Genomic DNA, 111136 nt, shown 5'->3' on the forward strand with positions numbered 1-111136 from the left:
AACAGCCTTATGATCATTAAATTCCTACCAAACACCTTCAATCAAGTCTAAGGAACCCTGCGCGATGATGACCCTAAAACGAAAAGAAAGTATCAATGAGGTGGATTGGCAGGCGTTGGTCGAGCTGATTGATACCGCCGGTCTAGGTCTACGTGAGTTGGGCGATTTAGAAAATGCCTTTCGCCACAGCGCTTTCTGCTGGTTTGGCTATGAACAGGGCAAGCTTATTGCTGTGGCGAGAGCAATCAGTGATATGACTTGGTGCAGCTATCTTTCCGACGTAGCGGTGGCACCTCATCAGCAGGGCAAAGGTTATGGTCGGCAGCTCATGGAGGCGGTGCGAGAAGAGTTGCTGCCCTTCGGCAAGATCTTCATCTATGCCGCGCCGGATAAAATAGGTTTTTACCAGAGTCTCGACTTTGAATTACTGTCGACCGGCATGGTCTGCGCCAAGGGTGAAACCCTAGAAAAAATGCAAAAGCAGGGCTATATCAGGTCTGCCTAAAGGCCAAATTATCCTGATTGAAGGGGATAACATAGGTGCAGGAATAATCGATATCGACAATATCGCTGAACGCATACACCCGGCCGTCGCGCAGAATTCCACGGTTAAGGATATGCATCGCTGGCGCGCCTTTCTTACAGCCGAGCAGCTCGGCCTGCACTTTATTAACTATCACGGCGTCGTAATGGGTGAGGGAGTGGGAAATCTGATAGCCCTTGCCCAGCACATATTGTTGAATAGAACTCTCAATCACCCTCTGGTTTAAATCGGTAAACAGGCTGAAGGGCATTCTGGCCTGTTCAATCTGCACGTTGTGCTGATTCACCGCGCGCAGCCGGGTAAAAGCCCAAATAAAGTCATCCGCCGTCAGGCCAAAAATCTGCTGCTCTTCCTTGTCCGGGCGGCGTTTGTGCAGATTAAGCATGCGAAAGCTAATTTCAGCGAATTTCTTCTCGGTGATGGAGTTGTAAACCAACGGATTACTACTGATGCCGGGATTAATAAAAATCCCAGAACCCTGAACCACCCGCACCGCGCCGATATCCACCAGCTTCTCCAACGCCTTGCGGATGGTGAAGCGAGAAGCGCCGTACTCCTCTGCCAGCTGGCGTTCGGGGGGAAGCTTGGTCGGGCGTTGATCTTCCGGCAGGGCGCTGCGTTGGTAAATTTTACTCAGCAAGTCCTGAGCAATAAAATCCTTCTTTTTCATCAACAACGCCCCGATTTAATCATTCTATTTCGCCAACTTTATCATTAAACAGAGCTTATTTAGCATCATGATGCTGGGTGAAGAGTGCCAGCAGGCTGTGCGGCGCGTCCTCCCCAAAGCACAATTCTAGATTTCGCGCGGCTTCTTCTGCCGCTGCCGCGCTGCGCGGGAAGAGTTCCTTTTCATAGGCGGCCAGCGCCGCTTCTATATCGCCGAGGTGCGCGACGATGGCTTTTGCCAGTTCAGCACCGTCGAACATGGCCAGATTTGCGCCTTCACCGGCGAAGGGCGACATCAGGTGCGCCGCGTCGCCGAGCAGCGTCACGCCTGGAACCCGTTGCCACTGATGCTCCACAGGCAGTACGGAAATGGCACGTACCACGGCGTCTTCTTCGCTGTCGGTGATAAGTGCAGTAAGCTCCGGTGCCCAGTCGGCGAACTCGGCGGCCACCTGCGCCTTAGCGCTCTGCGGAACGGAAAAATCAACAGTAGCGAGCCAAGCCTCAGGCTGTCTCAGGGCCGCGTAGGCATGTAGCGTGCCATTACCTTCACAGTGCGCCAGAATGCCCCGGTTTGGTTCGAGAGCAAACAGAGTTCCGCCGCCCACGGCTGCCGCACTTTCCGGGTGATCCTCATTAGCATTGTGCAGGTAGGTTTCAATGAAGGTCACTCCGGCATAGCTTGGCTTGGCGGGGGAGAGGAGAGGGCGGACCTTCGACCATGCGCCGTCAGCACCCACCAGAATATCCGTCACCAACGTCGAGCCATTGGCGAAGGTCAGCTGATGCTGCCCAGAGCCTAGCGGCGCGACTGACGTGACTTTATGCCCCCAGCGGATCATGCCCTCAGGCAGTGAATCCAGCAGCAACTTACGCAAATCGCCGCGATGCACTTCTGGCCTGCCACCATCGCCATCGTCCGGCTCATCAAGCAGCACCTTGCCGTGTTTATCCAGCACGCGCGTTGCCTGAGCACCACGCTGGATAATGGCCTGAAACTGCTCGAAAAGCCCCGCAGCCTGAAGCGCAAGCTGGCCATTATAGTCGTGAATATCCAGCAAACCGCCCTGCGAACGCGCATCGGCAGAGGCTTCGGCTTCAAAAACGGTGGCGTTAATGCCGTGCAGATGAAGAACCCGGGCCAGCATTAAGCCTCCCAGACCTGCGCCCACGATGGCGATTGATTGGTTCATTCTGGGTCCTTTGCAGCTAATGGCAATTGTATTAACTGGTTGTTAGCATCGCTGTTTTTCAAGCAAAAATCAGCAGAATCTTATTATGTGGGGAGATGACGTGGGATTGTACTACTCTATAGAAAAGGCCACATTTTTATGTGGCCTTTATTTAAAGGTAACTATGGATATTAGTAATGTGGGCAACCAGAGGTAATAGCTGGTGGGTTGCAAAGTTTAGGGGCGGGACTTCCCCAGCTTGGTCTCATTGGAACTTGTGGCATTTGCACATTAACGCTTCCATGTTTATAAGCTCCTTGAATTACTGTTTGTAAGGCTCCACCAGCACCGCCAGCTAAAGCACCCATCGGGCCACCTATGAGACCCATTCCGGCGCCCCAAGCAATATTACTAGAAATGTCATTTAATAATTGTGAGTTCGCATTGTTAATATCGGATTGTGCTCCAGATATAACATTAAGTTGGGACCATTCTAACTCTTTCATTTTCTCACCTTTTTATATAAATAAAGTAGTGTAATGTTAAATGCTAACGACACTAGAAGTGTTCCTAAAAAATCGAACAAAAAAACCTTCCATAATAATGGGTTGTTATTAAAAAAAAGAACTGTAAGGGGATGGAAGAAACAAATAACAAAGGTCGCAAACAAAAGGAAAAAAAAGCAATTGATGTTGCTAAGATTCTTCCCTCTGGTTTTGAGAAATATAACATAAGACATAATACAGATAAAAAAAGACGAAAAATTAAATCCTAATGAGTCCATGAAATAGATCCTTAAGAAAATTATCCCTTGTTCTTTTAATACCTCAAATTCTTATTATACTCAATATTTATTTTTTATTATTTTGATGAATGAATTTATTTATTCCATTAGTTAAATAAATATATAAATAAAAATACGATTAATTAATCGTCAGGCGGATTACCCGCATTGAGCATTCTCTCGAACACCTTATAGGCCTCGGTTTTGGATTCATAGGCGCGTTTTGTTTTTTCATCATTCACCCACGCAAAAACAATCGCTTTGTGTTTATCACTACAACGAAAAAATAAGCGATATTGCTGAAGGAATTTAGCGCGAAACCAATGCTTGTTTTCTGGCCCTAAGGTACTTCCCTGCCTGAATTGTGCGCCCAGTGGGTCTGAAGCCACGCGCTCGATGACTTGCATAATTGCCGCCAGCAATTTCGTCGGGCGCTTGTTAAAATAATCATGCGGATTAGACGCTTTGAGCGCGTTGACTTCCTGCCGAAGTTTTAAAATTTGCTCGGTAAAACACGCATTAAAATAAATTTTCCAGCCATTAATTTCTAAAGATTCCACTGCAATCTCCCACTAATCGTCCGTAAGTGGCGCGTCCAAATCAATCTCAACGCCAGCAGTGAGTTCCTTAATGTCAGACCACAACGCCTCCGGCACAGCATGGATATGCTGCGGATTTTTCGCCATGTCGTTTTCAAGGAATGCCAGGAATTGAGCCACGACAGGATCGTCCTGATTGTCGTCCTTTCTTGATAAGATAACTTGCCCGCCGGGCAACAGGGAATACTCGATGTGTTCACCGGCTTTCAGATTCAGTGCATCACGAATCGACGCAGGGATCGTGGTCTGGCTACGTTCGGTAAGTCGAGACTCAGCACGCAGAGACACGTCAGCCATTTTCAAAGTCACCATGTTTCGTTCTCCCGCTCTCAAAGATCCGCAAGGTTGTTGGTTAAAGCATGGTCAAAGTGTAATGCACTTGCATTGTACAATGCAAACGCATTACCTTGAAATTGCTTAGTTACAACATACTAATACGTGGAAGAATTTCCTGTAAGTGCAACCTGTAAGTTTAGCGGCTGAAATAGCGCCAGAGCCCCTTTGGAGCAAGCTTTAGCAGGGCGGATGTGTTGGCGAGGCGTGGGCAGTGACTTAGCGAATAATCAGCTAAATAATTACGTAATGATCATTACGTAATTTATTGACGCTTGGCCCTGAATGCCGTTTCATAGCCCCGATATCTAGCTTCCCTCACTTTAAAACCTTCAGGATCCTTTTATGACTGAGTGCACTTCCCTGGACGCCCAGCCTAACGCTTCTGCATTTAAACGATGGTTGAGTGTTATCTCGCTCGGCTTCGGCACCTTTGTTTTGATTAACACTGAATTCTTGCCTATAGGCTTACTGACCCCCATTGCGCATTCGCTGAATGTCAGCGAGGGGCGGGCAGGGCTGGCGGTGATGCTGCCGGGGCTGGCGGCCGCAGCCTCGGCGCTCCTGTTGATACTGTTTTCCCGCCAGCTGAATCGCCGCACTCTGCTGTTGTTCTTGTCTGCGCTGGTGATTTTCTCTAACGCGGCGGCGATGCTCGCACCCTCTTTTGGAGTTTTGCTGATCGGTCGTATCATTTTGGGAGTCGCCGTTGGGGGATTTTGGTCTTTTGCCATTCCTGCGGGCCGCCGCCTAGTGCCTGAAGAGCAGGGAGCAAGAGCCACTTCGCTGATTTCGGCGGGCGTGGCGGTGGGGACTGTCGCCGGGGTGCCCGCTGGGGCATTTATCGGCGATATTCTTGGCTGGCGGATGGCATTTACCCTCAATACGGTGTTGGCCATCGGAGTCTTTCTGCTGCAATGGGCGACGCTGCCCTCGCTCCCGGCCAGACAGTCGATAAAAGCCAGCACCCTATTTAGCGTGGCGAAGATCTCCGGCGTGCGTTATGGGCTGATCATCGCGCTGTTCATGGCCGCCGCGCAGTTCTCGGCTTATACCTACCTCGAGCCGTGGCTGCGTTTTCAGCTCGGGTTATCGGCGTCAGATCTCTCTCTATTACTCATGGCTTATGGTCTTGCGGGACTGGTCGGGACTTTCCTGACGGAAGTGATGGTGAAGAGCGTCGGCGTGAAGCACACGCTTTTGGCCTGTTTGCTACTCATGGGTGTGGCGGTGGTCGGCGCTTCCCAGCTTAGCGACAGCGCGCTGACGGCATCCTTCCTGATTGTTATGTGGGGGCTGGCGTTTGGCGCTATGCCAGTATGTTTGAATATCTGGGTTTATCAGGCCGCGCCTGAGCAGTTTGAAACCGGATCCTCATTGATCGTATTTATTTTCCAGATTTCACTGGCGAGCGGCGCGTTCTTCGGCGGCGTGCTGGCTGACAGTATCGGCACCAGCAGTGCCTTTATGCTCGGCGGAGTTCTTGCCCTGCTGGCCTCGGTCATTGTGCTTTTCACCCGGCCGCGGCCCGCCGTGCGGGTCTGATAGGTCGCTGCTTGCTGCGTCAGGGGGCATCTTTTAGAATCGGAGTTATGAACACAGATAAATCTTCCACATTAAAGAAACGCGGCAGACCTAAGTCTTTCGATCGCGAAGCCGTGCTGGAGCAGGCCATGCGCCTGTTCTGGCTGCATGGCTATGAAACGACGTCGATGGCCGAACTGCTTGAGGCGATGAAAATCACCACGCCGAGCGTCTACAGCACCTTTGGAGATAAAGAGCGGCTGTTTCTTGAGTCGGTGGATCGCTATATCAAAGGGCCGGGCAATTATCAGGTGGAAGCCTGTAAAGAAGTCACCGCCAAGGCCGCCATTGAGCGCATTTTACGGCAAGCCGCCGAGCGATATGTCAGCCCAGGAAACCCGCCGGGCTGCATGCTGGTGGTCTCGACGGTGAATTCCTGCCCGTCCACCTCGCCAGTGCAAAGGGCTGTTAAGGCCGCGCGCTTTGAAACCGAATGCGCTCTCAGAGGCCGCATAGAGCTGGGAGTGGTCGACGGCGATGTGCCGAAAACTGCCGATCCCGCCGCCTTAGCCAGCTTCTTCAGTACCCTGCTGAATGGCATGTCGATCAAAGCCAAAGAGGGCGCGTCGAAAGAGGCCATGATGGCGCTGGTCGACAATGCTATGCGCGTTTGGCCCGAGTAAACTGCTGCTCAGTGATAGTGCTTCCCCACTGATCGCCTTGCCACTCTTTCGCCAGTTCAAAGCCAAAGGACTCATATAAACGCCTAGCGGCGGTGAGTTTGTTGAATGTCCACAGCTGTACCGCCGGGAAACCTTGTTCATCGCAGAATTGCATCGCGGCGGCAATCAACTTTCTACCCGCGCCGCTGCCGCGACAGCCGTCATCAAGAATGAACCAGCGCAGGTGGGCATCGTCATTCGCCAGATCTTCACCATCAATCGCCACCGAGCCGACAATGCGTCCATTTTGCATCGCCAGCCAAATCTGATTGCCCGGCTTATCCAGACGTCCGGTAAAATCCGCCAGACCCGCCGCCACTTTGGCTTCAAAAAAGCTGCCGAAATTATGTTCTCTGGCGTAATAACTGCCGTGCATTTCAGTGATGCGGCCAATCATTCCGGGCTGGTAGCCACAAATGACTTTTACCTGATCTTTGCTTTCCGGCTCGCTCTCTTGGCGACAGGCTTTTAGCGCCTCGACATAAAATCTCAACCCTTGTGAGACGGTCTGCTGCTGGTGGGGATTCATCTTTTGCAGGGCGGCGATCACCTGTTGGCTGCCGTAACTATTGATTTTTTCGACGGTTTTCCTGCCCTGCGCCGTCAGGGTAAGCTGCTTGATCCTCGCGTCGTCGGTAGATGGCGTTTCTTCCAGCTCACCGGCGCTCACCAGCTTAGTCAGCATGCGGCTGACGCTCGACTTCTCAAGCCCTAAAATCTGCACCAGCTGCGCCGCCGTCATGGAGCCATGGTTTTCCACTTCGAGCAGGGTGTGGACCACCGACGGGGAGTATTGGGTGGCGGCCAGCGTGTTATGCATAAAACCCAACTCTCGCACCATTTTGCGGGAAGCAACGCGGATTTCTTCAACTATTTTGGGGGCTGAACTCATGGAAATCGATCTCTGAAATATGGTTGTATTATACAACCATATAGCAAAGGAGTCGTCAATATCGTTTGGGAATGTCTCACCTAAAGGCTATTGCAAATCGCACTCGGCGAATTTGAAAATCTTTTACCGTGCAATTTTTTACAATCCAGCTCCTTTTAGCCGCGCCATACTCAGGTTTGCAGTTAAAAAATCACCTATAAAAACCAGAGGAACATCGCATGACGCGCATTTTAAGCCGGACTCAACCTGAACTTATCACCTGTGAAAGCCCAATCTTGCACACCGGCGAAGATGAAAAAGGGCGCTATTTTGTGGTCGAGCAGACGGTTTTTTATCCTCAGGGAGGCGGGCAGATGTCGGATCACGGCAGTGTGACCCAGCATGGCCAAAGCCATTTGGTGCGCCAGGCGCTGAATCATGGCGAGGAAGTGCACCATTACTTGGTAGATCCCCAAGTCAGTCTCGACATCGGTCAGCTCGCGACCTTAACTATTGACGCTGAGTTCCGCCGCAGGGCGTCGCTGGCCCATACGGCAGGGCATTTAATTGCCCACGTGGTGGAAACTCTGATGCCCTCTTTGGTGCCAGCCAAGGGCCACCACTTTTTGCCGGGTGCCTATGTGGAATTCACTGGAAACAGTACCTTAGCCGCCGATCAGCTGCTGGAGCAGGTGCGCAGCAAGGTGGCGGAGGCAATTGAGCAGGATTTGCCGGTTACCATTGAAAGTATGTCTTTTGATGAAATCGCCCGCCTGCGGCCAGAGCTGGCGGGGTCTATTCCGCAAAACGAAGAGATGCGCATTGTGCGTCTGGGCGACTATGTGCCGGTAGCCTGTGGTGGCACACATGCCGCCACCACCCAGGCATTACGGGGGTTGGAACTGCGAAAAATCAAAGCTAAAGAGCGGATTAAAATCAGTTACGAATTTGCCTGAACACCCGTGCGGCTTGGCTTTTAGGCGTCTTTTAGTGGCTGGTGGTGAGTGTTTCTAATGCGGCTCAGGCTGACAACAATGGCCAGAGCCGTGGCTATCACCGCCACCCACAAACTGAAATGAATCGCCTGAGCTTCATGCGCCGCGTCGCTCAGTGAAATCGACAAAATAACGCCTACCAGTGCCGTTCCCAGACACTGCCCGAAGGTGCGCATAATCGCCAACACGCCAGAGGCGTAGCCACTGTTTTCGCGCGAGGCGTTGGCCAGCATTTCGCGGTTATTGGGGCTTTGGAAGCAGCCAAACCCGATGCCACATATCAGACTGCGCAAACAGATATCCCACATCGCCGCCTGTTCTGGCAGCAAAGAGAGCAGAATCAGTCCCAGCGCAAATATCCCCAGCCCAATGGTTGAAATTACCGCCGGGGAATGGCGGTCGGCCAGCCTCCCGGCGTGCGGCGCGGCGAGGATAATGCCAATCGGCCACGGGGTGAAAAGCAGGGCCGAGGTAAAGGCGCTATAGCCATAAACGTTTTGGAACAGAAACGGCAGGGCGACGAAGGTGATGCCCTGACTGACAAAGGACGCCAACGAGGTAAGCGCCGCCAGAGAAAAGCGCGATGAGGCGAACATGCCTAGAGGCAGCAGAGGCTTGGGCGCGCGGCGCTGACGCCAGACAAAGGCTATCCCGGCCACAATGGCGGCCACGGCGTAGGCCAAAGCGTCCAGCAGAGTTTGCGATGAAAAATGGCCGTTGTCCGCATGGGAAAAGCTATTCGCGGCCATGATCAGCGCGCCGAGCGTGATGGCAGACAGCGCCCCTCCGGCGACATCAAAGGGATGGCGAACCGTGCTGGTTTTGCCCGGCACCACGCGCAAAGCCAGAAGCAGCGCCACGACGCCCAGTGGGATATTAATCGCAAATAGCCATTGCCAGCTTAGCGCGGCGAGGATGGTGCCGCCGAGCATCGGGGCAACGGCCGTACTGGCGGCGATCAGCAGGGCATTCGCGCCCAGCACTCTTCCCAGCAGGCGATTAGGGAACACGGTGCGCAAAATGGCCGGGCCGATACTCAAGGTGGCGGCGCCGCCAATCCCCTGTAGCAGCCGCATAGCGATCAGCATGTCCAGCGAGGAAGAGAACACGCAGCCCACCGACGCCAGCGTGAACAGGATCAGGCCGCCGCTGAACAGGGCGCGAAAGCCAATATGGCTGCCGAGGGCGGCGAAGATAGCCAGCGACATCGCCGCAGACAGCAGGTAGCCATTCGATACCCAAACGGCGGCGGCGGCGGAAACCTCGAGCGAGCGCGCGATTTGCGGCAGGGCGATATTGACCATCGAGCCGTCGAACACCACCATCGCCGCCATGGTCATCACGGTTAGCATAGCGAAGAAACGGTCGCGGCCGGGCAGGCCGTCGTCACCGGGTCGGTTGGAGAATAATTCCATAAATAGCCTTTACCACTCGTATTAAGTTGTCGATGAAGCAAATATACTCGTCGCTGAGATAAGGCGGAAGGCGCAGCATTTGCACTTATAACCTGCACCAGACGCCTTCTCACTTTGACTGACTCTGGAGTAAAACGCGCGTCATGACTGAACCCGATCTCAATTTACTTATCGCCCTCGACGTGCTGCTTAATGAAGTCAGCGTCGCCGCCGCCGCTCGCCGCCTGAGTCTCAGCGCCTCGGCGATGAGCCGCACCCTCAGCCGCCTGCGTGCCGTCACCGGCGACCCGCTGCTAGTAAGGGCCGGACGGCAGATGGTGCTCACGCCCTACGCCGAAGAGATCCGCGAACGCGCGCAAAACGCCGCGTTGGAAGCCCGCGCCGTGCTGCGCCCTGCGGCCACCGCGCTCAATGTTGCCACGCTAAAGCGTACCTTTACTCTACGCTCCAATGACGGTTTTATTACCGCGTTCGGCGCGGCGCTGATTGCCGCTGCCGCCGCAGAAGCGCCGGGTGTCTGTCTGCGCTTTCTGCCTAAGCCGGAGAAAAGCGCCAAACCGCTGCGGGAAGGGCGGGTAGATTTAGAAATTGGCGTGCTGGGCGAAATGGGGCCGGAGATCCGTTTGCAGACGCTATTTCGCGATAAGTTTGTCGGCGTGGTGCGCAAAGGCCACCCGCTGGCCCAAGAGGAGAAGATGAGCGTGGCGCGCTATGCCTCTTTCGGTCATGTTTTGGTGTCGCGCCGCGAAGGCATCACCGGGCCGGTGGATCAGGCCTTAACCGAACTAGGCTTTACCCGCAAAATTGCCGCCGTGGTGCCGGGCTTCTCCGCCGCGCTGGCGATTGCTCAGTCCTCAGACCTGGTGGCTCACGTCCCGGCATCATTCCTGATTAATCAGTCCGTTAATCAAACTGACGGCCAGCTCGCCAAACTCTGCTCTTTCCCACTGCCGGTGCAAACGCGAGAAATCACTATCTCGCAGATGTGGCACCCGAGATCTGAAGTGGATCCCGCCCATCGCTGGCTGCGGCAGCTGGTGCTCAACGTTTGTCGGCGACTGGCTCCCGGCTGATTCTCACCGCCGAAGTATTTAATTTATACCCTTGAATTTACAGGCTGAAAGTCTGAAAAAAGTCTCGCATTTTTAATGCATAGGTTATGTCTTTTTCTTATTTGCCAGCGAGGGCGGGGTTTGAAAAACTCACGCCACAAAACTAGCCCGACGGGCACCTTCATTTTGGTTGTTTTTTATAGTTTAAGGAAAGACATTGTCTATGCGCACCTCTCTCAAACACGCGGTAAAAGCTTCTTTATTAACAGTTTCTTTGGCAAGCGCGCTGATCCTTAGCGGCTGTGGCCCGAAGAAAGATGACAACCACATCAAAGTCGGCATCAGCGCCGGTATTGACCAGCCGCTGTGGGACACGGTCAAAAAAGTCGCCAAAGAGAAATACAATCTCGACGTGGAAGTCGTCACCTTCACCGATTATGTGCTGCCAAACTCAGCATTGAGCAGCGGCGATATCGACGCCAACTCCTTCCAGCACGGCCCTTATCTGGAAAAACAGATTAAAGAGCGTGGCTATAAACTGGCGGCTGTAGGCAACACCTTCGTTTACCCAATCGCAGGCTATTCGCGCAAAATCAAATCCGTCTCCGAGCTGAAAGACGGCGCGCAGGTTGCCGTGCCAAATGACCCCACCAATCTGGGACGCTCTCTATTGCTGTTGCAAAAACAGGGTTTGATTAAGCTGAAGGATAACGTGGGCTTACTGCCGACTTCTCTGGATATCGTCGAGAACCCAAAACACCTGAAAATTGTTGAAATTGAAGCGCCGCAGCTGACCCGCGCCATCGACGACGACAAAATCGACCTGGCCATCATCAACACCAACTACTCAAGCCAAGTCGGCCTGACGCCAGCTAAGAATGGCCTGTTTGTTGAAGATAAAAACTCACCTTACGTGAACATTATTGTGGCGCGTGAGGACAATAAAGACAGCCAGAAGGTGAAGGATTTGGTTAAGGCTTATCAAACTGATGAAGTTGCCGCTGCCGCCGACAAGATTTATCACGGTGATGCAGTAAAAGGTTGGTGATGATTGTGGAATCCTGAGATTTCAGGATTCCATGATACTTATTGATTTATCTGACTATATAACTAGTAGTGAGAAGGCGCGACGCCGAAAGCCCAGCGGAACGCGCGGTTGAAATGGCTTTGATCATAAAAACCCACTGCGGACGCGATGTCCGCAATGCTTCTTCCTGATTGCCCCAACAGGCTACAGGCCACTTCCAGCCGCAGGCGTTTCAGCCAGGCATAAGGCGTCATGCCGGTGTGTTTGCTGAAACAGCGCAGAAACTGAAATCGATTCAACCCGCACAACGCCGCCAGCTCGCTCAGTGAAATTTTCTCCGCCAGATGCGCGTGGCAGTAAGCTTCAATCTCTCCCCACTGGCGTCTCGACAGGCCCTGCTGCGTCTCCACCGGCCTCGTGACTTTTAGCTGAATAAACAGCGGCTCGAGCGCGGCCAAATATTGCTCGTCAAACGAATGCCCTGCCGTATCACTCTTTTGCGCCATCAGTTGATGAAGTACAGATAGGTGCTTACTGAGATCCGGCGCTTCAATAATTCCCGCGCCGACGGCCAATGGCCGGTGGCGGCCAGAAAACTCTTCCGCCAGATTATTGAGCAAAGCAGGAGCAACGCGGAAGGTGCGCAGGGTATAGGCATTATTGTTTTCCGGCGTGCCGGTGTGGATCTCGCCGGGCGGCATAATTGAGATACGCCCGGCGCCCAGCAGCCCGGTTTGCCCTGAGAACTTTTGCCGCTGCGCGCCTTCGCTGATCAAGCCAATGTGGTAATCCAGATGGAAGTGCGGCTCAAAGCTGAAATCGGTGAAGTGCGCCTCACCCAGCACCATGCCCGGAATATCCTCCGGGCGGTAGTAACGCACTTGCTCAGGCTTACTCACCGATTGAGCCATGACGGTTAGGCCGGTTTTTGAGCCAGCAGAGTGGCGAAACGCATTTTGTAGCGATTGCCGTTGGCGTCGCGTTTGTGCAGTTCGCCGACGTCTTCGTTGTACTTCACAATGTTCCAACCTTGATAGTAATCACACAGCTCGTTGGGCTGGAAGCTGAAGGGGAAAGGCAGCGGGCAAGGGTAGTCCGGGCTATCCATGGCGGCCACAATTAGGTTGTAGCCCCCCGGTTGGGTGCTGGCGTGCATATCGGCAATGATATTCGGAATGCTGCTGCGCTCTAAGAACATCATCACTACGGTGGAGAGAATAAAATCATACTCGCCGCTAAAACGATGGGCATTGAGATTAATTTCCGCCGTCTCAATCCCTTGCAGAGATTCTGCCTTAATGATCTCATTGAGTTTGGCAATGCTCAGCGAGTTGAAGTCCCACGCGGTGACGCTTGAGCCTTTAAGATTGAGATACAGCGAGTTGCGACCACTGCCGCAGCCTAAATCTAACACCTTGCCCGGCGGAACATGTTGGGCAGCAAAAATAACTTCGGAGTGCGTGCGGGTCAGGCCATATTTTTCGGCGTAGTAATCTTCTGCTGCTAGCTGGTTGGACATCATGCTTTCCTTTGTCTCTTAATCCTCAGAATGCCGCCATTATCCTCCGAAAGCCGCGCATTTCCCCGAAGTTTTTGTTTATCGCTATTCAGACTTAATCAACCTGCCACCCGGCGTTGTAAAAAGTCGATAAAAGCCCGCACTTTTTCCGGTACGTGGCGGGTGTTGGGGTAGAGGGCATAAATTCCCTGAGCCGGAAAACGGTGATCGGGTAGCAGATGAGTCAGCTTTTTAGTGACAATGTCACTTTCAACCAGCCATACGGGCAGCAGCGCGATACCCGCGCCGTTAAGGGCGAAGGCTAATAAAGAGGAGGCGCTGTCGGCCATCAGCATCGGGCTTTGTCCGGCGTTGAACAGCACGCTTTCACCCGTTGGGGTCAGCACTTGCCAGGTTAGCGGGGTGTTCAGGCGACTATGGGCAATCCATCGTGCCTGCTCTAGCTGGGTTAAATCCGCGATGTTGCCGCCCCATTGCTGTAAATAGTCCGGAGAAGCGACGGGGAGAATATCAAAACGGTCGATCAGCGCTGCGTGGTGGCTGGAGTCCGCCAACTGCCCGAGGCGAATAGCCACGTCAAAACGGCCAGAAATCAGGTCGTCGTGATTCGACGAAGAGACGTGCTGAATGCGCAGTTGCGGGTGAAGCAGGGAGAAAGCCGCCAGAGCCGGAACCACCACGCGCGCGCCATATTCCGGCGTGGTGGTGATGCGCAGCAAACCTTGCAGGCCAGAGTGATCGCGGCGTACGTCGTCGAGCACGCTTTCGGCGTCTTGCAGCAGTTGTAGGCAGCGCAGGTAAAATCGCTCTCCGGCGTCGGTCATGGCAATGCGCCGGGTGCTGCGGGTTAGCAGGGCGACACCCAGTTCGTTTTCCAGCTGCTTAATGTTGAAACTGACCACGGCTTTAGTCAGGCCGAGGTTATTGGCCGCGGCGGTAAAACTGCCCGCCGCCACGACGGCAACGTACATTTCAAGGCGCTGTAAATTCAGCATGATTTCTCACCTAACCGGCATTATTGTCAAAGTTATTTTGACAGTGTAACGCCGGTAAGCCAATTTATCTCGGCCAGTTAAAGCTCTAGACTGCACGCTTTCCTGCTTTATATTCTGAGAACTTCATGACTTACCGGATGCGCGTCGCCAGCGTCTACCTGCTGGGCTTTTTTGTCGATCTGATCAATATGTTTATCGCTAACGTGGCCTATCCGGACATTGGCCGCCACTTCGACGCCCCCGTCAGCCTGCTGGCTTGGGTCAGCAATGGCTACATTCTTGGCCTGACGTTGATTATTCCTCTCAGCCGCTGGCTGGCTCAGTGCATCGGCGCTAAGCGACTGTTTATCATCTCATTATTGATCTTTATTCTTGGCTCATGCGGCGCGGGATTGTCAAATTCCATGGCGCAGCTGATTGGCTGGCGTGTGGTGCAAGGTCTTGGTGGGGGCCTGCTGATCCCCCTCGGCCAGACGCTGACTTATGCCCTTTACCCGAGTCACCAGCGAGCCAAGCTTTCGTCCGTGATCATGCTGGTGGGGTTGATGGCTCCGGCATTATCCCCGGCAGTTGGGGGGATGATTGTCGACAGTCTGAGCTGGCGCTGGGTGTTTTTTGCCTCACTGCCACTGGCGGTTGTGGCGCTAATTCTGGCAGCCTGCTGGTTAAAACCTGAAACCGAGAAAGTCGCCGCCGGGCATTTCGACGGGCGAGGTTTGCTGATGCTGTGCGGCGCTTTGACCCTGATTTTACTCGGCCTAACCTATCTGGGGGATGGCCAGCAGATGCTGTTCGGCGGCGGGTTGCTGCTAGCGGGAGCCTTGCTAATGGCGGCTTATGTGCTTTACTCGCTGCGTTTACCTCAGCCGCTGCTCAATTTGCGACTGGTGCAGGATCCGCTGCTGCGCATTTCGATGATTATCTATCAGTTCATTCCCGGGCTGTTTACCGGCGTCAGTCTGGTCGCCATGCTCTATCTGCAAGACCAGCTCAAAATGCATGCGGCGCAGGTGGGGATTTTGATGCTGCCCTGGTCGCTGGCTTCTTTTATTGCCATTAGCCTCACGGGGAAAACCTTCAACAAGCTGGGGCCGCGCCCGCTGTTTATTGTTGGCTGTCTGGTACAGGGGATGGGCATTGCGACGCTGACGCAGATCAGCGGCGCGACGGATATCGGCCTGCAACTTACCGCCTTCGCGCTGATGGGCTTTGGCAGCAGTTTGTGCAGCAGCACGGCGCAAAGCACGGCGTTTATCCAGATTGAAGACCGCCAGTTGGCCGACGCCAGCGCGCTGTGGAACATCAACCGCCAGCTGAGTTTTTGCCTCGGCGTAACCCTGCTTAGCCTGTTACTCAACCTTTTGCTCAGCTACTCGGGCCTGAGTGCTGAACGCGCCTACCAATTCTGCTTTGTGCTGGCCGCCCTCAGCGTCTTTATTCCCATTGCGCTGTGTTGTCGAATCGCCAATCGCAGCCTTGTTAACACCTTAAATCAGGAGTCAACGTGAACCGTTATTTTCAGGAAGTGCTTGATGCACATGACTTAATCGCCAGCTGGTTGGGTAATGCTAACTCCCCGCAAACCACCTACGACCAGCTTCTGGGCCGCTTCAGCCCGCAATATTCGATGGTGACATTGAGTGGCCATGTATTGGATTTTGAGAAGTTATGCGGATTTTTCCAATCGCAGCATGGCGCAAAAATCGGCCTTCAAATTGAAATCGAACAGATGAAGTTGTTGGCAGAAAGCGCCGACGGCGGAGTGGTTAGCTATCAGGAGCGCCAGCAGCTTCCCGGCCAGAACGCCACGCTGCGCTACTCGACCGTGGTGTTTTCAGCCGATGCGGATGGCAAAGTGATCTGGCGACATTTACACGAAACCGCCGCCGCAAAGGGATAAGCCGGACTATCATTTAAACAGCGAAAGGTCCGCATTTCGGGCCTTTATTGTTTGTCCACCAGGCGCAGATTGCGCTGATTGATGATGCGGTGCAGGTTAGTTTCCACCCAGTCCGTTAGCCCAGTGAGCTGTGTTTGTACCTCAACGCCTAACGGGGTCAGGCTGTATTCCACGTGGGGCGGCACCACGGGGTAGGAGATGCGATCCACAAAACCGTCGGTTTCCAGCGTCTGTAAAGTCTGCGCCAGCATCTTCTCACTAACTCCGTTGATTTTACGGCGTAATTCGCTGAAACGCTGGGTTCCGTCGCTTAAGGCGATCAGCACTAAAACGCCCCAGCGGCTGGTGATGTGGCTGAGAATTTCGCGGGACGGGCAGTCGGCGCTCATCACTTCGCCCCGGCGAAGACGCTCTCCGAGGATGTTCTCCATGACCTGTTCTTCAGCCGTTTCGACCGGCAATGATGTTAATTTCATACTAACCTTTTTGTACGTACTTACGAAAAGTTAGTATATCGCATAGGATGTCTTTCACGGACGCGATATTCAGACTGTTTCGTCATAAGACGACCGTCCAATCGAACCTAATTCACTTTCGGAGAAACATCATGATCGCTATTACCGGTGCTACCGGCCAACTCGGCCGCCTTGTTATCGCAGCATTGTTGAAGAAAGTCCCCGCGAACCAGATCGTCGCGGCAGTGCGCAGCCCTGCAAAAGCCAAAGACCTGTCTGACCTTGGCGTCGATGTGCGTCAGGCGGATTACACCCAGCCCGAAACGCTGGAAAGTGCCTTCAAAGGTGTGGAAAAAGTGCTGCTAATTTCTTCTAACGAAGTGGGCCAGCGCGAGGCTCAGCATCAGGCGGTGATTGACGCGGCCAAACGCGCCGGGGTGAAATTGATTGCCTATACCAGCTTGCTGCACGCCGACACGACCAAACTGGGATTGGGCACCGAGCACCGCGCGACCGAGGCGGCACTCAAAGCCTCTGGCGTGCCTGCGGTGATTTTGCGCAACGGCTGGTATACCGAAAACTACGCCGCGAGTATTGCTCCGGCTCTGGCTCACAATGCGTTTATCGGCGCAGTTGACGAAGGCCGCATCTCTTCAGCAGCTCGTGAAGACTATGCCGAAGCCGCGGCGGCGGTATTGCAGTTGGAAAATCAGGGCGGGAAAATCTACGAGCTGGCTGGCGATGAAAGCTACACATTGGCCGAGTTCTCCGCCGAGATTGCGCGCCAGTCGGGCAAAAAAGTCGACTACGTTAATCTGTCGCAAGATGAGTTCGCCAAAGCGCTGCTTGGCGCAGGCCTGCCGGAAGGTTTCGCCAATATGCTGGCTGATTCAGACGCCGGTGCGGCGAAGGGTGGCCTGTTTGACGACAGCAAAACCCTGAGCAAACTGATTGGGCATAAAACCACGCCTTATCAAGATGTTATTGCGGTGACCTTAAAGTCTCTTTAAGTTCTGGACAGGTTGAAACCGGCGCTCTGGGTCAATAGCGCCGGTTTTTTATTGGCGTTTTAACAGTAAACCCAAGACAAAAATTCCTCCTAGTCCGGCAGTGATAATGCCAATCGGCAGCTCCTGTGGTGCAATCAGTAACCTGCTCAGCAGGTCGCCGCCCGACATTAAAATGGCACCAAACAGTGCCACTACCGGCAGCAATAAACGATGGCGAACCCCACACAGCGGCCGCGCCAGGTGGGGCACCATCAAGCCAACAAAGCCAATCACCCCCGTCAAAGAGACCAACAAAGAGGTCGCCAGCGCGCAGCCGAGGAAGATTTCAATCCGCAGGCGGGTGAGGTTTATCCCCAGAGAAATCGCGGTTTGTTCTCCTGCCAGCAGGGCATCTAGCCAGCGCCAGCGTAGCGCGACTACCGCAAACAGCAGTGCGACGGCGGCCAGAGCAAAGCCAATGTTGTCCCATCGCGCCAGCCCTAATCCGCCCAGCGACCAAAATAGCACCGAACCTGCCGCGCGCTGATCGCCCGAGAAAACCAGATAGTTGGTCAGTGCGCCAAACAGGAAAGAGATCGCCAGGCCGCTGATCACCAGCTTTTCCGCCCCTTTGGCGCGTTGCAGCATAAACAGCAACATCACCGAAACCGCAGAAAGAATGCCGCCCGCGAAGGCCGAAATCGGCAAACCCCACGCACCCAGTTTATCGCCATAACGGGTGATCACCGCCACGGCTCCGGCGGACGCTCCCGAAGATAGCCCGAACAAAAAAGGGTCGGCCAGTGCATTGCGGGTAGTGGTTTGCAGCAAGGCTCCCACCATCGCCAGGCCGGCTCCGGTCAGCGCCGCCAGTAAACTTCGCGGCAGGCGCAGCTCAAACACGATGCGATGGATCATGTCAGGAACCGGGGCGTGATAAAGCCCCAGCGAGGACAAAACCTGCGAAATCGGCAGGGAAACGCTCCCCGCCGCGACGCCCAGCAGCATCAGTAATATCAGCGTGAACAGGCTCAGCGCAATAATCAAAAAGTAGCGAAAACGACCCATTTTCAACGCTTTGTGTCCGTGTAAAGCACCTTGGCGAGTTTTTCCACTGCGTCAATATTCGCCGGACCCGGCGTCAATTCGCTGTACTGCAACTTCACATAGCGATGATTTTTAACCGCGGGCGTCTCCTTCATTAATGGGTGAGATTCGAGGAAATGCGGTAAGGCCGCCGCGCCGCCGCCGGTCTGGTAATCCAGCAACACAATCACATCCGGCTCTTGGGTTGCCACGCTCTCCCATGAGGTGGTGGTCCAACTGGCGTCCAGATTGTCCATAATGTTTTTACCCCCGGCGGCTTCAATAATTGCCGTCGGCATGGCGTATTTCCCGCTGGTGAAGGGCTTGTCCTCGCCGGAGTCATACACAAAAACTTTTAGCGTTTTCTGTTTACCTATCTTCTGTTGCACGGCTGCGACGCGAGCTTTCCAGCCATCGACCAATTTTTGCGCCTCTTCGCGTTTGCCGAAAATTTCGCCCAGCTTCAACTCGTCGCCATACAGCAAATCCATGCTGGCGCGCGGGCGATGCTTGTCGACAAAAATACAGCTTTCGGTCAGCACCAGCGTTTTCACCCCGTAGTGGGCGAGCGACTGTGGTGTGACGTCGCCGCCCAATTTCATGCCATAGTTCCAACCGGCGAAAAACAGGTCAGGGGCGACGGCAACCAGAGTTTCTAAAGAGGGGTATTTGGCAGCCAGTTCGGGGATATTTCCCTGCTGAATCTTGAATTCAGGCGTCACATTGTACCAGCCGCTAATCCCGGTCACGCCAACGATATGGCTTTGCAAACCCAAAGCAAAAGCCATTTCCGACATATTTAAATCGTTGATCACGGCGCGCTGCGGGGCCTGAGTAAAAGTCAGCGGCTGGCCGCAGCTGTCCACCGTAACCGGGAAGCCGCTGGCAAAGGTCAAACTGGAGAACAGTAAACCGGGCAACAGAAAGGCGAGTTTTTTCATGAGGTTGTCCTAGAGAAAAGTAAAACATTAAGCGCACAAAGGCGCTTCAAAAATGCGTAAAGGATGGCCGGTAATAGGGTGGGTGACAGTGTAACTTTCCATGCCGAACACGCGGTTTATTATTTGAGCAGACAGCGCGATTTTGGGATAACCCCAGATCACCAGCCTGCCTTTTTGCAACACCACGACGCGATCGGCGAAAGGTTCGATAAGAGGCAAATCATGCAGCACGGCGATGGTCGAAATTCCCTTGCTGCGCACCAGCGACAAAAGCGTCGCGCGGCTTAATGGGTCGAGATGATTGGTCGGTTCATCGAGCAGCAACAATTGCGGAGTTTGGGCAAAAGCGCGAGCCAAGGCGGCGCGCTGTTTTTCTCCGCCGGAGAGTGACCCGATCAGTCGATGTCGCAAATGTTCCAGTTTGGTATCCACCAGTGCGCGCTCAATACAACGCCGATGATGAAGGGGCGTGCAGCAGTGGTGATGGGGAATGCGGCCGAGGGCGACATAGTCTTCAACCAGCAGTCGCGGATCGGGCGGATCGTCCTGCGCCACAATCGCAATATGCTTGGCGCGCTCTTGCCGCGAGAAGCCGGCCAACGCCTGACCGTTGAGCAAAATGCTTCCTTCGCTTGGCACGAGTTCGCTGGTCAGGGCGCGAAGTAAAGTCGATTTACCACTGCCATTCGGCCCGATCACCGCTAAACATTCCCCTGCGTCGAGCTGGAAATTTACTCCGCTAATTAACAGGTTATTGCGCTGCGTGCAGATACTTAGGCCTTCAATGCTAAGAACGTTGGGAGTGGACATGGCAATAGGTTCGTCAAAAAATGATATTGATATGTTATGTTATGTTATAACATATCAATACGAAGTGAAATCAAAATAAATTGGCATTTTTGGGGCTATGATCGCCAAAAGCCTTGGGTAAATTGATGCAGCTGAGCTGCCTAATATTGGCGATTCGCATTCTCAGTGACTCCAGACTTAATAGGTCTGGAGTCACAAAGGTTTTGCCTCGGTTTACTGAAGTTGTTATAACTGCGCACCGGACTTTTGCCTGTAGAAATTACCTGAATGAACCAAGCCGTGACAGAACCCGACATCGCCGCCGATCAGGTTGGCCGCCATGTGATCCTTTTTCTTAACCAGATCAAGAATGCGCCGCTGACCGAGCTGGATAATATGGAAGAAGAGGGGAACGCCACCGTCGAGCAGGTGATGAAAGTGTGGATCAGACTGTCGCTGATGATCACCCGCCGTCGCCCGGAAATTGCGATTTCTTCTCTGCTCAAACACGTGCTGCCGATGATTGGTTCGCTGCCGCTGAATAAAGTGACGCGCCTGCGGCTCAACCGGCTATTTAACGCGCTGCTGGCCGATGGAAAAATTGCCGAAGCCAAGCGCGTTTTTGCTCTGTGCAAACAGTTTATGAGCTGGGCGGAAACCCAAGGTTATATCGAACATTCTCCGATTGGCTCGATGAAACGGCGAGACGTCGGCGGGCGAAATACGCCGCCAAGAGAGCGATCGTTGACCGACGCAGAAATCTGGATTTTCTGGCATGGTCTTGATTTATGGGATATTTCAGAGCAATGCCGCTGGGCTTTGCGCCTCTGCTTACTCACCGCCAGGCGCCCTGACGAAGTGGTTCGCGCACGCAAAGACGAGTTTCATTTAACCATTGGTTTGTGGCGTCAGGGGCAGAGAAATAAGTCCCACCGTGACCACAGTTTACCCCTTACCGCAATGATGACTCGCTGCGTCAATGCCCTGTTGGAAGCCAGTCCGGCCGACAGTCCGTGGCTGGTGCCTTCGCCTTCGGACCCGCAAAAACCTTTATCGCGCGGGGCGATCACCCAGGCTTTGCGCAGAATGGTCCGCGCAGAAAGAGGGCTGGGCATCGAGGCTTTCACCACTCGTGATTTGCGCCGAACGGCCCGATCCAAGCTTGCCTCCCTCAATATCGCCAACGACGTGGCGCGTAAAATCATGAATCACTCGCTGGAAGGCATCGACCGCGTCTACGACACCCACGACTATTTGCCACAAATGAAACAGGCGCTAGAAGCCCTGTCAGCAGACATCGAACGGATAATTTCCAGCGATTCCTACCAAAGCCTCCACCACCGTTATCAAGGCGAATCGCTGCAAATTAGCGAAAGATCGCTGCTGTTTATGGTGAGTTAATTTTTGTCGGCTGAATTTAAAGTGTGACAGAATTTCTCATGAAACCGGTATGAAATGAATTAATGCTAGACTTTGCTCTGTACTTTGCATGGTCAGAGAACGGAGAGAATAATAATGAATTTAACAAAAACGACGACCACCGGGTTGCCTGCGCCGACACAGACTCTGTATTTAAGTGGTCGCAGTTCAGAGGAAAAACGACAGGAGATCCTCAACTATTTTCAGCAGACTTGGGCGCTGTATGAGCGTCTTTTCGACTGTCTGGACGACGAGCGCGCCTACTTCAACAAGGCCATTTCCCTGCGCCACCCGCTGATTTTCTACTTCGGCCATACCGCCACTTTCTACATTAATAAGCTGATGGCCGCGGGGCTGATTAAGCAGCGCGTTGATGATGAAATTGAAGCCATGCTGGCAATCGGCGTGGATGAAATGAGTTGGGACGACCTTGATAACAGTCACTACAGCTGGCCGAGCGTGGCGCAGTTGCGAGATTATCGTGGCAAGGTTCGCTCATTAATTACTCAGTTTATCAAAGAGATGCCCCTTGAATTGCCTTTGGACTGGGAAAGCCCGGCGTGGGTGATTTTGATGGGTATCGAGCATGAACGCATTCACCTCGAAACCTCCAGCGTGTTGATTCGCCAGTTGCCGATCGAGTGGGTGAAGCCGCAAGCGCACTGGCCTGTCTGTCCTCAATCGAGAACCGAACGCGGCGAAGTTCCGGCGAACTCATTGGTTTCGCAAAAAGGTGGCGAGATCACTTTGGGCAAAACGGATGATACTTACGGCTGGGATAACGAATATGGTTCGTTCAAGACCGAGGTAAAACCTTTTAAAGCCAGCAAAATGCTGGTCAGCAATGCCGAGTTCTTTGAGTTTATTCAGGCCGGTGGTTATCAAAATAACGACTGGTGGGACGAAGAAGGGCAAGGGTGGCGCGATTTTGCGCAGGCAGTCTGCCCGACATTTTGGGTGGGCGATCTCGCCTCGCCTGAATCTTTGATGCTGCGCCTGATGGCGGAAGAGATCCCCATGCCGTGGGACTGGCCTGCCGAGGTAAATCAGCTGGAAGCTGCCGCGTTCTGCCGCTGGAAGGCGGATGAAACTGGTAAGTCTATCCAGTTGCCGACCGAGGCCGAATGGTACGTTTTACGCGACCAGGTTGAGGGCGACCAGCCAGACTGGCAACAGGCGCCGGGCAATATTAATCTGGCGTGGTGGGCCTCTTCCTGCCCGGTAGACCAGTTCCCGCAAGGGGATTTTTACGACGTGGTCGGCAATGTCTGGCAGTGGACGACCACGCCAATTGGCGGTTTTTCGGGTTTCCGCGTCCACCCGCTATATGACGATTTTTCTACGCCAACCTTTGATGGCAAGCATTCGATCATCAAGGGCGGCAGCTGGATTTCTACCGGCAATGAAGCCTTGCGCTCGTCGCGCTACGCCTTCCGTCGGCATTTCTTCCAACACGCGGGTTTCCGCTATGTGGTGTCTACTCATCAGGAAAAACAGATTGTGAATCCGTACGAAACTGACACCTTAGTGTCGCAATACCTTGATTTCCAATACGGTAAGTCTTATTTCGGCGTGGATAACTATGCCTGCGCATTGGTCGCCATCGCTGAAAAACTCTGTGATAAACGCCAGCGCGCTTTGGATATCGGCTGCGCCACCGGTCGCGCCAGCTTTGAGCTGGCCCGCACGTTTGACCAGGTCACCGGTCTGGACTATTCGGCGCGCTTCATTGACGTGGCACTGTCGCTGGCCGCCGGGGAAGAGCTGCGCTATTTGATTCAGGAAGAGGGCGAGCTGATGGAGTACTGTCACGCTCGTTTATCGGATGTCGGGCTAAGTGCTGAGCTGGCTGCAAAGGTGCGCTTCTCGCAGGGCGACGCCTGTAACCTTAAGCCGCAGAAAGAGCCTTACGATCTGGTGTTGGCGTCCAATTTGATTGACCGCCTGCGCGAGCCGAAGCGTTTCTTGCGTGACGTTGTCACTATGATCCGTCCCGGCGGCATTCTGATGCTCTCTTCGCCATACACCTGGCTGGAAGAGTTTACGCCGAAGGAGAATTGGCTGGGGGGCGTGCGTGAGAATGGCGAAGCCCTGACCACTCACCAAGCCTTGCAGCGCCTGCTGTCGAGTGACTTTGAAGAAGCGCAGCCGCCAATGGATGTGCCTTTTGTGATCCGCGAGACGGCGCGTAAATATCAGCACACCGTGGCCCAGTTAACGGTTTGGCGTAAGAAGTAACTTTGCAATAAAAAACGCTGCAATAAAAAAGCGCAGCCCGGAGTGATTTCGGGCTGCGCTTTTTCTTATCTACATCCATATCTCACGGCTTTTCGGTCGCCGGAATGGGCAGTTTCGCCAGTCTAGTTTTGCCATAAATAATGGTTAGGATGGCCGGGACGCTAAAGGCGACGGCGATAGCGGCGACTTCGTAAATCATCTTCGAGTCAGGGCCACTGAACAGGCCGAGCTCAAACACGTTCAGCACCGGCAAGAAACTGTAAGTTTTCACCCCCAGCAGGCCGGTTATCCCGCCACCCAGCGCCGCGCCGATGCAGCCAAACACAAACAGCATGCGATACTTCAGGTTCACCCCATACAACGCCGGTTCGGTGATGCCAAAGAAGGCGGAAATAGAGGCTGAAATGGCAATCTGCTTATCTTTCACATTGCGGGCGATGAAGATTGCGCCAAAGGCCGCGCCGAATTGCCCCATCACCGCCGACATAAACATCGGCATAATGGTGTCGAAGCCAGAAACCTGAATGTTGATCAGCGCAATCGGGATAATGCCCCAATGGACGCCGAACACAACGAACAGCTGGCCAATGCCCGCCAGCAGCGCGCCGGAAATCACCGGGCTGAGCTGGTAAAGCCAGAAGTAGCCTTTGGCGATGCCGATGCCCACGTAGTCAGCAATCGGGCCGATAAAGGTGAATACCACGAAGCCGGTGATAATCAGCGACAGGCAGGGGACAAACACCAGCGCGGCGACTTCCGGGATGACTTTCTTCAGATAGCGTTCGACATAGCTGAGGAAAAGTACCGCGAAAATCGCCGGGATCACCGCGCCGCCGTAGATTTTCATACTCAGCGACAGGCCAAATACGCTGATTGCGGCAGGGATATCCGTCGTCGTTAATGGGTATACCATGGCCGCCGTCAAAGCTAACGCAATGTATTTATTGGTTTTAAACTTCTCTGCGGCGGTGACTGCAATAAATAAAGGCAGGAAAGTGAACACGCCGCTGGCCAGTGCGTTAAACACGGTAAAGACATAGGCATCGGTATGGACCAGGTTCATAGTTTGGAGTAAAACCACGATACCCTTGAGCATGCCGACGCCCGCCAACACGCCGATGTAAGGGGTGAAAATGGCCGAGATATTGGAAAGCAGACGGTTAAACAGCGAGGTTTTTTCCTCGGGTTCGGCAACCGTCTGGCTTTCAGGTTCGACGACCCGAGCCTGCTCAATTGCTCGGTAAACGTGCTCGACGCGCGGACCAATGACGATTTGGAACTGGCTATTGTTATTGATAACTTTAATGATATCCGGCATGTCATTAAGAGCAGATTCATTAACCTTGGTGAGATCTTTGAGATTAAAACGTAACCGCGTGGCGCAATGCGTGAGATATTCAATATTGTTATCACCACCAATATTAGAAATAATCTGACTTGCCATCATTTTATAATCAATAGCCATGTTATTTCCTTCATTAAACCTTAGTTATAATCACCGGGTTTGGTTTTACTTTTCACCGAGACGCCAAAATCGGTAAAAATACGCTGGCCGAGGTTATTGCCTTTATCTTCAGCAATATGATGAGCCAATATTTGGAAGGGGATCACAGCAATCAGTGGTGCAATATATTCGCTGACGTTGGCATCAATCGCTAAAGTTCGCGGCTCATCGCTTGTGCCAATCTTCAGGCTGTAAATAAAGGGTGTGCATTTCTTCTCATATTCTCTGAGCAGCAACAAACGCTCTTTGGCGACGCTTTCCACTTCGATAAAGAAGATGCGATGGTGCGGATTCACCTCGAAATAGGGACCATGCATGAAGGTCTCCATCTCAATACCTTGAGAGGGGACGCGCACCGTTTCGGCAAATTTGGTCGCCATCTCCTGACAAACGCCCACCGCCGGGCCATAGCCGATACTGGTGAAACGCGGCGAGGGGACCAGCTCCTCCTTCCAGGTTTGGTAGAAAGCCTCGGTAACATCAATGATGGTTGGAATGGCGTCGATGGCGGCTTTAAACATCGCCAGTTCGGCGTGTTCTTGCTGTTCGCTAATGGCGCCTTCGGCTCTGGCACTGCGTAAACCTAGTAACATCAGGGTAAGGATCGTCGCGGTATAACCTTTGGTGACGTAGCCTACACGTTCTTCACCGTTTTGAATATCAATAGCGATATCAACGCTCTTCGCCAGTTCGCTGTCCATCTTGCTGGTGACGCCGTAGGTTTGCGCGTTGCTGTACTGCTTAATGTGGCGCATGGCGTTCAGCGTGGAGGTGCTTTCGCCACTTTGGGAAACGCCCATGACTAAATCAATCGCCGGGTTTGGCTTTTCAAAGAACTGATAATTGAAAGGTTCTTCGATAGTAATTCTGGCGCGGGTTAGTTTCTCAATATAATACTTGGCGCTTTTTGCCGCATTAATACTGGAGCCGGTGGCGAGTATTAACCACTCTTTCTTGTCTTGAATAGTAGGGATTGTCTTAGGATATCCATTAAGGATATTTAACAATACTTCATGCTGCTGATGAATATAGGTCATCATGGTCGGCTTCACGGTCTTCTCCCTTATTTACGATGTCTTTTAGGTTTTTAAATGAAAAACCTGAAAACGTTTTCAGTAAAATAGGAGCCGGCAATAGGAAGATCAATATGACAAGATTGAAACTGTGAGCGAAGTGGCAAAAGGCAGGCTTAAAACGCCTTTTGCCAAGGGGGAGTGCGCTTTTGGATTTAACGGGGAGTGATTGATGGCTTGAGCAAACACTCAAGCCGGGACGAGCTTAGCAAGACTCGCCTTCAATCAGCACAGAGACAATTTCCGGATGCTCACTCGCCTGCTCACGCGGCTCGATGATTTCCAGAATAGTGGTGGTAACCGCCTGACCGATCTGTGCATTTTGATGGTCAACCGTGGTAATGCGTGGAACGTAATATTCGCTGCCAGGGAAGTACTCGCAGCTGGCGACCGCAATATCTTGCGGCACGCTGATATGGTTATCTTTTAACGCTCGGATAGCCCCGATGGCGACCTGATCGTTAATCGCCAAAATGGCTTCAGGAAGCCCGCCTTTTTGACGCTGCTGTATCAGGCGTTCTGCGGCCTGATAGCCGTGTTGCAGGTAAAAGTTGGTCTCAACGATCAGGCTGTCATCGGCCGTTAATCCGGCTTTCGCCAGCTGATCTTTGAAGGCTTTTATCCGCTGTTTAGTGAGGTAGACCTTCTCCGAACCGCCGATAAAGGCGATTTTCTGATAGCCCTTATCAATCAAATGTTGAGTGACCAACTCAACGCTGTGGGTCTGGTCGCGGACTATACAGGGGTAATCAAGCTGCGGAATGTGACGACCCACTACCACGGTAGGGATGGTTTCGGTGAGTTTTTTCAGTGCCTCAAGATAGCTCTCCGGCACCACAAGGTAGTCAATTTCGCCACCGAGAATAATCACGCCGTCGAGCTGGCTGCTGATCACCGAGGTAAAAATGTTCTCGTCGATATGCTGCGCAGAGCCCGTCGGGCCTTTATTGGCGGACTGTGTGTCGAACAGCATGACCTTATAGCCAGCGTGTAAGCAGACCTTTTCAATCTGTTCGACTAGCATCACGAAGTAGGGGTTAGTGATATCAGAAACCACCACCGCCAGCATGTGGGTCTTCTTCGAAATCATGCCGCGCGCCACTAAGTTCGGGCTGAAATTATGCTCCTTGATCACCTTATCAACCTTGGCTTTGGTTTTATCCGCCACCCATTGGTTGTTATTGAGTACGCGGGAAACCGTGGTGATCGACACCCCGGCCATCTCAGCAATATCTTTTATGGTGATGCTTTTCTTCATTATGCGTCTCTTTCCTTCAAATCCTGTCGTCGCATTCCTTGGCTGGCAGGGACTAAAACGGCCTATAACGTCGCATAAAGCGGGAGATTTTTGAAGGTTTACCTGAATCTCCCTTGATAACCATCCCAATTCCGAGCAGAGAAACTGCCATTCCGGCCAGCATGGTCCATGAAAGTGGCTCGCCAAACATCGCCCATGCCCAGAGCAGGGTGACCGGCGGGCTGAGGAACAGGACACTGGTGACGCGCACCGCCGAAGTGCGTTGCAGGCAGAACCAGTACAGCCCGTAGCCGCCGAAAGTTGAAAACAGCCCGGTCCACAGCACGCTTAATACGAATCCGCGTGAAATCTCCGGCAGCAGTGGTCCCTGAGTCCCGGCCACGACAGCAAATGCCACTGAAGACGCAGCGCTTTGCAGCCACAGCGTGGTGGTGAGATTCAGCGGAGTCGAGGGCTGAAATTTCTTTTGTAGCAGGGTAGCACCGGCCAGTGACAGCATCCCAAGCAGCGGCAGGGCATAGGCCCACAGCGGAACCGCCTTCAACGACAGGCTACTCCAGCTGACCATTAGCACCCCGCCGACGCCCAATAACAAGCCGAGCCAGACCACGTTAGCTGGTTTTTGCCGCATAAAGATCAGTGCCAGCAGAGCGGTGCCGATGGGCAAAAGATCGGCCATTAATGCCGCAAGCCCGGCGGAAACGCCCAACTCAATGCCTTTCACTACTCCCGCCAGATATCCCGCCATGGCCAGGAGGCCAATGCCCGCGTTGAGTGCTATCGTGGCAAGCGATGTATGGCGTAACTGCCTAATAACAAAGGGGAACAAAATCACCGTGACCAGCACGCAGCGCCAGAAAACCACAAGAAAAGCCGAAGTGTAATCAATGGAGAACCTTGCGCCGACGAACCCTGAACTCCAGGCAACCACCAACAGTGCTTCGCAAGCCAAAAGTGAGAGGGTGCCGGTGAGGGCCTTTTTGTCAGTTTTTGCCGGGAGAATCTTTGTTGTGTGGTGATTTAGCATATTTTTTCGCCTCTCTTTTGCTTGATCTTAGAGAAACGATGTACTTCAATAAAACGAAATAAATTAATCTAGTGGTTTATAAAAACAAAATGATGTCTTCAACCTTAGATATAGAACTGCTGCGCACCTTTCACGCCGTGGCGAAGTTAGGCCAATTTCGCGCGGCGGCCGCGCAGGTGAATAAAAGCCCGGCGGCGGTGAGCGTGCATATCCAAAGATTGGAGGCGATTGCGGGCGGCAGGCTGTTTGACCGCGATAACCAGTCGGTGATCCTCACGCCCTTGGGCGAACGATTACTAGCAACCACCGGCAGCCTGCTGCGGGCTCATGACCAGATCCTCGATGAGCTTCGTACCGCGCCGCTAAAAGGCCACATCAAGCTGGGCGTGCCTGATGAATATGCGGCCTATGTGATCCGCGATATCTTGCCGACTTTTAATATGAGTTATCCCGATGTCGTGCTGGAAATCACGACCGCGCCCAGCTTCACGCTGAGGAACCTGATAGGGCAGGAGCGTTTGGATATTGCCATTTCGGTTTGTGCCGCGGGGTCACGTTCCGAGGATTTATTGCTGATGGCTACTACGCCGGTGTGGGTGGGAGGAGTGGGGATGGCGCTCACGCCGGAAAGCCCGCTGCCGTTGGCACTGCACGCCAGCCATTGCCCCTATAGTGAAGCCATGACTAGCTCGCTTTCTGACGCAAAGTTGGGCTGGCGTGTGCTCCTCACCAGTCCCTCTTCTAGTGCAATTGAAGCCTGCGTGGAAACCGGCTTAGGTATCAGCCTGATAGATCGCGCGCGGGTAAAACCGACGATGCGTATTCTGGAAAACTTACCCAAAGTCCCGACTTACGAAGTGTACTTACTGCGTTCTCCTTCCAGCGACCTTTCCCAAGCGGTGTCGGCACTTGAGAAGGTCATTGCTGAGCAGTTTCGGCTGTGATGAAGCTTTTTAGTAAGGCTTTCAAATGTTTTTATTCCTGATAAGCAATGATGGTTTTTCACTGAACATGCCGAATGCACAGTTGAAGTTTATTGAGCTTATTGTATGTTGTAACTAAAATAGGTTGTAATACACCACCTATTTCCCTAGGAAGGGCATCACCCTTGAGATTGAAACTTGGTAGCAAAAACCTTAGAGAACCAGTCTATAAACACCCTGACCTTAGGGGAGAGGTAGCGACGATCGGGGAACAAAATGGATACTGGCTTAGTGACTGTTGCATAATCGGTTAATACTTCTCGCAGCTCGCCGGATTGAATATGCGGGTCCAGCGCGGTCTGCGGCGCATGAAGCATGCCAAGCCCGGCTAACCCACAGGACAGCAGCACATCTGAATTATTCACCAGCATACTGCTGCCTGGCCGACGAGAGATCACTTTACCATCCATGACAAACTTCCATTCCATCACTTCACGACTATGCTCGCTAAAAAAATGAATGGCGTTGTGATGCACCAGATCATCAGGTGTAAGCGGAGTGCCATATTTTTCAAGGTATGTCGGTGCTGCGCAGGTGGCCATGCGCACGGTACCTACCCGGCGCGAGATAAAACTGGAATCAACAAGCTCCCCCAGACGAATAACGCAGTCAACACCTTCTGAAACCATATCCGTAAGTCAGTCGGACGCGGTGAGTACGATGTCGATTTGCGGTTAGAGAGTCTGAAACTCATTTAAAGAGGGGATCAGTATGGTGTACGTCAGTGCCAACGGCGCATCAATGCGCAGACGGCCGCGTGGCGGCTGGGTGGGTGAAACTGAAGCCATCAATTCATTTACATCACCCAAAAGTGCTTTGGCTCGCTGGTAAATTTCATCCCCTTCAACCGTCACGCTTAGGCTGCGTGTCGTACGATGAAGCAGTTTTACACCCAAATCCTCTTCCAACTGCTGTATTGACTTACTCACCGCCGGGCGATGCAGTTGCAAAGCGTCAGCCGCTTTAGTGAAACTGCGCAGCTCGACCACTTTAACAAAAATAGTCATTAATTCCAGCATGTTAGAACGCATGTCTTTATCCTTGATAGGGACGTAAAGCTTATAATTCGCATTATACCCTACATGGATTGTTTCCCCTGCAATAACACTGAAGTCCTTTTCTGTGACTTTTTCCGGCTTATCTCACTCTCTATCATTGGCGAATCTTAGGCATAGAAAGTGGACGCAATAAAATGAAAGCATGGTTACTGAAAGATTTTGGTCTGGAAAATTTACAACTTGAAGAAGTTGAGACGCCGACACCTGGCCCCGGTGAGTTGTTGGTAAAAGTCGGCGCAGTCTCTCTGAATTTCAGGGATAAAGCGATTATTGAAGGGTTTTATAAACCTCATTTGGTTCCAAAATCACTTATTCCGGTCTCTGATGCAGCGGGCACAATTGTTGCCGTTGGTGAAGGTGTTACCCGTTTTAGCTTGGGTGAGCGTGTTAACTCACATCTCTATTCGCGCTGGTTAGAGGGTGAGCCCGCTGCCGATGAGCCAGCATGGTGCATGGGCATGCCTCTACCGGGTGGATTGGCGGAGTATATGATCATCCATGAAGACAGCGCCGTCAGCGCGCCTGACAGCATGACTGATGAGGAAGCTTCAACCTTGCCTATTGCGGCACTTACAGCATGGTACTCACTGATGGATATCGGCAATCTTCAGCCCGGGCAAACAGTTCTGGTGCAGGGAACGGGCGGCGTATCCGTTTTTGCTGCGCAGATTGCCCATGCTTACGGGGCCCGCGTTATTGCTACATCCAGTAACGGTGCCAACCTTGGGCGCATTAAGTCCTTGGGTGCCGATGAGGGGATCAACTATAAAACCTGTCCTGACTGGCATAACAAAGTCCTTGAGTTGACCGAGGGTAAAGGCGCAGACATTACGGTGGAAGTCGCCGGCGGGGAAGGGATTAACCAGTCAGTTGCCGCGACCAAAGTCGCCGGAACCATTACTCAGGTAGGTTTCTTGACTGGCCAGACATCACAACTTGATCTAATGCCACTGATTTTCCGTCAGACTACGATTCGTGGCATCGCCGTGGCACCGCGTTCATCATTCGATCGCATGAATCCTTTCCTTCATAAACATGATATCAAACCGGTTATTGAGCAGGTTTATAGTTTCAGTGAAGCAGTAGAGGCCTTCAAACACCTTTCTCGCGGCGCGTTTGGTAAAATCGTCATTAAGATTGGCGACTGATATCTTTTTCTGCGTGAATAAATGCAGGATGTTTCGGAAAGGCTCCCAATTGGGAGCCTTTTCCACAACTGAGAGTCATCAACAGTGGCCATATTAGGAGTATTACTCGTAAAGCGACAAATCGACAAATCGACACATTAATGTCATTAATGGGGTTAAAATGGTTTTATCTATGAACAGCCTTCATAAATGCTCATTTGTGAACTTCGTTAAGGAAATCGCTAATGCTCAAAGAAAACTTCAATGAACTCCAAATTTTTTTTGTGGTAGCTAGGGAGCGCAGTTTTACCAAAGCGGCGGGCAAACTCGGGGTTTCTCAGTCAGCACTTAGCCATGCAATAAAAGCATTGGAGGAAAGGCTAAATATCCGCCTTCTGACGCGGACTACCCGAAGCGTTGCTCCCACTGAAGCGGGGGAGAGAATCATTGCTTGTCTTGAAGCCCGTATTGCCGACCTTGAGCAGGAGCTGGAGTCACTGGTTCAACTGAATGGGACGGCCTCCGGTAACATTCGCTTATCTGCGGGGGAACATGCCGCGCGAAGTTTGGTATGGCCGAAGCTAAAACCTTTTCTCAGAGAATACCCGGAAATAAATGTCGAACTGGTGGTAGATAACGGTTTTGTCGATATTGTTGAAGGGCGATTTGACGCCGGAATTCGTCTGGGGGAAAGCGTGGATAAGGACATGATTGCCGTGAGGATTGGGCCGGACATGAGTATGGCGGTGGTCGGCTCGCCTGCTTATTTCGCCACTCACCCTGTGCCTCAAACACCCCACGAGCTGCAACATCATCGGTGCATCAATATGCGCCTGCCGACTGCCGGTGGGCTTTACCATTGGGAGTTTGAGAAGGATGGGAAACCGTTACGGGTCAGAGTGGAAGGGCAGGTAACCTTTAATCTGCTGGCGGAAAGGATTGATGCAGTATTGTCGGCTTTTGGTCTCGCCAGTGTCCCTGAGAATATGGTTCAGGATTATATAAAGTCCGGAGAGCTTATTCAGGTTCTGCGGGACTGGTCGCCTACTTTCCCGGGATATTATCTTTACTACCCCAGCCGTAAGCAGCACCCACCTGCTTTTTCACTGATGATCGATGCACTTCGCTACTCGGAATAACGGGTTCGCAGATCGGTACGAGCCCGCCAGAGTATCAACGGCCTAGGCGGCTTTTGACTTAAACATCAAGTTTGCGGCCAGTCAGCCATTCCACCATCGCCGGGTCACGGTGAGAGAAGAAGGCGCTGGTTGCGGTGTCGAGAGCGGCAATTTGCAGCATATCCTCAGAGCTGAGTTCAAAATCGAGAATATTGATGTTCTCTTCAATGCGCTCTTTGCGCACCGATTTAGCCAGTGAAACGATGCCTCGCTGGAAGATCCAACGCAGGACAACCTGACCCACACTTTTGCCGTACTTCTGACCAATCGCCGTTAACACGGGGTGCTGGAACAGGCCATTTTTACCTTCTGCAAACGGTGCCCAGGCTTCCGGCTGTATGCTGCGACTTTGCATCCACGGAACGGCATGCAATTGCTGGTTGAATGGATTGACTTCAATCTGGTTCACCGCAGGGGCAACGGTGTTGAAGGCGATAAGATCGGCCAGTCTGTCAGGCTGGAAGTTGCTGACGCCAATGGCGCGAATTTTGCCCGCCTGTTGCAGTTCTTCCATGGCCCGCCAGGCCCCATGGACATCGCCGTAAGGCTGGTGAATCAGATAAAGGTCAACGTAATCAAGTTGCAGCCTATTCAGAGAGCGTTCGAACTGTGCTTTAGCACCTTCGTAATTGGTATCTTGTAGCCAAAGTTTGGTTGTTACAAAAAGTTCGTTACGTGCGATACCGGTCTGTTTCAGTGCGTTCCCGACCTGGGTTTCATTCTGGTAAGACGCGGCGGTATCAATCAGGCGATATCCCGTATCGATGGCATCAATAACGGCACGCTCGCATTCTGCGGCATCCGTCATCTGGAAGACACCAAAGCCCAGCAGGGGCATTTCAATACCGTTGTTAAGTTTTACAGTTTGCATAACGTTATCCTTCAGCTGTTGTGTTGGAAAAGCATAACGCAAAGTGATTTATTCGATTAGAGCGTGCAATGTGCTAGGGCTAATTAGCAGGATTCATGAATATTTACTGAATCCTGCTTTTAGATTACTACCCTACTGCAACTTTTTTTCTTTCAGGAGCTGGCTCACCAAATCAGCAATCTGCACATTATTTAAATCAGAGAACGGGAAGTGGGTATTCCCTTTGATTCCCACTTCTGGCAGATGCGTCACAGTGACATCTCCGCCATGCTTGTTCACCACGTCACGCCACTCATGAGCCATTTCCAGACGCGCTCGCCAGCTGTCCTGCGCTGGCATGGTGACAGGCTTATCCGGTATGTTATCGCCGTAAATAATCAGAATCGGGATTTTGGTCAGTGCCATAAACTACTCCATCGGCGCAGACTCGCCCTTCAGCGTGTCGAACGCACTTGGCATAGGGGCAGGGAGTTCTTTTTCCGGGAAGACGAAGCTACTGCCAGGCTCAAAGACGACAATGGCTTTGACCTTGTTGTTTTTCATCGCCGTATACCAGCCTGACCCGCCACCCTGAGAGTGGGTGAAGAGAATATCTGTAAGAAATTCCCGCCAGTTCCGTATTATAAAAAACAGGCTGGATGATGTATCCTGCATTGATTATTGGTATGCTGTATATAATTACAGTACAAGGAGCAAATCATGGCTGTTGAAACAAAGTTTGTTGTCGTCAGAAAAGGTGAAGAAAAAATGACATTTGCCAATAAGAAGGAAGCGGACGCTTACGACAAAATGCTCGATATGGCTGATGCTTTTACTGACTGGCTGTTGCAGAGCGAACTGGAAATTGATGAATCGCTGGCAGAAAATATCGCCCTGCGTCTGGCTGAGCAAAAAGATACCGTTCAGTACATCCTGCGTACCAGCAAGCTGCCGGAAGAAAAAGCCATGAAAACGCCTGTCGCGCAGGCGGAAGATCCGGCGGTGACTGAAACTGAAGAATCACTGGAAGAAACGACTGAAGAAACCGCAACAGCGCCAGCTCCTAAAAAGTCCGGTGCGGTTAAAGCCGCCTGATTCGCTTTCAGCCCCCTGTAGAAAAACCGGCTTATCAGGCCGGTTTTTTTGTCCTGCAAGAAGCAAAAGACGCTTATTTATGCTGTTTCGCGAACTCTTCTTTGGCTTTCTTCAGTTGCTGCTGGAAAGCGTCGTTGGTGTGCAGCGTTGCCACAACTGCAGAACCGACGATTCGAGCCGCATCCACATCACTCTGCCAGTGGTATCCGCAAATCACGCGGCTCTGGCCTAAATCATAACCACGCTGCAGGATTTGATCCTGACGTTGCGGGTTGATTTCAGTCAGCACCAACGCCGTTGCCCAGCCAATAGAAGTATGGCCGGAAGGATAAGAACCGTTTTTCGAAAGCTTATCCTGCTCGGTGGTATTACAGGTCGGGACGCCATAGAAGGCAAACGGGCGGATACGCATGTACTTCTCTTTCGCGCCACGCGTGGCCAGGTCTCCGGCATCTTCAATCATATTGGTCAGCAGCTTGTGCAGCTCCGGCGTGTCTTTGGCAGTGATCGGTGAGCCAAATGCACCGGAGAAAGCATTCGCCACGCCCCCTCCGCTCAGGTTTGCATCTTCAGCGGCCTGTTTGCCGCGTTCGGTTGAACGCAGCAGACGGCCCTGCTCATACATCGCCTGGTCATTGAGGAATGCAATGCTGCCCACTGCCGGTGGTGGTGGCAGCAGGTTCAGGCTATTGATGGCCTGATCATTCTTTAAATAGTAGAGATCCGGTTTGGTGGTGGCATCGTTGCCAGTCAAGGCAAACGCATTAAATGAAACAAGTCCTGCGAGGCAAAAAGTGGTCAGTCTTTTCATGTTAGCATCCTTACAATCAGCTATTTTATTTTCATCACGAAATCATTTTCGTAACATTTCCTAATACTGAGTAGTAAAACAAAATAGGTGATAGAAAGTTGGTATGAGATCTCAAAACAAGAAATTCATAGCGGGCATGAATGTTTTACGGCTAAAAAATGGGCTTTTTGCTGGAAAGCGCGACGAAATTTGGTAAAACATTTTCTCGGCTAACCCGACCGCTAATCCGGCTGCACCCGTCGTTCAATATTTTTGGCGAAAAAGTAGATAACGGACGCCATGAGGATGTAGAACACGGCCGTCAACGAATAGGTTTTGAAGAATTCGAAATTGCCTGCCGCCAACTCCTGCATGCGCGCAAACAGCTCGGGATACTGCACCAAAAACGCCAAAGAACTGTCTTTGAGGTTATGGATCACCTGATTGGTCAATGCCGGGACGGAGGTGCGCAACACCTGAGGCAGAATGATATAGCTGTAGATCTGCAAGCGGCTAAAACCCTGTGCCGACGCGGCTTCCAGCTGGGTTTTGTCTAGCCCGTTGTAGGCCGTCAACATATATGCCGCGTTGTAGGCCGCAATGTTTAGCGTGAAGCCCAGCACCGTCACTTCAAAGGGAGACAGCCTGAATCCGTGGGTCGGCAGCCCGTAATAGAGAATGTAAATAATGCAGATCAGCGGCGTGCCGATGAAAAAGGATTTATAGGCTTCAACACAGCGAGCGAGACGGCTATTTTTGCTCAGGCTAAGGTAGAAGACCACCACGCCTAGCAGGAAGCCGGTGACGGAAATCACCACTGTCAGTTTAATCGTCGCCCAAATGCCTAAATAAATCAGCGGCCACTGGTCGAGAAAGTCGTGGTAGAAGCTGAGCATGCTGTCACTCATAGTGCATTTTCCCAAAGAAGCGCTGTACTTCAGGAAGGGTGGAGGAATGGGCAAGTTGGCTCACCGAGCCTTGCGCCATAATTTTCCCGCCATACATAAAAGCGACGTTATCACTGATTTCATTAGCAAAAGCGATGTCATGGGTCACGCAAACCGTGGTGACTTTGCGGCTCTCGAGCTTTTTAATTAATAGCGCCACTTCTTGGCTCATCAGAGGGTCGAGAGCGGAAGTAGGTTCGTCCAAAATCACAATTTCAGGCTTCATCACCAGCGTTCGCGCCAGTGCCACGCGCTGCTTTTGCCCGCCAGACAGCTGGGCCGGAAACTTCTTCTCGTGGACTGACATCTCAAAATAGGCCAGCTCCTCCCGCGCCAGAGCACGCGCCTGCTCTTTGTTTTTCCCCTGAATTTTGCGCAAAGCCAGCGTCACGTTGTCTAACACGCTAAGATGGCGATAGAGCGCAAAGCTCTGAAAAACAAAGCCTATCTTGCTGCGCAATAAACGCACATCCACCTCTTTACCCAACAACTCTTCGCCATGAAAGGTGATTTGGCCCGATGTTGGTCGCTCCAGCAAATTAAGGCAGCGAATGAGCGTGGTTTTGCCACAGCCGGAAGGCCCCATAATGACCTGAGTCGCACCGGCGGCGATAGCAAGGTTGACGCCATCTAACACCCGGTTGCCGTCGAACTGCTTCACCAAATCGGACACTTGTAAAATCGACACGTATTCCTCCCGGCTGTTATTCAACCGCGTATTTATTTTTTGTTTTTTTCAAAATGAAAACGAAGAATAGGTAAATAATGAAATATAAAACCCCACAAATAAGGTAAATATTCATTCCTAACATGGTGGCGGCGGTCAATGCTTTGGCCTGCCCCAGAATTTCCGTTATTCCTACGGTGTAGGCGAAAGGGGTATTTTTCAGGATAGAGGTCAGTTCATTCATCACGCCGGGAATTGAAAAACGCAGCATCTGGGGGAATTCGATATACAGAGTGATTTGTAAATCGCTAAAGCCCATAGCCTTGGCTGCCGTTATTTCATTTTCCTCGACCGATTCCAGCGCGCCGCGAAAGACCTCAGAAATATAAGCACCGCCAATAATACCTAAACTCAGATTCATGGCCACCAACGGCGGGCTGCTTAAACCAAAACTCGGTAAGCCGAAATAAATTAAGAATAGCAGGACTAATACCGGCACGGCGCGAATAAGGAAAACAAGACAATCAAGAATATAACTCACTCGACGGCCAGTGAGTCGCCGCAGCGCGGCGACTACCAGTCCCGAAATAAAGGCCGTTATAAAGCAGGTGAGTGTGATATAAAAGGTATAAACCACGCCGTGCAATAACAGACCAGTAATATCGAAAAGTTCTTTAGCGAACATGGATTATGACTTCAACCATTTATCCATGATGGCAGCCAGCTTCTTCGGACCCAATTGCTTGAGGTATGCGTTGAAGTCGTCACGAATTGGCGAGCCTTGTTGGAATGCAAAGCCCAAATGGTCGACGCCTTTGAACGAGTAGCTAATAGCCAGAGGCATTTTCTGGTGGAAACGGTAGTTGTCATAAACTGGTTCTTCGATGAATGCCAAGTCCAGATTACCGTTTTTCAGGTCGGTAACTGCTTCGTTATAAGAAGGATATAACTTCACATCAGCAACGTTGTAATAACCCTTCGGCTCAAGGTCGCTTTTGATTAAATCAGTGTAAGCCATACCGCGCGGGTAGCCGATGCTGTATTTTTTCAGCTGTGACAGGTCAGTGATCGTCAGCTTTTTAGAAGCCAGGCTGACTAAGTTAAAGGAGTTCTCATAATAAGAGTCAGAGAAATCCATCACCTTTTTACGTTTATCCGTAATAGAAATCCCAGAGAAGGCGACGTCAGCCTGTTTGCTAGCAACAGCGCCTAACATGCCATCCCAGTCATACTCTTTGGTTTCAATTTTGCAGCCGCGCGCTTTGCAATAATCTGTGAAAATTTCCAGATCAACGCCCTGCAATTTACCATTCTGATCTTTAAACAGCATCGGTGGCGAGTTTGGTGAAATGGCAACGGTAAGCGTTTTACCTTTAACCAAATCAGCTGCGAAGGTACCTGTTGTTGTAAAAGCTAACAAAGAAGCAAGAACGATCTTTTTAAGATGTTTCATATTAATCCTATAGAAGATTATTTAATTGGATTATAGCTGACATTTAAATAACTAATCCTAGCGAAGAGGATACTGCTCGCTTTATAAAAAACCGTCAATACGGCCAAATCCATTTTTAGCAAAAAGTGCTGAACTTAAAATTCAGCAATTTGCCATTACTTAGAATTTTATATTACCAGTGAAGGTTCAGTAGCATAGGAAATAATGCAGAGTGATTTGCTATGAGAGTTATAACGTAAGATAGGAGGCATTGTTAATCTGAATGTAATATTTTATTAATTCTATATCATTACAGTAGGTTATTAATAACTCCTAAAAGCCGATGGAACTAAAGCCTTAATTTTTCCACGCAGATAACTTGCACCTAAATAAATACAAGTTAAGGAGTTAACCAAAAACTTTAGCCAAAATCTCATTTGGTATTACAAAGGTTATACATTAGTTTAATGATGCGGAGCAATACTAAAAAGCAGTAGCGTTAAAAGTTAAATAACTTACCGATGCTGTCTCGGTGAACAGCCAATAACGCGTTTAAAAGCTTTACCAAATGCACTTTCGGACTCATAGCCGAGGGACGTGGCGATGCGCGGGATTGAATCTGCTGAGTTTTTTAATCGATCGCAGGCCAGCAGCATCCGCCAGTGGGTCAGGTACTCAATCGGCGCGCTGCCGACGATGTCTTTAAAATGCTTAGCGAAAGCTGAGCGAGACATGCCGACGTGTGCTGCAAGACTCTCTAAAGTCCAGCGATGCTCCGGGTTGTTATGCATACAGGCCAGCGCGGTGCTTAACTGTTTGTCCGCCAAAGCAAAAAGCCAGCCAACGCCGCTATTTTTTCCGTCGTGCAGATGAAGCCGAAGAGCCTGGATCAGCATCATATACGCCAGCTGCTGGGTGATCAGGCTGCCGCCCGGCTGGGGTTCGCGCACCTCCAGCGCCATTCGCTCCAGCGACCAACGCATGGCCGCTTTATCGGCTTCCTGCTGAATATGCACCACGGGCGGCAAGGAGCCGAGTAGCAAATCAGCATGAAGCCCGGTCAACACAAAGTGGCCGCCGACCAGAAAACACGCCTCCGTCCCACCCCCCAGCACGTTTAGGCCTAAAAGCCGCGCCTCGCGCAGAATAGCGAAGTCTATCGGCGCGGCTTGCAGATCCGTTGCGATAACAAAAGGCGCTCCCGGCGGCAGGAGGTAACAGTCTCCCGCATTCAGCTCTATCGGCCCCTCAGCGCCTTCGACGGATAACCAACATTGCCCAGACACCACGGCGTAACACTTAATACCAGCATGTTCGGGCCATTGAATTGCCATCTCGCGACCTATCGCCACGCCCCCCGAGGCATAGCTCTGGGGCTTGAGCAAGGAGAGCAGTTCTGACAAAGGATCCACATTAAGCTCCACGGCATTGGACGATGGGACGATAAATAGCGACTTTCCAGCATAGATCGTTCAGCGAGCAGAATCTAGAGTAAAGGCCACGGGACGCTGAAGTCCTGACCCAACCAGAGGCGAATTCACCATGCGTATTTTTCTCACCGGCGCGACCGGATTTATTGGCACCGCTGTCACCCGCGAACTTATCGCCGCGGGCCACCAGGTACTTGGATTAACCCGCAGCGAGCAGGGCGCGCACCACTTGGCGGCCTCGGGGGCGGAAGCACATTATGGCGACGTTAACGATCTAGACAGTTTGCGTCGCGGCATTAGTCAGGCCGATGGCGTGATCCACACCGCGTTCAATCACGATTTCTCGACGTTTTTAGCCAACTGTGAAAGTGACCGTCAGGTGATAGAAGCCATGGGCCGAGAATTGGCGGGGTCATCTCGCCCGCTGATTATCACCTCGGGTGTCGCGCTGGGCGCACTTCAACCCAATACGCTGGCTAGCGAGGACAACTTCAATCCTGATCACGCCAACCCGCGTAAAGCCTCAGAGCTGGGTGGCATCAAGGCCGCCGAGCAGGGCGCCAGCGTCTCGGTGGTGCGACTGTCGCAGGTTCATGACCCTATCAAGCAGGGTTTAATCACCCCGCTGGTTGAACTGGCTTTGCAGAAGGGCGTTTCGGCCTATGTCGAAGAAGGGCAAAACTGCTGGTCCGCTGTGCATATCAGCGATGCGGCGCGGCTCTATGTGTTGGCGCTGGAGAAAAACGCCACCAATAGCCGTTATAACGCCGTGGCCGAGCCTGCTATCCCAATGAAAACCCTCGCCGAGACACTGGGCCGGGTGCTGAATTTGCCGGTGAAACGCCTGGCTACGCACGAGGCGGCCGAGCATTTCGGCTGGATGAATATCTTTGTCACCCACGATATGTCTGCCTCCAGCGACCTCACCCAGCAGCGTTTAGGCTGGAAACCGACGGGCCCGTCATTGATAGCCGACCTTGAGCAAATGCCTATCAAGTAACCTTGTCAGCGGCTTCCGGCGTGGGGGGCGGCTCGTCGGGTGGCGAGGAAAATCAGCGGAACTGCAATCAGGTAAATCGCCACCACAGACAGCCAGACCGCGCCGGGCCAGTGGTGCTGCACGGCAAAATAGAAGGTAGAGAAAAAGAGTGGCGCGACAATAGATGCCAAACTCACCGCCGACATCAATACCCCCTGAAATTGCCCCTGCAGGTCGGCCTCCACCTGCCGTGTCGCCAGCGCCTGAAGGGCCGGGGTGCCCATACTGCCCAACGCGAACAGCGGCATAATGGCGAACACCATCCAGCCTTGTTGAGCCAAGGCCAGCCCGACCAATGCAAGACAGGCGCAGCCAATTCCCAGCAATGTCGCGCCGCGCTCGCCAAAAAACCTGGCGGCGGGGCCGGGCAGAAAAGTCTGTACCAGCGTTTGGCACAGGCCAAAGGCTCCCAGAGATAAGCCAATCCACAAGCCGTTCCAGTGAAAAGCGTCGTGTCCCCACAGCGCCCAACAGATGCCGTAAGCCTCGCCGGTGGCACTCAAAATAAAGAAAGTCATCACAATCGGCATCAGGCCCTTCATCGACCAAACCCAGCGCAGCGGGCGTAATGGATTAAGCAGCGCGAGATTGATTTTCCCCACACTGGCTTTGCGCGACTCCGGCAAAACCCACAGCGCCAGTAGGAAGTTGGCAGCGTTAAGCGCGGCGGCGGCCATAAACGGCAGCTGCACGCGGATATCGCCCAAAACCCCGCCGATAACCGGGCCGATAATAAAACCCAGCCCAAACATGGCATTGAACAGACCAAAGCGTCGGGCGCGGGTTTCCGGCGGCGAGATATCCGTGATGTAGGCCATGGCCACTGAGACATTGGCGCTGGTCATCCCGGCAATGGCTCGGCCAATCAGCAGCCAAACAAGGGAGGAAGAGAATGCCAGCAGCAGATAATTCAGCGCGGCACCGGCGAGGGAGAGCAACAGCACCGGCCTGCGCCCAAGGCGATCGCTCAGCGCACCCAGCACCGGCGCAAAAACAAACTGCATCACGGCATAAAGCGCGGTCAGGATGCCAATATAGAAGGCAACATTGTCGCTATGGGTAACCTGTTTGAGTAAGGAGGGCAGAATAGGAAAAATCAGGCCGATGCCCACGGCATCAAGTGCAATAGCAGTGTAAATAACAATAAGTGATTTATTCATAACGCGTTCCTGTCGACATTCAGATTCAGCCTTCATAAAGCTGAGTCCATTGACCTGCCTGACCGGGAGTCAGACCTTAGAACGCTGGCCGAGGAGTGCGTTGGATCACTCTCGACGTATGTGTCGGCACCGAAGCGCCGATTTTTCGCGAGGAGGGAGTTATAGCATGGCTCTGCGCGGGTTGCATCACCTCTGTACCTGTACGCGCTCTATTGCAGCCATGAATATTTAACAGCCATGGCCACAACGCCAAGTTAAGATTTTTGACACCCGCTCACCTGCGGGTAATTGCGGCACACCAGCATCAATTCGCCTTTTGGCTCGAAGCCTTTATCCAGCATACATTGCTGGATGCCCGCGGCTTTGCGCAGCGTTGGCACATTGGGGACTGAGCCTAAAGGGTGCGGATATCCGCATTGATACATCACCGACTCGGCCAGCTTGTCATTCTCATTCTGCTCGTCGAAGTGCTTCGACGCCCCGGCCTTGCGCCAGGTGATAAAGGAAGACTTTACTTCGGCGTAATCAGGCCTCATTGGGTGGAAGCCTCTGTCAGCCACAAAAGGCAGAGCGTCGAGCTGGCTCTGGCTGAGAGGCTTTCCCTGCTCCTGCTCACGGCAGGCTTGGGTATCGTGGTAAACGCGGACACTACAAATTTTGAATCCGTCTTTGCGGGTAAACCCTTGATTTTCCATGCACTGATAATAAAGCACTGACTCATTGTCGGTCTTGGGAATGTCGGAACCAGGCAGCTTAACGCCACATTGCCCCATCGCAACGCGCACGCCGTCAATATCCGTATTTGGGCGCTGCCACTGGGTCAGGTCGGGTGCTGGAGGGCATCCCGTTAACAATAGAACGGACACGGCCAGCAGAGGTAAGGTCAACAGAGTCGATTTGCGGAACATTGAAATCCCTTATTTATTATTGTGTAAGGCTGCGCCCATACTGCCCGTATTCCCGTTCTGCAACAATCTTGTTCTCCGAAGAAGTTTCTATGAAATAAAAATTTAACCTCGCCCGGATTGACTGCCACTGCAAACGTAATATTATAAGTTACATGAAAAGAGACAGTAAATTATCCGGCATCTTGCACGTCTTGCTGCACATGGCCGAACAGAATACGCCCGTCACCTCTGAGTTGCTGGCACAAATGATGGGCACCCATCCGGTGGTGATCCGCCGCACCATGGCGGGGCTGCGCGAACGCGGCTATGTCAGCTCGGTGAAAGGGCACGGCGGCGGTTGGACCTTAACCTGCGACCTCAACCAGATCACCTTGGCGGAAATCTGGCGCGCGGTGGGTGAGCCCGCGCTTATCGCCTTAACCCATCGCCACGAATCCCCCGGCTGTCTGGTCGAGCAGGTGGTCAATCAGGCATTAGATACCGCCAGCCGCGAGGCCGAAGCCTTGCTGATCGCCCGGCTGGGTGAAGTCACGCTGGCCGAGCTTTCCAAAGATTTTCATCAGCACTTCGCCGCGCATCGGTCAGCCACGCACGCCTGCCAACCCAAGGATCCCGCATGAACAACACCAATGACATCTTCAACGGCGAATTCTCACGCCAGTACGACGCCTATAATGAAAGCCTGAATGAGATTGCCAATAACCTGCATATGTTGATTGCCGTGTTGCTGCGCGACCTGCCGAAAAAGGCGCGAATTCTCTGCGTGGGAGTAGGGACGGGGTCTGAAATCACCCGGCTCGCCAAGCAGCATGCGGGTTGGCACTTCACCGGCGTCGATCCTTCCCCAGATATGCTGGCAGTCTGCCAAGAGAAGTTGCAGCGCGAAGAGCTGAGTGAAAGATGCACTCTGATCGAAGGTTATCTGGGCGACGTGCCGGTGAGCGGCGACTATGACGTTGCGCTGTGTCTGCTGGTCGCCCACTTTATTCAGGACGCCGATCGTTTGGGTATTTACCAGCAGATAAATGACCAACTGGCGGCGGGCGGGCGAATGATCTGCGCCGAAATCGCCGGAGATATGGCATCTGAAGGCTTTGACGCCCAGCTCATTAGCTGGGCAGCCATGCACTCTGTAGCCAGCAAAACCGAGCGCGACCCGCTGGAAATCAGAAACCAGCTTAGCCAACGACTGTTGTTACTGGCCCCGGAGCAAACCGAGCGCCTTATTAGCCAATCAGGCTTTGAACTGCCGCAGCGCTTCTTCCAATCCTTGCTGATCCACGGCTGGATGGCGAAGAAACCCCTGAGATAGCATTTTTCGTCAAACGCCGACTGTGAACGAACATTCTCAAAACTTGAACAGGCGTCCAGCTTTTGGCATGATGCTTGCCCCACCGAGTTTTAAAACGGGTAATTTCTTGGTTTATCTCTGTAAACAGGACAGGCAGGCCGCCATTTTGCAGGCCGCCGCACGCGTGGCGTTGGATGAAGGATTAGCCGCCACCACGGTGAGACGCGTAGCGTGTGAAGCGAGCACCGCCTCAGGTCAGGTGCATCACCACTTCTCCAGCGCGGCATCCCTGCGGGCAGAAGCCTATGCGCTGGTGATGCGTGAACTGCAATGGGATCTGGAAGCCACCAGCTGTCACCTGCCTGCGCTGGAACGGCTACAGCTCTATCTCATTGATGCGAAACATGAAAGATACCTACAGGCCATCCGCCTGTGGCGCGAAGCCATGCTGTTGAGCGAACAAGATGAACTGATGAAAGCCGCCTTCGCCGGTTCACTCTACGACTGGCATCGGCTAGTCACTAATGTCATCCATTCCGGGCTACAAAACGGTCAATTCACGGCGACGGATGACGCGCAGGACATTGCCTGGCGGCTAATTGGCTTAGCCAGCAGCTTCGACGGTATGTCGCGCCTCGAGTCGCTGGGTTTAACGCGGGAAAAAGTGGCTTACAACTTAAACCGCGCGATTGAAAAAGAGTTGTTTTTACCTTCTAGCACCCATTGATTGATGACGATTATAGAGTCGATTTCCGGCGCGAAAAGCCTGGGATCCACGTTAAACATCAGGACAGTTCGGAGCGCAATTTGTACAACATCGAAAAACCTGATTTCCACGACCAGCTGATCAAAGAGCTGCTGTACTGGATTGAAGTGAATCTGAATGACCGTCTGACCATGGAGAGAGCCTCGAAGAAAACGGGCTACTCGCCGTGGTATCTGCAACGCCTGTTTAAAAGCAAAACGGGCTATGCCTTGGGGAAATACATCCGCGATCGCCGTTTGACCATGGCGGCCATTGCTCTGCGTCTGACCAATATGCCGATTCTGGATATCTCGCTCTACTACTCTTATGACTCGCAGCAGACCTTCACTCGCTCTTTTAAGAAGAACTTTGCCGAGACGCCCGCCGTGTTTCGCCGCAACGCCGAGTGGAATATGGGCGGCATTACCGCGCCGCTGCTGATCGACGAATTTCCTGCGCCGAGCTATGAAATTATCGAGCTGCCGGAGATGTCATTTGTCGGCAAAACCCAGCGCCACAGCTATCCGATTGAAGCGTTATTCAATCCAAAAAACCATGTGCACCGCGACGCCATGCATCACTACCTGAAAGATCCGACCTGCCTCGACCGTGCGGCTTGGGGTTTGGCGGATTGCCGGGCCAGTGACGAAGTGGAATCGGTGATGGGCATGGACATGCTCTACACCGTGGCGCGCCAACTCGGCGAAGAGAGTCGAGAGGGGGATTGCGATGAGCTAGTGGAACAGATAGTGATCCCGGCGGGTCGCTATTTGAAATTCGACTACACCCACGAGTTGGATCGCCTTAACGATTTCATTCTATATATGTATTCGGTGTTTTTACCGACGCAAGATTTGCAGTTCCGCCTCGGGCATGATTTGGAAAAGTACACCCGCACCGCCAGCGAAAATGGCATTACCTGCGAATATTACATTCCTATTGCCTAGGTTATCCCGTCGAAACGCTCTCAGCAGGGGCCGTCACTGGCCCCGCTGACGCTCGCGGTATTCGCGCGGCGAACAGAGCATCACTCGCTTAAACGCATTACTGAAAGCACTGTCCGACTCATATCCCAGCGACTGCGCCACGGCAGAAACTGTCACATCGCTGGCGGCCAGGCGCCGACTCGCCAACTGCATCCGCCAGCGCAGTAAATATTCTAAAGGCCCAAAGCCGACTTTCTGTTTGAAATTCAAGGCGAAGGTTGAACGGGAAACCCCGGCCACCTCGGCCAACTGCTGCACGCTCCAGCGTTTTTCCGGTTCAGCATGCATAGCCTCCAGCGCGGCGTTGACTCTTGAATCGGAAAGGGCAAACAGCCAGCCCGCCGGGCTGTCCTGCTCCCTTCCCAGATACTGGCGCAGCACCTGAATCAACATGATATTGCCCAACTGCTGGGCCATCATCGCACCACCGGGGGACGGGCTGGATACCTCTTGCGCCAACAGTTCAAGAGCCCAGCGCAACACCGGCGCCGAATCCGTGCTGGCATTGACTACCGCCACCGAAGGCAGGCTGTCGAGCAATAAACGGGCTTCCTGACCGTAATTAAAACGCCCGCCAATCATAAAAAAGTCCTGCTCAGCGCCGTAGTGCAACATGCCTTTGACCGACTGGCGAAACAGCGCCACTGCATCTGCGGTTTTCATCCCTAAGGCGCTGGTCAGCGTGAAGGCTCTCGGGCGGGTCAGAATGAAGCAATCCCCCGGCTGTAGCTGAATAGGGGCGGATTCTCCTTCCACTGTTAGCCAACAACTGCCTTCGACCACGGCATTGAATTTGATGTTTTCGGGAGGCGGGAAATGCATCCCCCAATCACCGCCGGTGCGCAGCCCGACCACATAAGCTTTGTCGGCACTGAGTTGGGAAAGTACGTCTGAAAGTGGGTCCATGGGTCGACTCCGCGAAGTGCCGTAATGGCGTCATAATGCACGGAAGATATCAGCTATACTCGCCGCACGGATAACCTTTTCATGGCTTATTCCTCCATCCTTTGTTCCCACCACACAGGCGCACTGCATGATAGAGAAGATCTTAAGCACCATGCTGTTAGACTCTACTAACCCTAAAATTCAAACGATTCAGACTGGTCATCGCCTGAATCTGGCGGAGTTCTGGGCCATCAAACCGAATGAGCGAATCCTTGAGATTGGCTGCGGGCAGGGCGACACCACCGCCGTGCTAGCGGAGTTGGTGGGCGAAGACGGGCAGGTAGTGGCGCTGGATATCGCCAGCGGCGACTACGGCAGCCCTTACACCCTCGCACAGTCTCTCGACAAGCTCACTTCCTCGCCGGTGGGCAGCCGAATCAGCGTGCATCTCGAGACGGACTTCCTGTCAGACGCCGTTGAATTTCCACCTAAGTACTTTGATAAAGTCATTGTGGCGCACTCCTCTTGGTATTTCGAAAACCTCGACGTGCTGGCGCGCATCATTGAAAAAGCCCGCCGCGTCGCCAAGCGGTTCTGCTACGCCGAGTGGGATACGCGCGTCACCGACGTCAACCAGATGGCTCACCTTTACGCAGTGCACATTCAGAACCAGTACAACCTGTTTGCCCACCACGACGACTGTAATATTCGCACGCTGATCACCCGCGACGACCTTGCCGCGATGATGGCCGCACGGGGCATTAAGCAGCAGTCGGAGCAAGTCTTTGAGCAGCACCAACTGCAAGACGGTCAGTGGGAAGTGAGCCACGTGCTGCGCCACCTCCAGCAGGTGATCGCCAACAGCGCAGAGCTGAACGCCAAGACCAAAGCCTTCTTCCAAAGCCAAATCGCCGAGTTGAAGCACTACGCCGACCGCGGCGTCGCGCCGTTAAATGCGCATGCGTCGGTGTGGGATTTGGGGGAGCTGAGTAAAGCCAATAATCAGCAAACCTTAGAAGCTATTCATGACTTAGAAAATGATGTGGAAACAACGCGTGTGGACAGCATTGCTGCGCTGAAGCATGACCTAAAATGGTGACGATGCGGAATAGTGAGTGTAGTGGTGGTTAATCAGACGATCTCGACAGTATTCGGGACGTTAATGCATTCCTAGTCTGAGCAATATCCAGCATGATGGGTTGTCGGCTAACCGATGACCCCGGGGTTGTCTTGCGATTCAACCACATTGGAACTGACTCTATGACCACTCAACAACAACCACTGCATTCTGGATTCGACAAAAACTCTACCGCCAGCGAGGTGCTGGGCCAACGCAGCCTCACTGGCATAAATGCGATTGTGACTGGCGGCTATTCTGGTATTGGGCTGGAAACGGTGCGCGTTCTGGCCGAGGCCGGGGCGCAGGTCCGCGTTCCCACCCGTGATGTGGAAAAGGCTAAAGAGGCGCTAAAAGGCATTCCCAATGTTGAAACGGACTTCTTAGACCTGATGGACCCCGCGTCTATTGACGCTTTCGCCGAGCGTTTCCTCGCAACGGGCCGCCCACTGCATATTCTGATTAACAGCGCGGGGGTGATGGCACCGCCGCTGCATCGTGACGCACGGGGCAACGAGTGGCAGTTTTCCACCAACCATCTCGGCCACTATCAACTCACCGCGCGCCTGCTGCCCGCGTTGAAAAATGCCAACGGCGCGCGCGTGGTCTGCGTCTCTTCACGCGGCCATCGCTTTGCTGGGGTGGATTTCGCCGATCCTAACTTCAATCAGCGCCCGTATGACAAATGGCTGGCCTACGGCCAGTCGAAAACCGCCAACGTACTCTTTGCCTTACAGCTGGATAAGCTCGGCGAGGCGCATAATATCCGCGCATTTTCCCTGCACCCGGGCGCGATTTTTACCGCGTTAACCCGCCATATGGAAAAGAGCGATTATCAACGCGTCGGCGCACTCAATGAGAATGGTGAGGTAAAAACTACTGAAGAGGCGGGATTCAAAACCGTTGAGCAGGGCGCTGCAACCTCGGTGTGGTGCGCCACCCATCCAAGTTTGGCGGGCAAAGGCGGTGTTTACTGTGACGATGCAGACATTGCTCCACTGGCCGCCGAGGACGGCGCAGAAATCGGCGTAAGCTCATGGGCCATCGACCCCGAGGCGGCCAAACGGCTGTGGCAGCTGAGTGAGAAACTCACCGGCGTGCGCTACGTCTGGTAAATCCGGGCAAAAAAATGCCGCACGCCATTTCTGGAATGCGGCATTTTTAATTCCGTCATCACTGTTCTGCAACATTAGCCATAGGCCGCTTTATGATTGATGTGATAGAAGGTCGCGGTGGCGGCCATGACGTGTTGATCTTCCTTACCCGGTTTGTGCGATTCCACATTAGTAATGTGATAACCGACAGCACCCGCGTCTAACGCCTTTTTAACAAATGCGCTATTCAGCTCTTCCATGGACGTTGCCCAAGAAACCGTTGCTACGCCGACGGCCTGCAAGGACGCGACTTCACGATGCGATAATCCTGTGCGAACTAAAACAGGCGTAACCGTCTTGGGGTTAAATATGGATATAATATCATTCACTAAATCTTTCATGGACTTACCCCTCATCAGGTTAGGTTCTACATCGGTTAGTCAGAGCATGTCGTCAATAAACAGAGGTTGATGGCCACTCTGATTTATTCACCGGCACCGTTCCAATAGACACCCATTTTTGTTTAGATCTTTAGCTTTAATTGCTAATTAGTTGTTAAGAAAACTCCCGCCACAATTCACGTCATCTTCAACGAAGATATTTTCAGTTGGTTACAGGTCAGGGGTGGTTGAAATGTGCCAACTGGCGGCTATTTCACCGTCGCCAGTTGGCGAACTTCAGCCTCCGGCTTTGCGGCAAATTGGTTTTCCGGCTCACGCAGGCCCAAATTCTCGCGCAGCGTCTCTCCTTCATACTCCGTGCGGTATAAGCCTCGCTGCTGCAAGAGTGGGATCACCTGCTCGACAAAATCGTCGAAAGCCGTTGGCGTGCCGCCGCGAACGATAAACCCGTCCGTCGCGCCGCTGGTAAACCAGTGTTGCAGACCATCGGCCACGTCGCTGGCGCTGCCAATAAAGGTCGGACGCGGGGTGGCGGCTTCCAAAGCCACCTGACGCAGCGTCAATCCGCGCGCTTTGGCGTCACGCTTGATAGAGTCCGTGGTGCTGCGGAAGCTGTTTTGGCCCAAATCACCAATGTCCGGGAAAGGCTCATCCAACGGATGTTGGCTAAAATCATAATGCTCGAAGTAGCGCCCTAGGTACTCCAGCGCCTTATCGGCGGTGACTAGCTGGGCCGTTTGCTGATATTTCTGCTCGGCGTCGGTGACGCTGTCACCAATAATCACGCTGATGCCTTGGAAGATACGGATATCATCGGCGTCACGGCCGTTTTCAACCAGCTGGCGTTTGACGTCCTGATAGAATTCGCGGGCCAGCTCCGGCGTGGCCTGACGGGTATAAATCGCGTCGGCGGCCTCGGCGGCAAAGGCTTTGCCCTGCTCGGAGGCTCCGGCCTGAAACACCACCGGCTGGCCCTGCGGCGAGCGCCCGACGTTGAGCGGCCCCTGCACCGAGAAGTATTTCCCTTGATGGTTCAAGGTGTGTAGCTTCTCCGGCGCAAAGAATTGCCCCTTGGCCTTGTCGCGCACGAAAGCATCGCCTTCCCAAGAATCCCACAAACCTTTGACCACGCTGACATATTCACTGGCGATGCGATAACGCTCGTCGTGCTCCGGGTGCTTATCCCGCGAGAAGTTCTTGGCCGAGCCTTCCAGTGGCGAAGTCACCACATTCCAGCCCGCGCGGCCGCCGCTGAGGTGATCCAGACTAGCGAACTGCCGCGCCACGGTAAAAGGCTCGCTGTAAGAAGTAGAAAGCGTCGCCACCAGACCAATCTTATGCGTCACCAGCGCCAGCGCGGACAGCAGGGTGATAGGCTCAAAACGGTTGAGGAAGTGCGGGATCGACTTCTCATTGATATACAGCCCATCGGCGACAAACAGAAAATCAAATTTCCCTTGTTCGGCCTTTTGCGCTAGCTGCTGGCAGAACTGGATATTGATGCTGGCGTCAGCCACCGCGTCCGGGTGGCGCCACGCGGACATATTCCCTGACGCGCCCTGAATGATCGCCCCCAAACGTAACTGTCTCTTGTTGCTCATGACGCTTTCCTCAATATTGGGTTGATGTTGTTCGAGCTAGGCCGCCTGACCGGGCAGCGCGGCCAGCAGTTGTTGAGTCCAGCGGTGCTGCGGATGGTTGAACACCCGAGTCACATCGCCACTTTCGACAACCGCGCCATCTTTCATCACCAGCACGCGGTCGGCGAGATGGTGAATGACGCCAAGGTCGTGTGAAATAAACAGCAGCGCGGTGTGATGCTCCGCCTGCATATCGGCCAGCAGATCCAGCACCTGCGCCTGCACGGAAACGTCGAGCGCGCTGACCGGCTCATCGGCCACCAGCAAGGCAGGGTTTGGCGCGAAGGCGCGAGCAATGGCCACGCGCTGACGCTGCCCGCCGGAGAGTTCACGCGGGTAACGCTGGAGAAAATGCTCGCCGAGGCGCACTTCATCCAAAAGCTGTAACACGCGCTGGCGGCGGGCCGCGCCGAAAATGCCCGCTGCGTCGAGGCTCTCGCCGATGATTTTCTCCACGGTATAGCGCGGGTCGAAGGAGCTGAGCGGGTCCTGCGCAATCAGCTGAATTCGGCTGCGGCGCAGGCGTCGTTCAGCCTCAGCCACGTGGCTCCACGGTTGCGCTTCAATCTGGATCAGGCCGCTGTCCGGTTCGGTCAGCCCCAGCACCATGCGCGCGACGGTGGTTTTACCCGAGCCAGACTCGCCGACGATGCCCAGCGTTTCTCCTGCCGAAAGCTGGAAACTGACATCGCGCACCACCTGATGCTCGCCGTAATATTTATTCAAGTGCTGGGCCAGCAGCAGCGGCTCACCGGCGGCAATTTGGCGCTGGGGAAGGGGCACCGGCGTGGGGGATGAGAGGCGAAAACCTTTAGTTTCGGGCGTCGGCGCGGCGCGCAGCAGCTGGCGAGTCCACTCGTGGACCGGAGCATTAAGCACTTGCCAGGTCGCGCCTTGCTCGACCACTTCACCATCCTTCATCACTATCACTACGTCAGCCAGTTGGCCGACAACGGACAGGTCGTGGCTAATCAGCAGCAGCGCCTGCCCGTCGTCGCGGCGGCGCTGAAGGAGGTCGAGGATCTGCTTTTGCACCGTCATATCCAGCGCGGTGGTTGGCTCATCGGCAATCAGCAGCTCGGGTTTCCCAGCCAATGCCGTGGCGATCAGCGCGCGCTGGCGTAATCCGCCTGAGAGCTGATGCGGGTAGAGGCTCAGGCGGCGCTGCGCCTCCGGCATGCCCACCGACGCCAGCAGTTGCAGACTCTGCTTGCGCAGGTCGATTTTGCCCTCGCTCGGATGCGCCAACAGGGCGTCGCCCAGTTGCTGGCTAATACGCCGTAAAGGGTCGAGAGAAACCAGCGCGTCTTGCAGCACATAGCCAATCTGCCTGCCGCGCACGCCGCGCCACTCGCGCTGGCTGGCACGCAGCATGTCGCGGCCATTAATCATAAAACGGTCCGCCGTCAGCTCGGCTTTTTCATCCTGTAGGCCAATCAGCGAGCGGGCGGTAACGGTTTTCCCCGAGCCGGATTCCCCCACCAGCGCCAAAGACTGCCCGCGCTGCAATTGCAGGTTTAACCCGCGCACCACCACTTTGCGGCCCTGCGGCGAGGGGAAGCTGACGGTCAAATTGCGAATATCAATAAAGAGTTCCTGACTCATGCCTGTCTCCCTTCGAAACGCGCCTGCCAGTGGCGGCCGACGGTGTTGACTGCCACCACGGTGAGGGTGATCGCCACGCCGGGCCAGACGCCAATCCACCAGGCATTGCGCAGGTAATTTCGCCCTTCGGCCAGCATCAATCCCCACTCGGCCGTTGGCGGCTGCGGCCCCATGCCGAGGAAACTTAGCCCGGCCGTGCCGATGATCGCCGTGCCTAAACCCAAGGTTGCCAGCACCGGCACGTGGGCGATGGCGTGGGGCAACACGTGCCGCCAGACCAGCGTGCGGCGAGTCAGGCCGAAGGTGCGCGCCTGCTCGACATAGCCCGAGGACATCACCACGAAGGTTTGTGCTCGCACCACGCGGGCAAAGCGCGGGATCGAAGCGACGCCTAAGGCAAAGATCAGATTGGTGGTGCCTGGGCCGGTGAAGGCAATCAGCATCAGCGCCAGCAGCAGGTCGGGGAAGGCGGAGATCACGTCCACCGCGCGGCTGATAAACTCATCCAGCGCGCCGCGCGCCAGCCCGGACAACAGCCCGAGCAGGCTGCCGACGGTGACCGCGACGGCCATCGCCGCGATACTGATTAGCATCGAATAGCGGCTGCCGTAGATAATGCGCGTCAACACGTCGCGCCCCAGTTGATCGGTGCCAAGCCAGTGGGCGGACGAAGGAGGCAGCTGGGCGTTGATCGGGTCAGCGCTCAGCGGATCGTATGGGCTAATAAGGGAAGGAAAAAGCACCGCCAGCAGTATTAAAATCAGGAACAGAGCTGCCACTGCTAATCCTGTTGAAGGCCAACTGCGGCGGCGCTGTAAGCTTAGGGAGAGGCTCATGACGCGCCTCCCTGTGAAGAGGGCTGGTCGCGCAGGCGCGGGTCAATCAGCAGGTAGAGAATATCCACCAGCGTGCTCATCACCACGTAAACCAGCGCCGAGAAAATAGCCACGGCGAGCACTACCGGCAGATCTTTGCCGAGCACGGCGTCCACCGTTACTTTGCCCAGCCCCGGGCGGCCAAACACCTGTTCGGTGATCACCGCGCCGCTGAGCAGCCCGCCAATCAGCCAGCCGGTGAGAGTGACGGCGGGCAGCGCGGCGTGACGCAACGCGTGGCGCAGGCGAATGGTCAAATTACCCAGCCCCCACGCCCGCAGCGTCAAGGCGAAAGGCTCGTTTAACGCGTCCTCCAGACCCCGGCGCAGCACCTGCGCGACCACCGCACCCTGCGCCAAGCCCAGCGACAGCGCCGGTAATACCAGTGCCGAGAAGTTGCGATCCCCGGCGACCGGGAACCAGCGCAGGGTAAAGCTGAAGATAAACAGCAGCACGATCCCCAGCCAGAAAGAGGGTGTCGAGGCCAGCAGCAGCTCGAAGAACCCGGCAATCCGGCGGCCAAGGCGGCGGTTAGCGGTGAGCACCGCCATCGCCACGGCGAAGGTCAGGCTGACCAGCAGCGCCGCGCCGGTCAGCTTCAACGTCGGCCAAAGCTGTGAAAGTACCAGTGAACTGACATCAATATTGAGCAGGTAAGAGCGGCCGAAATCGCCGTGCAGCACCCGCCACAGATAGTGGAGATATTGCAGCCACAGCGGCTGATCCAGCCCCCATTCGGCGCGAATCGCCGCCTCAATCGCTGGGGTACGTACCTGCTCGCCAATCAGCAGGCTGACAATATCCCCCGGCGCGAGATAGACGCTGATAAAGGACAAACTCACCGCCGCCCACAGCACCAGAACGCCGCTGCCAATGCGGCGTAGAATTCGCCACAACAGCGGCGCGCGCCATCTCGGCGGGCTGCGCCACCGGCGAGGCGTATCGAGTGAAGTTTCAACAGTCATCGGGCGGCTCCTTGGTTCACTTACAGTTCAGTTCGGCACGATTTAATGGTCGCTCAGCCAGACGTCATAGGCGTTTTCAGGCATCTGCTTGAAAGGTCTAAAGCTGACACCGTGGACGTAAGACGCGGCAGCAATCTGGTCTTCCGGCTCATAGAGCGGGATGGCGAAGGCCTGCTGCACGATGGCAAACTCCTGCAACTGGGCATAAAAGCCTTTGCGCTTGTCGTTATCGAGGGTTTGCGCCGCGCCGTGCAGCCAAGGGGCGATTTCTGGCGCATCGGTACGGCTATAGTTGATGGCACCGCCGCCTTTCACTGGCAGGTAGTGGTTTTCAATATCAATGCCGTCGGTGTCGGTGTTCGAGTTAGCAATCGAGCCAAACAGCCCGGTATTGCGCACATCGGTGTAGGTGCCGGAGTCGACATAACGAATCTTCAGTTCGATACCCAAACGCTGGCGAGCCTGCGCCTGTAGGGCTTGCAGCAGCACATCGCGCTGGTCGCGCACCGTGGCCTGCGCCTGAATGATCTCAATGCTCAGGCGTTTGCCGTCTTTGGTGCGAAAGCCCTCGCCGTCGCGGGTTTTCCAGCCCGCCTCATCCAACAGTGAATTGGCGAGTTGCGGGTTATTGCCATATTTGCCGTCGAGGCTGTTGTCATACAGCGGGTCTACTGGCGACGTGATGCCCCACACCCGCGTGCGCTCGCCGCGATAGATAGATTGCAAAATCGGCCCGACATCCAGCCCCTGCAACAGCGCCTGGCGTACCTTTACTTCCTGGGTTGGGCCGTAAGTCACGTTAAGAAACAAGGAGTAAGGCGTGCCGGTGTTCAGCGCATGTTGGTAGGTGAAGTCTGGGTTATCTTTGAATTCTCCGGCGTCATTGCCGGAAATCCCCTCAATCACGTCCACCTGACCAGAAAGCAGCGCGCCGGTGCGCACCGAGGATTCAGGCAGGAAGCGATAAGTCACGCTGTCGAGATAGGCCGGGCCTTGGTGCGCGGCATTGGCCGACGCCCAGTTGTAGGCCGGGTTTTTCACATACTCGACCTGCTGGCCTTTCTCATAACGTTTGAGGATAAACGGCCCGGTACCCGCTAAGTCCGGCCCACCGGCTTTAAGCTGCGGAGAGGACCACGAGGCCGGAGAGAGCAATTTCAGCCCGGCGGCGAAAGAGAGGAAGGGCGCGTACACCTGCTTAAGAGTGATCACCACCGTACTTTCATCCGGCATGGTGACGCTCTCGATACGGCTGGCAATGGCGCACAGGCTAGAACCGGCGCAGTACGCCGGGTCCTGCGCATGGCGGAAGTTCTCCGCCACGGCGCTGGCATCAAACTTTTTGCCGTCGGAGAAAGTGACGTCAGGGCGCAGGGTGAAAGTGTAGGTTTTGCCGTCGTCAGACAGGCTGTAGCCCTTGGCCAACCACGGAATATAGGAGCCGTCTGGCTTGCGAGCCAGCAGGGATTCATAGGCCACGCGCAGGATCAGTTCGGCTTTCGACTGGCCGTTAAGCTGCGGGTTGAAAGTATTGGGTTCGGTTTCTACGCCCCAGGTCAGAGAGCCGCCGCTGCGCGGTTTTTCATCGGCGGCAAAGGCAGAATAACTGACAGACAGCGCCATTAACGAAAGGGCGGTTAGCCCGATAGTGGGTTTAATCAGGTTCATTGTTTTCCCAGAGATCAATAAGTTAAAACGGCATTTAGACGAAAAGCTTGGCCTCGGGCACGGTGCGCACGAACTCTTTTTGCGCCTGCGCCTCATAGAGCGAGGTGTTGAGGATTTTGCGTAAGTACACCAGTTCCACCCCTAGCGGATTCACCGCCGTGTGGAAAGGCTCATAGCCGCGACGCTGATAGAGCGCCGTCAGCCAAGGGTGGCGAATGGCGGTCGCTAGGTAGACGGCGGGCACTTTGAGGGTGTCGCGCAGAAAAGTATTTTCGACATGCGTCATGATCTGGCCGCCATAGCCGTGGCCTTTAGCATTCTCATCCACCGCGAACCAGTGGACGAAAGGCCAGGGCGCGTACTCTTTCTTGCTGGTCGGCGTCCAAGGAAAGCGAGTGGTGAGGGTCGCCGTGATGCCTTGCTCGGTTTCCAGCACATAGGTGGTTTCATTGCGGATCACCTCACGCACGTCCTCCACGCTGGCGCGGGTAATGGTGAAGTGAATGTTCAATTTCAGCAGCGGCGAGTAAGCGCGTTGCAGCAGGCCATGCAGCTCGGCGGCCTCATCTTCTCGGGCCAGACGGATAAGTTGACTCATGTGTTGCCCCCCTAAGCCAGCGCCCGGCTCTCTGCGGCGAGCAGTTCGAGCGAGGCCAAACGCGCCTGTGGCTGAGCCAGCGGCGTGTCGATCACAAACTCTTCCACGCCATAGCGCGCCTGCAGCTCTTCGAGCTGATGGTGCACCTGCTCGGCGGTGCCGGTCAGAATCGACGAAACGCGCTCTTCAATCTTGTGCGAGGCGGCGGTGGACTGGCGAATGTAAGCCTCGGCCTGTGCCACGCTGCCCACGGTGACGCTCTGACCGTCGCTGCCAATCACCCGGAAAGCCTGCTTGTCTGCGGCCAGCTCTTCGGCTTTCGCTGCCGTCTCCGCCACAATCACCGACACGGCCAGCAGCGCGCGACGCCCCTGACTGTCATGGGTGTAAGCTGAGAGGGCGCGGCCGATTTCGGTCTGGTCACCATTTAAATGCGCGGCAAACACAAAGTTCCAGTTAAGGCTGGCCGCCAGACGGGCGCTCTGCTCACTGGCACCGAGCAGGAAGCGTCCGGCAGTCTGCGGCGGCAGCGGCGTGGCGAGCAGGATATCGCCCTGAGTGTCATTCGGCTTGGCATTTAGCCAGTCGTCGAGCAGGCGCAGCTGATCGGCAAAATCCCCTTTCAGGGCCGGATCCACGGCATATTGCAGCGCGCGCGTCGAGAGCGGCAATCCGCCCGGTGCTTTACCCACGCCTAAATCTACCCGGCCCGGCGCGAGGGAAGAGAGGACGTTGAAGTTTTCCGCCACTTTGTAAGGACTGTAGTGCTGCAACATCACGCCGCCCGAGCCGACGCGAATGCGCTGGGTGTGGGCGAGGATCCAGGCAATCACCACTTCCGGCGAGGAAATAGCCAGCTTGTCAGTGTTGTGATGCTCTGCCAGCCAGAAGCGGTGATAGCCCCAGCGCTCGGCCTTCTGCGCCAGTTCCAGCGTACGTTTCAGCGCACCGCTGGCACTTTCACCTTCATCGATTGGACTTTTTTCCAGCAGACTTAATCGGTAACCCATCTCGTTATTGTCCTTATGTTCCCTGACTACGGTATGGGTTCGATTATTAAAGGCAGGTTAGAAAGTTGTAAAACAACAATAGTTGCTATGAAGTTGCGCGAAATGAGATAGGGATGGCGAGGAAATAGAAGTAATTGCCCAATAACTTGGTTTAAGATGCCGCTTTCTGTTGTGCCAAGATAAGGATTATCATTAATGGCCACCATGCATAACCCACCGCATCCGGGGCTTCTTGTGAAAGAAACCATGGAAGAGTTAAACCTGAGTACCCGTGCCTTGGCGAAAGAGTTGGGGGTTGCGCCCTCGACGGTTCAGAGGATCGTTGCCGGGAAGTCCGATATTTCGCCTGAAATGGCCATTCGTCTCTCGGTAGTGATCGGCAGCTCTGAATATGTCTGGCTCGGCATGCAGAATGATTATGATCTGTGGCAGGCGAGGCAGGTGGTGGACGTTTCCCAACTGCACCGATTGCAAACGGCATAGCGATATAAATTGAAAGACAGAAGGGCTGCAAACCCGTCCCATAATTAGGTCCACCATGACACAACAAACCCCCAACCAAGATTTTGACCAGCGCTTCAACGCCTTGGTCGCGACTCTGACGCTCGCGCCCAACACGCCGGACAATCAGGTTATTGACCGCATTGCCCTGCATTTTCGCAAGCTGCTGAATTTCTTGACGCAAGACGCGACGCTGACCCAGCGGGAGTTTGGCGATAGCCAGAAAACCGCGCTGGTTGAGGCCATTAGCAGCCTGTTAGCCGGGTGCCAGCAGAGCGGGCTGTTTCGTCAAGACCTGTCGCCACGCTGGGTAGCGCGCTGCTTTGTCGGCATGCTGGATCAAATGAAAGAAGAGCCGGGCGACGCGGCGGCTCGCCACCAACAGAGCATCGGCTGCGCCAAAATCCTGTGTGAAGGGGTTTGGCCGGGCGCGGCGGACGCCAGACCTTAATCAGCGTAAAAAATGACATAAAAAAAGCCCGGTGATTGTTGCAATCACCGGGCTTTTTAATAGTTAAAACCTCAGCGAGTCAATGATTTGAACTGGCGGGTGGTTTCGGTCAGCGCCACCTCGGTCGGCAGGCGCTCCATTGAGCTGGCACCGTAGAAACCGTCAACCTGCGGGCAGTTCTGCATGATGTATTCTGCATCCTGTGGCGAAGAAATCGGTCCGCCGTGGCACAGCACAATCACGTCTTCGCGCACGCCTTTCGCCGCTTTGGCCCAGTCATTAATCAGCGGTACGCAATCTTCGAGTTTCAACGCGGTGCCCGCGCCGATATTGCCACCGGTGGTTAACCCCATGTGCGGCACGATGATATCAGCACCGGCTTCGGTCATGGCGATGGCGTCCGCCGCGCTAAATACGTAAGGCGTGGTCAGCATGTCTTTTTGGTGGGCGAGGCGGATCATGTCCACTTCCAGTCCGTATCCCATGCCGGTCTCTTCCAGGTTCGCGCGGAAGTTGCCGTCAATCAGGCCGACAGTGGGGAAATTTTGCACACCGGCAAAGCCAAGGGCTTTTAAATCATCGAGGAATTTGTCGAACTGGCAGAAGGGGTCTGTGCCGTTGACACCGGCCAGAACTGGCGTGTGTTTTACCACCGGGATCACTTCCTTCGCCATATCCACCACAATCTCGTTGGCGTTGCCATAGGCCAGTAAGCCTGCCAAAGAGCCGCGCCCGGCCATGCGATAACGCCCAGAGTTGTAGATCACAATCAAGTCAATGCCACCCGCTTCTTCGCATTTTGCCGAAAGGCCGGTTCCCGCGCCGCCGCCAATGATAGGTTCGCGACGTGCGATCATTTCGCGGAATTTTGCCAGTAGCGCCTGTCGTTCAAATTTAGCCATGATGGTTTTCCCTTAATGTTGAGCAATATCTTTAAAAAGTCCTACTGCCGTTTCTGCAAACTCTGGATCATTGATGTTGCAGTTGAGCCTAATTACACGCCGCTTCGCGGTCTGTTTTACGGTGTTTTCCAAGGTGTTAGCAAAAGCATTCAACGCATCGGGGTTCCAGAAGGGTTGCCCGACTGCATCTAGAGCGGAAAAACCGCCCTCTGGTATCAGGAAACGCACTTCGCCTTCGCAGGCGTTGAGCTTTTCCCCGATCCATCTCGCCATTTCGGCGTTTTCTTCCGGCGTGGTGCGCATCAGCGTCACCTGCGCGTTATGTTCATAAAACTGGCGGTCGGCATACTTGGCCGGGACCGTGGAAATATGCCCAAAATTGACCATATCCAAGGCGCCACACGATCCCACGAAGGGGATTTCAGTCTGGGCGATGGCGTCGAAACGCTCCGGCCCGCAGGCCAGTACGCCGTCGAACAGCAGGTCGCACACTTCCGTGGTCGTTAAATCCAGCACGCCGGATAGCAACCCGCTGGAGACTAATTTCTCCATCGCTTTACCGCCGCTGCCTGTCGCGTGAAACACCAGACAGTCGAATTCGCTCTCTAGCAATTCGCTGGCGCTATTGATGCACGGCGTGGTGACGCCAAACATGGTGAGGCCAACCGCCGGTTTGTCATCCTGGCTTTCTGGGTGAGAAAACAGTACCGCGCCGGCTATTTGGTGCGCGGCGTTAGCCAGCACTTTACGCGAAATGCGATTCAAACCCGCGACGTCAGTCACAGAGTAGAGCAGGGATATATCGCTCGCGCCGATATACGCCGAGACATCGCCAGAAGCCATGGTCGACACCATCAACTTCGGCACGCCAACGGGCAGAGCCTGCATCGCCGGTGTGATTAATGCCGTGCCGCCAGAGCCACCTAGGCCCAACAAGCCCGCCACGTCAGTCCGTGAGGCGATAAAGCCTTCGAACGCCTGCGCCATGGCGCTGATGGCTTTGCCGCGATCGCCACAGAAAACCGCATCGATGCCCTGAGGATGAAACGCAGCGACGGCGGCGGCACTGATATCAGCCTGACCGTCATGGGTTTTGTGCTTGGTCGATAAATCGACCGTGACCACGTTAACCCCCGTCGCGCGGATTAAATCCGCCACAAAAGCCTGTTCCCGGCCTTTGGTATCGGTGGTGGTAGCAACATAAACATTGGCTTGTTTTGCGTTCATCAGGACATCCTTTTTGATTAATATCCCCGCATAATGAGACGCCAGTCTCACTAGAGCAAGGTCATCATACACATTTGAGACTCGAGTCTCATAAAATTTACATTTCGGTGATTTTGCTTTTCCAGCAGGCATTTTTTGTTAAAGTTGCGTCATTAGACTCCTAGGTGGAAACCCTATCTTGACTCCTATTCATACGCCGGTAGCCCTGACCGAAGCCCAGACCCGCACCCAGCAGAAGCTGGTGGCCGCGGCCATGCGTCTGGCAGAAAGTGGAGCATTACCTACGTTAACCGAAGTGGCCGCCAGCGCCGGATTTTCCCGCGCGACGGCGTATCGCTACTTTCCCACGCAGAGTGCGCTGGTCGCCGCCATGGTGGAAGAAAGCCTGCGGCCAATCATCGAGTGGGATCCGCAGCATGCCAACGCCGGTGAACGTATCGCCGAGTTACTGAGTTTTGCGTACCCACGAATGCTAGAACATGAAGGCGTTTTACGCGCGGCTTTACAGTTATCTCTGCAACAATGGTCAGAAAAGCGTCGCGATCCCGATACCCAAGAGACGCTGGTACGCGGCAACCGCAAAAAGATTTTGAAAAGGGTGCTCGCCCCCCTGGAAGACAGGCTTTCGCCAGCAGCGTTACAGCGCACCATGCACGCTTTTTCGCTAATTTACGGCTCGGAAGTGTTTATGGTGATGAAAGATATCTGGCACGTCGGTGACGGCGAAATTCAAGATCTCACCCAGTGGATGGCCAAGGCTATTTTGCGGCAGGCTGAGGAAGATGCACGGCTGGGGGAGTGAGAGGGACTTAGGTGCCCGCACTGCGCGGGCATTTTGCGATTAGTTGAGGTGGTAACTGAGACTAACCGTGATCTGCTGCCCCCCGTCTTCATAGCTCGCTTCGTTACTGAGCGAGAACACCTTGCCGCTGTAAGCGACGACAACCCGATTATCCGCCTCGCGACGAATCTCAGAGATAGTTCCCGTCCCCGAGAGAAAGGGAACACCCTCAGCCAGATGTTTCACTATTTCGTGTTCACTACCATTCAGTTCACCTGCTAAATAGAAGTGATATTGCGTAGGAACCGTTGCGCCACCGCTTTGACTTTTCGTCACGTACAACCACATACGGTCGCTGACTTTTGAGGCACGCTGCAATAAATCCTCTTCTCGGTTATCCGTGCTTGAGACATTCAAAAATAACCCCATCAGTACAACCAAAATCCCCGCAATGACAATCCATGGCAGCCATTTAGTACCCATTTTGAATGGCATATTCTATTCCCCATTTAATGTTACGTTGATCGGTAGGGTCATCACCATACGGGGGTTTTTGGGTCCATTTTCCCCATTCTGGTTTTGATGTACCGGCCCGCTGTTGCGCAAAACCAGCTCCCATTAACAGCGTTTTTTCCGGAATGCCGGCAGCAAAACCCGCCGCTCCAAAGTTGAAATTTCCGAAGTCCTGCCAGTAAGGATTATATTGTTTGTAGTCCCAAGGACCGCGGCCTCTGACCTTTTGATAAAACCAATAATACGTGCTTGCAGTTGCTGCGTTTCTTGATGTTCCGCGTTGTCTCGCTTCCCGCATATTGTTTATGACAACTATCGAACCTGGTCCTGATAATGGAACTGATGCCATAATAACTCCCTGTTATTTTGTAGTTTTAAGCAGATCATACCAGCATCATTTGAGCCAAAAAATCCGAAAATGAAATACCGTTTTGTTGATGCAGGGACATTCACAATCCAAGAAAATGGGAAGTTGCATGAAACCTGAGAGCATGGCTCTCAGTTCCATAATGGCATGGGGAAGGGAGTTACTTCTTATTCTGCTCGGTGAATCGGCGGAAGACTTCGAGGGTTTCATCGCTGACGTGGTGCTCAACGCCTTCGGCGTCGAGGCGGGCGGTTTCCGGGCTGATGCCTAACGCGATAAAGAAGGCTTCAACTACGTTGTGGCGCTCGCGGTTTTCCGCCGCCAGTTTCTCGCCCTCTGGCGTCAGAAAAGTCCCGCGATAGGGAAGTTGACGCACCAATCCCGCACTGGCCAAGCGCTTGAGGGTTTTTGCCACTGTAGGTTGAGATACGCCTAAACGGGCTGCCAAGTCGACCTGTCTGGCCTCGCCAAACTCACGAATCAAATCCGAAATCAGCTCGACATAGTCGTCCATCAGTTCGCGGCGATGCGCTTCTCGCACTTGTAAAAAACCCTGAGCGTGCTCTTCAACATCCAGTAAAGGATTCACCTTCTTTTCATTCACAACGCTTGCCTCTTTCTCGCTCAACGGTTTTTTACCGCCGCCATTTACGGCGACAGGGATTGATATTGTAAACCAAGCTGGCGCTAGCACCAATTTTTGCAAACTTTGCATTGGCTAAGGAGTATAGCCTATGCTATATCTGTGTAATAAAACGTCGCCACGCTGCAAAAGAGCACACAGGAGAAATTTCATGGAGAGAAAACAAAGTGTTTGGAAACTGTTCAGCCTTACCCCGTTTCAGTTACGGCTGATGCTCATCGGCATGCTGGTCGCACTGCTGGGTGGCAATGCGCAGGCTGCTGATAAAGAAAAGAAAAAATTCAAAGTCGTCACGACATTCACCGTGATTCAGGATATCGCGCAGAACGTCGCGGGCGACGCCGCCACGGTTGAATCCATCACCAAGCCGGGGGCGGAAATCCATGATTACCAGCCGACGCCGCGTGACATCGTCAAAACCCAATCCGCCGATCTGATTTTGTGGAATGGCTTTAATCTTGAGCGTTGGTTCGGGCGTTTCTTCGAAAATATCAAAAATGTGCCCTCCGCGACGGTCACTGACGGCATTACGCCGCTGCCGATCCAAGAGGGGCCTTACCTTGGCAATCCCAACCCTCATGCCTGGATGTCGTCCAAAAATGCCTTGGTGTATGTCGAGAATATTCGCGCCGCTCTGGTGAAGTACGATCCGGCCAATGCCGAGGTGTATGACAAAAATGCTAAAGATTATTCAGAGAAAATCAGCCAATTAGATGCTCCACTACGTGCCCGACTGGCGAAAATCCCGGCCGAGCAGCGTTGGTTAGTCACCAGTGAAGGGGCTTTTAGCTATATGGCGAAGGATTACGGTTTGCAGGAAGCCTACCTTTGGCCTATTAACGCCGAAGAGCAGGGCACGCCGCAGCAGGTCAAAAAGCTGATTGATTTGGTGCGCGAGAAACATATTCCGGTAGTGTTTAGTGAAAGCACCATTTCAGATAAGCCCGCCAGACAGGTGAGCAAGGAGACCGGCGCGGCCTATGGCGGCGTGCTGTATGTCGATTCACTGTCGACAGCCGATGGTCCGGTGCCAACCTATATTGATTTGCTGAAAGTCACCGTCGGGACAGTGGCAAAAGGGTTTGGCCAATGACAGCAGAAACCTTAGAACTCAATGTAGAAAACGTCAGTGTGACCTATAACAATGGCCACACGGCGATTGAAGATGCCAGTTTCCGGCTGGAAGGAGGCTCGATTTGCGCCTTGCTGGGGGTAAATGGCAGCGGCAAGTCGACGCTGTTCAAAACCATTATGGGCATTGTTCGCCCGACCACCGGCAGCGTGTCGCTCAACAAAATGGACGTTGCCAAGTCTTTGCGCCAGAACCTTATCGCCTACGTGCCGCAGTCAGAAGACGTCGACTGGAACTTCCCGGTGCTGGTGCGTGATGTGGTAATGATGGGGCGCTACGGCAAAATGTCCTTCTTGCGCATTCCTTCTAAAGAGGACAAGAAGCAAGTTGCTTCAGCCTTGGCGCGGGTCGGCCTGACCGATCTTGCTCAGCGTCAAATCGGCGAGCTGTCCGGCGGGCAGAAGAAACGGGTATTTTTGGCCCGCGCGCTGGCGCAGCAGGGCAGCGTGATGCTGCTGGATGAGCCTTTTACCGGCGTCGACATCAAAACTGAAAATGCCATTGTTGGCCTGCTCAGGCAGCTGCGCGATGAGGGACACCTGATTCTGGTATCGACCCACAACATCGCCAGCGTGCCGGATTTCTGCGACCGCGTGGTGCTGATCAACCGAACGGTGATCGCCAAAGGGCCGCTGGAAACCACCTTTACCCACGCCAATTTAGAGCACGCCTTTGGCGGCGCAATGCGCAATATTGACTATCTGGCGAAAGAGCGCGTGGCCGAGCGCCCATCGCCAGTGAGGCTGGTGCAATGATCGAGCTACTGCTACAACCTTTCCACTATAACTACATGGTGAAAGCCATTTGGGTAAGCGCCGGGGTCGGCGCGGTGTGTGCGTTTCTTTCGGCTTACTTAATGTTGAAAGGCTGGTCGCTGATGGGCGACGCGCTGTCGCACTCCGTGGTTCCGGGTGTCGCCGGGGCTTACGCATTGGGCTTTCCCTATGCCATTGGGGCTTTCGGCACCGGCATTCTGGCCGCGCTCTCCATGACCCTGCTGCGCCATTACACCCGGCTGCGTGAAGATGCCATCATCGGCTTTGTCTTCTCCTCCTTCTTCGCGCTGGGCCTGCTTTTGGTATCACTGAATCCCACCTCGGTGAACGTGCAGTCCATCCTTTTTGGCAATATTTTGGGCATCGACGACGCCGATATTTTGCAGGTGCAAATCATCGTCGGCGTTTCGCTGCTGGTGCTGTGTGTTATCTGGCGCGACCTGCTTGCCGTATTTTTTGATGAAGCCCATGCCCGCTCAGTCGGTTTATCGCCCCTGTGGCTGAAAGTGATTTTCTTCACCCTGTTCAGCGCCTGCAGCGTGGCGGCGCTGCAAACCGTCGGGGCGATTTTGGTGATCGCCATGGTGATCACACCCGGTGCGACGGCCTACTTGTTGACCGACAGGTTCTCCCACCTTTTGCTGTTATCCGTCGCCATCGGTGCCGTCACTAGCGCGGTCGGAGCCTGGCTCAGTTACTACCTCGATGGTGCCACCGGCGGGGTGATTGTGTGCCTTCAGACCAGCGTCTTCCTGCTGGCCTTCATCTTCGCGCCTAAGCACGGCTGGTTGGCGAATCACTTTCGTATCAGAGCTAAGGCGCAGCACAAGGAGAGTGCCTCATGACCTCATGGTTTGACCTGGTGATGGAGCCGATGGGCTTCGTCTTTATGCAGCGCGCCCTGTTGACCGCCATGGCGACCAGCATCGTGTGCGCTATCTTCTCCTGCTTTCTGGTCTTGAAAGGCTGGTCATTGATGGGAGATGCCATCTCGCACGCGGTGCTGCCCGGCGTGGTGTTGGCGTTTCTGGCGGGCATTCCACTGGTGATTGGCGCTTTTGTTTCCGGCTTATTCTGCGCCGTGGCGACGGGCTACATCAAAGAGCATTGCCGCGTGAAAGAAGATTCGGTGATGGGCATTGTTTTCTCAGGCATGTTTGCAGCGGGACTGGTGCTGTTCTCCCGCGTTAACACTGAACAGCATTTAAGCCACATACTTTTTGGCAACGTGCTCGGCGTGACTGACAGCGAAATGCTGCAAACGCTGGTGATTGCTGGCGGCGTAACGCTGGCTATTCTGGTGAAATTTAAAGATCTGACGCTGTTCTGCTTCGACCCAGTACAAGCCAAGGTGATAGGCCTGCCGGTGCGGTTCTACCACTACGCGCTGCTCTGTTTGCTGGCATTAACCATTGTCGCCGCTTTGCAGGCGGTGGGGGTTGTGCTGGTGGTTGCCATGCTGATCACGCCGGGGATCACAGCTTTTCTGTTGTGCAAAACGCTGCCTAAAATGCTGCTGGTTGCTGTGACAACGTCACTGATTGCCGCCATTGCCGGGACTTTCATCAGTTTTTATATTGATGCCGCGACTGGCCCGGCCATCGTTTTGGTGCAGGCAACCCTCTTTTTACTGGCACTGGCAGGCTATTTATTACGTAAAATCCCCACCCGCCGCGCTGAAAAGATCGCCTGAAAAGTAAGATTTTTGCCATACTGACGGCAGAGTCCCTTTTCAGGAGTATTCATGGAAATCATTAAATCAGGTCATGCCGATGTGCAGGAGATCCTGCACATTCTGAGCGAATCCAAGGGTGAGAACCTCTCTTCCGAGCAGCGAGCTAACGAGGGATTTACTCAGGGCAATATGGACGAATCCTTGCTGAAAACCTTTCAGGACGGCGTCGGCGTTTTTGTTTGCAAAGAGCAGGTTGACGGACAGCCGGTGATTGCGGGGGTAGCAATGACTTCGCTCGGTAAGCTGGCCAAGCATGGGGTGGCGCAGGCGACTTACAACGCCGTGGTCAGTAACGGCAAGGTTCCGGCCGATCAGATTTTCCTCTACGGGCCAGTGAGCGTGCGGCGGGAATTTCGCGGCAAAGGGATATTGACCCAGCTCCTCGTTCATATCTGTGAAACTCTGCAACATCGCTTCGCGCTGGGCGTGGCTTTTGTCGATAAAGAGAATCAGAAGTCGCTGGCTATTCATCGCCATTATCCGATGACTGAATTTGATACCATCAGCATGAACCGCCGCGAGTATGTTATTTTCACTTTTGAGCCGCGCCGCGTCCTCTCCTTTTATAAAAACCGCTAAATCCTCATAGTCATCACGCAGATATAGAAAGCAGAAATCGTCATTTTATTTCTGCTTCATTCCATTGTTAACTGGTTTCAACGAAGAGCGACGCAAAACGCATTTCTCTTTCAGAAATTTATTTAGCAAGGGGCCGACATCATGACGCAGAAAAACTCGTTTTCTTCATCAACAACCTTTTGGCAACGCGTTAAAGATAAATGTTTAACCGCATTTCTCACTGAACCTTCACAGGACAGCACGCGCATGATGGAAGCCTTAATCCCTACAGGAAGCTTATATGGTATCGAAATGGGCAGTTTTTCAATGGAAAGAGTTGACCCAGCCTGGTATCGCACGAAATAGCTTTTACCGGCATAGGGTACGCTTTAGTTACTGGAATGAGCTGTGCATCACCCATTAGCTGTAATTCCTGATCTTTCTCCTGGTAGTCCGAGTAGTAGTGCAGTAAATGTTCAACACTTTTAGCCTTAGTTCTCTCTGACCTCGTCGTAAATGTGATTTTTCTCTCAATTGTGGAGCCCGTAACTGATATCAGTTATGGGTTTTTTTATTGCCTAAATTTTGACACATTTAACCGCTAATTCCCGCCTTTGTCTTTTTACGCCGCAAATTAATATATATTTAGAATATTCAAATTAAATACATTCACCAAACAAATAATTAAAGCCAAAAGAAATAGTTAGCAATAAATAATAAATCTATTTATAGAAAATTAATTAATGCCAAGGGGAACTCTGTCGTTATTATTAGAAGGAAATATAATATATACAAATTTATTATATTGAATATAAAAAAATTCATTTGAATGATAAAAGGAATGAGATCATGAAATTAAAAGCATTGGCACTATTGGTCCCAGCATTACTGATTACAAACGCTGCACATTCGGCTGAAGTTTATAACAAAGATGGCAACAAATTAGACCTGTACGGCAAAGTTGATGGTCTGCACTATTTTTCTGACGATGCGTCAAAAGACGGCGACCAGTCTTATGCCCGTTTCGGCTTCAAAGGTGAAACCCAGATCTCTGATCAACTCTCAGGCTACGGCCAGTGGGAATATAACGTTCAGGCGAACAATACTGAAAGCAGTGGCTCTTCTAAAAACGCCACGCGTCTCGGCTTCGCGGGCCTGAAATTCGGTGACTACGGCTCATTTGACTACGGCCGTAACTATGGCGTGGTGTACGACGTTGAATCCTGGACGGATATGCTGCCTGAGTTCGGCGGCGACACCTATACCACTGCGGATAACTTCATGGTTGGCCGTACCAACGGCGTGGCAACCTACCGTAATAACGGCTTCTTCGGTCTGGTTGAAGGCCTGAACTTCGCGCTGCAATACCAAGGCGCAAACGACGGCACTAACAATGGCGAAGGCACGAACAACAGCCGTGACGTTCGCCACCAGAATGGTGATGGCTACGGTATGTCCACCAGCTATGACTTTGGTATGGGTATCAGCGCGGGTGCGGCATTTGCCTCTTCCGACCGTACTAATGACCAAACCAATGGCGGCACCACTGCTAAAGGCGACAAAGCAGACGTCTGGACCGTGGGCCTGAAATACGATGCCAACAGCCTGTATCTGGCAACCATGTATTCTGAAACCCGTAACATGACCATGTACGGTGGCGGTAAAACCACTCTGGCAAACGGCACCACCCAAGACAATGACGGCAACGTCGCCAACAAAACGCAGAACTTTGAAGCCACTGCACAATACCAGTTCGATTTCGGTCTGCGCCCTGAGGTCTCTTACCTGCAATCTAAAGGTAAGGACCTGAACACTAACACCACCAATGTCAACAACGATAAAGATCTGGTGAAATACGTGTCAGTGGGTACCACTTACAACTTCAATAAAAATATGTCGACCTACGTTGATTACAAAATCAACCTGCTGGATAACTCCGACAGCTTCTACAAAGACAACGGCATCTCAACGGACGATGTGGTCGCCGTGGGTCTGGTTTATCAGTTCTAAACCTCAGCCTGAAAACGCGTTATCCCAAGCCCGCCGCCATGGCGGGTTTTTTATATCCAACGTTTAGTTTTGTTCAGACACCAACACAGCCAGTGTATCCGCCGCCAGAGCGCGGAAAATATGCTCCTGATCTGCCGGATAACTGATGTAATCCCCCGCGTTTAGCACATAGGGCTCCTCCGTCAGCCCGACCAACGCCTGACCCTGAGTGACAATAATGTGCTCCACCGATCCCGGCGAATGGGGCTTTGATACGCGATCGGCGCCCGGCTCGGCGCTCAGCAGATAAATATCCCGTCGCGATCCCGGCGGGCAGGTTGCCAGCAGCACGGCCTTATAATTGGCTAATTCGGCAATGACCGCAGGGCCTTCGCCGCGTCGAATCAGCTGCGACTTGTTGACCTGCGGCTCCATCAGGCGCGCAAAGGGGATCTCCAGCGCGACGCATAGCGCCCACAGGGTTTCAATGCTGGGGTTACCATTGGCCGCCTCGAGTTGCGAGAGGGTAGATTTGGCAATTCCCGCGCGTCTGGCGACTTCCGCCAGTGATAAGCCTGCGCGCTGGCGCTCCCTGACCAGAGAGCTGGCAATAATGTCGATGGGTTGGATCATAGATTTAGCCTAAATAAAGATAGCGATAACCGTTATAACGAACAATCGTTCGACTTGTAAAACGATTTTAATATGTTCATTATAGCAGCCTGTTTGTTCGTTATGAGATTGAAAAATGCATTTTCATCAATTTTCCGCACTGAAATCGGGGACCATTAAGGCCATCATTCTGGTCTGTCTGGCTGATGGTATTGTCGGCATATCCTACGGCTCGCTGGCAACCGGCGTTGGCTTCCCTTTTTGGGTGCCGATGGCGCTCTCCGTTTTCGTGCTGGCCGGGGCCTCTGAGTTTCTCTTTATCGGTATTGTCTCGAGTGGCGGAAGCCCGTTCGCCGCCGCAGCAGCAGGTTTATTGGTGAATGCGCGCCATCTGCCGTTCGGCATTGCGGTGAAAGATTTGGTCGGCACTAAATCCAAGAGCCTGCTGGGCTGCCACATCGTCAATGATGAAAGTGTAGTATTCGGCGTGTCTCAGCCAACCAAGGCAGAGTGCAAAGCTGCCTTTTGGCTATGCGGCTTGGGCATTGCCCTCTGCTGGCCGCTGGGGGTGATTATCGGCGGCTCGATTGGGCAAATTATCCCGGATCCGCAGGCTATCGGCCTTGATGCCGTTTTCCCAGCCATCTTGCTGGCGTTGACCCTTCCAGCGCTGAAAAATGCCAAAACCATCGTCTCCGCCTGCTCGGGCGCGCTGATTTCACTCGCGGCAGTGCCTTTTGTGCCTGTCGGTATGCCGGTGCTGTTTTCACTGCTCGGATTGGCTATCAGGAAGAAAAAATCATGAACCAACACACATTGATCATTTGCGGCATCGCGCTTTTGGCCGTGGGCACCTATGCATTTCGCTTTGTCGGCTTCAAGCTCGGATCGCGGATGACCTTCACTGAGAATACCCGCGCACTGATTGCAGACGCCGCGACCACGCTTTTGCTCTCAGTGGCGGTGATTGCCACGCTGCTGGAAGGTGAACACTTCGCTGGGTTGGCGCGTTTGCTGGGAGTAGGGGTGGCAGCGGTGCTGGCGTGGCGAAAAGTACCGCTGATTGCGGTGATCCTCTCCGCCGCCGCGGTCACCGCACTGGCCCGCTGGCTGGGTTTACCTTGAATTTCTGCTCTGAGGGAGCATAAATTCTCCGCAGGCCGGATTTAGCGGTTTTCATTCCGGCCGAAATAAAACACAATACTCGTCACAAAAAATGACATTTCTCGCCGTCATTAAACAAGCAGTTAACCCATCACTTACAAGCCAACATCTCAATGCAATCACATAACGTTTCGCGCAAAACCGAGTGGCTACGCGTCATCATGCTAGCTATCGCCGCGTTTATTTTTAATACCACCGAATTCGTCCCCGTAGGCCTGCTGTCAGACATCGCCAGCTCTTTCTCGATGGAAACCGCGCAGGTCGGCCTGATGCTGACCATTTACGCCTGGGTGGTCGCCCTGATGTCGCTGCCGCTGATGCTGCTGACCCGCAACGTCGAGCGCCGCCTGCTGCTGATGGCGGTGTTTGGCCTGTTTATCCTCAGCCACGTGCTGTCGGTGGTGGCCTGGGACTTCGGCTCGCTGGTGGTATCGCGCATTGGGATTGCACTGGCGCACGCGATTTTCTGGTCAATAACTTCCTCTCTGGCCATTCGCGTCGCCCCGGCGGGCAAGAAAACGCAGGCTCTGAGTATGCTGGCGACCGGCACCGCGCTGGCGATGGTGCTCGGCCTGCCGCTCGGGCGGGTGATTGGTCAATATCTTGGCTGGCGCATTACCTTTGGGGTGATTGGCGTCGTGGCGCTGATCACCTTAATCAGCCTGAGTCGCCTGCTGCCGAAACTGCCAAGCGAACACAGCGGCTCCCTGAGCAGCGTGCCGATGCTGTTCAAACGACCGGCGCTGGTGTCGATGTACCTGCTGATCGCGCTGATCGTCACTTCGCACTACACGGCGTACAGCTACATTGAGCCGTTCGTGCAGAATGTCGCCAAAATGAGTGAAGATTTCACTACCTTCTTACTGCTGATTTTCGGCGGGGCGGGGATTTTGGGCAGTGCGCTATTTAGCGTGATGGGCAGCAAATTTCCGACGGCGTTCTTTGTCGGCGCCATCACTATCATCGCGGTTTCGATGCTGTTGCTGCTGGTCTCCTCGACCAGTGCTTTCAGCATCTCTGCGCTGACCGTTTTGTGGGGCATTGGGATGATGGCTATCGCGCTGGCAATGCAAATACGCGTGCTGGCGCTGGCGCCGGATGCCACCGACGTCGCCATGTCGCTGTTCTCAGGGATTTTCAATCTGGGGATTGGCGCGGGTGCACTGCTGGGCAATCAGGTGATTATGCATCTTGAACTGTCGGACGTGGGCTATGTCGGCGGGGCGATGGGCTGCATTTCACTGGCGTGGTGCCTGTTTATCCTGCGCCGATACCCCCAACTGCGGACCGTATGATCGGCTTCGCTTTTGCTTCTTAGCTCGCAAATAACCATCAAAGAAACATATCATTAACAGTACCGACCCATGTCGGTACTATACTCCCAACATTAGCCGGTGTTTCCGGTCCTTTTACTTTGCGAATCACTCATCTATGCATGCACAAAAGAAGCAGCCCTTGCCTGCCGTCACGCTGGCGGCCATCGGCGTAGTGTACGGTGATATTGGTACCAGTCCGCTCTATACCTTGCGCGAATGTCTGACCGGCCAGGCCGGGATCACCATGACCCAAGGATCTATTTTCGGCTTTTTGTCGCTGATTTTCTGGCTGCTGATGCTGGTGGTATCATTCAAATATATCGGCTACGTGATGCGTGCCGATAACGGCGGCGAAGGGGGGATTTTGACCCTGATGTCGCTGGCGGTGCGCGATATCAACCCGCGCTGGTACGCCACCGTGGTGTTCCTCGGGCTGGTTGGCGGCAGTTTCTTCTATGGCGATGGGGTGATCACGCCAGCCATTTCGGTGCTTTCGGCCATTGAAGGGCTGGAGATCATCGCGCCTTCGCTAGATAAATTTATCATCCCCATCTCCATTGCCGTGCTGACCCTGCTGTTTGTTATCCAGAAGAAGGGCACGGGCAGCGTCGGTAAGCTGTTCGCGCCGGTGATGGTGCTGTGGTTTGTCTCGCTGGGCGTGATGGGCATTGGCGGCATCTTGTATAATCCGGGCGTGCTGCAAGCCTTGAATCCTTACTGGGCGCTGCACTTCTTTATTGAATTCAAAGGCATTTCCTTCTTCGCGCTGGGCATGGTGGTGCTGGCCGTGACCGGGGCCGAGGCGCTGTATGCCGACATGGGCCACTTCGGTAAAAAGCCTATCCGCATTGCGTGGTTCCTGCTGGTGGCGCCATCGCTGGTGCTGAACTACTTCGGGCAGGGCGCACTGTTGATGAGCAACCCGGAGGCCATCAAAAACCCTTTCTTCCTACTGGCTCCTGACTGGGCGCTGGTTCCGCTACTGATTATTGCCACTCTGGCAACGGTTATCGCCTCCCAGGCCGTCATTTCTGGCGTGTTTTCACTGACTCGTCAGGCGATGCGTTTAGGCTATCTGCCACCGATGCGCATTGTGTACACCTCCGACGTCGAATCCGGGCAAATCTATATTCCGGTGGTGAACTGGCTGCTGTACGTGGCGGTGCTGATTGTGATCATCAGCTTCAAACACTCCAGCGACTTGGCGTCGGCCTACGGCATCGTGGTGACGGGAACCATGCTGCTGACCTCCATCCTGCTGTGCATTGTGGCGATTAAAAACTGGGGCTGGAAGAAGCGCTGGGGCCTGCTGCTGCTGGCATTCCTGATGATGATTGATATCCCGCTGTTCGCCGCCAACCTCACCAAGCTGTTCTCCGGCGGCTGGCTGCCGGTGGCGCTGGGGCTGAGCATTCTGCTTGTCATGATCACCTGGCACACCGAGCGTTCGCGGCTGTTGCGCCGCCTGCGTGAAGACCCGGATGCCCTGAGCGCGCTGATCACCTCCCTCGAAAAATCCCCGCCGCGCCGCGTACCGGGCACTGCCGTGTTTATGGCCCGCGCGCCGGATGCCGTGCCTCTAGTGCTTTTGCACAATTTAAAGCACAACAAAGTGCTGCACGAGCGCATCATTTTGCTGACTATCAGCAGCGCCGATGTGCCTTATGTGCATAATCTGAAGCGCGTGACCATTGAGCACCTGTCGCCATCCTTCTGGCGCGTGGTGGCGAGCTATGGCTGGCGCGAGACGCCCAATCTGGAAGATGTGTTCTATCGTTGCGGGCAGGATGGGCTGCGCTGCACCATGAGCGACACCTCATTCTTTATGTCGCGCGACACGCTGGTATTGGACAAACGCCCATGGTATTTGCAGATCCGCGGCAAGCTGTTCCAAGTGTTACAGCGTAACGCGCTGCGGGCGCCGGATCAGTTCCAGCTCCCGCCTAACCGCGTTATTGAACTTGGCGCCATGGTGAAGTTTTAAGTTTTTTTATCAAGCAATCAATTATTTATGGACGATAGTCTGGCGGCGCGTTGCTGTCAGGCACGCCCCCATTATAATCGGGTGGCACGCTGCTTGGATCAGAAGCGGGGTGGTAATCAGGGGGAACCTCTGACTGCCCCGATCTTGGTTCATCGTAGCTATAAGCCACCGGCACTTTATTGCCCTTGGCGTACATACATTGGGTGTAGATAACGTCGTACTGATCTTGTAAATCGTCGCTGCTCATTCCCGCCGTATTACTGCCCATGGCGCTTCCCACCAGCAGGCCGCTGCCTGCGCCGATCAGCGCCCCCTGCCCGGCATGGCCCGATGCCGCGCCAATCAAAGCGCCCGCCGCTGCACCTACCACCGTTCCCGCTGCCGCCGTGCCAGCTGCACTGTTAGATGCCGCCTGCGCGCCGCCGCTCACGCTATTCTGCGCCGCGTTGCGACATAACATATCATCCTGCCTAAACTGCCCGTAGCTCTTGGTGCTGCCTGGTAAAACCTGAACTTCCGGCGCCGAAGGGGGCGCCACGCAGCCCGCCAGTGCCATCACCAGCGCCAGAGGGGCTAATTGATAGAGACGTTTCATGATTGATTCACTCAGGCTTAGCGCGGTGCAGAATCGCCAACCACCACTTTCATCCAGCCCTGCGCGCAGCGCTGAACGTGCGGATAGTAACCCGCTGGATTCTGGCAGTAGTAAGCGTAATTAGGGGTTTTCTCCACATAGGTTTGCGGAGGTGACGGTGTCACATAGACCACCGGAGGCGGCCCGTAATAGACCGGCGGCGGAGGCCCCCAAGGTGCACCAATGATCACCCGCGGGCCGTACCAGCCGTGATAATAACCATGACCATAATACCCATGGCCGTAATAGCCATAGGCGTAAGAAGTTTGTGCCACCGACATCATTGCACCTGCGGCCAGCAACAGCAGCAATAGCCTTTTCATAACCACCTCGACATCCGTTTAAACCGCCCATTTATCGCCGAAAAGTTCCCGGCCGATGAGCAAGAATATACGCGCTATCCGCCGCTTTTTTACACGGCAAATCAGGTGGAATGCGCTAAGGGATCGGCAGTAATTGTGTGGAAATATTGTGAAATTTACCGAGGAGGACAAACCTCCCCGGTAGAGGCGTTTTTAGCGGAATGGCGGTTCGTTGAAGGTACGTAATTTACGCGAATGTAGCTTGTCGCCTTCCTGTCGCAGCAGGCCAATGGCGTGGATACCAATCTGTAAATGCTCGGAAATCGCCCCTTCGTAGAAGTGGTTCGCCTGCCCCGGCAGCTTAATTTCGCCGTGCAGCGGCTTGTCGGAGACACAGAGCAAAGTGCCGTAAGGCACGCGGAAGCGATAGCCCTGCGCCGCAATGGTCGCACTCTCCATATCCACAGCCACGGCGCGACTCAGGTTGAAGCGCATGGCCGAAGCAGAATAGCGCAGCTCCCAGTTACGGTCGTCGGTAGTCACCACGGTGCCGGTACGCAGGCGCTGCTTAACTTCTTCCCCCGGCATATTGCTGATGGCCTTGGTGGCGTCATACAGCGCGCGCTGCACTTCGGCAATGCTTGGAATTGGGATATCCGGCGGCAGCACGGCGTCCAGCACGTGGTCGTCGCGCAGGTAGGCGTGGGCCAGCACGTAGTCGCCAATTTGCTGGCTTTCGCGCAGACCGCCGCAGTGGCCAATCATCAGCCAGGCGTGCGGGCGCAGCACAGCCAGATGGTCGCAAATGGTTTTGGCGTTAGACGGGCCGACGCCGATATTCACCAGCGTAATGCCTTTGCCGTCGTCGGCAATCAGGTGATAGGCCGGCATCTGGTGTTTTTTCCACGCCAAGTCAGAGACCGTCTGCTCCAGATTGACGGTTTCCGCCGTGACGTAGGCCCCGCCAGCGCAGGAGAGCGCCACGTAAGGAGTGGCCGGATCGACGATTTGCGCGCAGGCCCAGCTAACAAACTCATCCACGTAACGGGTGTAGTTGGTGAACAGCACGTAAGGCTGCACGTGCTCCGCCGGGGTGCCGGTGTAGTGTTTCAAGCGCGCCAGTGAGAAGTCGGTGCGCAGCGCGTCGAAGTGCGACAGCGGGAACTCGGTGGTGGAGGTGGATAAACCGTCGGTGATCTGGTCGCCGATTTGCGACAGCTCGGTGGTCGGGAAGTGTTGCGCCAGCGCCGCGCTCATAGTGCGATCGAGGTTCAGGTCAGAGCCGTCGATAACAAACGGGAAGGGGATCTCGAGCTGGGAAGGTTTCACCACAAAACTGGCGTTATATTCGCTTTCCAGCAGGCTCAGTTGGTCCGCCAGATAGCCACGGAACAGCTCCGGGCGGGTGATGGTGGTGGTGTATTTCCCGGCGCGCGGGAAGCGGCCATAGGCGCGAGACTTAAACTGATTCTGCGCAGCCCCGTCCCAGCTAACGCTCAGCTCAGGGTAGGTGAAAAGTCCTGCCAAACGCACGTCATTATCAGGCAGTGTACCATCGAGAATAAAGTCACCGATGGCTTTTCGCAGTGCTACTACAGCACCGTTGTACAGCGCCTCCAGCCGATCCAGCGCGTCGGTGGCGTTCAATTGGGTTGCGGAATAAGCATTATTCAAAATCGTTCCCTTATGCAGATGAGCAAGACTTAACACAAAGTATGGCATTGGTTAACAAAGGATTCTAATCCAAAGATTTTGCTAATTATAAGTAAACAATGAACTCTGGCTCGTCTTACTCATCTGGATTAGGGGCCTTATGAACCCCAATTTGGAAGATAGTTAGGGAATATCAACAGGGCTTGTGGGGCTCGCGGTCGGCGAACCGCGCAACGAGGGGGCACTTTATTACCCAAGCCCCGGTTGTCAGCCTCGACCAGATTGATACTATTGGTTAATCGAATACCAAGTGAATATGTATTGATTAAATGAATCGCTACCCGATGTTTAGCCCTCAGCAGTTGCTGAGTTTCGTGGCAGTTTGCGATAGCGGCAGTTTTACCCGTGCCGCCGAACGGGTGTTCCTTTCTCAATCCACCGTCAGCCAGCAGGTGCGCCGCCTTGAAGAGATGCTGGGCAAAGCCCTGCTGGAACGCACTTCTCATCAGGTTTTGCTCACCGAAGAGGGGGAGAGATTCCTCGGCTATGCTCGGCGAATCATCGCGCTGAACGGCGAGGCGCACGACGCGCTTTCCGACCAGTGGCGCGACGGCGTGGTGCGTCTTGGCGTGCCGGAGGACTTTGCGGCGGCCACCACCGGACTGCTGGCCGAGTTCAGCCGCACTCATCCCCATTTGCGTCTCGACGTCACCAGCGGCCTGAGCTATGAACTGCGTAAATCCTGGCAGCAGGACGAGTTGGATATCATTCTGGTGAAGCAGATTAAGGGCGACAAACCCAACGCGGCGCGCCCTGAGCCTATGCTGTGGCTGGACAGCGCGGCTTACCCAGCGTTTGAAAATAACCCGGTGCCGCTGGTGCTGTTTCCACTCAACGGGTTGTATCGCGAGGAACTGTGTCAGGCGTTGGATGCTATCGGCCGCCCCTGGCGCATCAGTTACAGTAGCGCCAGCCTTGCAGCTCTGGTCGCCGCCAGCGCGGCGGGGCTGGGCGTGACGCTGCTGCCCGCCAGCTGTCGCCTGCCGGAGCACCGCGTGTTGGGCGCGGAGAGTGGGTTGCCGCAAATTGATAATGTCGAGCTGGCACTGTTTTATCGCCCTGACGCCACCCCGGCGCAGCTGGCGCTGGCCGAGAAGCTGCGCCAGTTCTGCCAGCTGAGCTGACTATTGCGTTTGCCACTGACCACCAGTGGCAAATATCGCAGCCAGCGAAAGCGCCTTATTTTATGGTGAAACGGTAATGTCATTTTTGTTCTCTGGATTAAGGAAATCGACGTGCAGAACACTCAACAACAAAGCCGCAGAAATTTTCTCTCAAACACCGCGAAATTGACCGCCGGAGGCGCGCTGCTGGCGACCGGCATGGCTTCGGCTCAGGCAGCAACTCAAAACGCGATGGCTAAATGCGAAGAGAGTAACGCAGTCACCTCTCTGCCCGCCGCCCACTACCAGCTGCGCAATGTCCGACTGGAAGAGGGTTTCAAGCGCGAAGGGGAGATGATTATCGGCACCCGGACGGCCCTTTATCATCTTGAGATAAAAGACGGCAAAATTATGGCGATTCAACCCGCCAGCGGTGCGGCCGCCAGCACGCTAACTGCTTTTGACGCCCAAGGATTATTGCTCCTGCCCGCCACCCGCGACATGCATATTCACCTCGACAAGACCTTCTACGGCGGCCCGTGGGAAGCGCCAAGGCCGCGTAAAGGCAAGACCATTATGGACATGATTGCCCGCGAGCAGGTGCTGATCCCACAGCTTCTGCCGACCTCGGTTCAACGCGCGGAAGCCATTATTGGCCTGCTGCACTCGAAAGGCACCACGGTGGCGCGTAGCCACTGCAACATCGACCCGGTTAGCGGCTTGAAAAGCCTCGAACATCTGCAAATCGCGCTGGAAAAACATAAAAACGACTTCAGCTGTGAAATTGTCGCCTTCCCGCAGCACGGGCTGTTGCACTCGAAAGTGGACGGCCTGATGCGCGAAGCGATGCAAATGGGCGTGCAATACGTTGGCGGGCTGGACCCAACCAACGTTGACGGCGCGATGGAAAAGTCACTCGACGCCATGTTCCAGATTGCCCTTGATACCCACACCGGCGTAGATATCCACCTGCACGAGACTTCTCCGGCGGGCGTCGCGGCGGTGAAATATATGATTAAAACCGTCGAGCAGAACCCTCAGTTAAAAGGCAAAGTGACGCTCAGCCACGGCTTTGCTCTCTCAACGCTGAAAGATGCAGAGCTGGATGAAGTGATTGACGGGCTGGCTCGCCAGCAGTTTACCCTGGCTTCCACCGTGCCGATTGGCAAGCTGGCAATGCCGCTGCCGCAGTTGAGCGAGAAGGGCGTGTTTGTGATGACCGGAACGGACAGCGTGATTGACCACTGGTCGCCGTTTGGCACCGGCAGCATGCTGGAAAAAGCCAACCTTTATGCCCAGCTTTATGGCAATTCAGACGAGTTCGGCCTGACACGCTCGCTGGCTATCGCCACCGGCAACGTGCTGCCGCTGGACAACAACGGCACTCGCCAATGGCCGGCGGTGAACGACAATGCCGAGATGATTCTGGTTGACGCCAGCTGCTCCGCTGAAGCCGTGGCGCGGGTTTCCGACGTCAAAGCCACCTTCCATCAGGGCCGTCTGGTGTTCGGCAGCGTGCAAAAAGTCTAACTTCCCTCTGCGGGCCGTGCGATGCGGCTCGCAATTTTCTCTCGCTTCAACTTGATCTATACTCTTCTCTCACCGTTTTATGCTGACTGGACGACCAGAGACTCGGCTTCATTGAATAGGGACGACCCTGCGATTAAATAAGGTCAGAATATGGCTTGGGTATATCTGTTGTTAGCAGGTTTGTTTGAAGTGGTATGGTCGACGGCGATGAAAGAGTCGCACGGCTTTACCAAGCTGGTTCCGAGTATTGTCACCTTAGTCTTCATGCTGCTCAGCTTCGCGCTGCTGGCTATCTCCATGAAAACCCTCCCTTTAGGCACCTCCTACACCGTGTGGGTCGGCATCGGCGCTATCGGCGCATTCATCCTCGGCGTCACCATGTTTGGCGAGAGCCTCAACCCCATGCGCGTCATCGCCGTACTGCTGATTTTCTCCGGCGTGGTGCTATTGAAGCTGGCGACCAAGTAAACCGAGTTAATTCCATTATTTTGGGTGTTAAACCGCTTTTTGGCGGATAACACCCCATATTTTGGATTTACACCTGTGCATTCGGAAAAAACAGCCCAAACGTAGTGGTGCCTTGGTTGCTCTCCACCCAGCAGCGGCCTTGGTGCAGTTGCATGATTGAGGTGACAATCGACAGGCCCAGCCCGCTGGAGTTTGACGAGTTCTGCCGCGCGGAGTCCGCACGATAGAATCGGTCGAAAATCCTCTCCTGATGCAATTTAGAAATGGTGTCGCCCTGATTCACCACCTGAATGGTCATGCCTTCGGCCGAAGGGATGGCGTTGATTTCAATCAGACTGCCCGGCGCGGCGTGGCGCACCGCATTGGACAGCAGGTTAGCCAGCGCTCGGCGTAACAGCATGGCGTCGGCGAACAGCGTGCCTTCGCCACTGACTTGGATTTGAATGTCCCGGTCGGCGGCCAAGTCCTCGAAATAGTCACAAAGCCGACGCATCTCCTGCGTGGCGTCCAGCAGCGTACGCTCAATCTCAAGGTCGGGTTGCTCGGCCTGCGCCAAGAACAGCATATTGTCGATCATTCGCGACATACGCTGAAGCTCTTCAAAATTGGACCCCAGCAGCCGCCGGTAATACTCATTTTCGCGCGGCGCGCCGAGGCCCACCTCAGTCTGCCCCAGCAAAATGGTGATCGGCGTGCGCAAGTCGTGGGCCATGTCGGCGCTCACCTGCTTCAACTGCTTAAAGCCGCGCTCGAGCCTTTCCAGCATGGCGTTAATCTGGTCAATCAAGGTATCCAGCTCGGTCGGGGCATCATCTTTGGTCAGTCGCGATGACAGAGTGCGGGTGCCAATCCTGGCGGTTCTCTCCGCCAGCCTGCGCAGCGGCGAGACGCCGCGACGGGCAAAAATAAACGCCAGAACCACAGAGATGGCAGCCATCATCGAAGCAAACAGAATGATGTAATTACGGTACACATCCAGAATGTGGGTCCTGTCGGTCAATACCCGGCTGGAGATGATCTCCAGCGGCACTAAATCGTTGGAAGAGGGGCTGGTGGCGGCCATATAAATCATCGGCGTGCCGTCGGCTGTCTGGGAGTGATGCACCGCATTCAGCGACAGCCGCTGCTCGGCAGAAATAGGCGTGACCTGCGGGATCGGGCGTTTGAGCGGGTTGACCTCTAACAAGGTCGGGCCGCCGACATAGCGTATCACCAGCAGCGACTCGGTGTTACCCAGCATATTGGCGAACAGGTGCGGCTTCTCATGGATCAGCTGACGGGCGTCCAGATCCCTCAAAAGGGTGCCTATCTGGTCGACACGCGACACCAGCGCCGCGTCGTCCCTCAGCGTCAGCTGATAGCGCAACGCGTAATACAGCGCGCCGCCCATGACGGTAAAGGCCACAAAAGAGAAGGCCGCCAGCAGCCCCGCCAGGCGAAAAGTGAGGGAGATGCGTCTCATGGCTCAGCCTCACAGCGATAGCCAACGCCGTGTATGGTGTGTATTAACTGGGTGTCGAAAGGCTCGTCGATTTTCTGCCGTAATCTTCTGACCGCCACATCCACCACGTTGGTGTCGCTGTCAAAATTCATGTCCCACACGCGGGAAGCCAAAAAGGTGCGCGACAGAACCTGCCCCGGATGTTGCAGGAAGCAGACCAGCAGCTTGAACTCTTTATTGGTCAGGGTGATGCGTTTGCCTGCGCGCTCGCAGCGGAATTTTTCAATATCCACCACCAGATCCGCCAGCGTCAGCACGTCACCGGACTGCGGCTGGCCACGACGCAGAATGATGCGAATGCGCGCCAGCAGTTCGGCGTAGGAGAAGGGTTTCACCAGATATTCGTCGGCCCCCAACCCCAAGCCGCGCAGGCGATCTTCCAACGCACCGCGGGCGCTGAGAAACAGCACCGGGGTCTGGCTATGGATGCGCAGACGCTCCATCACCGTCCAGCCGTCCATCTCGGGCAGCATGACGTCGAGCAGGATCAGGTCGTAAGCATTCTCCCGCGCCATATGCAGGCCATCGATACCGTTTGCCGCCCAGTCGGCCGTGTAGCCCGCTTCGTTAAGGCCGTTGCGCAGATACTCGGCGGTTTTTTCTTCGTCTTCAACGATGAGAATTTTCAAGCAGCGTCAAACCTCGAATACAGGAGCAAAGGGCGCACGCGGCGCCCAGTTCTCATCATGATGATGGAGTAAAACTCAGTAACCCGGCACGTGCGCGGCTTTCATAATCAGGTTCGCCACGGCTTCCGGCTGGGAAATCAATGAGACATGGCTAGATTTTAGCTCGATCGTCTGCGCGTGCATACGTTTCGCCATGAAGCGTTCGAGATCGGGGTTGATGGTGCGGTCTTCGGTCGAGACAGCATAGTAAGTTGGTTTAAATTCCCAAGCCGCGACGCTGGTCTTCGCCATGGTGATGGCGCGGCCCATAGGCTGCTGCACGGCGTAGTAAGCCTTGGCTTCTTTCTCCGGCAGGTCACCGGCAAAATCATGCACAAAGGCCGATTCGCTCAGCGCACCAAAATCGCTGTTCCACTGGATACCGGCAGAGGCTGGCGCGGCTGGGAATTTCTTGGTCAACGCCGGGTAGTCTTCACCCGCAGCCGGAGCACGCGCGGCGATATACACCAGGCCTTTCACTTCTGGCTCGTTACCCGCCTGACTAATCACCATCCCGCCATAGGAATGAGCAACCAAGATCACCGGGCCGTTTTGCAGCGCCAGCGCGCGTTTCACCGCCGCAACGTCGTTATCCAAAGAGGTGGTTGGGTTCTGTACCGCAGTGACGTGCAAACCTTTGGCTTGCAGCAGCGGAATAACTTTGCCCCAGCTCGATGCGTCAGCGAACAGGCCGTGAACCAGCACAATGTTGGTCACTTCGGGTTGAGCAGCGGCAGGCTTGCTGGTGTCAGCCTGAGCTGTAGACAGAGACATGCCGGCCAGAACCAGTGAAGCGATAAGTGACAGGTTGCGTAATTTCATCATAAATCCTCTTGGTAGGGTGTGATTGCACTCTAGCAAGCAGGGGCCAACAAAAGGCTGACGAGAAAATGACAAAAGAATGACAAAAAGTTGAAACAAGCTGAGGTTAGGCCAGCTTGTTGTTACTTCATCAGCTCATTTCAGCTATGTTAAATCCTGTAAATCCACAGGTTACTCAGCAGGATAGCAATGAACTCAAAAGTGTTATTAGTGACGGGCTCAAGCCGTGGGATAGGGGCCGCCACGGCGATATTGGCGGCAAAACGGGGTTACGCCGTCTGTGTAAATTACGTCAATGACCAGCAGGCCGCTTTTAAGGTTCGCGATGAGATTTTAAGCCTTGGCGCTCAGTGCATCGCGGTACGCGGCGACGTCTCTAACGAGCAGCAGGTCAAAGAAGTCTTCGCCACCATCGACAGCCAGCTTGGGGCTATTACCCATTTGGTGAATAACGTCGGGATCTTGAAGCAAAAAATGCCGATGATTGAGATGGACGGAGAGCGTTTCCAGCAGGTGCTGCTGACTAACGTGATGAGCCACTTTTACTGTTCACGTGAAGCGATAAAGCGCATGGCGCGGTCCAGAGGCGGCGCTGGCGGGGCCATTGTTAATGTTTCATCTGGCGCATCGCGCAGCGGCTCGCCGTTTGAATATGTGGATTACGCCGCCTCCAAAGGCGCGGTGGACACCTTCACCGTCGGGCTGTCGAAAGAGGTGGCGGCTGAAGGCATTCGCGTCAACTGCGTGCGCCCCGGAGGCATTTATACCGATATCCACGCCGACGGCGGCGAGGCGGCACGGGTTGACCGCATCGCTAAGAACTTCCCGATGCAGCGCGGCGGCACGCCGGAAGAAGTCGCCAACGCCATTCTTTGGCTGCTGAGCGACGAGGCCTCCTTTGTGACCGGCAGTTTTACTGACCTGTGCGGCGGGGTGTAGGCTAAAAATCTTTTGAAACTCCGCCCCGGGTCTTGCCACTCAGTCGCCATGATCCGGGGTGATTATTCACGAGTTTAGCCTAGAGGAAATTCACAGATGAGTGCTATAAAGCCAGAGTGCAGACTGACCCAGCCGCAGCCTACTTTTATCGGCAAGCAGGGGCTCTCTTATCAGGTCGGGGTTTCCCATGAGCTGGTCGGCTCTGAGAATATCCATATGCAGCTGGCGACAATTCCGCCGCATTCACAGGCCAAAGCGCACCGGCACGAACACCATGAAACCGCGATTTATGCCCTCAGTGGCACTTCGTCGGTGCGTGACGGCGACGCGCTGGAGCACTTCTCAGAAGTCCCAGCAGGCAGCTTCTTCTACATCCCGAAAAACGTGCCTCATCTGCCATACAACAGTACCGACACGCCCGCCGTGGTGGTGATTTCCCGCACAGACGCCAACGAGCAGGAAAGCGTGATTATGATGCCCGAGTGGGATTTTGACGTGCTGACGGGGGATATGCTCGATTCAAACCACTTCGCCAGCATCAGCCCTTAAAGTGTCATAACTCTCCTGAGCCTGTTCCATTTCAGCGCCGTGCTCGAGCGCCCATTGGTACAGTGCAACAAAGGGTTCCTGCAGCGTCTTTGCCAAAGGAGTAAGGCTGTATTCCACACTCACCGGCGAAGTTGGAAGCACCTTGCGATTGACCAACCCATTGCGCTCGAGACGCTTTAGCGCGTCAGACAAGGCTTTGTGGGTGATGCCCTCTAATCGGCGGCGGAGCTCATTAAAACGCGTGGGTTGAGTACAAAGCACCGTGAGGATCAAAATCGACCATTTGTTGGTAATATTTTCAAGAATAGGACGGGTTTTTCCTGCGTCTCTTAGGCTAAAACTATCAATTTCTGTCATGGCGATATACTCCCCGACACCTAGTTTACGTTAAGTGCGTAATTGTTATTAAGTATAAAAATTATATCATCTGTTTTTCCATTAGAACAGGAACAAGCAGATGAACAGATTAGACAATAAAGTTGCCCTAATACTGGGTGGAGCATCAGGTATCGGTCATGCTATTAGTCAACGATTTGCCCGTGAAGGGGCGACAACTTGGTTCACCTCGCGGCGAGATGAAGAGTTAAAAGCGGCAATCCAAACCATAGTGGGCAACGTCAAGACGATACGTGCTGATGCCAGCCAGCTAAGCGAGCTGGACCGCATCATAGAGACCATTAAGTCGGGATCAGGCCAGATTGACGTGCTGGTGATCAATGCCGCAATGTCGGAGTACGCAATTCTCGATGACATAACCCCTGCGCATTTTGATCAAATTTTTTGCCTGAATGTTCGCTCACCGCTGTTTGCTGTTCAGGCCGCACTTCCACTGATGAAAGCGGGTGCAAGCGTGGTGCTAATCGGGTCAGTCGCGGATGTCATAGGCACGCGGGGATATGGCGTTTACAGCGCTAGCAAGGCGGCACTTCGCTCTTTTGCGCGCACCTGGACACGTGAACTCGCAACCCGAGGCATTCGAATCAATGTGGTCGCTCCCGGCCCGATTAATACGGAAATGATGCTGGCCGCGCCAGAAGAAGTACGCAATGAATTAACCCGCGCCATCCCGTTAGCAAGAATGGGCAAGCCCGAAGAAGTCGCCAATGCGGTACTCTTTTTAGCAAGTGATGAAAGCAGCTTTATCGCCGGAGCAGAGATCTGCGTGGACGGCGGGCTGACGCAAGTTTAGTGATAGTGTCTGCTTCTGCTCTTCCTAGAGGCTTTGTTGGCTAAGACTGAAAAGCAGTCCTTAGCCTTCATTGCTCGACTCCACTATCCCAGCATTCTAAAGTCGCCAAACCAAAGGTTGATTCATTTATTATTTCGATTATTCTAGAAATATAGTTTAAAAGGAGGCGTTATGGACCTAACCACAGCGGCCAGTGCGTTAAAAGAGCTTGGTCATCCTACACGACTGGCCGTTTACAAAGCGCTGGTCAAGGCCGGACACCGCGGGCTGCCGGTCGGCGAGTTGCAGGCGCAGCTGGATATCCCAGCTTCCACGCTGAGCCACCACCTCTCGGCGCTGTTAACCGTCGGGCTTATTCGCCAAGAGCGACAAGGCCGCACGCTTTTTTGCCTGCCACAGTATCAGCGACTTGAACAACTATTGGTGTTTCTGGTCGAGGAGTGCTGTTCGGGGGAAGGGGGATGTGACATTAATTTGCCAACACAGCCAGGAGGAAAATCCAATGGGCATGCTGATGAATAATTTGGATAAACAACTTTTTGACGCGCCGATCACCGCAGAGAAGCTGACGGCAGCCCAGCCAGCACACCCACCGCGCATACTGCTGCTGTATGGTTCAGTGCGTGAGCGCTCATTCAGCCGGTTTGCCACTGAAGAGGCAGCCCGACTGCTGAGCGCTATGGGCGCCGAGGTCAAAATTTTTAATCCGTCCGGCCTGCCTTTGCCAGACGATACCCCTGAAACCCACCCTAAAGTCGCCGAGCTGCGCGAGCTGGTAATGTGGTCCGAAGGCATGGTGTGGTGCTCGCCGGAACGTCACGGCGCGATGACTGGCGTGATGAAGGCGCAGATCGACTGGATCCCGCTATCAATGGGCGCGGTGCGCCCGTCGCAAGGAAAAACGCTGGCGGTCATGCAGGTCAGCGGCGGCTCTCAGTCGTTTAACGCGGTCAATCAGATGCGCATTCTGGGGCGCTGGATGCGGATGATCACCATCCCCAATCAATCATCGGTGGCCAAAGCCTGGGCAGAGTTCGATGAGGAAGGACGGATGAAGCCTTCAGCCTATTATGATCGTATTGTCGACGTTATGGAGGAGTTGGTGAAGTTCACCGTGCTGACGCGCGGGAACGCCGACTATCTCACCGATCGCTATAGCGAGAGAAAGGAAAGCGCCGAGCAGCTGTCGGCCAGAGTGAATCAGCGAAGCATATAGAAACCGCTGAAAATATTGGGTCGAGCAGCATGGTTTTCTCTATGCAATGATAGGGTTAATCCCCACACAATCCCGTGAGCAGGTAGCAAAGTGAATATTTCAGCGAACCATGAATGGCGTGAGAATAACTATCTGGTCAGCACAGATAATGAAAAGTTGGATGTGCAGGCGATCCATCAGTATTTGACGCGATCCACGTGGGCGCAGGGCATCAGTCTGGAGACCGTCACGGCGTCCATAGAGAACAGCCTTAACTTTGGCGTTTACCATGATGGCTCGCAAATAGGTTTTGCACGTCTGATAACCGACTATGCGACCTTCGCTTACCTCTGCGATGTCTACGTTCTTGAGGAATATCAGGGGGAGGGACTTGGGCGATGGCTGATGGAATGTGTTCATGCTCATCCGGTGTGTGAGAAACTGCGCCGGATCATGCTGTTCACCACTACCGCCCCATGGCTGTATGAAAAGTTAGGCTATGAACCCGTCAATAGAGAAAATTATGCATGGACCATTACCCGCCCTGATATCTACACCCGGAGTGAGAATCAGAAGTAACGGCCCGTCACAGAAAGCATGTCAGTAACCTCTGGCGGGCGGTGATCCGCCTGCACTGCTTCACCACTTTTACCATCCGCTCGCTTATTCCCCGTCTGTCCAAGTTCCAAATGGCGTATCCAGATATCGACGTCCGCCCAACTAGATATTTCTTAATCCAACAAAGTGAATGTAATTTATAAGAAAAAGGCCATATGTAAGCCATTTCCTACATCCTTTGTAGGATCGTCTTATTACCGACACATCTAAAAAATGACAATATCTCTTCGTTCTGAAATGGCGGTGGGCGCATCGAATATCGCCTCCGTCATAACGTTAAGCACTTTTACAGTGGAAATAACACGAACCTGTTATCTGAAGTCTAATTATTAGGTGTAATTGCAGTATAAGGCCAATAATTTTTCTGATTTTATAAACGTTCTTTCGCAGCGTCTGGCTATGTATCAGCGAACTCGTTCTTATTTTTAATTCCACTTCGGTTGAAAGTGGTTACACCTGGAAAGTGGGCGAGAAAAACGATCACGAGAGCTACTACTTGCAGCCTAAAGCCCAGCTAACCTGGATGGGCGTCGAAGCGGACAGTATTCGCGAAGACAATGGCACTCGCGTAGAAGGTTTAGGTGACGGCAACCTTCAGGCTCGCCTTGGTGTTCGCGCCTTCATCAAAGGTCATAGCCAGATTGATGAAGGTAAAAACCGTTCGTTCGAACCCTTTGTTGAGGCAAACCTGATCAGCAATACCCATTCGTTTGGTAGCCAGCTCAACGGCGTTAACGTGACCCAAAAGGGCGCGCGCAACCTTGGCGAACTCAAAGTGGGGGTTGAAGGCCAGATTAAACCGGGCGTGAATCTGTGGGGCAACGTGGCTCAGCAGATGGGCGGCAGTGGTTATTCAGATACCAGCGCCTTGATGGGCATTAAAGTCAGCTTCTGATAGCCATGATTGCGTAAAACGGTGGTTGTTTCTCAAACCTAAAGTGAATCAAGCGCCCTTCGGGGCGCTTTAAATTTATCTCGAAACATGGGCTTACCAAAACATTGCCCTTATGCCCCCTTCGTTAAATCCCCTTGATCCCAGCTGTAATCCCTTAGTGGCAAAGGGTTTGAGATAGCGTTAAAGACGTCTATACGTCTGGACATGAAAATAGCTCATGTTCAATGAAATTAAATCACTTTTCCTCATCCAACGACTCAGGCATAAATTGTCTTCAGAGATTTGCTGTAGATCAGATAAGGGCGACTTAATGACAAAATTAGAACAGAAAATTAGGAAGTCCTGAGTAAAGAGCAATTAACCATATTTTATACCGGAAGTTAGGAACCAAATTACAATGAATAATAATTTCACATTTACGACGAAAAGTTTGCGCTTTGACGAGAATTACAATCCGTCTACTAGCACGCGCATTACAACTAACTTTGCTAATTTGGCTCGCGGTGAGAAACGCCAAGAGAACCTGCACAACGCCTTAGTGATGATCGATAATCGTTTTAACTCTCTGGCGAACTGGGATAACCCGAAGTCAGATCGCTATACCGTCGAACTGGACATCATTTCCGTTGAGTTGAAGATTGAAAGTGCAGGCACGTCCTTCCCGGTTATTGAAATTTTGAAAACCAATATCGTTGATAAAAAAACCAACGAGCGCATTGAAGGTATTGTCGGCAATAACTTCTCCTCTTATGTGCGTGATTACGACTTCAGCGTGTTGTTGTCCGAGCACAATAAGGGCAAGAACCAATTCACCATCCCAGAAAACTTTGGTGAATTGCATGGCAATATCTTCAAATGCTTCATTAATTCAGAAGCTTACAAACAGAATTTCAACAAAACGCCGGTTATCTGCCTGAGCGTCTCGAGCAAGAATGTCTATAACCGTACTGGTAATGTGCATCCGGTATTGGGCATTGAATATGAGCAAGATGATCAATCTTCTTTGACCGATCTCTATTTCGGCAGAATGGGTTTGCAGGCTCGTTACTTCATGCCTGCCGGTAGCGTCGCGCCTTTGGCCTTCTATTTCGCCGGTGATTTACTCAGCGATTACACCAATCTGGAACTGATTAGCACCATCAGCACCATGGAAACCTTCCAGAAGATTTATCGCCCAGAGATTTACAACGCGAACTCTCCGGCGGGTCGCTGCTATCAGCCAAGTTTGAACCAACAAGATTATTCATTAACTCGCATTGTTTATGATCGTGAAGAACGTAGCCAATTAGCCGTTGAGCAGGGGAAGTTTACTGAAGAAGAATTCATTAAGCCTCACCAAACTATTCTTGAGCAATGGTCTGCTAATTCCGTTCTTTGATTAACCAAAACACAGGGTCATCCATTATGAAAAAGTTATTACCGACTTCAACTGCTGGCAGCTTACCTAAACCTTCTTGGCTGGCACAGCCTGAGCAACTTTGGTCACCTTGGAAATTGCAAGATCAAGAACTCGTCGACGGCAAGCTAGATGCTTTGCGTCTGTGTCTGGAAGATCAACAGCAGGCCGGTATTGATATCGTCAGCGACGGCGAGCAAACGCGTCAGCACTTCGTCACCACCTTTATCGAGCACCTTAACGGCGTTGATTTTGAGAAACGCGAAATCGTCAAAATCCGTGACCGTTATGAAGCCAGCGTACCGACCGTGGTTGGTCCAGTGAGCCGTCAGAAGTCCGTATTTGTTGAAGACGCGAAGTTCTTGCGTAAGCAGACTGACCAGCCAATCAAGTGGGCGCTGCCAGGTCCTATGACCATGATCGACACCCTGTATGACAACCACTACAAAAGTCGCGAAAAACTGGCGTGGGAATTTGCAAAAATCCTCAATGAAGAAGCCAAAGAGTTGGAAGCCGCCGGTGTGGATATCATCCAGTTTGACGAGCCAGCCTTTAACGTGTTCTTCGATGAAGTAAATGATTGGGGTATTGCTACCCTAGAGCGCGCCATCGAAGGCCTGAAATGCGAAACCGCCGTGCACATCTGCTACGGTTACGGCATCAAAGCCAACACCGACTGGAAAAAGACGCTGGGCACCGAGTGGCGACAGTACGAAGAGATTTTCCCGAAACTGCAAAAATCGAATATCGACATCATCTCTCTGGAATGCCACAACTCCCACGTTCCAATGGAGCTGATGGAGCTGATTCGCGGTAAGAAGGTGATGGTGGGTGCCATTGACGTGGCGAGCAGTACCGTTGAGACACCAGAGGAAGTCGCCGCGACCCTGCGCAAAGCGCTGCAATTCGTTGACGCCGACAAACTCTATCCATGCACCAACTGCGGCATGATCCCACTTCCTCGCGGCATCGCGCGCGGCAAGTTGGATGCACTGAGTGCAGGTGCAGAAATCGTGCGTAAAGAGCTGCTGGCTAAATAACTCCGCCAAACACTCTTACATGATGAAAACTCAGCCCGGAATGTGCAATCGAATAGATTGCCTTCTGGGCTGAGTTGTTTTGGGTTCGTGCTATCTTTTCACTGCGTGGGACAATGCTGCTGTGCTAGCGACTCTAATAATTATTGAGTGATCAGATAGCGATATAAGGCTTTTTCAAGGTCCTGCTTCATGCTGACAAACAGTAAGATCTCAATCGTCTCACCATCGAAATCGTAGATTAGACGGTACTCACTCTCGATATCTAGCCTTTCCCGTAATAACAACCCTTTGTCTGCAAGAAGGCCGTTGTAGCGATATCGCACAGGATCCTCAGCTACTGCGGCAAGAGAGCTGTCAAACATTGCGTCTACATATTGCGCCGCATCCTTGGCACCCATCGTTAAACTTTTGAAAGATTCGATTTCAAGCAGACAGTTTAGGGCTGCCGGAGTAACAACGACGTTAAACATCCTTTTACCTTCTATTTACGCGCGTCACGCAGCTTCTGACGTGCTTCTTCAGCAGTCATAGCCCGGCCTTGGCGAACTTCTTGTTTTGCCAGCATAGAAAATTTAAGCAGTGCATTCGCCTGACGCTCAAGGGCTTGAGCTTGAATGTCTGCCTCGCGTTCAGCTGCTGTCTGAATGAACAATTCGGAGACGCCGTTTTTGGTGATGTATACCCCGCCAGTAAAGAGTTCTGGAGAACCCAGACCTTCTCGGGCGGCACGCTGTGACATGGTGTTAGACATAACTTCCTCACTTTTCAAAGAGTTTGGGAAACCCTTAGCTCAATGTCTATCAGTATAGCACTCGCTCCCGACTGCGGACAAATTGATGAGATATTTTACCCACTACTATTTTGATCAAACCCTTATATCCCAACTGAACAATACTCCCTTAAAAGTCGACCTAAAGAATCCCCATAAATTGCCGATAACATCTTCAGGCTTGGGTCCAAGCCGTGAGCAATTTTTGTTTTGAAAAGGAGAATAGAATGGATGTATCGCAGATTGCTTCAGTCGCGACCGGGCTGGATAACCTGGATCTCGACAGTAAGGTGAATACCCTGCTGCTGAAAAAAACGCTGGATAATCAAGCATCAACGGCTGCCAGCCTGCTCGACGCTATTCCACAACTGCCTGCAAATCCTGCCATCGGGCGCAACATTAATATCACTGTCTGAGTCGATCGTTTTTGAGGGTAGGGGAAGGGAAGTCACAAATCACCATTCCCCCGCCGCTTCTGCTCCAATAACCCGCCCATTCAATGCTCCCATACGCTGATAAACTACATCATTGAATTCAAAAGCAAGAAGCGGAGTGCTATTTTAATCGGCTAGAATATATTCTAGCTGGGCGTTAGGGGTTCATGACGCAGTGGTAATAATTAAATCTTATAAAAATATGCAAAGTACCTAAAGGGGCCTAAAACATGCGTGTTGCAGATTATCTACGATTACTCCTACTTGCCGCAATTTGGGGAGCCAGTTTTATTTTCATGAGAATTGCCGCACCACAGTTTGGCGCGATTAATACTGCATTTTTACGGGTGTTTTTCGGATTTGTTGGCCTTGGCGTGATTCTTTTAATGCTGAGGTCCTCATTCAATTTTGAGAATAAATTCAAATCATCATTATTTCTCGGGGTTATTAATTCAGGATTACCCTTCTTAATGTATTGTTTTGCCGCCCAGTGGTTGCCCGCCGGTTATTCGGCAATATTCAATGCCACGACGCCACTCATGGGAGCCATTATAGGCTTTGCTTTTTTCAGTGAGAAATTGAGTGCCAGAAAGTGGGGTGGGGTGATATTAGGATTGTTAGGAATAATCGTCATCACCACTATTGGAGATATAAATTCAGCCAGCGGTATGTTGTACGGCATTCTGGCCTGCTTAGTGGCAACCAGCTGTTATGGCGTGGCGGGCTTCCTGACCCGTCGGTGGATATCCAACCGCGGCGGGCTTGATCCTAAAACGGTCGCCTTTGGTAGCCAAATGGGCGCGACACTGTTTCTTCTGCCTTTCTTTGCCTGGTCGATGGGCACTGGCCCGGCAGTCAACTGGGGGCAAATTGACGTGTGGGCCAGCGTTCTTGCCGTCGGCCTTGTCTGCACTGCCTTGGCCTATATTCTCTATTTCCGGCTAATTGCCGACATCGGCCCATTACGCTCACTGACAGTAACCTTCCTGATCCCACCCTTTGGCGTGCTCTGGGGATACCTCGCGCTGGGTGAGACCATCACTAAAGGTTTCATCATCGGCGCCATCATTGTCGGCATCGCCGTGTGGATGATAGTCAGCCCGGGGAAACAAGCAGTTTCAATAAAAAACGCGGCGGTGAAGTAACCAGGCCAGCCATCTTAGGTGGCTGCACAATTGAAACACCTTTTAATGAATAAGGTTTAGAAGGTGTTCAATATCCCTCTTTTATTACTAGTGTAATCCGTTATTTTTATAGTTATATATTCCATGTGGAGTTAAAGCCTTTTTGGGAAAATATCGTCAAGGAAGCGACTTTTATTTGTTATTTTTTCGATAATGATTATTATCGGCAGCAAGCCAAAATGAAACGCCGTAATAATATCATAAATTATAAGGATAAATGGCTAACTCAGGATTGAGAATACTTATAGAAGCCACTATTTTACATCATTTTTACCCAGTCTCATTGATTCTTCGGTGATGGGTAAGGAAGCAATTGATGAGCATATTTTAATAATCAGTACGGAATAAAATTAAAATGCTCAAACCTTTTAAAGTGCAGGGAATTATTAGGAACGCCATTTTACCGGGGATTGTCCTCAGTGCCACTTTGCAGGCTAACGCTGCGGAAACTGTTAAAGGCAATAATCAATCAAACATCGGGGAAACCCAGACGGCCCCTCGTGTCAAAAAGAAACCGGTAACGCGCAAAGCGCAGGCTCCGTTGCAGAACAATGAAGACGTGATGACCATCACCGAGACGCTGCCTGATAAGAAACCGGGCTCGAAAACCTCGATTTCTGCGGCAGATATGCAGAAAAACGGCGGAAACGATTTCGGTACGATTATGCGCTATCAGCCGTTAATTTCTGCCACCGGCTCCAGTGGCGGTTCTGGAAATGGCAAAAGCGGCTTCGACCGCAGCGGCTATACCGGCTACAACATTCGCGGGCTGGAAAGCAACCGCGTCGGCATTGACGTCGATGGCATTCCGCAACCCAACGCCACCGGGCGCAGCTATGTCAGCCGCGCCGGACTAGGCACCTTCGGCATCGGCCGTGACTATATTGACCCTTACATGTACGGCCAGGTGGATATTCAATCCGGTGCGACCTCGGCCGAGCGCGCCAACACCTCTATCGGCGGCGAGGTTTCCTTCTTGCCGAAATCTGCCGATGATTACCTGCATCCCGGCAAAGAGACCTACTTTGGCTATCAGTCAGATTATGATTCTGCCGATCGCTCATGGCACAACGGTATCACCGCCGCCGCCGGAGACGACACCTTACGCGGCCTGATAGCTATCAGCCGTCGCGACGGTCAGGAAACCAGCAATAACAGCGGCACTCGTGACGCCTATCCTGAGAACTGGCACTCTGACGCGGTCATGTCATCCGTCATCTGGCAGCCCACCGATGCGCACAAGTTCACCGGCACGCTCGATTACTACGAGAAGGTGAACCACACCCATTACGACGCGTGGGACGGTTCTGGTGACACCATTTTGGGCACCGCCCATCAGCAAAGTAATACCCGCCGCTGGGGGATAAGCCTGAAGGATGAGTGGACGCCGTTCAACGATTACGTGGACGCCGTGGTGTCGAAAGTCTATTACCAGTACACCCAGGCGCACGATAATACCTACCTGCCTAACTCCAGCGATCAGATGATCAACGTCTATTCCAACTATGACGTTGACACCTACGGCGCTGAAACCAGCTGGCTGAAAACGGTAGGGCGCCACGAGCTGAGCGCCGGGCTGAATGGCCGGGTGTCCAATACCAAGCGCCCGTTCCGCCAAAGTCCGACGCAGGACATTTTCAACACCCTGATGCAGCCCGAGGCTGACAGCCGGGCCTATATTCTGGGCGGCTTCGTGCAGGACACTATGAAGTTTGACCTCGACGGTCATAACTTTGGCATTGTCCCCGCAGTGCGCATTGCTCATCAGAACACCGAAGCGCGAGACTTGTCGGACTTGGCCAACGGCGTGGTGTCAACCGGGCAGGTTTCCACTTTATACAGTAAGGCGAACTCGGACACTCAGGCTCTGCCCTCACTGGCCTTTACCTACGACATCACGCCTAAGCTGATGACTTACCTGCAATATCAGCGTGGAGCACAGTTCCCCGACGCCAGCCAATTGTACGGCTCCTGGAATCTTGGCTCTTCCTACGCCGGATCTGCCCAATATGCCTTGATTGGGAATACCAACCTAAAAACCGAGACCAGCAATAACTTTGAGTGGGGAATGAAGGGCGAGCTGAGTGAAGGGGTGACCTTTAAAACCTCGGCGTTCTACAACACTTACAAGAACTTCATCGCCAATACGCGCTACACCCGCAAGGCAAATCCGGAGCTTTTTGGCAACGTACCATCCAATATTTACACCATTTATCAGGCCGAAAACCGCGATAACGCTTTCATCTATGGCGCTGACCTAACCACGAAAATCAGCTACGGCTCGTGGTTCAGCGCGGTAAATGGCCTGAGCACCAGCTTTGCGCTGGGTTACGCGCAGGGCGAATCCAAGTCCAGCTATGCCGGGGATAAATACGTCGATCTCGATAGCGTCCCACCAATGAAACTGGTAGCGGGCGTGGCGTGGGATGATCCATCAGGCATTTACGGTACCGCGCTGATCGCGACGTTCGTCAAAGGTAAGAAAGCCGAGGCCACTAATCGCCAAAGTTATAGCAATAGCGGGGCACCAATCACTGACTCCACCACGGATTACATGAACGTGCCGGGCTTCGGCATGCTTGATGCCACGGCCTACTGGCAGGTCGCCAAAAACGTCAAACTCAGCGGCGGCGTGTATAACATCACCGACCGTAAATACTGGGATTATCTCAGCAGCCGCACCCTGACCGACACCAGCAATCAGGATACTTACAACAAGGCACTGGCCGTCATGCCGGGCCGCAATTTCCAGTTGGGCGTGAATGTTGATTTCTAACGGTTGATGAGTCGCTAAAGGAGAAGTCATGGTGTTACTCGACTTGTTTGGGTAACACCTTTTATAAATCTTAGCCTCTAAGCACAATGTAAAATTAAAAAATCGGGCTGTTTAAAAAAGCCAAATGCTATTTTTAATTACTAAAGTCAGTGAGGTTAAAAAATAGCTTATCGCGGAAATAAATTGTAGGAAATTTAAAAATGCTGGCGTGATCGGCTTCGGATATTATGCGCGGATAACGATAAAATGCAGTTCTTGTGAGTTAGTCTCCACCTATGAAATGGTTCTCAAAAAGCGCAGTATTGTTCTCGCTTAAAACCTGTTTTGCCGCGTTTCTTGCTCTATACATCGCACTGGCTCTTAATTTAGATAAGCCCGCCTGGTCAGTTGCCTCGGTTTTTATTGCTTCTCAATTATATTCTGCTTCTACGCTCTCAAAATCCGTGTTCCGCATGCTCGGAACCCTGCTGGGAGGGCTGTTTATTCTGCTGATTTACCCCATCACGGTCCAGAACCCGCTGCTGTTCAGCCTGTGTGTTTCTGCCTGGGTCGCCCTCTGTTTGTATCTCTCGCTGCACGACCGTACCCCGAAAAGCTATGTCTTTATGCTGGCCGGTTATAGTGCCGCGATTATGGGATTCCCTGACGTGACTTCCCCTCTGGCCATCACCTATACGGTGTTATCACGCATTGAGGAAATTGGTGTTGCGATTGTCTGTAGCAGCCTGATTCACAGCCTGATTTTGCCGGTTTCGATGAGCAATATTCTGGAAAAAAGCATCACCAATTGGTACGACAGTGCCAAGAAGCTGTGTAACGCGCTGCTCACCGCGCCGACGCCGGAGAAGTCGCCGGATCACGAAAATATTCTGATCCAGATGGCCGGTTATCCCGCCAATGTCGAAGTTCTGATCACCCACTGCATCTTTGAAGGTAATGCGGCGAGAAAGCTAATTCGCCTGGTGACGGTGCAATATCAGCATCTGTCTTATCTGGTGCCCACGCTGACATCCATTGAGCTGCGCCTGACTATGTTGGCGAAGCGTCAGATTGCTTTCCCGGAAAACGTGCAAAACACTTTTCGTCACTTTTTACTCTGGCTGAATAACAGCGACGCCGTCGAAAACACCCATACCATTCAACAAAATATCGCCCAGACACAGGCTGAGTTGCAGCAGGCTCACCAAGCTAAGGCGATGAACGTGGAAGAGAGTTTGCTGCTGAACGGCTTACTCGACAGGCTAGGGGATTTTGTCAGAGTGGCCGATGCGCACTTTAGCGTGGGTAAGCGCGTCGATAACTTTGATGAAAGCAAGGCCAGACGCTCCACGGCCCACTGGCATATCGATAAAGGGATGCTGCTGCTCTCGTCATTTACCGCGTTTTTGGTGACTTTCCTCTGCTGCTTGTTCTGGATTGGCTCTGGCTGGAAGGACGGGGCAACCGCGCCGATGATGGCGGCAATACTCTGCTCTTTCTTCGCGGCGATGGACAACCCGGTAGCCCCGATGAAGGTATTTTTGACCGGCGTGGTGGTCGCTACGGCGATCAGCATCTTTTATGTCTCAACGCTCATCCCGCTCACCACCACCTTTGAAGCTCTGCTGATTTGCCTATTCCCCGGCCTATTTGCGCTCGGCGTGCTCATCGCCAATCCTGTCACCAACTTACTCGGCTTAATTATTGCCACCCAAATTCCGGGCTTAATCAGCCTGAGCCATTACTATAAACCCGATCTGCTGGCGACGTTAAACGGCGCAGTTTCAAGTCTGGTCGGCGTGGTTATTGGCGTGGTGGTGACGGCAATTATTCGCAGTAAACGGCCCTCATGGACGGCGAAACGTGCATTGCTCAAGGGGATAAAAGAGCTGATCCACTTTCTGGCGGAGATCAAACTGCAACGCGCCTCTCCTCACTCACGCCAACAGTTTGTGGCGAGAATGCTCGATAAAGTGAATGTGATTTTGCCGAGAAAAAAGAGTGACGTAACGGATGAATTAGCCGCAGGCGGGGACTTGATCACCGAAGTGTGGCTTGGCGCGAACTATTACGATTTCCATATGAAGAATCAGGAATTATTGGCCGATCACATCAACGCCACTGACCGCATATTCTATGAATTAAAACATTACCTGAAAGCACGCCTAAAATCGTTTCAGGCTTCGCCGCACCCGAAATTGCTCCGCGAAATAGACCTCTTGCTGATAAAGCTTGAGACGCTCTCCAGCAAAGACGCCCGCTACTACGCCCCCATGCTGTCACTGTTTAACATCCGGCTGGTACTGTTCTCGCGCTCGCACTGGCCGAGCTTGAATCGGGTTGAAACAGATATGTAGTGGGGCGGCGATCATGACTTGGTTGTCAGAGCGACATCACCTGTTTTGTTAGATAAATAGAGCCCCAGCTATCACAAGACAGCAGTTTTTCTCGCCACCACAGGGCGGCGAGACCATTCGCACTATCATTCCACCCCAAATACGCCGTATCAAAGTTTGATTTGTTCTCGACTTTCTTCGTCACAAGTTTGCCGGAGGCAAGATAAGGCGCAGCCAGATAATCTGGCAAATATCCACAGGCCAGCCCGGCAAGCTGAATCTGTAATTTACTACGAAAATCAAACACCGTTAGCGTGTCCTGATCTTCCAAAACGTGCAAGTTCTGCGGCAGATTGATTCTCGACGTATCACGCACGACGACGGCACGGTGTGGCCGAATAACATCGGCTGAAAGGGGTTCTTCCGCCTGCGCTAACGGATGGTGTGGCGCGATGCAGAAGCGATAATGCAGGGACCCCATTGGGCTAAAGGAGAAACCCGAGTGGGTTAATGGCAGCGCGACGGCACCAATCACGATATCCGCGCAGCCCTGAACCAGTGACTCCCAGCTTCCGGCCAACACCTCATGGCTGAACCGTAGGCGGGTAAGATGATGGTCTTGGTAAAACTCTTCGATAAGCGGCAGGAGAAGCTCGAAGGGAAATAACGCATCCAAACCTAACGTCAGCTCACTTTCCCAGCCTTTTTCCACATAGTGAGCCTGCTGCTCAAGGGATTGCGCTGCTCGTAACAGCTTGCGACCTTTCTCCAGCATCAGTCGGCCCGTGGCGGTAAATTTTGCCCGGTGCCCGCTGCGGTCGAGCAGGACCACATTCAAATCATTTTCCAGTTTTTGCACCATGTAACTGAGTGCGGGCGGCGTTTTATAAAGCTCTGCGGCCGCCGCTGCAAACGAGCCCTGGCGGTCTAATGCATCAAGAATAATCAGCACTTCAAGGTTAATTTTCATTTAGATTCTCGATGCAAAGAAAATATTTAACAACTACCCAAAAAAACCATTCTATCTTTGAAAATAATCACTCGCTATTATTCATGCAAATAATTTCATTATGAAACTGTATGGTATAGCAACTAAATTATTTCTGTCATATACCTGATTATTAAATATTTTTTACAAGAGTGATTTTCAACTCAGGATCCCCGCTGGGTAAAAATTACGGGCTATTCGACGTTTCGATGCTACTACTCTTCGAGGAAAATCATGCCCCATCATCAGCGTGCCACACTCGCGATAACGCATTCTATCAACGAGAAAGATCGGGTCGAATATGAGAAGTGGTTAAAAACCATCATACCGCTGGCTGCGAGTTTCCCCGGGCATCTAGGGGTCAATGTTATTCGACCAACGCACAACGATGAGCCATACACCATACTGGTTAGGTTCGAAACGGTGAAAGATCTTCTTTACTGGTGCAGTTCAGCGGAGCGTAAAAGCTTGATCGCCGAAGTCGCTCCGCTTCTACTAAAAAGCGACCTGACCGAGATTTATCCCGGCGCTGAGTTTTGGTTTACCCCCGTAAACGACACCCGGCGTTCTCCGCCACGCTGGAAACAGTATCTAATGACTCTGCTGGTTATTTATCCGTCAACAAATCTGGTGCCTTGGTTCTGGGGGATATTCCTCCCGCAGCTGAAAGGCTCCAACATCGGGCATCTGCTCAATGATGCCACCGTGGTCGCTTTGGTGGTGTTCCTGTGGATGCCACTCATTACTCGTTTATTTCACCGTTGGCTTGCTCGCTAGTCCTCTCATCCTCAGGAGTCCATCCTATGTCTAATACTCATACCGCTTCTCTGATTTTTATTAATGGTCAATTTCATACGGTAGACAGTGATAAGCCCTTAGCACAGGCAGTTGCTATTAAGGACGGTAAGTTTCTGGCAGTGGGTAGCGAAAGTGAAGTCATGACCTTTGCCGACCCGCAAACGACAGTCATTGATTTACAAGGTCATAGCGCCATTCCGGGCCTGAATGACTCGCATCTGCACCTCATCCGTGGCGGACTTAACTATAATCTTGAGCTACGCTGGGAAGGCGTCCCCTCACTGGCCGACGCACTGCATATGCTGAAGGAGCAGGCCCAGCGTACGCCGAACCCGCAGTGGGTTCGGGTGGTGGGCGGCTGGACTGAATTTCAATTTGCCGAACGCCGTATGCCGACGCTGGAAGAGATTAATCAGGCGGCGCCTGACACGCCGGTATTTATCCTTCATCTCTACGATCGCGCGCTGCTCAACCGCGCGGCGCTAAAAGTTGTCGGTTACACCAAGGACACCCCAAATCCGCCGGGAGGGGAGATCCAGCGTGACAGCAAAGGTAATCCGACCGGCATGCTGATAGCCAAGCCTAATGCCATGATCCTCTACGCGACGCTCGCAAAAGGCCCTAAGCTGCCCCTTGAATTGCAGGTGAATTCAACGCGCCAGTTTATGCGGGAGCTAAACCGTCTTGGCGTCACCAGCGCGATTGATGCTGGGGGTGGTTTCCAGAATTACCCCGAGGATTATCAAATTATTGACCAACTGCATCAGACAAAACAGCTCACTGTGCGCATCGCCTACAACCTGTTTACTCAGCGTCCAAAGCAGGAAATTGATGATTTCACACTGTGGACTGACATGCTCAAACCGGGGCAGGGCACGGATTTCTATCGCCATAACGGCGCCGGTGAAATGTTGGTATTTTCTGCTGCGGACTTCGAAGATTTCCTGCAACCGCGCCCGGACCTGCCGCTGGGCACCGAAGCCGAGCTTGAGCGCGTGGTGCGCCACCTTGTAGAGCACCGCTGGCCGTTCCGCCTGCATGCCACCTATGATGAGTCTATTAGCAGGATGCTCGACGTCTTTGAGAAGGTGAATCAGGATATTCCCTTCAACGGGCTACACTGGTTCTTCGACCATGCAGAAACTATTACCGAGAAAAACATTGAGCGCGTTAAAGCCTTGGGGGGCGGCATTGCAGTCCAACACCGCATGGCGTTTCAGGGAGAGTATTTCGTCGAGCGCTATGGCCTTGAAGCCACCAAGCATACCCCACCAGTCAGTAAAATGCTGGCGGCTGAACTCCCCGTTGGCCTTGGCACCGACGCGACGCGCGTGGCCAGTTACAACCCATGGACCGCGCTCTACTGGCTGGTTTCCGGCCGCACCGTCGGCGGCATGAAAATGTATGACGACAGCAGCCGTCTCGATCGTGAAACCGCGCTGATGCTGTGGACCAAGGGCAGCTCATGGTTCTCCAGCGAACAGGGGAAAAAAGGGCAAATCAAGGTAGGTCAGCTGGCCGACATGGCGGTGCTTTCCGAAGATTTCTTCAGCGTCGCCGAAGAGCGTATCAAGGGGATCGAATCAGTGATGACGGTCGTGGATGGCAAAGTGGTTTACGCCGCAGGCAGCTTCTCGCAGATATCTCCACCCGCGCTACCGGTTTTACCTGACTGGTCACCGGTAACTCGGGTACCCGGCCATTATCGTTCAGCACCGCCGGAGTCCATCAGAGTGGGCATGAGCCAACAAGTGCACCAGTGCAGCGGTCCCTGTGGTATTCACCTGCACTCACACGACACGGCGCGGCGTTCTGATGTCCCGGTCTCAGACGACCATGCCTTCTGGGGCGCGCTCGGCTGTTCATGCTTCTCTTTCTAAACTGTTATTCAGACACGGGAGGCATAGGCTTATGCCGTTATTAAAATTTGATCTGATCAAAGGCCGCGATGAGCTGGCAGTGAAAAAACTGCTGGATGTCACCCATCGGGTGCTGGTAGCCGCATTGGATATTCCGCTACGGGACCGCTATCAGTGTGTGACTCAGCACAGTCCAGGAGAGCTTATTGTGCAGGATACCGGTCTCGGCTACGCGCGTAGCCACCAGGTTGTCTTGCTGACCGTTATTTCCAGGCCACGGGATAGCCAAAAAAAGCAGAAGTTCTATCGCCAACTCGCGCGAAGCCTTCACGAAGAGTGCGGGTTATCGGAAGATGATCTAATGGTATCTTTTATCGAAAACAGCGATGCAGACTGGTCATTTGGCAGAGGCAATGCTGAATTTCTTAGCGGCGCGCTAGGCTGATGAGCATGACGCGCTTCAGGTTGACTTAAGGCACTGCCTCAGCAGATGAGGGATCTGCTTAATGAAGATCCCTCATGAATTATCTGTTATTCACAGATAGCCTTACACCGCCTTTTCACGCGGACCAAACTCGTCCCCGATTTCAGGCCAGGCAATAAGGGGCAGGCGATTCACCCCCGGCTTGGCAAACAGGCTGCCCTGAAAATGGCAAATCCCCGCCGCTTCGAGCCACATCCACTCCTCGACTTTCTCCACGCCGGTGGCGGTCAGCGAGATCTCAAGCGACGAGCAGAACTTAATGATGGAAAGCACAATCGCCTGTTTCGGCCCGCTTTTATGCACGTCTTGAATCAGGCTCGGTTCAATCATTAGCTTGTCGGGCTGCATCTGAGTCAGCTGTAGCAAGCCCGCCGAGCCTGCGCCGAAGTTCTCCACCGCCAGTCGCATGCCGGAAGCCTTGAGCTTTTTCATTGCCAAGTAGAACGGCTCTTCCGCCGTGATTGAGCCGTTTTCACTTAACGCGATAACCACCTGTTCCGGCACCAGCCCGCTGGCGGCTATCTCCTGAAGGAGAAACTCCACCGCGTTCGGCGCGTTGGACAGGGTCATAGGCAGCAGTGAGATAGTCAGGCTTTTGTCACCAATGCCGAATTCACTCGCCATCGCAAAAGCGTGCCGCTTGGACTCGAGATCGGCGCTGTAGATATTCTTATGTTCAGACCGCGCGTAATACCCCAGCGGCGAGCCGCCTTCCGGGTCGCAGAGTGTGGAGACAAACGAAACAATCTGTTTTTTGAGTGGATCGACAACGGGCTGGAAGGCGTAACTGCACTCCGCAGAGGGGGATGCCTGAACCGGGTAGGACTGAGAGTGATCGACCACAAAGGACCAGGTGTCCGGCGAGGGAATATCAAGATAGTTTTCTTTCTCGCGCGCCTGCACAAAGGTGGAAAGAAACTGCAATGCGCGGTCATCGTAGGTTAAGCGATACTTCGACGTCCCTTTATCCAACACGGCCTGAAATACCACGTCCTCGCTATAGGTTCTGAGGTCGAAAAGCTCCATTCCCACCTTGCCGAACCGGCGCGAAGGCGCGTGGTCGCGCATCAGTTCCACCACGTTGTTATGGCGTTTATCCATGGCAATTTTAGCAAAGATACTGTCAACGGCGTCCTCTGGACCTTCCAGCAGTTGGAAAAAGTGGGTGTCATCGTGCAACAGGATGCCGGTGACCGAGGATTGGCTGTTGGTCATGCTGGCTTTAGCGACCATATTGTCCAAATCATCAAGCTGGGTGTTGCTGCTGATTTGGCTGCGGTAGACGAGGGTCAGGAGCATGTAGGGGACCTTGGATTAGTAATTCAGGGTAAGACCCTATCAGAGAATGCAGGGTGAGAGCCAAGGATTAAGTAAAATTCTCTCGTACAAAAAATGGAATACAGCTTTGCGAGCGGGGGAGTGAAACTCGTTGAACTCACCCGCTCTGCGCCGTTTGATGGCTCAATATTGTAGTGCTGACTAATTTGATAGTTCGTTTTCCGCTTTATGTTCCACCAAAACCTCACGGAAATGAGTCACCAGTGGACGAAGATTGGCTTTATGCCATACCGCCCATAACTGCGTGGTGTAGAACATCCATGGAATTTCACGCAGCACCACCCCTGCGGGGGCGTTGTGGCGCAGGCTGCGTTGAATAAGCGTTAAACCTAATCCCGCAGCAACCAATCCTAATGCCGTCAGCGGTTCCCCTGCTTCCAGCTTAATGTTCGGGCTAAACCCGGCTTTTACGCACGCTACGACAAAATCATCTCTCGAATTGGCATCTTCTTTATGAATCACCGAGATCCAGTCCTGTTCTATTAAATCAGCTGGCTGCAGATTGTCTTTATCAACCAAGGGATGCAGCTCCGGTATTGCAAGCAACATACGGTCATCAAGCACCTGCGCGAACTCAAGATCGGGATCGTCGACATCCGGCTGCGTGTTAACCAAGGCAATATCAAGACTGCGCTGGCGAAGGCCTTCGAGCTGCATGAATGAAGGCTGGCTGTACAAAACAATGTGTACGTCGGGCCTCGATAACCGCAATTTACGCAGCGCATTGGATAACACGCCTGAATGCATGGCGTTTTCTATATAACCAATGCACAAGCCGCCATCTTCCCCGCGCCCCAGTCGACGGCCCAAAGATTCCAATCGATTGGCGTGGGTCAACAAGGCACGCGTTTCAGCCAAAAACGTGTGGCCATCTCGGGTTAAACGGATACGTTGCTGATTTCGTTCAAATAATATCAACCCCAAACGTTCTTCAAGCTGCGCTATCTGCCGACTTAATGGGGATTGGGAGATGTGCAGCCGTTCCGCCGCGCGCCCCACGTGCTCCTCTTCTGCCACCGCGACAAAGTATTTCAACTGACGTAAATCAATCATGCTAGACTCTAAAGGACTCAAGTTAGACAAATTATGTCCTATCAAGTCATAAGTTATCAAACTATATTTTGCCTCGAACACAGGGCAGACACGTCTCGTGCTGAACTGAAAAATTATTTCTTCCTGAGGGAAGAGTGAAAATAGAGGACATAGCCTTATGAGTATTCGACATATTTTACCGGCAAACATTGGTTTCGGTGGCGCACCGCTTGGCAACATGTTCCGCGCAATACCCCAAGAGGAAGCCCTTGCCGCGGTGAGTGACGCATGGGACCACGGCGTTCGTTACTTTGATACCGCACCGCTGTACGGTTCAGGCCTATCAGAAATTCGCATGGGTGAGGCCCTGTCCCAATATCCTCGCGATGAATACATTCTGAGCACCAAAGTGGGCCGCATCATGCTTGATGAGATTGAAGACACGTCATCACGCGATTTGGGCGATAAAGGCGGCCTATTTGAACATGGCCTGCCAAACAAAATCGTTAATGATTACTCGGCTGACGCCACCATGCGCTCTATTGAAGATAGCCTTAAGCGTTTAAAAACCGATCGCCTTGATATTGTTTGGATCCACGATCCAGCCCAAGATTTCTATGGTGATAGCTGGCTGGAACAGTTCAACATTGCTCGCACCGGGGCGTTCCGTGCCCTGACGCGTTTGCGCGATGAGGGCGTGATTAAAGCCTGGGGCTTGGGCGTAAACCGCGTTGAACCTTGTGAATTGGCCCTCGGCTTAAATGAAGCACAGCCTGATGCCTTCCTGCTGGCTGGGCGCTATTCCATTTTGGATCACGAACGTGCCCTACAGCGTTTAATGCCTGAAGCCTTGCAGCACAACGTCGATATCGTGGTCGGTGGCCCTTACAACTCCGGCGTGATGGCGGGTGGCGAACACTTTGAGTATCAGAAAGCTTCTGCAGAAATCCTGAAGAAAGTGTCGAAAATCAAAGAGATTGCTGCTCGCTTTAACGTGGATGTAAAAGCCGCTGCTCTGCAATTCTCTTTAGCTAACCCAGCCGTTGCGGCAGTGATCCCAGGTTCCAGCCGTCCGGGACGTATCGCTGAAGATTTAGCAGCACTGAAAGCGGTGATCCCGGCAGATTTCTGGGCGGAATTACGTCGCCAGAAGCTGATTGCTGAAAACGCACCGTTACCTGTTCTTCGTTAATTAAAAATAGGCGGCCGCTGCTCGACGGCAGCGGGCTTGCCTATTAGGAATGTCTAATGAAATTAGATCTAACTGACAAAATTGCCGTGGTTAGTGGTTCCACCTCGGGCATTGGTTTGGGCATCGCCAGCGGGCTGGCTCAGGCGGGGGCGACAGTAGTGATTGTTAGCCGCCATCAGCAAGGCGTTGACGCCGCGGTCGCCACTATTATTCGCCACCAACCGGATGCCCGCTTGCAAAGCGTGGTCGCTGACCTAACCACAGAACAAGGGGCTAAAACCCTGTTTGCCGCCGTACCAGAGGCCGATGTACTGGTGAACAATCTTGGTATTTATAACGATGTCGATTTCTTTGCAGTAGAAGACGACGAGTGGGCGCGCTTTTACGACGTAAACGTCGTCTCCGGCGTTCGTCTGTCACGCCACTATGCATCAGGAATGGTTGAGAAAGGGTGGGGCAGAGTCATTTTCATCTCCTCAGAATCTGGCGTCGCCATTCCGGCCGACATGATCAACTACGGCGTGACCAAAAGCGCGAACCTAGCTGTTTCTCATGGCTTGGCAAAACGGCTGGCGGGGACGGGCGTGACGGTTAATGCCATTCTGCCGGGACCAACCTACACCGAAGGTTTAGGGGATATGCTTGCCGATGCCGCCGAGCAATCGGGCAGGACTCGCCGTGAACAGGCCGATGAGTTCGTTAAAGTCTCGCGCCCAAGCTCAATCATACAACGGGCCGCAGAAGTGGGAGAGGTAGCGAATCTTGTGGTTTATATCGCCTCTTCCCTTTCTTCGGCGACGACGGGTGCAGCACTGCGCGTTGATGGCGGTGTAGTTGACACCTTAGCAATGTAACTAGCTAAATTTTATGGAGTAATACAATGTCACATGTTAGCGTTTCTATTGAAATCCCAGCATCACCCGATCAAGTATGGCAATTGATGGGCGGTTTCGACTCCCTGTCAGACTGGCTGCCGTTTATCCCTAAAAGCGAGATAACGGAAGGTGGCCGAGTCCGCAGCCTGACAACAGAAGACGGCGGCATCGTGGTTGAACGCCTGCAATCCTTCGACAATCAGGCAAAAAGCTATAGCTATTCCATCTTGCAGGCACCTTTCCCTGTCGTAGATTATCTCGCCACGCTGTCAGTTCATCCCACGGCAGATGACAATGTCAGCCGAGTCGAATGGTCAGGGCGCTTCACGCCAGTGAATGTCAGTGACGCAGAAGCGGAAGCCCTATTTAGCGGTATTTTCGAAGGCGGCCTTCAGGCATTAAAAAATAACTTCATTGCCTGATAATCCATACCGGGCCCCTTTGGGTCCGGTGATTTCATTGCAACAGGACCCAATAACTCCGCTATGTAAATCTCCATTTTTGGCGTGATGCCAGAAAGAAAATTCACATTCTTGAATGCTGGCGTCCGAAGGGATGTATTGGGCCAAACATAATTCTCGTGGGTATTTATTCTCTGAGTAAATATTATGCGCGGGTCGTTAAAGAATATACTTATCAGTATATTAATGAAATATTTGCCAAACAGGTACATTTATAGGGATGCCATTATGGTGAAAAAAACCTCTTCAGAACAGCGTCGCGAACTCGGTGCTTTCCTGGTAAGCCGCCGCGCGCGCCTCAATCCTGAGGACTTTGGTATGCATAAGGGGACTCGCCGCACGCCCGGTTTACGTCGTGAGGAAGTCGCCATGCTGGCTGGCGTAAGTGTGAGTTGGTATACCTGGCTTGAGCAGGGAAGAGAAATTAAGCCCTCGGCGGATGCACTTCAGCGTATTGCCAGCGTTCTTAAACTTAATCGAATAGAGTCATCTCATCTTTTCGCCCTTTCGCCACGCGAAGAACCGATACCCCATACTCTGGAAGATGGGGTGAGTGACGGTCTGGAAAGGCTAGTGCGCGCAATCAATCCCATTCCTGCTTATGTGAGAAATGCCCGGTTGGATATTCTTGCCTGGAATGATGCTATCGCTGATTTGTTTATCGATTATGGCTCGCTGCAGCCTCATGAGCGCAATACCTTGCGTCTATTGTTTCTCTATCGACCTTACCGCACGCAAATCCTCGACTGGGAGCAGATGGCGAGAGGCATGATCTCGGTTTTCCGCGCGTCGCGCGCCCACGCTCAGGACAAAAAACCCTTCGACCAACTCATCGCCGAACTCTCTGAAAAAAGTTCTGAATTCAAGGAATGGTGGCAGGATACCGACGTCAAAGGCATGGGAGAGGGGAGTAAGCGGCTTTTGCATCCGACCTCAGGACATATTGAATTTACCTATGTCGCACTCACGCCAGAGGGGAGACCAGACCTTTCTCTGGTGACTTATATTCCCCGGCACGTTACCTATGACTCCCAGTCATAGGATAACAAGACGCCTTCCTGAGATGATTTGACCTGCTTAGACTGGGTTCATCGCAGCACACGACGTGCTGGTGTTTAACCCCTTAGAGGCAATCATTATGTCATCTCAACCTGTTACGCTGAACACTGAATCTCGCAATGTCGCTATTTCACGCAACCCTGCGACCGACGAGTTAATCGCAACTTATGCATTTCAAACGGCTGACGAAGTAGAAAGCACACTGGCAGAAAACAACGCAGCTTTTCGCCTGTGGCGGGCTACGCCGATGTCAGAACGTGTGGAAGCCTATCGCCGTTTATCTCACATTTTGCGCGAACGCTCAGAGAGTCTAGCCGGGATCATTACCGCTGAAATGGGAAAAACCCTGACGGCGGCCCGCGCTGAAGTCGAGAAGTGCGCGGCCACTCTTGACTGGATCGCCAGCAATGGTCCCGCCATCCTCGCCGATGAGCCTGTATCAGTTGAAAATGACGATCGGGTACATGTCTCCTATCTGCCGATTGGCTCTATTTTGGCCGTCATGCCTTGGAACTTCCCTTTATGGCAGGTTATTCGCGCCTCCGGGCCGATTATGCTTTCCGGCAACGCCTTTATCCTCAAGCATGCCCCCAACGTTATGGGGTCTGCCTATGCTTTGCAGGACGCCTACGAGAGCGCGGGCTTCCCTAAAGGCCTGTTCACAAATCTGATTGCTGATAATGACACTGTTGCCGAGGTGATTGCGGACGACCGCATTGCCGCAGTGACATTAACAGGAAGTATGCGCGCCGGTTCTGCCGTCTCGGCAATTGCTGGTAAAGCGCTGAAAAAAAGCTTGTTGGAGCTGGGCGGGTCAGACGCCTTTATTGTACTCGCTGACGCCAATATTGATTTGGCGGTAACTGCCGCGGTTGAAGCGCGGTTCCAAAATACGGGCCAAGTGTGCTTAGCCGCAAAACGCTTTATTCTGGAAAAACCAATCGCAGAAGAATTCACGCAGAAATTCATCGCCGCCGTCCAGCAGTTAAAGGTTGGCGACCCGTTGGACCCACAAAATCGAGTTGGGCCTATGGCGCGAAAAGATTTGCGTGATGAATTGCATAATCAGGTGGAACGCACTCTCGCCGCCGGCGCAACGCTACTTCTGGGTGGTAAGAAAATGGAAGGCAGTGGCAATTTCTATGCGCCGACCGTGCTGGGTGATGTCGCTCCGGGAATGGCTGCATTTGATGAGGAAACCTTCGGTCCTGTTGCTGCAATAACTATCGCAGATAACGTTGAACACGCTATTGAACTGGCAAATACCAGTGATTATGGCTTAGGAGGCAACCTTTGGACGGAGGATATTCCTCGCGCCCAGCGAATCGCCCGGCGTTTAGAAACGGGCGGAGTTTTCATCAATGGATTTTCCGCCACGAATGCTCGCATCCCGGTAGGCGGGGTGAAAAAGAGCGGTTATGGCCGCGAACTCTCACACTTTGGCCTGCGCGAATTCACCAACGCTCAGGCAGTTTGGGCCAAAAAAGTTAGCTGAGCTTGCAAACGGCGGGTAAAAGACCGCTGGTGAGTCTATCTTAGAATGCGTGCTTTAAGGCACTGGGTCAGGCATCAACGAAGAGAAGGTGCCTGACGCATTACCGATAAAAAGTTTTAAAATACTTGTAGACGACTGGTCTAATAGCTGTTAATTTGCCTTCATCGCAGCAACGGCCAGTCTGACATTCGCCCCATCAATAGACGACTGGTCTAATACACATCTCTTAAACTTAAACGCAGGAGCTTTATAATGAAAATTCTTATGGTTTTAACCTCTCACGACAAATTGGGCGACACCGGTCGCAAAACGGGTTTTTGGCTGGAAGAGCTGGCGGCGCCGTACTACGCATTTAAAGATGCGGGCGCAGACATCACGCTGGCCTCGCCGCAGGGCGGCAATCCACCGCTAGACCCAAAA

The 111136-nt window shown here is 53.2% G+C and carries 116 protein-coding genes and 2 pseudogenes (1 of these 118 cut by a window edge); 62 read left to right on the forward strand and 56 right to left on the reverse strand.

The genetic code is table 11. From position 1 onward, the window contains the following. The first annotated feature begins 64 nt into the window (after positions 1-64). Complete coding sequence (locus ACT3RR_RS15770) at positions 65-505, forward strand: GNAT family N-acetyltransferase (RefSeq protein WP_496200659.1); 441 nt, start codon at positions 65-67, stop codon at positions 503-505. Here ACT3RR_RS15770 and ACT3RR_RS15775 read toward each other — a convergent pair. From ACT3RR_RS15775 to ACT3RR_RS15785, 3 genes are all read right to left on the reverse strand, one after another. Further along, a complete protein-coding gene (locus ACT3RR_RS15775; RefSeq protein ID WP_496200660.1) occupies positions 492-1214 on the reverse strand; it encodes a GntR family transcriptional regulator in 723 nt (240 codons plus the stop codon). The genes ACT3RR_RS15770 and ACT3RR_RS15775 overlap by 14 nt on opposite strands. Positions 1215-1269: 55 nt before the next feature. Beyond that, positions 1270-2406 (reverse strand): FAD-dependent oxidoreductase, encoded by a 1137-nt coding sequence (locus ACT3RR_RS15780; RefSeq protein WP_496200661.1) that lies wholly within the window; start codon positions 2404-2406, stop codon positions 1270-1272. A gap of 170 nt (positions 2407-2576) precedes the next feature. Next, on the reverse strand, positions 2577-2891 hold the full coding sequence (locus ACT3RR_RS15785) for an E492 group microcin (RefSeq protein ID WP_353504229.1): 315 nt from the start codon (positions 2889-2891) through the stop codon (positions 2577-2579). Between the two features lie 131 nt (positions 2892-3022). Here ACT3RR_RS15785 and ACT3RR_RS15790 point away from each other — a divergent pair, with 131 nt between their 5' ends. Beyond that, entirely contained in the window at positions 3023-3160 is a 138-nt protein-coding gene (locus tag ACT3RR_RS15790; RefSeq protein WP_353504228.1) for a hypothetical protein, read from the forward strand. A gap of 152 nt (positions 3161-3312) precedes the next feature. Here ACT3RR_RS15790 and ACT3RR_RS15795 read toward each other — a convergent pair whose 3' ends face one another. Beyond that, positions 3313-3729 (reverse strand): type II toxin-antitoxin system YhaV family toxin, encoded by a 417-nt coding sequence (locus ACT3RR_RS15795; protein WP_353504227.1) that lies wholly within the window; start codon positions 3727-3729, stop codon positions 3313-3315. A 12-nt stretch (positions 3730-3741) separates the two neighbouring features. Next, complete coding sequence (locus ACT3RR_RS15800; protein WP_441655923.1) at positions 3742-4080, reverse strand: type II toxin-antitoxin system PrlF family antitoxin; 339 nt, start codon at positions 4078-4080, stop codon at positions 3742-3744. Positions 4081-4446: 366 nt separating this feature from the next. Here ACT3RR_RS15800 and ACT3RR_RS15805 point away from each other — a divergent pair, with 366 nt between their 5' ends. Together ACT3RR_RS15805 and ACT3RR_RS15810 are read left to right on the forward strand one after the other, a co-directional pair. Further along, positions 4447-5646 (forward strand): MFS transporter, encoded by a 1200-nt coding sequence (locus ACT3RR_RS15805; RefSeq protein WP_353504225.1) that lies wholly within the window; start codon positions 4447-4449, stop codon positions 5644-5646. A 47-nt stretch (positions 5647-5693) separates the two neighbouring features. After that, the gene (locus tag ACT3RR_RS15810; RefSeq protein ID WP_496200662.1) at positions 5694-6308 is read left to right on the forward strand and encodes a TetR/AcrR family transcriptional regulator; all 615 of its coding nucleotides are present in this window, start codon (positions 5694-5696) and stop codon (positions 6306-6308) included. Here ACT3RR_RS15810 and ACT3RR_RS15815 read toward each other — a convergent pair. Beyond that, positions 6286-7239, reverse strand: a complete 954-nt coding sequence (locus tag ACT3RR_RS15815; protein WP_496200663.1) for a bifunctional helix-turn-helix transcriptional regulator/GNAT family N-acetyltransferase — start codon at positions 7237-7239, stop codon at positions 6286-6288. The genes ACT3RR_RS15810 and ACT3RR_RS15815 overlap by 23 nt on opposite strands. Before the next feature lie 218 nt (positions 7240-7457). On the opposite strand from ACT3RR_RS15815, the gene ACT3RR_RS15820 reads away from it, so the two are divergent. Further along, on the forward strand, positions 7458-8174 hold the full coding sequence (locus ACT3RR_RS15820; RefSeq protein ID WP_496200664.1) for an alanine--tRNA ligase-related protein: 717 nt from the start codon (positions 7458-7460) through the stop codon (positions 8172-8174). Positions 8175-8194: 20 nt separating this feature from the next. On the opposite strand, the gene ACT3RR_RS15825 is transcribed toward ACT3RR_RS15820, so the two are convergent. After that, the gene (locus ACT3RR_RS15825; protein WP_496200665.1) at positions 8195-9628 is read right to left on the reverse strand and encodes an MFS transporter; all 1434 of its coding nucleotides are present in this window, start codon (positions 9626-9628) and stop codon (positions 8195-8197) included. Between the two features lie 143 nt (positions 9629-9771). Between ACT3RR_RS15825 and ACT3RR_RS15830 the strand changes: the two genes are divergently transcribed. Both ACT3RR_RS15830 and metQ read left to right on the forward strand, forming a co-directional pair. Then, positions 9772-10701 (forward strand): LysR family transcriptional regulator, encoded by a 930-nt coding sequence (locus ACT3RR_RS15830; RefSeq protein WP_353504220.1) that lies wholly within the window; start codon positions 9772-9774, stop codon positions 10699-10701. 202 nt (positions 10702-10903) lie between these two features. Further along, complete coding sequence (gene metQ / locus ACT3RR_RS15835) at positions 10904-11728, forward strand: methionine ABC transporter substrate-binding lipoprotein MetQ (RefSeq protein WP_353504219.1); 825 nt, start codon at positions 10904-10906, stop codon at positions 11726-11728. A 62-nt stretch (positions 11729-11790) separates the two neighbouring features. Here the strand turns inward: metQ and ACT3RR_RS15840 are convergent, their stop codons facing one another. The 3 genes from ACT3RR_RS15840 to ACT3RR_RS15850 all read right to left on the reverse strand — a co-directional run bounded on the left by ACT3RR_RS15840 (position 11791) and on the right by ACT3RR_RS15850 (position 14221). After that, positions 11791-12618: an AraC family ligand binding domain-containing protein gene (locus ACT3RR_RS15840; RefSeq protein WP_485903383.1), complete on the reverse strand. Its 828-nt coding sequence runs from the start codon at positions 12616-12618 to the stop codon at positions 11791-11793. Positions 12619-12623: 5 nt separating this feature from the next. Beyond that, entirely contained in the window at positions 12624-13226 is a 603-nt protein-coding gene (tehB, locus tag ACT3RR_RS15845) for a tellurite resistance methyltransferase TehB (protein ID WP_496200666.1), read from the reverse strand. Positions 13227-13324: 98 nt separating this feature from the next. Continuing rightward, positions 13325-14221: a LysR family transcriptional regulator gene (locus ACT3RR_RS15850; protein WP_441655924.1), complete on the reverse strand. Its 897-nt coding sequence runs from the start codon at positions 14219-14221 to the stop codon at positions 13325-13327. A gap of 125 nt (positions 14222-14346) precedes the next feature. Between ACT3RR_RS15850 and ACT3RR_RS15855 the strand changes: the two genes are divergently transcribed. Together ACT3RR_RS15855 and ACT3RR_RS15860 are read left to right on the forward strand one after the other, a co-directional pair. Beyond that, entirely contained in the window at positions 14347-15729 is a 1383-nt protein-coding gene (locus ACT3RR_RS15855) for an MFS transporter (protein ID WP_496200667.1), read from the forward strand. Beyond that, positions 15726-16121: a DUF4440 domain-containing protein gene (locus ACT3RR_RS15860; RefSeq protein WP_496200668.1), complete on the forward strand. Its 396-nt coding sequence runs from the start codon at positions 15726-15728 to the stop codon at positions 16119-16121. The genes ACT3RR_RS15855 and ACT3RR_RS15860 overlap by 4 nt, the downstream gene beginning before the upstream one ends. A gap of 44 nt (positions 16122-16165) precedes the next feature. Here the strand turns inward: ACT3RR_RS15860 and ACT3RR_RS15865 are convergent, their stop codons facing one another. Further along, the gene (locus tag ACT3RR_RS15865; RefSeq protein ID WP_485903451.1) at positions 16166-16552 is read right to left on the reverse strand and encodes a winged helix-turn-helix transcriptional regulator; all 387 of its coding nucleotides are present in this window, start codon (positions 16550-16552) and stop codon (positions 16166-16168) included. A 176-nt stretch (positions 16553-16728) separates the two neighbouring features. On the opposite strand from ACT3RR_RS15865, the gene ACT3RR_RS15870 reads away from it, so the two are divergent. Then, the gene (locus ACT3RR_RS15870) at positions 16729-17586 is read left to right on the forward strand and encodes an SDR family oxidoreductase (RefSeq protein WP_485903379.1); all 858 of its coding nucleotides are present in this window, start codon (positions 16729-16731) and stop codon (positions 17584-17586) included. Between the two features lie 48 nt (positions 17587-17634). Here the strand turns inward: ACT3RR_RS15870 and ACT3RR_RS15875 are convergent, their stop codons facing one another. From ACT3RR_RS15875 to ACT3RR_RS15885, 3 genes are read right to left on the reverse strand one after another with little or no spacing between them, the layout of a single operon-like run. Next, complete coding sequence (locus ACT3RR_RS15875) at positions 17635-18633, reverse strand: FecCD family ABC transporter permease (protein ID WP_353504213.1); 999 nt, start codon at positions 18631-18633, stop codon at positions 17635-17637. A gap of 2 nt (positions 18634-18635) precedes the next feature. Further along, positions 18636-19592, reverse strand: coding sequence for an ABC transporter substrate-binding protein (locus ACT3RR_RS15880; protein ID WP_496200669.1), 957 nt, complete (start codon positions 19590-19592; stop codon positions 18636-18638). Between the two features lie 27 nt (positions 19593-19619). Next, on the reverse strand, positions 19620-20402 hold the full coding sequence (locus tag ACT3RR_RS15885) for an ABC transporter ATP-binding protein (RefSeq protein WP_496200670.1): 783 nt from the start codon (positions 20400-20402) through the stop codon (positions 19620-19622). Between the two features lie 267 nt (positions 20403-20669). On the opposite strand from ACT3RR_RS15885, the gene ACT3RR_RS15890 reads away from it, so the two are divergent. Further along, on the forward strand, positions 20670-21782 hold the full coding sequence (locus ACT3RR_RS15890) for a tyrosine-type recombinase/integrase (RefSeq protein ID WP_496200671.1): 1113 nt from the start codon (positions 20670-20672) through the stop codon (positions 21780-21782). Positions 21783-21896: 114 nt separating this feature from the next. Further along, complete coding sequence (gene ovoA, locus ACT3RR_RS15895; RefSeq protein ID WP_496200672.1) at positions 21897-24038, forward strand: 5-histidylcysteine sulfoxide synthase; 2142 nt, start codon at positions 21897-21899, stop codon at positions 24036-24038. 82 nt (positions 24039-24120) lie between these two features. On the opposite strand, the gene ACT3RR_RS15900 is transcribed toward ovoA, so the two are convergent. The 4 genes from ACT3RR_RS15900 to ACT3RR_RS15915 all read right to left on the reverse strand — a co-directional run bounded on the left by ACT3RR_RS15900 (position 24121) and on the right by ACT3RR_RS15915 (position 28900). Then, the gene (locus ACT3RR_RS15900) at positions 24121-25503 is read right to left on the reverse strand and encodes a PTS transporter subunit EIIC (protein WP_496200673.1); all 1383 of its coding nucleotides are present in this window, start codon (positions 25501-25503) and stop codon (positions 24121-24123) included. A 20-nt stretch (positions 25504-25523) separates the two neighbouring features. Then, the gene (locus ACT3RR_RS15905; RefSeq protein ID WP_496200674.1) at positions 25524-26594 is read right to left on the reverse strand and encodes an SIS domain-containing protein; all 1071 of its coding nucleotides are present in this window, start codon (positions 26592-26594) and stop codon (positions 25524-25526) included. 226 nt (positions 26595-26820) lie between these two features. Then, positions 26821-27873: a LacI family DNA-binding transcriptional regulator gene (locus ACT3RR_RS15910; protein ID WP_496200675.1), complete on the reverse strand. Its 1053-nt coding sequence runs from the start codon at positions 27871-27873 to the stop codon at positions 26821-26823. A gap of 52 nt (positions 27874-27925) precedes the next feature. Then, on the reverse strand, positions 27926-28900 hold the full coding sequence (locus ACT3RR_RS15915; RefSeq protein WP_496200676.1) for a DMT family transporter: 975 nt from the start codon (positions 28898-28900) through the stop codon (positions 27926-27928). A gap of 92 nt (positions 28901-28992) precedes the next feature. Here ACT3RR_RS15915 and ACT3RR_RS15920 point away from each other — a divergent pair, with 92 nt between their 5' ends. Continuing rightward, positions 28993-29844: a LysR family transcriptional regulator gene (locus ACT3RR_RS15920; protein WP_496200677.1), complete on the forward strand. Its 852-nt coding sequence runs from the start codon at positions 28993-28995 to the stop codon at positions 29842-29844. A 158-nt stretch (positions 29845-30002) separates the two neighbouring features. On the opposite strand, the pseudogene ACT3RR_RS15925 reads toward ACT3RR_RS15920, so the two are convergent. Further along, positions 30003-30914: pseudogene (locus ACT3RR_RS15925) on the reverse strand (LysR family transcriptional regulator). A 161-nt stretch (positions 30915-31075) separates the two neighbouring features. Here ACT3RR_RS15925 and ACT3RR_RS15930 point away from each other — a divergent pair. Both ACT3RR_RS15930 and ACT3RR_RS15935 read left to right on the forward strand, forming a co-directional pair. Continuing rightward, on the forward strand, positions 31076-32089 hold the full coding sequence (locus ACT3RR_RS15930) for a zinc-dependent alcohol dehydrogenase family protein (RefSeq protein ID WP_496200678.1): 1014 nt from the start codon (positions 31076-31078) through the stop codon (positions 32087-32089). A gap of 224 nt (positions 32090-32313) precedes the next feature. Further along, positions 32314-33207 carry a LysR family transcriptional regulator gene (locus ACT3RR_RS15935; RefSeq protein ID WP_485903366.1) on the forward strand — a complete coding sequence of 298 codons (894 nt, stop codon included), beginning with the start codon at positions 32314-32316 and terminating at the stop codon, positions 33205-33207. 58 nt (positions 33208-33265) lie between these two features. Here ACT3RR_RS15935 and ACT3RR_RS15940 read toward each other — a convergent pair whose 3' ends face one another. Both ACT3RR_RS15940 and ACT3RR_RS15945 read right to left on the reverse strand, forming a co-directional pair. After that, a complete protein-coding gene (locus ACT3RR_RS15940) occupies positions 33266-34117 on the reverse strand; it encodes an aldo/keto reductase (protein ID WP_496200679.1) in 852 nt (283 codons plus the stop codon). Positions 34118-34249: 132 nt separating this feature from the next. Further along, positions 34250-34708: pseudogene (locus ACT3RR_RS15945) on the reverse strand (alpha/beta hydrolase); the annotation flags it as partial. Between the two features lie 108 nt (positions 34709-34816). Here ACT3RR_RS15945 and ACT3RR_RS15950 point away from each other — a divergent pair. Beyond that, complete coding sequence (locus tag ACT3RR_RS15950) at positions 34817-35191, forward strand: YebG family protein (RefSeq protein ID WP_496200680.1); 375 nt, start codon at positions 34817-34819, stop codon at positions 35189-35191. A 73-nt stretch (positions 35192-35264) separates the two neighbouring features. On the opposite strand, the gene phoC is transcribed toward ACT3RR_RS15950, so the two are convergent. The 6 genes from phoC to ACT3RR_RS15980 all read right to left on the reverse strand — a co-directional run bounded on the left by phoC (position 35265) and on the right by ACT3RR_RS15980 (position 40439). Beyond that, the gene (phoC, locus tag ACT3RR_RS15955; protein ID WP_185690422.1) at positions 35265-36002 is read right to left on the reverse strand and encodes an acid phosphatase PhoC; all 738 of its coding nucleotides are present in this window, start codon (positions 36000-36002) and stop codon (positions 35265-35267) included. Between the two features lie 221 nt (positions 36003-36223). After that, complete coding sequence (locus ACT3RR_RS15960; protein WP_496200681.1) at positions 36224-36889, reverse strand: amino acid ABC transporter permease; 666 nt, start codon at positions 36887-36889, stop codon at positions 36224-36226. Further along, on the reverse strand, positions 36882-37616 hold the full coding sequence (locus tag ACT3RR_RS15965) for an amino acid ABC transporter ATP-binding protein (protein ID WP_496200682.1): 735 nt from the start codon (positions 37614-37616) through the stop codon (positions 36882-36884). Before ACT3RR_RS15965 ends, ACT3RR_RS15960 begins: the two co-directional genes overlap by 8 nt. Positions 37617-37632: 16 nt before the next feature. Further along, the gene (locus ACT3RR_RS15970; RefSeq protein WP_496200683.1) at positions 37633-38280 is read right to left on the reverse strand and encodes an amino acid ABC transporter permease; all 648 of its coding nucleotides are present in this window, start codon (positions 38278-38280) and stop codon (positions 37633-37635) included. Positions 38281-38283: 3 nt separating this feature from the next. After that, on the reverse strand, positions 38284-39048 hold the full coding sequence (locus tag ACT3RR_RS15975) for a transporter substrate-binding domain-containing protein (protein ID WP_353504195.1): 765 nt from the start codon (positions 39046-39048) through the stop codon (positions 38284-38286). Between the two features lie 494 nt (positions 39049-39542). Next, the gene (locus ACT3RR_RS15980; RefSeq protein ID WP_496200684.1) at positions 39543-40439 is read right to left on the reverse strand and encodes an AraC family transcriptional regulator; all 897 of its coding nucleotides are present in this window, start codon (positions 40437-40439) and stop codon (positions 39543-39545) included. A 130-nt stretch (positions 40440-40569) separates the two neighbouring features. Between ACT3RR_RS15980 and ACT3RR_RS15985 the strand changes: the two genes are divergently transcribed. Beyond that, positions 40570-41457 (forward strand): SDR family oxidoreductase, encoded by an 888-nt coding sequence (locus tag ACT3RR_RS15985; protein WP_353504193.1) that lies wholly within the window; start codon positions 40570-40572, stop codon positions 41455-41457. A 5-nt stretch (positions 41458-41462) separates the two neighbouring features. Here ACT3RR_RS15985 and ACT3RR_RS15990 read toward each other — a convergent pair whose 3' ends face one another. Further along, complete coding sequence (locus ACT3RR_RS15990) at positions 41463-42692, reverse strand: TCR/Tet family MFS transporter (RefSeq protein WP_496200685.1); 1230 nt, start codon at positions 42690-42692, stop codon at positions 41463-41465. 218 nt (positions 42693-42910) lie between these two features. Continuing rightward, a complete protein-coding gene (locus ACT3RR_RS15995; RefSeq protein WP_496200686.1) occupies positions 42911-43564 on the reverse strand; it encodes a hypothetical protein in 654 nt (217 codons plus the stop codon). A 152-nt stretch (positions 43565-43716) separates the two neighbouring features. Between ACT3RR_RS15995 and ACT3RR_RS16000 the strand changes: the two genes are divergently transcribed. From ACT3RR_RS16000 to ACT3RR_RS16015, 4 genes are all read left to right on the forward strand, one after another. After that, a complete protein-coding gene (locus ACT3RR_RS16000) occupies positions 43717-44184 on the forward strand; it encodes an Rrf2 family transcriptional regulator (RefSeq protein WP_496200687.1) in 468 nt (155 codons plus the stop codon). Then, on the forward strand, positions 44181-44876 hold the full coding sequence (locus ACT3RR_RS16005; RefSeq protein WP_496200688.1) for a class I SAM-dependent methyltransferase: 696 nt from the start codon (positions 44181-44183) through the stop codon (positions 44874-44876). The genes ACT3RR_RS16000 and ACT3RR_RS16005 overlap by 4 nt, the downstream gene beginning before the upstream one ends. A gap of 67 nt (positions 44877-44943) precedes the next feature. After that, positions 44944-45582, forward strand: a complete 639-nt coding sequence (locus tag ACT3RR_RS16010; protein WP_353504188.1) for a TetR family transcriptional regulator — start codon at positions 44944-44946, stop codon at positions 45580-45582. A gap of 80 nt (positions 45583-45662) precedes the next feature. Then, the gene (locus tag ACT3RR_RS16015) at positions 45663-46547 is read left to right on the forward strand and encodes a helix-turn-helix domain-containing protein (RefSeq protein WP_353504187.1); all 885 of its coding nucleotides are present in this window, start codon (positions 45663-45665) and stop codon (positions 46545-46547) included. Between the two features lie 33 nt (positions 46548-46580). On the opposite strand, the gene ACT3RR_RS16020 is transcribed toward ACT3RR_RS16015, so the two are convergent. Continuing rightward, positions 46581-47492, reverse strand: coding sequence for a cupin domain-containing protein (locus ACT3RR_RS16020; protein WP_496200689.1), 912 nt, complete (start codon positions 47490-47492; stop codon positions 46581-46583). A 127-nt stretch (positions 47493-47619) separates the two neighbouring features. On the opposite strand from ACT3RR_RS16020, the gene ACT3RR_RS16025 reads away from it, so the two are divergent. Together ACT3RR_RS16025 and ACT3RR_RS16030 are read left to right on the forward strand one after the other, a co-directional pair. Further along, a complete protein-coding gene (locus ACT3RR_RS16025) occupies positions 47620-48570 on the forward strand; it encodes a class I SAM-dependent methyltransferase (RefSeq protein WP_496200690.1) in 951 nt (316 codons plus the stop codon). Positions 48571-48731: 161 nt separating this feature from the next. After that, a complete protein-coding gene (locus ACT3RR_RS16030) occupies positions 48732-49703 on the forward strand; it encodes an oxidoreductase (protein WP_496200691.1) in 972 nt (323 codons plus the stop codon). A gap of 74 nt (positions 49704-49777) precedes the next feature. Here the strand turns inward: ACT3RR_RS16030 and ACT3RR_RS16035 are convergent, their stop codons facing one another. The 8 genes from ACT3RR_RS16035 to ACT3RR_RS16070 all read right to left on the reverse strand — a co-directional run bounded on the left by ACT3RR_RS16035 (position 49778) and on the right by ACT3RR_RS16070 (position 58444). Continuing rightward, positions 49778-50083 carry a YdgH/BhsA/McbA family protein gene (locus ACT3RR_RS16035; RefSeq protein ID WP_353504183.1) on the reverse strand — a complete coding sequence of 102 codons (306 nt, stop codon included), beginning with the start codon at positions 50081-50083 and terminating at the stop codon, positions 49778-49780. Between the two features lie 248 nt (positions 50084-50331). Beyond that, positions 50332-51684: an LLM class flavin-dependent oxidoreductase gene (locus tag ACT3RR_RS16040; RefSeq protein ID WP_496200692.1), complete on the reverse strand. Its 1353-nt coding sequence runs from the start codon at positions 51682-51684 to the stop codon at positions 50332-50334. Positions 51685-51720: 36 nt separating this feature from the next. Then, on the reverse strand, positions 51721-53328 hold the full coding sequence (locus ACT3RR_RS16045) for a dipeptide ABC transporter ATP-binding protein (protein ID WP_496200693.1): 1608 nt from the start codon (positions 53326-53328) through the stop codon (positions 51721-51723). Then, a complete protein-coding gene (locus ACT3RR_RS16050; RefSeq protein ID WP_496200694.1) occupies positions 53325-54164 on the reverse strand; it encodes an ABC transporter permease in 840 nt (279 codons plus the stop codon). Before ACT3RR_RS16050 ends, ACT3RR_RS16045 begins: the two co-directional genes overlap by 4 nt. Further along, positions 54161-55168, reverse strand: coding sequence for an ABC transporter permease (locus ACT3RR_RS16055; protein WP_496200695.1), 1008 nt, complete (start codon positions 55166-55168; stop codon positions 54161-54163). Before ACT3RR_RS16055 ends, ACT3RR_RS16050 begins: the two co-directional genes overlap by 4 nt. 42 nt (positions 55169-55210) lie before the next feature. After that, positions 55211-56791, reverse strand: a complete 1581-nt coding sequence (locus ACT3RR_RS16060; RefSeq protein WP_496200788.1) for an ABC transporter substrate-binding protein — start codon at positions 56789-56791, stop codon at positions 55211-55213. A gap of 79 nt (positions 56792-56870) precedes the next feature. Continuing rightward, positions 56871-57434 (reverse strand): GNAT family N-acetyltransferase, encoded by a 564-nt coding sequence (locus ACT3RR_RS16065; RefSeq protein WP_396132102.1) that lies wholly within the window; start codon positions 57432-57434, stop codon positions 56871-56873. 11 nt (positions 57435-57445) lie between these two features. After that, positions 57446-58444, reverse strand: coding sequence for an LLM class flavin-dependent oxidoreductase (locus ACT3RR_RS16070; RefSeq protein WP_496200696.1), 999 nt, complete (start codon positions 58442-58444; stop codon positions 57446-57448). Positions 58445-58639: 195 nt separating this feature from the next. On the opposite strand from ACT3RR_RS16070, the gene ACT3RR_RS16075 reads away from it, so the two are divergent. Then, positions 58640-58927 carry a HigA family addiction module antitoxin gene (locus ACT3RR_RS16075; RefSeq protein ID WP_154147329.1) on the forward strand — a complete coding sequence of 96 codons (288 nt, stop codon included), beginning with the start codon at positions 58640-58642 and terminating at the stop codon, positions 58925-58927. A gap of 55 nt (positions 58928-58982) precedes the next feature. Further along, positions 58983-59396, forward strand: a complete 414-nt coding sequence (locus tag ACT3RR_RS16080) for a hypothetical protein (protein WP_496200697.1) — start codon at positions 58983-58985, stop codon at positions 59394-59396. 71 nt (positions 59397-59467) lie between these two features. Here ACT3RR_RS16080 and ACT3RR_RS16085 read toward each other — a convergent pair whose 3' ends face one another. Both ACT3RR_RS16085 and ACT3RR_RS16090 read right to left on the reverse strand, forming a co-directional pair. Beyond that, positions 59468-60298 (reverse strand): phosphoenolpyruvate hydrolase family protein, encoded by an 831-nt coding sequence (locus ACT3RR_RS16085; RefSeq protein ID WP_353504174.1) that lies wholly within the window; start codon positions 60296-60298, stop codon positions 59468-59470. Between the two features lie 12 nt (positions 60299-60310). After that, positions 60311-61525, reverse strand: coding sequence for a Tm-1-like ATP-binding domain-containing protein (locus ACT3RR_RS16090; RefSeq protein WP_496200698.1), 1215 nt, complete (start codon positions 61523-61525; stop codon positions 60311-60313). Positions 61526-61700: 175 nt separating this feature from the next. Here ACT3RR_RS16090 and ACT3RR_RS16095 point away from each other — a divergent pair, with 175 nt between their 5' ends. Beyond that, positions 61701-62327 carry a TetR/AcrR family transcriptional regulator gene (locus ACT3RR_RS16095; RefSeq protein WP_485903449.1) on the forward strand — a complete coding sequence of 209 codons (627 nt, stop codon included), beginning with the start codon at positions 61701-61703 and terminating at the stop codon, positions 62325-62327. A gap of 39 nt (positions 62328-62366) precedes the next feature. On the opposite strand, the gene ACT3RR_RS16100 is transcribed toward ACT3RR_RS16095, so the two are convergent. From ACT3RR_RS16100 to mntR, 3 genes are all read right to left on the reverse strand, one after another. After that, complete coding sequence (locus tag ACT3RR_RS16100; RefSeq protein ID WP_353504171.1) at positions 62367-62801, reverse strand: hypothetical protein; 435 nt, start codon at positions 62799-62801, stop codon at positions 62367-62369. Next, positions 62779-63168, reverse strand: a complete 390-nt coding sequence (locus tag ACT3RR_RS16105) for a polymorphic toxin type 44 domain-containing protein (RefSeq protein WP_353504170.1) — start codon at positions 63166-63168, stop codon at positions 62779-62781. The genes ACT3RR_RS16100 and ACT3RR_RS16105 overlap by 23 nt, the downstream gene beginning before the upstream one ends. Positions 63169-63346: 178 nt before the next feature. Further along, positions 63347-63790 (reverse strand): manganese-binding transcriptional regulator MntR, encoded by a 444-nt coding sequence (gene mntR / locus ACT3RR_RS16110; RefSeq protein WP_396132107.1) that lies wholly within the window; start codon positions 63788-63790, stop codon positions 63347-63349. Positions 63791-63980: 190 nt separating this feature from the next. Between mntR and ACT3RR_RS16115 the strand changes: the two genes are divergently transcribed. The 7 genes from ACT3RR_RS16115 to ompC all read left to right on the forward strand — a co-directional run bounded on the left by ACT3RR_RS16115 (position 63981) and on the right by ompC (position 70040). Then, the gene (locus ACT3RR_RS16115; RefSeq protein ID WP_396132108.1) at positions 63981-64922 is read left to right on the forward strand and encodes a metal ABC transporter substrate-binding protein; all 942 of its coding nucleotides are present in this window, start codon (positions 63981-63983) and stop codon (positions 64920-64922) included. Beyond that, positions 64919-65716, forward strand: a complete 798-nt coding sequence (locus ACT3RR_RS16120; protein WP_496200699.1) for a metal ABC transporter ATP-binding protein — start codon at positions 64919-64921, stop codon at positions 65714-65716. Before ACT3RR_RS16115 ends, ACT3RR_RS16120 begins: the two co-directional genes overlap by 4 nt. After that, positions 65713-66582 (forward strand): metal ABC transporter permease, encoded by an 870-nt coding sequence (locus ACT3RR_RS16125; protein ID WP_353504167.1) that lies wholly within the window; start codon positions 65713-65715, stop codon positions 66580-66582. The genes ACT3RR_RS16120 and ACT3RR_RS16125 overlap by 4 nt, the downstream gene beginning before the upstream one ends. Next, positions 66579-67430 carry a metal ABC transporter permease gene (locus ACT3RR_RS16130; protein WP_353504166.1) on the forward strand — a complete coding sequence of 284 codons (852 nt, stop codon included), beginning with the start codon at positions 66579-66581 and terminating at the stop codon, positions 67428-67430. The genes ACT3RR_RS16125 and ACT3RR_RS16130 overlap by 4 nt, the downstream gene beginning before the upstream one ends. A 51-nt stretch (positions 67431-67481) precedes the next feature. Further along, positions 67482-68051: a hypothetical protein gene (locus tag ACT3RR_RS16135; RefSeq protein ID WP_496200700.1), complete on the forward strand. Its 570-nt coding sequence runs from the start codon at positions 67482-67484 to the stop codon at positions 68049-68051. A gap of 141 nt (positions 68052-68192) precedes the next feature. Further along, entirely contained in the window at positions 68193-68396 is a 204-nt protein-coding gene (locus ACT3RR_RS16140) for a hypothetical protein (RefSeq protein WP_353504164.1), read from the forward strand. Positions 68397-68879: 483 nt separating this feature from the next. Beyond that, positions 68880-70040: a porin OmpC gene (gene ompC / locus ACT3RR_RS16145; protein ID WP_485903343.1), complete on the forward strand. Its 1161-nt coding sequence runs from the start codon at positions 68880-68882 to the stop codon at positions 70038-70040. 63 nt (positions 70041-70103) lie between these two features. Here ompC and ACT3RR_RS16150 read toward each other — a convergent pair whose 3' ends face one another. Further along, a complete protein-coding gene (locus ACT3RR_RS16150) occupies positions 70104-70652 on the reverse strand; it encodes a helix-turn-helix domain-containing protein (protein WP_496200701.1) in 549 nt (182 codons plus the stop codon). A 115-nt stretch (positions 70653-70767) separates the two neighbouring features. On the opposite strand from ACT3RR_RS16150, the gene ACT3RR_RS16155 reads away from it, so the two are divergent. From ACT3RR_RS16155 to kup, 4 genes are all read left to right on the forward strand, one after another. Then, positions 70768-71436 carry an AzlC family ABC transporter permease gene (locus ACT3RR_RS16155; protein WP_496200702.1) on the forward strand — a complete coding sequence of 223 codons (669 nt, stop codon included), beginning with the start codon at positions 70768-70770 and terminating at the stop codon, positions 71434-71436. Continuing rightward, positions 71433-71756 carry an AzlD domain-containing protein gene (locus tag ACT3RR_RS16160; protein ID WP_485903340.1) on the forward strand — a complete coding sequence of 108 codons (324 nt, stop codon included), beginning with the start codon at positions 71433-71435 and terminating at the stop codon, positions 71754-71756. The genes ACT3RR_RS16155 and ACT3RR_RS16160 overlap by 4 nt, the downstream gene beginning before the upstream one ends. A 152-nt stretch (positions 71757-71908) precedes the next feature. Beyond that, a complete protein-coding gene (locus tag ACT3RR_RS16165; RefSeq protein ID WP_353504159.1) occupies positions 71909-73090 on the forward strand; it encodes a sugar transporter in 1182 nt (393 codons plus the stop codon). Positions 73091-73226: 136 nt separating this feature from the next. Continuing rightward, complete coding sequence (gene kup, locus ACT3RR_RS16170) at positions 73227-75095, forward strand: low affinity potassium transporter Kup (protein WP_353504158.1); 1869 nt, start codon at positions 73227-73229, stop codon at positions 75093-75095. A gap of 25 nt (positions 75096-75120) precedes the next feature. On the opposite strand, the gene ACT3RR_RS16175 is transcribed toward kup, so the two are convergent. The 3 genes from ACT3RR_RS16175 to ACT3RR_RS16185 all read right to left on the reverse strand — a co-directional run bounded on the left by ACT3RR_RS16175 (position 75121) and on the right by ACT3RR_RS16185 (position 77705). Beyond that, the gene (locus tag ACT3RR_RS16175; RefSeq protein WP_353504157.1) at positions 75121-75690 is read right to left on the reverse strand and encodes a glycine zipper family protein; all 570 of its coding nucleotides are present in this window, start codon (positions 75688-75690) and stop codon (positions 75121-75123) included. Positions 75691-75707: 17 nt separating this feature from the next. Beyond that, the gene (locus ACT3RR_RS16180; protein WP_353504156.1) at positions 75708-76052 is read right to left on the reverse strand and encodes a hypothetical protein; all 345 of its coding nucleotides are present in this window, start codon (positions 76050-76052) and stop codon (positions 75708-75710) included. A gap of 192 nt (positions 76053-76244) precedes the next feature. After that, on the reverse strand, positions 76245-77705 hold the full coding sequence (locus ACT3RR_RS16185) for an AMP nucleosidase (protein WP_353504155.1): 1461 nt from the start codon (positions 77703-77705) through the stop codon (positions 76245-76247). A gap of 308 nt (positions 77706-78013) precedes the next feature. On the opposite strand from ACT3RR_RS16185, the gene ACT3RR_RS16190 reads away from it, so the two are divergent. The 3 genes from ACT3RR_RS16190 to ACT3RR_RS16200 all read left to right on the forward strand — a co-directional run bounded on the left by ACT3RR_RS16190 (position 78014) and on the right by ACT3RR_RS16200 (position 80845). Further along, entirely contained in the window at positions 78014-78868 is an 855-nt protein-coding gene (locus tag ACT3RR_RS16190) for a LysR substrate-binding domain-containing protein (protein WP_485903336.1), read from the forward strand. 111 nt (positions 78869-78979) lie between these two features. Further along, entirely contained in the window at positions 78980-80377 is a 1398-nt protein-coding gene (locus ACT3RR_RS16195) for an amidohydrolase family protein (RefSeq protein ID WP_496200703.1), read from the forward strand. 150 nt (positions 80378-80527) lie between these two features. Continuing rightward, positions 80528-80845, forward strand: a complete 318-nt coding sequence (locus tag ACT3RR_RS16200) for a DMT family transporter (protein WP_034795720.1) — start codon at positions 80528-80530, stop codon at positions 80843-80845. A 67-nt stretch (positions 80846-80912) separates the two neighbouring features. Here the strand turns inward: ACT3RR_RS16200 and ACT3RR_RS16205 are convergent, their stop codons facing one another. From ACT3RR_RS16205 to ACT3RR_RS16215, 3 genes are all read right to left on the reverse strand, one after another. After that, positions 80913-82307: a heavy metal sensor histidine kinase gene (locus ACT3RR_RS16205; RefSeq protein ID WP_496200704.1), complete on the reverse strand. Its 1395-nt coding sequence runs from the start codon at positions 82305-82307 to the stop codon at positions 80913-80915. Beyond that, positions 82304-82975 (reverse strand): heavy metal response regulator transcription factor, encoded by a 672-nt coding sequence (locus ACT3RR_RS16210; protein WP_485903333.1) that lies wholly within the window; start codon positions 82973-82975, stop codon positions 82304-82306. Before ACT3RR_RS16210 ends, ACT3RR_RS16205 begins: the two co-directional genes overlap by 4 nt. A 75-nt stretch (positions 82976-83050) precedes the next feature. Continuing rightward, positions 83051-83839, reverse strand: a complete 789-nt coding sequence (locus ACT3RR_RS16215) for an alpha/beta fold hydrolase (protein ID WP_441655929.1) — start codon at positions 83837-83839, stop codon at positions 83051-83053. Positions 83840-84025: 186 nt separating this feature from the next. On the opposite strand from ACT3RR_RS16215, the gene ACT3RR_RS16220 reads away from it, so the two are divergent. Next, on the forward strand, positions 84026-84775 hold the full coding sequence (locus ACT3RR_RS16220; RefSeq protein WP_496200705.1) for an SDR family oxidoreductase: 750 nt from the start codon (positions 84026-84028) through the stop codon (positions 84773-84775). Positions 84776-84871: 96 nt separating this feature from the next. Beyond that, positions 84872-85324 (forward strand): cupin domain-containing protein, encoded by a 453-nt coding sequence (locus ACT3RR_RS16225; protein WP_496200706.1) that lies wholly within the window; start codon positions 84872-84874, stop codon positions 85322-85324. On the opposite strand, the gene ACT3RR_RS16230 is transcribed toward ACT3RR_RS16225, so the two are convergent. Beyond that, positions 85295-85681, reverse strand: a complete 387-nt coding sequence (locus ACT3RR_RS16230; RefSeq protein ID WP_496200707.1) for a winged helix-turn-helix transcriptional regulator — start codon at positions 85679-85681, stop codon at positions 85295-85297. The two genes, ACT3RR_RS16225 and ACT3RR_RS16230, sit on opposite strands and share 30 nt — an antisense overlap. Positions 85682-85781: 100 nt before the next feature. Here ACT3RR_RS16230 and ACT3RR_RS16235 point away from each other — a divergent pair, with 100 nt between their 5' ends. From ACT3RR_RS16235 to ACT3RR_RS16265, 7 genes are all read left to right on the forward strand, one after another. Further along, on the forward strand, positions 85782-86513 hold the full coding sequence (locus ACT3RR_RS16235; RefSeq protein WP_496200708.1) for an SDR family NAD(P)-dependent oxidoreductase: 732 nt from the start codon (positions 85782-85784) through the stop codon (positions 86511-86513). A gap of 171 nt (positions 86514-86684) precedes the next feature. After that, complete coding sequence (locus ACT3RR_RS16240) at positions 86685-87035, forward strand: ArsR/SmtB family transcription factor (protein WP_496200709.1); 351 nt, start codon at positions 86685-86687, stop codon at positions 87033-87035. After that, entirely contained in the window at positions 87016-87729 is a 714-nt protein-coding gene (gene arsH, locus ACT3RR_RS16245; RefSeq protein ID WP_496200710.1) for an arsenical resistance protein ArsH, read from the forward strand. The genes ACT3RR_RS16240 and arsH overlap by 20 nt, the downstream gene beginning before the upstream one ends. Before the next feature lie 90 nt (positions 87730-87819). Beyond that, entirely contained in the window at positions 87820-88287 is a 468-nt protein-coding gene (locus ACT3RR_RS16250) for a GNAT family N-acetyltransferase (RefSeq protein ID WP_496200711.1), read from the forward strand. 460 nt (positions 88288-88747) lie between these two features. After that, positions 88748-89221 (forward strand): autotransporter outer membrane beta-barrel domain-containing protein, encoded by a 474-nt coding sequence (locus ACT3RR_RS16255; RefSeq protein ID WP_441655937.1) that lies wholly within the window; start codon positions 88748-88750, stop codon positions 89219-89221. 397 nt (positions 89222-89618) lie between these two features. Then, positions 89619-90599 carry a DUF1852 domain-containing protein gene (locus ACT3RR_RS16260; RefSeq protein WP_353504143.1) on the forward strand — a complete coding sequence of 327 codons (981 nt, stop codon included), beginning with the start codon at positions 89619-89621 and terminating at the stop codon, positions 90597-90599. Between the two features lie 26 nt (positions 90600-90625). Further along, positions 90626-91657: a methionine synthase gene (locus ACT3RR_RS16265; protein ID WP_353504142.1), complete on the forward strand. Its 1032-nt coding sequence runs from the start codon at positions 90626-90628 to the stop codon at positions 91655-91657. 140 nt (positions 91658-91797) lie between these two features. Here ACT3RR_RS16265 and ACT3RR_RS16270 read toward each other — a convergent pair whose 3' ends face one another. Together ACT3RR_RS16270 and ACT3RR_RS16275 are read right to left on the reverse strand one after the other, a co-directional pair. Next, entirely contained in the window at positions 91798-92127 is a 330-nt protein-coding gene (locus ACT3RR_RS16270) for a type II toxin-antitoxin system RelE/ParE family toxin (RefSeq protein WP_441655930.1), read from the reverse strand. Positions 92128-92138: 11 nt separating this feature from the next. Continuing rightward, positions 92139-92408 carry a hypothetical protein gene (locus ACT3RR_RS16275; protein WP_353504140.1) on the reverse strand — a complete coding sequence of 90 codons (270 nt, stop codon included), beginning with the start codon at positions 92406-92408 and terminating at the stop codon, positions 92139-92141. A 245-nt stretch (positions 92409-92653) separates the two neighbouring features. Between ACT3RR_RS16275 and ACT3RR_RS16280 the strand changes: the two genes are divergently transcribed. From ACT3RR_RS16280 to ACT3RR_RS16295, 4 genes are all read left to right on the forward strand, one after another. After that, positions 92654-92842: a YjfB family protein gene (locus tag ACT3RR_RS16280; protein WP_353504139.1), complete on the forward strand. Its 189-nt coding sequence runs from the start codon at positions 92654-92656 to the stop codon at positions 92840-92842. A gap of 248 nt (positions 92843-93090) precedes the next feature. Continuing rightward, positions 93091-94005, forward strand: a complete 915-nt coding sequence (locus tag ACT3RR_RS16285; RefSeq protein ID WP_353504138.1) for a DMT family transporter — start codon at positions 93091-93093, stop codon at positions 94003-94005. 394 nt (positions 94006-94399) lie between these two features. Continuing rightward, positions 94400-96820 carry a TonB-dependent receptor domain-containing protein gene (locus ACT3RR_RS16290; protein WP_496200712.1) on the forward strand — a complete coding sequence of 807 codons (2421 nt, stop codon included), beginning with the start codon at positions 94400-94402 and terminating at the stop codon, positions 96818-96820. A 275-nt stretch (positions 96821-97095) separates the two neighbouring features. Continuing rightward, positions 97096-99156, forward strand: coding sequence for an FUSC family protein (locus tag ACT3RR_RS16295; protein WP_496200713.1), 2061 nt, complete (start codon positions 97096-97098; stop codon positions 99154-99156). Between the two features lie 25 nt (positions 99157-99181). On the opposite strand, the gene ACT3RR_RS16300 is transcribed toward ACT3RR_RS16295, so the two are convergent. Further along, a complete protein-coding gene (locus tag ACT3RR_RS16300) occupies positions 99182-100105 on the reverse strand; it encodes a LysR substrate-binding domain-containing protein (protein ID WP_496200714.1) in 924 nt (307 codons plus the stop codon). Positions 100106-100357: 252 nt separating this feature from the next. Between ACT3RR_RS16300 and ACT3RR_RS16305 the strand changes: the two genes are divergently transcribed. The 3 genes from ACT3RR_RS16305 to ACT3RR_RS16315 are packed head-to-tail and all read left to right on the forward strand — an operon-like array spanning position 100358 to position 103225. After that, positions 100358-100900 (forward strand): antibiotic biosynthesis monooxygenase, encoded by a 543-nt coding sequence (locus ACT3RR_RS16305; protein ID WP_496200715.1) that lies wholly within the window; start codon positions 100358-100360, stop codon positions 100898-100900. A gap of 26 nt (positions 100901-100926) precedes the next feature. Then, positions 100927-102801 carry an amidohydrolase gene (locus ACT3RR_RS16310; RefSeq protein WP_496200716.1) on the forward strand — a complete coding sequence of 625 codons (1875 nt, stop codon included), beginning with the start codon at positions 100927-100929 and terminating at the stop codon, positions 102799-102801. A 31-nt stretch (positions 102802-102832) separates the two neighbouring features. Beyond that, positions 102833-103225, forward strand: coding sequence for a tautomerase family protein (locus ACT3RR_RS16315; RefSeq protein WP_496200717.1), 393 nt, complete (start codon positions 102833-102835; stop codon positions 103223-103225). Between the two features lie 102 nt (positions 103226-103327). Here the strand turns inward: ACT3RR_RS16315 and ACT3RR_RS16320 are convergent, their stop codons facing one another. Both ACT3RR_RS16320 and ACT3RR_RS16325 read right to left on the reverse strand, forming a co-directional pair. Continuing rightward, entirely contained in the window at positions 103328-104563 is a 1236-nt protein-coding gene (locus ACT3RR_RS16320; RefSeq protein WP_441655931.1) for a diguanylate phosphodiesterase, read from the reverse strand. A gap of 180 nt (positions 104564-104743) precedes the next feature. Further along, positions 104744-105655 carry a LysR substrate-binding domain-containing protein gene (locus ACT3RR_RS16325; RefSeq protein ID WP_496200718.1) on the reverse strand — a complete coding sequence of 304 codons (912 nt, stop codon included), beginning with the start codon at positions 105653-105655 and terminating at the stop codon, positions 104744-104746. 157 nt (positions 105656-105812) lie between these two features. Between ACT3RR_RS16325 and ACT3RR_RS16330 the strand changes: the two genes are divergently transcribed. The 6 genes from ACT3RR_RS16330 to ACT3RR_RS16355 form a co-directional block, all read left to right on the forward strand. Further along, a complete protein-coding gene (locus tag ACT3RR_RS16330; RefSeq protein ID WP_496200719.1) occupies positions 105813-106826 on the forward strand; it encodes an aldo/keto reductase in 1014 nt (337 codons plus the stop codon). Positions 106827-106882: 56 nt separating this feature from the next. Then, a complete protein-coding gene (locus tag ACT3RR_RS16335) occupies positions 106883-107680 on the forward strand; it encodes an SDR family NAD(P)-dependent oxidoreductase (RefSeq protein WP_496200720.1) in 798 nt (265 codons plus the stop codon). Positions 107681-107706: 26 nt separating this feature from the next. Further along, a complete protein-coding gene (locus tag ACT3RR_RS16340) occupies positions 107707-108123 on the forward strand; it encodes an SRPBCC family protein (RefSeq protein WP_496200721.1) in 417 nt (138 codons plus the stop codon). Between the two features lie 267 nt (positions 108124-108390). Further along, the gene (locus tag ACT3RR_RS16345; RefSeq protein ID WP_496200722.1) at positions 108391-109203 is read left to right on the forward strand and encodes a helix-turn-helix transcriptional regulator; all 813 of its coding nucleotides are present in this window, start codon (positions 108391-108393) and stop codon (positions 109201-109203) included. Positions 109204-109321: 118 nt separating this feature from the next. After that, a complete protein-coding gene (locus ACT3RR_RS16350) occupies positions 109322-110716 on the forward strand; it encodes an NAD-dependent succinate-semialdehyde dehydrogenase (protein WP_496200789.1) in 1395 nt (464 codons plus the stop codon). Positions 110717-110968: 252 nt separating this feature from the next. Next, on the forward strand, positions 110969-111136 hold the beginning of the coding sequence (locus tag ACT3RR_RS16355) for a type 1 glutamine amidotransferase domain-containing protein (RefSeq protein ID WP_496200723.1). 513 nt of this gene lie beyond the right edge of the window; the window shows 168 of its 681 coding nt (coding positions 1-168); it begins with the start codon at positions 110969-110971; the stop codon falls past the right edge of the window.

The organism is Ewingella sp. AOP8-B2-18 (assembly GCF_052376015.1).
Classification (GTDB): Bacteria; Pseudomonadota; Gammaproteobacteria; order Enterobacterales; family Enterobacteriaceae; genus Ewingella; species Ewingella allii.

Excerpts from the sequence above, each read along its gene's own strand:
- ACT3RR_RS16130 (WP_353504166.1), top strand. The coding sequence starts at position 66,579 with ATGACCTCATGGTTTGACCTGGTGATGGAGCCGATGGGCTTCGTCTTT.
- ACT3RR_RS16050 (WP_496200694.1), bottom strand. The coding sequence starts at position 54,164 with ATGAGCCTCTCCCTAAGCTTACAGCGCCGCCGCAGTTGGCCTTCAACA.
- ACT3RR_RS15870 (WP_485903379.1), top strand. The coding sequence starts at position 16,729 with ATGATCGCTATTACCGGTGCTACCGGCCAACTCGGCCGCCTTGTTATC.
- ACT3RR_RS16040 (WP_496200692.1), bottom strand. The coding sequence starts at position 51,684 with ATGAGCAACAAGAGACAGTTACGTTTGGGGGCGATCATTCAGGGCGCG.
- ACT3RR_RS16065 (WP_396132102.1), bottom strand. The coding sequence starts at position 57,434 with ATGAGTCAACTTATCCGTCTGGCCCGAGAAGATGAGGCCGCCGAGCTG.
- ACT3RR_RS15890 (WP_496200671.1), top strand. The coding sequence starts at position 20,670 with ATGAACCAAGCCGTGACAGAACCCGACATCGCCGCCGATCAGGTTGGC.
- ACT3RR_RS15840 (WP_485903383.1), bottom strand. The coding sequence starts at position 12,618 with ATGGCTCAATCGGTGAGTAAGCCTGAGCAAGTGCGTTACTACCGCCCG.
- ACT3RR_RS15950 (WP_496200680.1), top strand. The coding sequence starts at position 34,817 with ATGGCTGTTGAAACAAAGTTTGTTGTCGTCAGAAAAGGTGAAGAAAAA.
- ACT3RR_RS16335 (WP_496200720.1), top strand. The coding sequence starts at position 106,883 with ATGAAATTAGATCTAACTGACAAAATTGCCGTGGTTAGTGGTTCCACC.
- ACT3RR_RS16010 (WP_353504188.1), top strand. The coding sequence starts at position 44,944 with ATGATGCTTGCCCCACCGAGTTTTAAAACGGGTAATTTCTTGGTTTAT.
- ACT3RR_RS16295 (WP_496200713.1), top strand. The coding sequence starts at position 97,096 with ATGAAATGGTTCTCAAAAAGCGCAGTATTGTTCTCGCTTAAAACCTGT.
- ACT3RR_RS16175 (WP_353504157.1), bottom strand. The coding sequence starts at position 75,690 with ATGAAACGTCTCTATCAATTAGCCCCTCTGGCGCTGGTGATGGCACTG.
- ACT3RR_RS15910 (WP_496200675.1), bottom strand. The coding sequence starts at position 27,873 with ATGAAGAAAAGCATCACCATAAAAGATATTGCTGAGATGGCCGGGGTG.
- ACT3RR_RS16045 (WP_496200693.1), bottom strand. The coding sequence starts at position 53,328 with ATGAGTCAGGAACTCTTTATTGATATTCGCAATTTGACCGTCAGCTTC.
- ACT3RR_RS15865 (WP_485903451.1), bottom strand. The coding sequence starts at position 16,552 with ATGGAGAACATCCTCGGAGAGCGTCTTCGCCGGGGCGAAGTGATGAGC.
- ACT3RR_RS16280 (WP_353504139.1), top strand. The coding sequence starts at position 92,654 with ATGGATGTATCGCAGATTGCTTCAGTCGCGACCGGGCTGGATAACCTG.
- ACT3RR_RS16105 (WP_353504170.1), bottom strand. The coding sequence starts at position 63,168 with ATGGCATCAGTTCCATTATCAGGACCAGGTTCGATAGTTGTCATAAAC.
- ACT3RR_RS15785 (WP_353504229.1), bottom strand. The coding sequence starts at position 2,891 with ATGAAAGAGTTAGAATGGTCCCAACTTAATGTTATATCTGGAGCACAA.
- ACT3RR_RS16225 (WP_496200706.1), top strand. The coding sequence starts at position 84,872 with ATGAGTGCTATAAAGCCAGAGTGCAGACTGACCCAGCCGCAGCCTACT.
- ACT3RR_RS16230 (WP_496200707.1), bottom strand. The coding sequence starts at position 85,681 with ATGACAGAAATTGATAGTTTTAGCCTAAGAGACGCAGGAAAAACCCGT.
- ACT3RR_RS16260 (WP_353504143.1), top strand. The coding sequence starts at position 89,619 with ATGAATAATAATTTCACATTTACGACGAAAAGTTTGCGCTTTGACGAG.
- ACT3RR_RS15850 (WP_441655924.1), bottom strand. The coding sequence starts at position 14,221 with ATGCTGAATTTACAGCGCCTTGAAATGTACGTTGCCGTCGTGGCGGCG.
- ompC (WP_485903343.1), top strand. The coding sequence starts at position 68,880 with ATGAAATTAAAAGCATTGGCACTATTGGTCCCAGCATTACTGATTACA.
- ACT3RR_RS15985 (WP_353504193.1), top strand. The coding sequence starts at position 40,570 with ATGCGTATTTTTCTCACCGGCGCGACCGGATTTATTGGCACCGCTGTC.
- ACT3RR_RS15770 (WP_496200659.1), top strand. The coding sequence starts at position 65 with ATGATGACCCTAAAACGAAAAGAAAGTATCAATGAGGTGGATTGGCAG.
- ACT3RR_RS16215 (WP_441655929.1), bottom strand. The coding sequence starts at position 83,839 with ATGATGAAATTACGCAACCTGTCACTTATCGCTTCACTGGTTCTGGCC.
- ACT3RR_RS15780 (WP_496200661.1), bottom strand. The coding sequence starts at position 2,406 with ATGAACCAATCAATCGCCATCGTGGGCGCAGGTCTGGGAGGCTTAATG.
- ovoA (WP_496200672.1), top strand. The coding sequence starts at position 21,897 with ATGAATTTAACAAAAACGACGACCACCGGGTTGCCTGCGCCGACACAG.
- ACT3RR_RS16115 (WP_396132108.1), top strand. The coding sequence starts at position 63,981 with ATGGAGAGAAAACAAAGTGTTTGGAAACTGTTCAGCCTTACCCCGTTT.
- ACT3RR_RS16345 (WP_496200722.1), top strand. The coding sequence starts at position 108,391 with ATGGTGAAAAAAACCTCTTCAGAACAGCGTCGCGAACTCGGTGCTTTC.
- ACT3RR_RS16220 (WP_496200705.1), top strand. The coding sequence starts at position 84,026 with ATGAACTCAAAAGTGTTATTAGTGACGGGCTCAAGCCGTGGGATAGGG.
- ACT3RR_RS16150 (WP_496200701.1), bottom strand. The coding sequence starts at position 70,652 with ATGATCCAACCCATCGACATTATTGCCAGCTCTCTGGTCAGGGAGCGC.
- ACT3RR_RS15825 (WP_496200665.1), bottom strand. The coding sequence starts at position 9,628 with ATGGAATTATTCTCCAACCGACCCGGTGACGACGGCCTGCCCGGCCGC.
- ACT3RR_RS16140 (WP_353504164.1), top strand. The coding sequence starts at position 68,193 with ATGACGCAGAAAAACTCGTTTTCTTCATCAACAACCTTTTGGCAACGC.
- ACT3RR_RS15900 (WP_496200673.1), bottom strand. The coding sequence starts at position 25,503 with ATGGCTATTGATTATAAAATGATGGCAAGTCAGATTATTTCTAATATT.
- ACT3RR_RS15960 (WP_496200681.1), bottom strand. The coding sequence starts at position 36,889 with ATGAGTGACAGCATGCTCAGCTTCTACCACGACTTTCTCGACCAGTGG.
- ACT3RR_RS16035 (WP_353504183.1), bottom strand. The coding sequence starts at position 50,083 with ATGAAAGATTTAGTGAATGATATTATATCCATATTTAACCCCAAGACG.
- ACT3RR_RS16090 (WP_496200698.1), bottom strand. The coding sequence starts at position 61,525 with ATGAACGCAAAACAAGCCAATGTTTATGTTGCTACCACCACCGATACC.
- ACT3RR_RS16285 (WP_353504138.1), top strand. The coding sequence starts at position 93,091 with ATGCGTGTTGCAGATTATCTACGATTACTCCTACTTGCCGCAATTTGG.
- ACT3RR_RS16240 (WP_496200709.1), top strand. The coding sequence starts at position 86,685 with ATGGACCTAACCACAGCGGCCAGTGCGTTAAAAGAGCTTGGTCATCCT.
- ACT3RR_RS16325 (WP_496200718.1), bottom strand. The coding sequence starts at position 105,655 with ATGATTGATTTACGTCAGTTGAAATACTTTGTCGCGGTGGCAGAAGAG.
- ACT3RR_RS16060 (WP_496200788.1), bottom strand. The coding sequence starts at position 56,791 with ATGGCGCTGTCTGTCAGTTATTCTGCCTTTGCCGCCGATGAAAAACCG.
- ACT3RR_RS15995 (WP_496200686.1), bottom strand. The coding sequence starts at position 43,564 with ATGTTCCGCAAATCGACTCTGTTGACCTTACCTCTGCTGGCCGTGTCC.
- ACT3RR_RS16160 (WP_485903340.1), top strand. The coding sequence starts at position 71,433 with ATGAACCAACACACATTGATCATTTGCGGCATCGCGCTTTTGGCCGTG.
- ACT3RR_RS16120 (WP_496200699.1), top strand. The coding sequence starts at position 64,919 with ATGACAGCAGAAACCTTAGAACTCAATGTAGAAAACGTCAGTGTGACC.
- ACT3RR_RS15805 (WP_353504225.1), top strand. The coding sequence starts at position 4,447 with ATGACTGAGTGCACTTCCCTGGACGCCCAGCCTAACGCTTCTGCATTT.
- ACT3RR_RS15855 (WP_496200667.1), top strand. The coding sequence starts at position 14,347 with ATGACTTACCGGATGCGCGTCGCCAGCGTCTACCTGCTGGGCTTTTTT.
- ACT3RR_RS15815 (WP_496200663.1), bottom strand. The coding sequence starts at position 7,239 with ATGAGTTCAGCCCCCAAAATAGTTGAAGAAATCCGCGTTGCTTCCCGC.
- ACT3RR_RS16180 (WP_353504156.1), bottom strand. The coding sequence starts at position 76,052 with ATGAAAAGGCTATTGCTGCTGTTGCTGGCCGCAGGTGCAATGATGTCG.
- ACT3RR_RS16085 (WP_353504174.1), bottom strand. The coding sequence starts at position 60,298 with ATGGCTAAATTTGAACGACAGGCGCTACTGGCAAAATTCCGCGAAATG.
- ACT3RR_RS16165 (WP_353504159.1), top strand. The coding sequence starts at position 71,909 with ATGCAATCACATAACGTTTCGCGCAAAACCGAGTGGCTACGCGTCATC.
- ACT3RR_RS16270 (WP_441655930.1), bottom strand. The coding sequence starts at position 92,127 with ATGTTTAACGTCGTTGTTACTCCGGCAGCCCTAAACTGTCTGCTTGAA.
- ACT3RR_RS15820 (WP_496200664.1), top strand. The coding sequence starts at position 7,458 with ATGACGCGCATTTTAAGCCGGACTCAACCTGAACTTATCACCTGTGAA.
- ACT3RR_RS16020 (WP_496200689.1), bottom strand. The coding sequence starts at position 47,492 with ATGGACCCACTTTCAGACGTACTTTCCCAACTCAGTGCCGACAAAGCT.
- ACT3RR_RS15935 (WP_485903366.1), top strand. The coding sequence starts at position 32,314 with ATGCTCAAAGAAAACTTCAATGAACTCCAAATTTTTTTTGTGGTAGCT.
- ACT3RR_RS15930 (WP_496200678.1), top strand. The coding sequence starts at position 31,076 with ATGAAAGCATGGTTACTGAAAGATTTTGGTCTGGAAAATTTACAACTT.
- ACT3RR_RS16125 (WP_353504167.1), top strand. The coding sequence starts at position 65,713 with ATGATCGAGCTACTGCTACAACCTTTCCACTATAACTACATGGTGAAA.
- arsH (WP_496200710.1), top strand. The coding sequence starts at position 87,016 with ATGGGCATGCTGATGAATAATTTGGATAAACAACTTTTTGACGCGCCG.
- ACT3RR_RS16135 (WP_496200700.1), top strand. The coding sequence starts at position 67,482 with ATGGAAATCATTAAATCAGGTCATGCCGATGTGCAGGAGATCCTGCAC.
- ACT3RR_RS15970 (WP_496200683.1), bottom strand. The coding sequence starts at position 38,280 with ATGTTCGCTAAAGAACTTTTCGATATTACTGGTCTGTTATTGCACGGC.
- ACT3RR_RS16305 (WP_496200715.1), top strand. The coding sequence starts at position 100,358 with ATGCCCCATCATCAGCGTGCCACACTCGCGATAACGCATTCTATCAAC.
- ACT3RR_RS16290 (WP_496200712.1), top strand. The coding sequence starts at position 94,400 with ATGCTCAAACCTTTTAAAGTGCAGGGAATTATTAGGAACGCCATTTTA.
- ACT3RR_RS16330 (WP_496200719.1), top strand. The coding sequence starts at position 105,813 with ATGAGTATTCGACATATTTTACCGGCAAACATTGGTTTCGGTGGCGCA.
- ACT3RR_RS16320 (WP_441655931.1), bottom strand. The coding sequence starts at position 104,563 with ATGCTCCTGACCCTCGTCTACCGCAGCCAAATCAGCAGCAACACCCAG.
- metQ (WP_353504219.1), top strand. The coding sequence starts at position 10,904 with ATGCGCACCTCTCTCAAACACGCGGTAAAAGCTTCTTTATTAACAGTT.
- ACT3RR_RS16155 (WP_496200702.1), top strand. The coding sequence starts at position 70,768 with ATGCATTTTCATCAATTTTCCGCACTGAAATCGGGGACCATTAAGGCC.
- ACT3RR_RS15920 (WP_496200677.1), top strand. The coding sequence starts at position 28,993 with ATGTCTTCAACCTTAGATATAGAACTGCTGCGCACCTTTCACGCCGTG.
- ACT3RR_RS16340 (WP_496200721.1), top strand. The coding sequence starts at position 107,707 with ATGTCACATGTTAGCGTTTCTATTGAAATCCCAGCATCACCCGATCAA.
- ACT3RR_RS15810 (WP_496200662.1), top strand. The coding sequence starts at position 5,694 with ATGAACACAGATAAATCTTCCACATTAAAGAAACGCGGCAGACCTAAG.
- ACT3RR_RS16265 (WP_353504142.1), top strand. The coding sequence starts at position 90,626 with ATGAAAAAGTTATTACCGACTTCAACTGCTGGCAGCTTACCTAAACCT.
- ACT3RR_RS16300 (WP_496200714.1), bottom strand. The coding sequence starts at position 100,105 with ATGAAAATTAACCTTGAAGTGCTGATTATTCTTGATGCATTAGACCGC.
- ACT3RR_RS15915 (WP_496200676.1), bottom strand. The coding sequence starts at position 28,900 with ATGCTAAATCACCACACAACAAAGATTCTCCCGGCAAAAACTGACAAA.
- ACT3RR_RS16025 (WP_496200690.1), top strand. The coding sequence starts at position 47,620 with ATGATAGAGAAGATCTTAAGCACCATGCTGTTAGACTCTACTAACCCT.
- ACT3RR_RS16080 (WP_496200697.1), top strand. The coding sequence starts at position 58,983 with ATGACACAACAAACCCCCAACCAAGATTTTGACCAGCGCTTCAACGCC.
- ACT3RR_RS16200 (WP_034795720.1), top strand. The coding sequence starts at position 80,528 with ATGGCTTGGGTATATCTGTTGTTAGCAGGTTTGTTTGAAGTGGTATGG.
- ACT3RR_RS16070 (WP_496200696.1), bottom strand. The coding sequence starts at position 58,444 with ATGGGTTACCGATTAAGTCTGCTGGAAAAAAGTCCAATCGATGAAGGT.
- ACT3RR_RS16275 (WP_353504140.1), bottom strand. The coding sequence starts at position 92,408 with ATGTCTAACACCATGTCACAGCGTGCCGCCCGAGAAGGTCTGGGTTCT.
- ACT3RR_RS15790 (WP_353504228.1), top strand. The coding sequence starts at position 3,023 with ATGGAAGAAACAAATAACAAAGGTCGCAAACAAAAGGAAAAAAAAGCA.
- ACT3RR_RS16075 (WP_154147329.1), top strand. The coding sequence starts at position 58,640 with ATGGCCACCATGCATAACCCACCGCATCCGGGGCTTCTTGTGAAAGAA.
- ACT3RR_RS16030 (WP_496200691.1), top strand. The coding sequence starts at position 48,732 with ATGACCACTCAACAACAACCACTGCATTCTGGATTCGACAAAAACTCT.
- phoC (WP_185690422.1), bottom strand. The coding sequence starts at position 36,002 with ATGAAAAGACTGACCACTTTTTGCCTCGCAGGACTTGTTTCATTTAAT.
- ACT3RR_RS16315 (WP_496200717.1), top strand. The coding sequence starts at position 102,833 with ATGCCGTTATTAAAATTTGATCTGATCAAAGGCCGCGATGAGCTGGCA.
- tehB (WP_496200666.1), bottom strand. The coding sequence starts at position 13,226 with ATGTCCAACCAGCTAGCAGCAGAAGATTACTACGCCGAAAAATATGGC.
- ACT3RR_RS16310 (WP_496200716.1), top strand. The coding sequence starts at position 100,927 with ATGTCTAATACTCATACCGCTTCTCTGATTTTTATTAATGGTCAATTT.
- ACT3RR_RS16000 (WP_496200687.1), top strand. The coding sequence starts at position 43,717 with ATGAAAAGAGACAGTAAATTATCCGGCATCTTGCACGTCTTGCTGCAC.
- ACT3RR_RS16235 (WP_496200708.1), top strand. The coding sequence starts at position 85,782 with ATGAACAGATTAGACAATAAAGTTGCCCTAATACTGGGTGGAGCATCA.
- ACT3RR_RS16005 (WP_496200688.1), top strand. The coding sequence starts at position 44,181 with ATGAACAACACCAATGACATCTTCAACGGCGAATTCTCACGCCAGTAC.
- ACT3RR_RS16100 (WP_353504171.1), bottom strand. The coding sequence starts at position 62,801 with ATGCCATTCAAAATGGGTACTAAATGGCTGCCATGGATTGTCATTGCG.
- ACT3RR_RS15875 (WP_353504213.1), bottom strand. The coding sequence starts at position 18,633 with ATGGGTCGTTTTCGCTACTTTTTGATTATTGCGCTGAGCCTGTTCACG.
- ACT3RR_RS16190 (WP_485903336.1), top strand. The coding sequence starts at position 78,014 with ATGAATCGCTACCCGATGTTTAGCCCTCAGCAGTTGCTGAGTTTCGTG.
- ACT3RR_RS15940 (WP_496200679.1), bottom strand. The coding sequence starts at position 34,117 with ATGCAAACTGTAAAACTTAACAACGGTATTGAAATGCCCCTGCTGGGC.
- ACT3RR_RS15885 (WP_496200670.1), bottom strand. The coding sequence starts at position 20,402 with ATGTCCACTCCCAACGTTCTTAGCATTGAAGGCCTAAGTATCTGCACG.
- ACT3RR_RS16205 (WP_496200704.1), bottom strand. The coding sequence starts at position 82,307 with ATGAGACGCATCTCCCTCACTTTTCGCCTGGCGGGGCTGCTGGCGGCC.
- ACT3RR_RS15880 (WP_496200669.1), bottom strand. The coding sequence starts at position 19,592 with ATGAAAAAACTCGCCTTTCTGTTGCCCGGTTTACTGTTCTCCAGTTTG.
- ACT3RR_RS15990 (WP_496200685.1), bottom strand. The coding sequence starts at position 42,692 with ATGAAGGCTGAATCTGAATGTCGACAGGAACGCGTTATGAATAAATCA.
- ACT3RR_RS15800 (WP_441655923.1), bottom strand. The coding sequence starts at position 4,080 with ATGGTGACTTTGAAAATGGCTGACGTGTCTCTGCGTGCTGAGTCTCGA.
- ACT3RR_RS16055 (WP_496200695.1), bottom strand. The coding sequence starts at position 55,168 with ATGACTGTTGAAACTTCACTCGATACGCCTCGCCGGTGGCGCAGCCCG.
- ACT3RR_RS15775 (WP_496200660.1), bottom strand. The coding sequence starts at position 1,214 with ATGAAAAAGAAGGATTTTATTGCTCAGGACTTGCTGAGTAAAATTTAC.
- ACT3RR_RS15975 (WP_353504195.1), bottom strand. The coding sequence starts at position 39,048 with ATGAAACATCTTAAAAAGATCGTTCTTGCTTCTTTGTTAGCTTTTACA.
- kup (WP_353504158.1), top strand. The coding sequence starts at position 73,227 with ATGCATGCACAAAAGAAGCAGCCCTTGCCTGCCGTCACGCTGGCGGCC.
- ACT3RR_RS15830 (WP_353504220.1), top strand. The coding sequence starts at position 9,772 with ATGACTGAACCCGATCTCAATTTACTTATCGCCCTCGACGTGCTGCTT.